Origin of the sequence: Sphingomonas alpina (assembly GCF_014490665.1) — a bacterium.
In the GTDB taxonomy this organism is placed as follows: Bacteria; Pseudomonadota; Alphaproteobacteria; order Sphingomonadales; family Sphingomonadaceae; genus Sphingomonas; species Sphingomonas alpina.
This window is the reverse complement of record NZ_CP061038.1, coordinates 3,319,385-3,434,727: the sequence shown is the minus strand read 5'-3', so window position 1 is coordinate 3,434,727 and position 115,343 is coordinate 3,319,385. Positions and strand designations below refer to the sequence as shown.

101 protein-coding genes (2 of these 101 running past the window's edge) are annotated in these 115,343 nt (G+C 63.3%); 45 read left to right on the top strand and 56 right to left on the bottom strand.

Annotated features, from left to right (window positions below):
- Positions 1 to 83: the 5' portion of an alanine racemase gene (locus tag H3Z74_RS15990; protein ID WP_229727091.1), read on the bottom strand. 1,015 nt of this gene lie to the left of the window's left edge; only the first 83 of its 1,098 coding nucleotides appear in the window; its start codon is at positions 81 to 83; its stop codon lies off the left edge, out of view.
- A 194-nt stretch (positions 84 to 277) separates the two neighbouring features.
- Positions 278 to 610 (bottom strand): winged helix-turn-helix transcriptional regulator, encoded by a 333-nt coding sequence (locus H3Z74_RS15985; protein ID WP_187760582.1) that lies wholly within the window; start codon positions 608 to 610, stop codon positions 278 to 280.
- A 108-nt stretch (positions 611 to 718) separates the two neighbouring features.
- Here H3Z74_RS15985 and H3Z74_RS15980 point away from each other — a divergent pair, with 108 nt between their 5' ends.
- The 3 genes from H3Z74_RS15980 (at position 719) to H3Z74_RS15970 (ending at position 3,217) form a co-directional block, all read left to right on the top strand.
- Entirely contained in the window at positions 719 to 1,588 is an 870-nt protein-coding gene (locus H3Z74_RS15980) for an NAD(P)-dependent oxidoreductase (protein WP_187760581.1), read from the top strand.
- An 83-nt stretch (positions 1,589 to 1,671) separates the two neighbouring features.
- Positions 1,672 to 2,556 carry an MBL fold metallo-hydrolase gene (locus H3Z74_RS15975; RefSeq protein WP_187764362.1) on the top strand — a complete coding sequence of 295 codons (885 nt, stop codon included), beginning with the start codon at positions 1,672 to 1,674 and terminating at the stop codon, positions 2,554 to 2,556.
- A gap of 16 nt (positions 2,557 to 2,572) precedes the next feature.
- Positions 2,573 to 3,217 (top strand): HD domain-containing protein, encoded by a 645-nt coding sequence (locus tag H3Z74_RS15970; protein ID WP_187760580.1) that lies wholly within the window; start codon positions 2,573 to 2,575, stop codon positions 3,215 to 3,217.
- Positions 3,218 to 3,278: 61 nt separating this feature from the next.
- Here the strand turns inward: H3Z74_RS15970 and H3Z74_RS15965 are convergent, their stop codons facing one another.
- Positions 3,279 to 4,289, bottom strand: a complete 1,011-nt coding sequence (locus H3Z74_RS15965) for a zinc metalloprotease (RefSeq protein WP_229726622.1) — start codon at positions 4,287 to 4,289, stop codon at positions 3,279 to 3,281.
- A gap of 312 nt (positions 4,290 to 4,601) precedes the next feature.
- Between H3Z74_RS15965 and H3Z74_RS15960 the strand changes: the two genes are divergently transcribed.
- Genes H3Z74_RS15960 through H3Z74_RS15945 form a run of 4 tightly spaced genes read left to right on the top strand, consistent with a single transcriptional unit; the run spans position 4,602 to position 7,348 of the window.
- Complete coding sequence (locus H3Z74_RS15960; RefSeq protein WP_187760578.1) at positions 4,602 to 6,188, top strand: hypothetical protein; 1,587 nt, start codon at positions 4,602 to 4,604, stop codon at positions 6,186 to 6,188.
- On the top strand, positions 6,176 to 6,472 hold the full coding sequence (locus tag H3Z74_RS15955; protein WP_187760577.1) for a hypothetical protein: 297 nt from the start codon (positions 6,176 to 6,178) through the stop codon (positions 6,470 to 6,472). The genes H3Z74_RS15960 and H3Z74_RS15955 overlap by 13 nt, the downstream gene beginning before the upstream one ends.
- Positions 6,445 to 6,819: a hypothetical protein gene (locus H3Z74_RS15950; protein WP_187760576.1), complete on the top strand. Its 375-nt coding sequence runs from the start codon at positions 6,445 to 6,447 to the stop codon at positions 6,817 to 6,819. Before H3Z74_RS15955 ends, H3Z74_RS15950 begins: the two co-directional genes overlap by 28 nt.
- A 40-nt stretch (positions 6,820 to 6,859) precedes the next feature.
- Positions 6,860 to 7,348, top strand: a complete 489-nt coding sequence (locus H3Z74_RS15945) for a hypothetical protein (protein WP_187760575.1) — start codon at positions 6,860 to 6,862, stop codon at positions 7,346 to 7,348.
- A 102-nt stretch (positions 7,349 to 7,450) separates the two neighbouring features.
- Here the strand turns inward: H3Z74_RS15945 and H3Z74_RS15940 are convergent, their stop codons facing one another.
- Positions 7,451 to 9,772 carry a GH92 family glycosyl hydrolase gene (locus H3Z74_RS15940; protein ID WP_187760574.1) on the bottom strand — a complete coding sequence of 774 codons (2,322 nt, stop codon included), beginning with the start codon at positions 9,770 to 9,772 and terminating at the stop codon, positions 7,451 to 7,453.
- Positions 9,773 to 9,843: 71 nt separating this feature from the next.
- Here H3Z74_RS15940 and H3Z74_RS15935 point away from each other — a divergent pair, with 71 nt between their 5' ends.
- Positions 9,844 to 10,473 (top strand): hypothetical protein, encoded by a 630-nt coding sequence (locus H3Z74_RS15935; protein ID WP_187760573.1) that lies wholly within the window; start codon positions 9,844 to 9,846, stop codon positions 10,471 to 10,473.
- 133 nt (positions 10,474 to 10,606) lie between these two features.
- On the opposite strand, the gene H3Z74_RS15930 is transcribed toward H3Z74_RS15935, so the two are convergent.
- Positions 10,607 to 11,629 (bottom strand): cyanophycinase, encoded by a 1,023-nt coding sequence (locus tag H3Z74_RS15930; protein ID WP_229726621.1) that lies wholly within the window; start codon positions 11,627 to 11,629, stop codon positions 10,607 to 10,609.
- 200 nt (positions 11,630 to 11,829) lie between these two features.
- On the opposite strand from H3Z74_RS15930, the gene H3Z74_RS15925 reads away from it, so the two are divergent.
- A complete protein-coding gene (locus H3Z74_RS15925; protein WP_187760572.1) occupies positions 11,830 to 14,637 on the top strand; it encodes a TonB-dependent receptor plug domain-containing protein in 2,808 nt (935 codons plus the stop codon).
- Positions 14,638 to 14,723: 86 nt separating this feature from the next.
- Complete coding sequence (locus tag H3Z74_RS15920) at positions 14,724 to 15,743, top strand: MBL fold metallo-hydrolase (RefSeq protein ID WP_187760571.1); 1,020 nt, start codon at positions 14,724 to 14,726, stop codon at positions 15,741 to 15,743.
- 525 nt (positions 15,744 to 16,268) lie between these two features.
- Here the strand turns inward: H3Z74_RS15920 and H3Z74_RS15915 are convergent.
- On the bottom strand, positions 16,269 to 17,810 hold the full coding sequence (locus tag H3Z74_RS15915; protein ID WP_187760570.1) for a M28 family peptidase: 1,542 nt from the start codon (positions 17,808 to 17,810) through the stop codon (positions 16,269 to 16,271).
- An 84-nt stretch (positions 17,811 to 17,894) separates the two neighbouring features.
- A complete protein-coding gene (locus H3Z74_RS15910; protein WP_187760569.1) occupies positions 17,895 to 18,443 on the bottom strand; it encodes a hypothetical protein in 549 nt (182 codons plus the stop codon).
- A 322-nt stretch (positions 18,444 to 18,765) separates the two neighbouring features.
- Between H3Z74_RS15910 and H3Z74_RS15905 the strand changes: the two genes are divergently transcribed.
- Entirely contained in the window at positions 18,766 to 19,164 is a 399-nt protein-coding gene (locus H3Z74_RS15905; RefSeq protein WP_187760568.1) for a hypothetical protein, read from the top strand.
- 12 nt (positions 19,165 to 19,176) lie between these two features.
- On the opposite strand, the gene H3Z74_RS15900 is transcribed toward H3Z74_RS15905, so the two are convergent.
- A complete protein-coding gene (locus H3Z74_RS15900) occupies positions 19,177 to 20,490 on the bottom strand; it encodes a sensor histidine kinase (RefSeq protein ID WP_187760567.1) in 1,314 nt (437 codons plus the stop codon).
- Entirely contained in the window at positions 20,480 to 21,895 is a 1,416-nt protein-coding gene (locus H3Z74_RS15895) for a sigma-54-dependent transcriptional regulator (protein WP_187760566.1), read from the bottom strand. The genes H3Z74_RS15900 and H3Z74_RS15895 overlap by 11 nt, the downstream gene beginning before the upstream one ends.
- Positions 21,896 to 22,307: 412 nt before the next feature.
- Here H3Z74_RS15895 and H3Z74_RS15890 point away from each other — a divergent pair, with 412 nt between their 5' ends.
- From H3Z74_RS15890 to H3Z74_RS15880, 3 genes are all read left to right on the top strand, one after another.
- Positions 22,308 to 23,660: an efflux RND transporter periplasmic adaptor subunit gene (locus tag H3Z74_RS15890; RefSeq protein ID WP_229726620.1), complete on the top strand. Its 1,353-nt coding sequence runs from the start codon at positions 22,308 to 22,310 to the stop codon at positions 23,658 to 23,660.
- 3 nt (positions 23,661 to 23,663) lie between these two features.
- The gene (locus tag H3Z74_RS15885) at positions 23,664 to 24,344 is read left to right on the top strand and encodes an ABC transporter ATP-binding protein (protein ID WP_187760565.1); all 681 of its coding nucleotides are present in this window, start codon (positions 23,664 to 23,666) and stop codon (positions 24,342 to 24,344) included.
- Positions 24,345 to 24,463: 119 nt separating this feature from the next.
- The gene (locus tag H3Z74_RS15880; RefSeq protein ID WP_187760564.1) at positions 24,464 to 26,971 is read left to right on the top strand and encodes an ABC transporter permease; all 2,508 of its coding nucleotides are present in this window, start codon (positions 24,464 to 24,466) and stop codon (positions 26,969 to 26,971) included.
- Here H3Z74_RS15880 and H3Z74_RS15875 read toward each other — a convergent pair.
- Together H3Z74_RS15875 and H3Z74_RS15870 are read right to left on the bottom strand one after the other, a co-directional pair.
- A complete protein-coding gene (locus H3Z74_RS15875; protein ID WP_187760563.1) occupies positions 26,962 to 27,714 on the bottom strand; it encodes a FadR/GntR family transcriptional regulator in 753 nt (250 codons plus the stop codon). The two genes, H3Z74_RS15880 and H3Z74_RS15875, sit on opposite strands and share 10 nt — an antisense overlap.
- Positions 27,715 to 27,766: 52 nt before the next feature.
- Positions 27,767 to 30,208, bottom strand: a complete 2,442-nt coding sequence (locus H3Z74_RS15870; protein WP_187760562.1) for a TonB-dependent receptor — start codon at positions 30,206 to 30,208, stop codon at positions 27,767 to 27,769.
- On the opposite strand from H3Z74_RS15870, the gene H3Z74_RS15865 reads away from it, so the two are divergent.
- Complete coding sequence (locus H3Z74_RS15865) at positions 30,201 to 30,398, top strand: hypothetical protein (RefSeq protein WP_187760561.1); 198 nt, start codon at positions 30,201 to 30,203, stop codon at positions 30,396 to 30,398. The two genes, H3Z74_RS15870 and H3Z74_RS15865, sit on opposite strands and share 8 nt — an antisense overlap.
- A gap of 137 nt (positions 30,399 to 30,535) precedes the next feature.
- Here H3Z74_RS15865 and H3Z74_RS24455 read toward each other — a convergent pair whose 3' ends face one another.
- From H3Z74_RS24455 to manD, 6 genes are all read right to left on the bottom strand, one after another.
- On the bottom strand, positions 30,536 to 30,748 hold the full coding sequence (locus tag H3Z74_RS24455) for a hypothetical protein (protein ID WP_229726619.1): 213 nt from the start codon (positions 30,746 to 30,748) through the stop codon (positions 30,536 to 30,538).
- Between the two features lie 207 nt (positions 30,749 to 30,955).
- Positions 30,956 to 31,963, bottom strand: coding sequence for a sugar kinase (locus H3Z74_RS15860; protein ID WP_187760560.1), 1,008 nt, complete (start codon positions 31,961 to 31,963; stop codon positions 30,956 to 30,958).
- Positions 31,960 to 32,730: a 2-dehydro-3-deoxy-D-gluconate 5-dehydrogenase KduD gene (kduD, locus tag H3Z74_RS15855; protein WP_187760559.1), complete on the bottom strand. Its 771-nt coding sequence runs from the start codon at positions 32,728 to 32,730 to the stop codon at positions 31,960 to 31,962. The genes H3Z74_RS15860 and kduD overlap by 4 nt, the downstream gene beginning before the upstream one ends.
- Before the next feature lie 10 nt (positions 32,731 to 32,740).
- On the bottom strand, positions 32,741 to 33,580 hold the full coding sequence (gene kduI / locus H3Z74_RS15850) for a 5-dehydro-4-deoxy-D-glucuronate isomerase (protein ID WP_187760558.1): 840 nt from the start codon (positions 33,578 to 33,580) through the stop codon (positions 32,741 to 32,743).
- 113 nt (positions 33,581 to 33,693) lie between these two features.
- Positions 33,694 to 34,725 carry a LacI family DNA-binding transcriptional regulator gene (locus H3Z74_RS15845; protein ID WP_187760557.1) on the bottom strand — a complete coding sequence of 344 codons (1,032 nt, stop codon included), beginning with the start codon at positions 34,723 to 34,725 and terminating at the stop codon, positions 33,694 to 33,696.
- Between the two features lie 118 nt (positions 34,726 to 34,843).
- Entirely contained in the window at positions 34,844 to 36,055 is a 1,212-nt protein-coding gene (gene manD / locus H3Z74_RS15840) for a D-mannonate dehydratase ManD (RefSeq protein ID WP_187760556.1), read from the bottom strand.
- Positions 36,056 to 36,178: 123 nt separating this feature from the next.
- Between manD and H3Z74_RS15835 the strand changes: the two genes are divergently transcribed.
- The 10 genes from H3Z74_RS15835 to H3Z74_RS15800 all read left to right on the top strand — a co-directional run bounded on the left by H3Z74_RS15835 (position 36,179) and on the right by H3Z74_RS15800 (position 49,597).
- Positions 36,179 to 38,656, top strand: a complete 2,478-nt coding sequence (locus H3Z74_RS15835; protein ID WP_229726618.1) for a glycoside hydrolase family 3 protein — start codon at positions 36,179 to 36,181, stop codon at positions 38,654 to 38,656.
- A complete protein-coding gene (locus H3Z74_RS15830; protein ID WP_187760555.1) occupies positions 38,647 to 39,801 on the top strand; it encodes a glycoside hydrolase family 88/105 protein in 1,155 nt (384 codons plus the stop codon). The genes H3Z74_RS15835 and H3Z74_RS15830 overlap by 10 nt, the downstream gene beginning before the upstream one ends.
- Positions 39,801 to 41,699 carry a hypothetical protein gene (locus H3Z74_RS15825; protein WP_187760554.1) on the top strand — a complete coding sequence of 633 codons (1,899 nt, stop codon included), beginning with the start codon at positions 39,801 to 39,803 and terminating at the stop codon, positions 41,697 to 41,699. Before H3Z74_RS15830 ends, H3Z74_RS15825 begins: the two co-directional genes overlap by 1 nt.
- A 95-nt stretch (positions 41,700 to 41,794) precedes the next feature.
- Positions 41,795 to 44,845, top strand: coding sequence for a TonB-dependent receptor (locus H3Z74_RS15820; RefSeq protein WP_187760553.1), 3,051 nt, complete (start codon positions 41,795 to 41,797; stop codon positions 44,843 to 44,845).
- Positions 44,846 to 44,928: 83 nt separating this feature from the next.
- On the top strand, positions 44,929 to 46,104 hold the full coding sequence (locus tag H3Z74_RS15815) for an alginate lyase family protein (RefSeq protein WP_187760552.1): 1,176 nt from the start codon (positions 44,929 to 44,931) through the stop codon (positions 46,102 to 46,104).
- On the top strand, positions 46,104 to 47,333 hold the full coding sequence (locus tag H3Z74_RS15810; protein WP_229726617.1) for an alginate lyase family protein: 1,230 nt from the start codon (positions 46,104 to 46,106) through the stop codon (positions 47,331 to 47,333). Before H3Z74_RS15815 ends, H3Z74_RS15810 begins: the two co-directional genes overlap by 1 nt.
- The gene (locus H3Z74_RS24650) at positions 47,330 to 47,458 is read left to right on the top strand and encodes a hypothetical protein (RefSeq protein ID WP_261300402.1); all 129 of its coding nucleotides are present in this window, start codon (positions 47,330 to 47,332) and stop codon (positions 47,456 to 47,458) included. Before H3Z74_RS15810 ends, H3Z74_RS24650 begins: the two co-directional genes overlap by 4 nt.
- Complete coding sequence (locus tag H3Z74_RS24785; protein WP_326838817.1) at positions 47,455 to 47,874, top strand: hypothetical protein; 420 nt, start codon at positions 47,455 to 47,457, stop codon at positions 47,872 to 47,874. The genes H3Z74_RS24650 and H3Z74_RS24785 overlap by 4 nt, the downstream gene beginning before the upstream one ends.
- Complete coding sequence (locus tag H3Z74_RS24780) at positions 47,805 to 48,305, top strand: 2-keto-4-pentenoate hydratase (protein WP_326838816.1); 501 nt, start codon at positions 47,805 to 47,807, stop codon at positions 48,303 to 48,305. The genes H3Z74_RS24785 and H3Z74_RS24780 overlap by 70 nt, the downstream gene beginning before the upstream one ends.
- Positions 48,305 to 49,597 carry an MFS transporter gene (locus H3Z74_RS15800; RefSeq protein WP_187760551.1) on the top strand — a complete coding sequence of 431 codons (1,293 nt, stop codon included), beginning with the start codon at positions 48,305 to 48,307 and terminating at the stop codon, positions 49,595 to 49,597. Before H3Z74_RS24780 ends, H3Z74_RS15800 begins: the two co-directional genes overlap by 1 nt.
- 466 nt (positions 49,598 to 50,063) lie before the next feature.
- On the opposite strand, the gene H3Z74_RS15795 is transcribed toward H3Z74_RS15800, so the two are convergent.
- The 3 genes from H3Z74_RS15795 to H3Z74_RS15785 are packed head-to-tail and all read right to left on the bottom strand — an operon-like array spanning position 50,064 to position 54,236.
- A complete protein-coding gene (locus H3Z74_RS15795; RefSeq protein ID WP_187760550.1) occupies positions 50,064 to 51,611 on the bottom strand; it encodes a DHA2 family efflux MFS transporter permease subunit in 1,548 nt (515 codons plus the stop codon).
- Between the two features lies 1 nt (position 51,612).
- Positions 51,613 to 52,767, bottom strand: a complete 1,155-nt coding sequence (locus H3Z74_RS15790; protein WP_187760549.1) for an HlyD family secretion protein — start codon at positions 52,765 to 52,767, stop codon at positions 51,613 to 51,615.
- The gene (locus tag H3Z74_RS15785; RefSeq protein ID WP_187760548.1) at positions 52,767 to 54,236 is read right to left on the bottom strand and encodes an efflux transporter outer membrane subunit; all 1,470 of its coding nucleotides are present in this window, start codon (positions 54,234 to 54,236) and stop codon (positions 52,767 to 52,769) included. The genes H3Z74_RS15790 and H3Z74_RS15785 overlap by 1 nt, the downstream gene beginning before the upstream one ends.
- A gap of 107 nt (positions 54,237 to 54,343) precedes the next feature.
- Here H3Z74_RS15785 and H3Z74_RS15780 point away from each other — a divergent pair, with 107 nt between their 5' ends.
- Together H3Z74_RS15780 and H3Z74_RS15775 are read left to right on the top strand one after the other, a co-directional pair.
- On the top strand, positions 54,344 to 55,021 hold the full coding sequence (locus H3Z74_RS15780) for a TetR/AcrR family transcriptional regulator (RefSeq protein WP_229726616.1): 678 nt from the start codon (positions 54,344 to 54,346) through the stop codon (positions 55,019 to 55,021).
- An 89-nt stretch (positions 55,022 to 55,110) separates the two neighbouring features.
- On the top strand, positions 55,111 to 55,383 hold the full coding sequence (locus H3Z74_RS15775) for a PqqD family protein (protein ID WP_187760546.1): 273 nt from the start codon (positions 55,111 to 55,113) through the stop codon (positions 55,381 to 55,383).
- A gap of 74 nt (positions 55,384 to 55,457) precedes the next feature.
- Here the strand turns inward: H3Z74_RS15775 and H3Z74_RS15770 are convergent, their stop codons facing one another.
- The 3 genes from H3Z74_RS15770 to H3Z74_RS15760 form a co-directional block, all read right to left on the bottom strand.
- Complete coding sequence (locus tag H3Z74_RS15770) at positions 55,458 to 56,444, bottom strand: right-handed parallel beta-helix repeat-containing protein (RefSeq protein WP_229726615.1); 987 nt, start codon at positions 56,442 to 56,444, stop codon at positions 55,458 to 55,460.
- Positions 56,445 to 56,565: 121 nt separating this feature from the next.
- A complete protein-coding gene (locus H3Z74_RS15765; protein ID WP_229726614.1) occupies positions 56,566 to 56,874 on the bottom strand; it encodes a hypothetical protein in 309 nt (102 codons plus the stop codon).
- An 89-nt stretch (positions 56,875 to 56,963) separates the two neighbouring features.
- Positions 56,964 to 57,956 (bottom strand): helix-turn-helix domain-containing protein, encoded by a 993-nt coding sequence (locus tag H3Z74_RS15760; RefSeq protein ID WP_187760545.1) that lies wholly within the window; start codon positions 57,954 to 57,956, stop codon positions 56,964 to 56,966.
- 109 nt (positions 57,957 to 58,065) lie between these two features.
- On the opposite strand from H3Z74_RS15760, the gene H3Z74_RS15755 reads away from it, so the two are divergent.
- A complete protein-coding gene (locus tag H3Z74_RS15755) occupies positions 58,066 to 58,764 on the top strand; it encodes an AzlC family ABC transporter permease (protein WP_187760544.1) in 699 nt (232 codons plus the stop codon).
- 1 nt (position 58,765) lies between these two features.
- The gene (locus H3Z74_RS15750) at positions 58,766 to 59,050 is read left to right on the top strand and encodes an AzlD domain-containing protein (protein WP_187760543.1); all 285 of its coding nucleotides are present in this window, start codon (positions 58,766 to 58,768) and stop codon (positions 59,048 to 59,050) included.
- A gap of 15 nt (positions 59,051 to 59,065) precedes the next feature.
- On the opposite strand, the gene H3Z74_RS15745 is transcribed toward H3Z74_RS15750, so the two are convergent.
- Genes H3Z74_RS15745 through H3Z74_RS15735 form a run of 3 tightly spaced genes read right to left on the bottom strand, consistent with a single transcriptional unit; the run spans position 59,066 to position 61,489 of the window.
- Positions 59,066 to 60,166: a hypothetical protein gene (locus tag H3Z74_RS15745; RefSeq protein WP_187760542.1), complete on the bottom strand. Its 1,101-nt coding sequence runs from the start codon at positions 60,164 to 60,166 to the stop codon at positions 59,066 to 59,068.
- 43 nt (positions 60,167 to 60,209) lie between these two features.
- Positions 60,210 to 60,980, bottom strand: coding sequence for an NIPSNAP family protein (locus H3Z74_RS15740; RefSeq protein WP_229726613.1), 771 nt, complete (start codon positions 60,978 to 60,980; stop codon positions 60,210 to 60,212).
- A 41-nt stretch (positions 60,981 to 61,021) separates the two neighbouring features.
- Positions 61,022 to 61,489, bottom strand: coding sequence for a DUF1579 domain-containing protein (locus tag H3Z74_RS15735; protein ID WP_187760540.1), 468 nt, complete (start codon positions 61,487 to 61,489; stop codon positions 61,022 to 61,024).
- A gap of 107 nt (positions 61,490 to 61,596) precedes the next feature.
- Between H3Z74_RS15735 and H3Z74_RS15730 the strand changes: the two genes are divergently transcribed.
- Positions 61,597 to 62,238: a TetR/AcrR family transcriptional regulator gene (locus H3Z74_RS15730; RefSeq protein WP_187760539.1), complete on the top strand. Its 642-nt coding sequence runs from the start codon at positions 61,597 to 61,599 to the stop codon at positions 62,236 to 62,238.
- On the opposite strand, the gene H3Z74_RS15725 is transcribed toward H3Z74_RS15730, so the two are convergent.
- Entirely contained in the window at positions 62,229 to 63,635 is a 1,407-nt protein-coding gene (locus H3Z74_RS15725) for a peptide MFS transporter (RefSeq protein ID WP_187760538.1), read from the bottom strand. The genes H3Z74_RS15730 and H3Z74_RS15725 overlap by 10 nt on opposite strands.
- 244 nt (positions 63,636 to 63,879) lie before the next feature.
- On the opposite strand from H3Z74_RS15725, the gene H3Z74_RS15720 reads away from it, so the two are divergent.
- On the top strand, positions 63,880 to 65,961 hold the full coding sequence (locus H3Z74_RS15720; RefSeq protein WP_187760537.1) for a TonB-dependent siderophore receptor: 2,082 nt from the start codon (positions 63,880 to 63,882) through the stop codon (positions 65,959 to 65,961).
- Between the two features lie 21 nt (positions 65,962 to 65,982).
- On the opposite strand, the gene H3Z74_RS15715 is transcribed toward H3Z74_RS15720, so the two are convergent.
- The gene (locus tag H3Z74_RS15715) at positions 65,983 to 66,780 is read right to left on the bottom strand and encodes a helix-turn-helix domain-containing protein (protein WP_187760536.1); all 798 of its coding nucleotides are present in this window, start codon (positions 66,778 to 66,780) and stop codon (positions 65,983 to 65,985) included.
- Between the two features lie 119 nt (positions 66,781 to 66,899).
- Between H3Z74_RS15715 and H3Z74_RS15710 the strand changes: the two genes are divergently transcribed.
- Positions 66,900 to 67,292 carry a hypothetical protein gene (locus tag H3Z74_RS15710; protein WP_187760535.1) on the top strand — a complete coding sequence of 131 codons (393 nt, stop codon included), beginning with the start codon at positions 66,900 to 66,902 and terminating at the stop codon, positions 67,290 to 67,292.
- Positions 67,293 to 67,339: 47 nt separating this feature from the next.
- Here H3Z74_RS15710 and H3Z74_RS15705 read toward each other — a convergent pair whose 3' ends face one another.
- From H3Z74_RS15705 to H3Z74_RS15685, 5 genes are all read right to left on the bottom strand, one after another.
- Complete coding sequence (locus tag H3Z74_RS15705; protein WP_187760534.1) at positions 67,340 to 68,974, bottom strand: SDR family oxidoreductase; 1,635 nt, start codon at positions 68,972 to 68,974, stop codon at positions 67,340 to 67,342.
- Positions 68,971 to 69,396 (bottom strand): thiol-disulfide oxidoreductase DCC family protein, encoded by a 426-nt coding sequence (locus tag H3Z74_RS15700; RefSeq protein ID WP_187760533.1) that lies wholly within the window; start codon positions 69,394 to 69,396, stop codon positions 68,971 to 68,973. Before H3Z74_RS15700 ends, H3Z74_RS15705 begins: the two co-directional genes overlap by 4 nt.
- 524 nt (positions 69,397 to 69,920) lie before the next feature.
- Entirely contained in the window at positions 69,921 to 70,796 is an 876-nt protein-coding gene (locus H3Z74_RS15695) for a DUF4886 domain-containing protein (protein ID WP_187760532.1), read from the bottom strand.
- A gap of 11 nt (positions 70,797 to 70,807) precedes the next feature.
- Entirely contained in the window at positions 70,808 to 73,918 is a 3,111-nt protein-coding gene (locus H3Z74_RS15690) for a TonB-dependent receptor domain-containing protein (RefSeq protein WP_187760531.1), read from the bottom strand.
- 2 nt (positions 73,919 to 73,920) lie between these two features.
- Positions 73,921 to 75,267, bottom strand: coding sequence for a dicarboxylate/amino acid:cation symporter (locus tag H3Z74_RS15685; protein WP_187760530.1), 1,347 nt, complete (start codon positions 75,265 to 75,267; stop codon positions 73,921 to 73,923).
- 216 nt (positions 75,268 to 75,483) lie between these two features.
- On the opposite strand from H3Z74_RS15685, the gene H3Z74_RS15680 reads away from it, so the two are divergent.
- Together H3Z74_RS15680 and H3Z74_RS15675 are read left to right on the top strand one after the other, a co-directional pair.
- Positions 75,484 to 77,259, top strand: a complete 1,776-nt coding sequence (locus H3Z74_RS15680) for a sensor histidine kinase (protein ID WP_187760529.1) — start codon at positions 75,484 to 75,486, stop codon at positions 77,257 to 77,259.
- Positions 77,259 to 78,599, top strand: coding sequence for a sigma-54-dependent transcriptional regulator (locus H3Z74_RS15675; RefSeq protein WP_187760528.1), 1,341 nt, complete (start codon positions 77,259 to 77,261; stop codon positions 78,597 to 78,599). The genes H3Z74_RS15680 and H3Z74_RS15675 overlap by 1 nt, the downstream gene beginning before the upstream one ends.
- A 36-nt stretch (positions 78,600 to 78,635) precedes the next feature.
- Here the strand turns inward: H3Z74_RS15675 and H3Z74_RS15670 are convergent, their stop codons facing one another.
- The gene (locus tag H3Z74_RS15670) at positions 78,636 to 79,031 is read right to left on the bottom strand and encodes a helix-turn-helix domain-containing protein (RefSeq protein ID WP_187760527.1); all 396 of its coding nucleotides are present in this window, start codon (positions 79,029 to 79,031) and stop codon (positions 78,636 to 78,638) included.
- A gap of 404 nt (positions 79,032 to 79,435) precedes the next feature.
- On the opposite strand from H3Z74_RS15670, the gene H3Z74_RS15665 reads away from it, so the two are divergent.
- Both H3Z74_RS15665 and H3Z74_RS15660 read left to right on the top strand, forming a co-directional pair.
- A complete protein-coding gene (locus H3Z74_RS15665; protein WP_187760526.1) occupies positions 79,436 to 80,527 on the top strand; it encodes a sensor histidine kinase in 1,092 nt (363 codons plus the stop codon).
- Complete coding sequence (locus tag H3Z74_RS15660; protein WP_187760525.1) at positions 80,527 to 81,327, top strand: LytR/AlgR family response regulator transcription factor; 801 nt, start codon at positions 80,527 to 80,529, stop codon at positions 81,325 to 81,327. Before H3Z74_RS15665 ends, H3Z74_RS15660 begins: the two co-directional genes overlap by 1 nt.
- A gap of 37 nt (positions 81,328 to 81,364) precedes the next feature.
- Here the strand turns inward: H3Z74_RS15660 and H3Z74_RS15655 are convergent, their stop codons facing one another.
- The 3 genes from H3Z74_RS15655 to H3Z74_RS15645 form a co-directional block, all read right to left on the bottom strand.
- Entirely contained in the window at positions 81,365 to 83,491 is a 2,127-nt protein-coding gene (locus H3Z74_RS15655; RefSeq protein ID WP_187760524.1) for a peptidase domain-containing ABC transporter, read from the bottom strand.
- The gene (locus H3Z74_RS15650) at positions 83,488 to 84,735 is read right to left on the bottom strand and encodes an HlyD family secretion protein (RefSeq protein ID WP_187760523.1); all 1,248 of its coding nucleotides are present in this window, start codon (positions 84,733 to 84,735) and stop codon (positions 83,488 to 83,490) included. The genes H3Z74_RS15655 and H3Z74_RS15650 overlap by 4 nt, the downstream gene beginning before the upstream one ends.
- Positions 84,736 to 84,935: 200 nt before the next feature.
- Entirely contained in the window at positions 84,936 to 85,067 is a 132-nt protein-coding gene (locus H3Z74_RS15645; RefSeq protein ID WP_187760522.1) for a bacteriocin, read from the bottom strand.
- Positions 85,068 to 85,288: 221 nt separating this feature from the next.
- Between H3Z74_RS15645 and H3Z74_RS15640 the strand changes: the two genes are divergently transcribed.
- Positions 85,289 to 86,725 carry an efflux transporter outer membrane subunit gene (locus H3Z74_RS15640; RefSeq protein ID WP_187760521.1) on the top strand — a complete coding sequence of 479 codons (1,437 nt, stop codon included), beginning with the start codon at positions 85,289 to 85,291 and terminating at the stop codon, positions 86,723 to 86,725.
- A 55-nt stretch (positions 86,726 to 86,780) separates the two neighbouring features.
- Here H3Z74_RS15640 and H3Z74_RS15635 read toward each other — a convergent pair whose 3' ends face one another.
- The 8 genes from H3Z74_RS15635 to H3Z74_RS15600 all read right to left on the bottom strand — a co-directional run bounded on the left by H3Z74_RS15635 (position 86,781) and on the right by H3Z74_RS15600 (position 95,532).
- A complete protein-coding gene (locus H3Z74_RS15635) occupies positions 86,781 to 87,014 on the bottom strand; it encodes a hypothetical protein (RefSeq protein ID WP_187760520.1) in 234 nt (77 codons plus the stop codon).
- 4 nt (positions 87,015 to 87,018) lie between these two features.
- Complete coding sequence (locus H3Z74_RS15630) at positions 87,019 to 87,771, bottom strand: DUF899 domain-containing protein (RefSeq protein WP_187760519.1); 753 nt, start codon at positions 87,769 to 87,771, stop codon at positions 87,019 to 87,021.
- A 29-nt stretch (positions 87,772 to 87,800) separates the two neighbouring features.
- The gene (locus H3Z74_RS15625; protein WP_187760518.1) at positions 87,801 to 88,550 is read right to left on the bottom strand and encodes a DUF899 domain-containing protein; all 750 of its coding nucleotides are present in this window, start codon (positions 88,548 to 88,550) and stop codon (positions 87,801 to 87,803) included.
- Position 88,551: 1 nt separating this feature from the next.
- Positions 88,552 to 88,986: an SRPBCC family protein gene (locus H3Z74_RS15620; protein WP_187760517.1), complete on the bottom strand. Its 435-nt coding sequence runs from the start codon at positions 88,984 to 88,986 to the stop codon at positions 88,552 to 88,554.
- Positions 88,983 to 89,324, bottom strand: a complete 342-nt coding sequence (locus H3Z74_RS15615) for an ArsR/SmtB family transcription factor (RefSeq protein WP_187760516.1) — start codon at positions 89,322 to 89,324, stop codon at positions 88,983 to 88,985. Before H3Z74_RS15615 ends, H3Z74_RS15620 begins: the two co-directional genes overlap by 4 nt.
- Positions 89,325 to 89,392: 68 nt before the next feature.
- On the bottom strand, positions 89,393 to 89,734 hold the full coding sequence (locus H3Z74_RS15610) for a hypothetical protein (protein ID WP_187760515.1): 342 nt from the start codon (positions 89,732 to 89,734) through the stop codon (positions 89,393 to 89,395).
- Positions 89,735 to 89,782: 48 nt separating this feature from the next.
- Positions 89,783 to 90,598, bottom strand: a complete 816-nt coding sequence (locus H3Z74_RS15605; protein WP_187760514.1) for a hypothetical protein — start codon at positions 90,596 to 90,598, stop codon at positions 89,783 to 89,785.
- Between the two features lie 77 nt (positions 90,599 to 90,675).
- Positions 90,676 to 95,532, bottom strand: coding sequence for a beta strand repeat-containing protein (locus H3Z74_RS15600; RefSeq protein ID WP_187760513.1), 4,857 nt, complete (start codon positions 95,530 to 95,532; stop codon positions 90,676 to 90,678).
- A gap of 228 nt (positions 95,533 to 95,760) precedes the next feature.
- Here H3Z74_RS15600 and uvrA point away from each other — a divergent pair, with 228 nt between their 5' ends.
- Positions 95,761 to 98,838, top strand: a complete 3,078-nt coding sequence (uvrA, locus tag H3Z74_RS15595; RefSeq protein ID WP_187760512.1) for an excinuclease ABC subunit UvrA — start codon at positions 95,761 to 95,763, stop codon at positions 98,836 to 98,838.
- A 24-nt stretch (positions 98,839 to 98,862) separates the two neighbouring features.
- Here uvrA and H3Z74_RS15590 read toward each other — a convergent pair whose 3' ends face one another.
- The 4 genes from H3Z74_RS15590 to H3Z74_RS15575 form a co-directional block, all read right to left on the bottom strand.
- On the bottom strand, positions 98,863 to 100,878 hold the full coding sequence (locus tag H3Z74_RS15590; RefSeq protein ID WP_187760511.1) for an ATP-binding protein: 2,016 nt from the start codon (positions 100,876 to 100,878) through the stop codon (positions 98,863 to 98,865).
- Between the two features lie 253 nt (positions 100,879 to 101,131).
- Positions 101,132 to 101,653, bottom strand: coding sequence for a hypothetical protein (locus tag H3Z74_RS15585; protein ID WP_187760510.1), 522 nt, complete (start codon positions 101,651 to 101,653; stop codon positions 101,132 to 101,134).
- Between the two features lie 301 nt (positions 101,654 to 101,954).
- On the bottom strand, positions 101,955 to 102,701 hold the full coding sequence (locus H3Z74_RS15580; protein ID WP_187760509.1) for a hypothetical protein: 747 nt from the start codon (positions 102,699 to 102,701) through the stop codon (positions 101,955 to 101,957).
- A 208-nt stretch (positions 102,702 to 102,909) separates the two neighbouring features.
- Positions 102,910 to 103,503 (bottom strand): hypothetical protein, encoded by a 594-nt coding sequence (locus tag H3Z74_RS15575; RefSeq protein WP_187760508.1) that lies wholly within the window; start codon positions 103,501 to 103,503, stop codon positions 102,910 to 102,912.
- Between the two features lie 269 nt (positions 103,504 to 103,772).
- On the opposite strand from H3Z74_RS15575, the gene H3Z74_RS15570 reads away from it, so the two are divergent.
- Both H3Z74_RS15570 and H3Z74_RS15565 read left to right on the top strand, forming a co-directional pair.
- On the top strand, positions 103,773 to 104,270 hold the full coding sequence (locus H3Z74_RS15570) for a hypothetical protein (protein ID WP_187760507.1): 498 nt from the start codon (positions 103,773 to 103,775) through the stop codon (positions 104,268 to 104,270).
- 196 nt (positions 104,271 to 104,466) lie between these two features.
- Complete coding sequence (locus H3Z74_RS15565; protein WP_187760506.1) at positions 104,467 to 104,817, top strand: hypothetical protein; 351 nt, start codon at positions 104,467 to 104,469, stop codon at positions 104,815 to 104,817.
- 119 nt (positions 104,818 to 104,936) lie between these two features.
- On the opposite strand, the gene H3Z74_RS15560 is transcribed toward H3Z74_RS15565, so the two are convergent.
- A complete protein-coding gene (locus H3Z74_RS15560; protein WP_187760505.1) occupies positions 104,937 to 105,986 on the bottom strand; it encodes a hypothetical protein in 1,050 nt (349 codons plus the stop codon).
- A gap of 561 nt (positions 105,987 to 106,547) precedes the next feature.
- A complete protein-coding gene (locus H3Z74_RS15555; protein WP_187760504.1) occupies positions 106,548 to 106,970 on the bottom strand; it encodes a hypothetical protein in 423 nt (140 codons plus the stop codon).
- A gap of 619 nt (positions 106,971 to 107,589) precedes the next feature.
- On the opposite strand from H3Z74_RS15555, the gene H3Z74_RS15550 reads away from it, so the two are divergent.
- Entirely contained in the window at positions 107,590 to 108,993 is a 1,404-nt protein-coding gene (locus H3Z74_RS15550; protein ID WP_187760503.1) for a hypothetical protein, read from the top strand.
- 103 nt (positions 108,994 to 109,096) lie between these two features.
- Positions 109,097 to 109,609, top strand: coding sequence for a hypothetical protein (locus tag H3Z74_RS15545; protein WP_187760502.1), 513 nt, complete (start codon positions 109,097 to 109,099; stop codon positions 109,607 to 109,609).
- A gap of 45 nt (positions 109,610 to 109,654) precedes the next feature.
- On the opposite strand, the gene H3Z74_RS15540 is transcribed toward H3Z74_RS15545, so the two are convergent.
- From H3Z74_RS15540 to H3Z74_RS15520, 5 genes are all read right to left on the bottom strand, one after another.
- Entirely contained in the window at positions 109,655 to 110,212 is a 558-nt protein-coding gene (locus tag H3Z74_RS15540) for a hypothetical protein (protein WP_187760501.1), read from the bottom strand.
- A complete protein-coding gene (locus H3Z74_RS15535) occupies positions 110,209 to 111,063 on the bottom strand; it encodes a peptidoglycan-binding domain-containing protein (protein ID WP_187760500.1) in 855 nt (284 codons plus the stop codon). The genes H3Z74_RS15540 and H3Z74_RS15535 overlap by 4 nt, the downstream gene beginning before the upstream one ends.
- Positions 111,064 to 111,215: 152 nt before the next feature.
- Positions 111,216 to 112,334 carry a phosphatidylinositol-specific phospholipase C1-like protein gene (locus H3Z74_RS15530; protein WP_187760499.1) on the bottom strand — a complete coding sequence of 373 codons (1,119 nt, stop codon included), beginning with the start codon at positions 112,332 to 112,334 and terminating at the stop codon, positions 111,216 to 111,218.
- Between the two features lie 161 nt (positions 112,335 to 112,495).
- Positions 112,496 to 112,996 carry a GNAT family N-acetyltransferase gene (locus H3Z74_RS15525; protein ID WP_187760498.1) on the bottom strand — a complete coding sequence of 167 codons (501 nt, stop codon included), beginning with the start codon at positions 112,994 to 112,996 and terminating at the stop codon, positions 112,496 to 112,498.
- A gap of 52 nt (positions 112,997 to 113,048) precedes the next feature.
- A complete protein-coding gene (locus H3Z74_RS15520) occupies positions 113,049 to 113,384 on the bottom strand; it encodes a hypothetical protein (RefSeq protein ID WP_187760497.1) in 336 nt (111 codons plus the stop codon).
- Between the two features lie 94 nt (positions 113,385 to 113,478).
- Between H3Z74_RS15520 and H3Z74_RS15515 the strand changes: the two genes are divergently transcribed.
- From H3Z74_RS15515 to H3Z74_RS15505, 3 genes are all read left to right on the top strand, one after another.
- A complete protein-coding gene (locus H3Z74_RS15515; RefSeq protein ID WP_187764355.1) occupies positions 113,479 to 114,414 on the top strand; it encodes a LysR family transcriptional regulator in 936 nt (311 codons plus the stop codon).
- Positions 114,415 to 114,562: 148 nt separating this feature from the next.
- Positions 114,563 to 115,273: an SDR family NAD(P)-dependent oxidoreductase gene (locus tag H3Z74_RS15510; RefSeq protein WP_187760496.1), complete on the top strand. Its 711-nt coding sequence runs from the start codon at positions 114,563 to 114,565 to the stop codon at positions 115,271 to 115,273.
- 12 nt (positions 115,274 to 115,285) lie between these two features.
- Positions 115,286 to 115,343, top strand: partial view of a tautomerase family protein gene (locus tag H3Z74_RS15505; protein ID WP_187760495.1) — the start only. It continues 179 nt past the right edge of the window; the window shows 58 of its 237 coding nt (coding positions 1-58); the start codon lies at positions 115,286 to 115,288; its stop codon lies off the right edge, out of view.

Genomic DNA, 115,343 nt, shown 5'->3' with positions numbered 1-115,343 from the left:
GGCACCGGCAATGATTTCTCGACCAGGCGAAGGCGTTTGGACGGTGCAATGAGCGCCGTCAGCCGCTCGACATTGCGCCGCATGCGATTGCGGTCGAGCACCAGGGTCGGCCAGGCAACGCCATGTTGACGCAGCGCGCTCTGCAGATCGGCAAAATAAGGGGCATGTGCGTCGTTCGTCATCGATAGTATCTCTCGAGCCACTGCAGCGCACTTGTCTTACAGGCTGGCGAAGCCAAGGCACAGCGGCGATCACGGATCGCGGCGATGGTCCTGCCTCAGCCCGGATAACGCCCCATCGCCTTGGCATAATGCTCGCCCCAATCGGCGACATTCGACAAAGCGGTGTTGAGCGTCACGCCCCAGTCGGACAGCGCATAATCGACGCGCGGCGGGACCTGGTTGAAACTGGTGCGGGTGACGAGTTCATCGCGTTCGAGTTCGCGCAATTGCTGGATCAGCATCTTTTCGGTCACGCCGATCACGCGGCGCCTGAGCTCGCCGAAGCGCAGCGGCCCGGCATTGAGTTCCCACAGGATGACCGCTTTCCACTTGCCGCCGACCACATCGAAGGCCGGGCCGATGCCGCAGGCATAAGTTTTTTTCGCCATGATTCCAACCTGACATACCAAAAGGTAGGTACCTGACAAAATAGTCGGTACTTGTTCGATCGAGTGTGACTTTCCTATCTCCGCCGCGACCACTTGAGGAGATGGAAAATGACCGACGTGACGATCATCGGGCTGGGCCAGATGGGCCTGAAACTGGGCGAGTTGATGCTGGCTGCGGGCAAGTCCGTGACCTTGTGGAATCGCAGCGCGGACAAGGCCCCCGGACTTGTCGCGGGCGGTGCGCAGCTTGCCTCGAGCCCGGCGGCGGCGATTGCGGCGAGCCCGGTGACGCTGATCTGCGTCTATGATTATGCGGCGGCGGACGAGATCCTCAACGCGCCCGGCGTGCCGGCCGCGCTTGACGGTCATTTGATGATCAATCTCGGCACCGGCAGCCCGGAGGATGCGCGCAACGCCGAGGCCCATGTCACGCAGCATGGCGGGCGTTATCTCGACGGCGCGATCCAGGCCGCGCCGAGCCAGATGGGGCAGGACGACACGCCGATCCTGATCTCCGGACCCTCGGCGGTGTTTGCCGAGGCATTGCCGCTGCTCGCCATCCTGGCCGGGCATCCCAGCCATCTCGGCGAGCGCATCGACGCCGCGGCGTTCATGGATCTTGCTACGCTGTCCTATGTCTATGGCGCGTTCGGCGGGTTCCTGCACGGCGCGCGGATCGCCGAATCCGTCGATATCAGCGTCGCCACGTTCGGCGGGATCGTCGAACAGATTTCGCCGAGCTTCGGTGCGTTCTTCAAGCATGAAGCGGCGGTGATCGAGTCAGGGGATTTCGCCATCACCGAAAGCCCGCTGCGTATCTCGATCCCGGCGGTCGAACGCATCCTGCGCACCTCGAAAACGCTCGGCATCAACACCGAGTTGCCGGCGCTGGTGCATAGCTGGCTCGGCAAGGCCGGGCAGGCAGGGCTGGCGGACCAGGAACTCGCGGCGCTGATCAAGATCCTTCGCGCCGGTTGAACGCGGCGGGCGCGGCGGGCATCATGCGCGACGGCCTTTACGCGCCCTATTGCGGCGGCGCGGGAAGGATCAAGGGAGCCATGATGTCCGCCAGCCCGATCATCGAAGCCTTTTTCGACGAGCCGACCAACACGATCAGCTATCTGGTCGCCGATCCCGCAACCGGCGACGCGGCAGTGATCGATCCGGTGCTGGATTTCGATCTGGCGAGCGGCGAGGCGGATATCCGTTCCGCCGAGCGAATCCTAGCTTGCGCCGCCGCGCGCAGCTGGAACATCGTCATGGTGCTGGAGACTCACGCCCATGCCGACCATCTGTCGGCGGCGCCGTACATCAAGGCGAAGACCGGCGCCGCAATCGGTATCGGTGACCATATCCGCGATGTGCAGAAGATCTTCCGGCCGATGTTCGCGTTCGACGATCTCGCGATCGACGGATCGGACTTCGACCGGCTGTTCGGGGATGGCGACCGGTTCGCGATCGGCGAGCTCGACGTGACGGTGATGTATGTCCCTGGCCATACGCCGGCCGACATCGCCTATCGCATCGGTGATGCGGCCTTTGTCGGTGATACCTTGTTCATGCCCGATTACGGCACTGCGCGCGCCGACTTTCCCGGTGGCGACGCGCGCCAGCTCTATCGCTCGATCCGTCGCGTGCTGAGCCTGCCGGAGGAGACACGCCTGTTCCTGTGTCATGACTACAAGGCGCCGGGGCGTGACGAATATCGCTGGGAAACGACGGTGGGCGAGGTGCGGAACAGCAGCGTCCATGTCCGCGACGAGATTGGCGAGGACGCGTTCGTCGCAATGCGCGAGGCGCGCGACGCGACCTTGTCGGTGCCCAAGCTGCTGCTGCCCGCGATTCAGGTGAATATCCGTGCCGGGCGTTTCCCGGCGGCGGAGGCGAACGGAGTCAATTATCTGCGCATACCGGTCAAGCCGATGTTCGGCATGAGCGCGGCATAGGGCATTGGAGCCAATCATGGCGAGCGACACCAGTTCTCGATCCGCGATCGCCACGCTCCTTGCTGCGGCCCCGCTCGCAGCACTGGAACGCCGCTACCGCGAACCCTGGCGGCATTATCACGCCTGGGAACACCCGCAGGCGATGCTGGCGCATCTCGACCGGGCGATCGGCGATGCGGTTCCGGTGGTCGATCCGGTCGCCTGTGCCGGCTTCATCCTGTGGCATGACGCGATCTACGATCCGCAGGCACCGCATGGCCGCAATGAGGAACTGAGCGCGGCCCTCTGCGCAGCGGAGATGGCCGAGCTCGCCGGTCCGCTCGCTACCGCCCGCGCGGGTGCGGCAATTCTCGCCACGATCCGTCACTTGCCGCCGGACATGGTCGATTGCCCCGATGGCGCACTCCTGCTCGATATCGACCTGTCGATCCTTGGCCAGCCGGCGGTGGTGTTCGACGCCTATGACCGGCAGATCCGCGCGGAATACGCGCATGTCGAGGCCGGCGTTTATGCCTCTGCACGCGCGGGCATCCTGCGTAATTTCCTCGCTCGCGACCGGTTGTTCCTGACCAATTGGGGTTTTGATCAATGGGAGCAGCGCGCTCGCGACAACCTAAGCGGCGTAATCGCGCGGCTGGAGCGGCAGGTTGCTGCGGCCTGAGCGCACTGGTCAATGAATCAATGCGTCGATAATCTTGGCCAATGTCGCGGGAGCAATGGCGTCAACGAGGCAGCAGTTCGATCCCGCGTTTGACCGCCGCGATCGTTTCCGGTTTCAGGTCGTAGCCGGCCAATTCCGTTTCCACCTCGTTCGCCTTTGTTTCCAGGCTGGCGATTTTCTTCAGCGCGCTGAACTCGACCGCGCTCGTATTCTGTCGCAGCATATCGGCCTTGAAGCGAAGCATGGTCGATCGATCGCGCAGCTTGTTCGCTATGGTGACGAAGCCTTCGATCGACTTGGGCACCGATTTATCGGCTGCGGGACCATAGGCTGCGGCCAGGCCGCGCTCGTCATCGCCCGACAACTTGGTCACGTCGGTCGTTCTGAGACAGGGCGATGCAGGCGGGTCGCCCTGGAACATCCACGATGCGAAGCGGTACATCATAATCGAGTCCGGATCGAATTTGCTGAACGCTTTCGCGCCCATGCTGGAATCCGCAATCCGCAGATATTTTGCTTCGTACTGCGCTTCGGAAAGCTTCTCGATCTCCTTGATTTTCTCTCCATCGAAACTGCTGTCGCACCGGCCCTGCTGATATTCGTGCAGACATCCCAGGACATGGCAGAATTCGTGAAGCACGCGCGACTTTACGAAGTCGTTCGACGCGGCAAGGGAAAAGGGCAGATTGACCGTCGCCTTGCGACTGTCGAGCCTTCCCATCCGGCCGATCACTGCGAAGAATGATGTCGCAACATCCTCCGGCGCGAGCCTTGCCGGATCGGCTTTCAAGGATACCCGTACATCATAGCCGGACAGCGAGCCGGCACAGGGAATGAACTGATTGCCCTCCTTCCATTGGAAAGAGAGCGGCAGATTGGTGACCAGCATGTCGGCGAGCGTCGATATTTTTGTCTTCATTGCATCAAAGCTGCTGTCCACGTCCCAGAAGCAGACGCGGAGCTTCTTGCCGGCCTTTGGCCAGAGGTGCTGCGTCGCGATAAAGGAAAAGAGCTTCATGCGGCCCGGGCTCTCAAGCGGCTCCAGACTCAGGGCGAGTTCGAATTGATCCATCGAGTTGGTTCGGCCCGAATCTGCAGCCTCAAAATCATGCGCCCTTGCTGCATTCGATACGAACCCGCTGCCGCACAGCAGGAGCAGGCTGAAAATTACCGCTCTGATCCTGTGCATCGCGGCATATCCTCGGTTAAAATGAAGCAATAAGATTGTAACGGCTACAGTCTCGATGCTATGATAGCTCGGGGCATGATGGATCGGATAGTGATATTTTCGATTCCTCGTGGGGGGATAGTCATGAGATTAGTTTTAGCAATTGCTACCGTTTCGGTAGCTTTGTCCGGATGTTCGACGTTCAAAGGAAGCAGATTGTCACGGGACGGCGCGTTAGGTGCTGATTCCAAGACCAATGGCGTACCGTTCATGCTGACCAGGCCGGTATTCAAGGCACAAAAGGACGATAAGGGGAAATACTCTGTCGTCCTGAGCTATGAGCCGGATCCGGAGCAGCGTTTCAGCTTGAGAATGTCGCCCGCTTTGCTCGCCAGTATCGGATTCAAGGCGAGTTGGGGCGACAATGGCGCACTTTCGGGTCTGACGGCCTCCGCTACGGACCAACTTGTTCCGACTATTGTCTCTGTACTGAAACTGACGACGGATGTCGCCGGCGCGCTCGCGGCAACGACGGGCCTGGCGCAGGATCCAAAGACCATCATCAACTGCGCTGCCCGCGGTACCAGGCTGAGCATGCTTTCATGCGCACTGGACAAGGTGAAAGTCACGACGCCGAGCGGCGCTCCAGCGGATTGCACACCCATGGCGGTCACCGCGATCAAGGCGCGTTTCGACTATTTCAAGGACGCGGACGGTGAGGACAAGGGTGACGTTGCCGCCAGCCTCTACGCCAATTCTGCGGATGAGGCCGCCTGTTATCAGGCGGCCGCCAAATATCTCCAGGACGATGCGAAGGGACTTGTTTCGGGCAATGGCAGCCTTTCGGCAATGGCGACCAAGGCTTTCGATGCATTTGTTGCCGATCCCGGCAATGCCGTAGCGCCGGGAGTCGCCGCCGATGCGCGCTATCAGCCAGGTCGCGACGCCGCGCGAACTGCCATGGAAAAGGCCATTACGGACCTGGATGCGGATCGCATACGCCGCATCTCTGCGGCAATCCGGCGCTTGCAGGACCATGAGCGGAAATATGTCATTCGCGACCTGGCTCTTCCTGCCGCTGAGTTTCCCCCTGCGGCACCTCCTGTGGCAATGGCGGGGAATGGCGCGCCACCGCCCAGTGAAGAAGAGATTCTGCTCGCGATAGCCACCCCGGTCGTCGCCGGGCTGGAAGCCGCAGAGTTGAGCGGCGACGATCCGGGACAGATTCTCGTCCAGATCAAATCCGCATCGTCATTGGCCAAAAGCCTGACCGTGGCCGCGCAATTGCTACCCGAACAATGGCTTCAGCGCCGTGTTGCCGATCTCGACCGCCGCGAAAGCAAGGCGGTTCGCGACGCGCTGGTCGCGGCACCCGGCACCGACCCGAAGGAGAATGCGACGGTCAAGGTCATCCGGACGGAAAAGGCCGCGGCGGTCGGCATGGGCGACGAATATAGACGGATGCTCGACATCCAGCGAAGGCTCGACAAGCTCCCCTCCACGCCAAGCGATGCGCGTCAGGCGGCGACCGTCGATTATCTCGTGTTGCGCGACGAAAGCGAGCGGCTGAACACATTGCTGATCAGCCGTCTGACCACGGCGAAGGGTATCGCGGTCGCAACCGTCAAGGACGAAGCGCCGTTGCCGGAAACACCATGGGTTTCGGAAAGCTGCATCAAACAGTCAAAGGCGGCCGACTGGTTCTACACGGAAGGAACAGATGCCCGCGAATTCGTCGTCGTCCTGCGCCGACCGAGCACCGGTGAGGCTCTTGTGAGGAACGCCAGACCATGCGGCAAATGAAAATCATCGCATCGACCATGCTTGTCATCGGGCTCTGCGGATGCGCGGCCAGCATCCGGACGACCGAGCTTCGCGGCGGCGAAAAGACCATTTCCGGCCTGCCGTTCAAGATGCGCGACATGTTCGTCGTCGAACTCTATCAACGCACGCCCAAGGGATATCAGAAGGTCGCCGAGAAGACCGAGTTGCTGGCCGACCCGGCCCGCACCTATGCACTCGAGTTCGAGGGCAGCCGCTGGCTACAACGAAAATTCAGGTGGGGTTGTATCCGGATTCAACGCTGAAGGATACGAGCCTGGACAGCGAGAGCCAGGCCGATGAAGCGCTGTCCGCAGTTGGTGGAGGAATCAAGGGTGCCGCGACGAGCTATGCGGATCTTGAAAAAGCACGCAAGGCGGCTGCCAAGGCCGAGGCGGGTGACACCGAAACCGACCTGACCAAACGCTATTCGTCCAATCTTGCCCTGTCCGAGGCAATAACCGCCGTTCAGGTTGCCGAACAGGAGTTGCTCGAACTTTCCGCGGATGAGCCGGCTTCCCGGCGCGTGTTGAAACAGGGGCAGATCGCTGCCCTGAAGCTGAAAGCGAACGAGGCCGCGCGGCGGGCCGGATTGACCGAGATGCCGTACTGATGCCGCTCGATGCGCACGCAACAGGAAGGATGATGTGCCGATGAAACTCGTTTCCTTCGGGTCGTCGCTGGTACTGGCGATGCTGGCTGCGACGGGATGCGCCCCGTCACCGGAGCCCCAGTCTCTCTCGCCCCAGCGGTCGCGCTTCGTCATTCGGCCGGATGAGGCCGGACCTTATATCGATCGGCGCGTGCGGTTGTTTCGACAGTTTTCCTATGATCGGGCCCGGGCATCCGGGCAGCATTTTCCCGCTTATGGCCGCTGGCTTTCCGAGGTCGCACGGGCGATCCATGTCGGACGGCCCGCGCCATCGGCCGACGATCCGCTGGTCGTCGACGCGCAGGCCGAGCTGGAACCGTTCCAATCGCCTCTGCCGCGCACCAGGGACCGCGAAACGCTTGCGGCGATCCGGGAGCAGACCAGGCTGGGCAGCCTCGGCCGTGTGCTCACCGATCCCTTTACCGACCAGTCGATGGAAACGCGTCAGGCTGCCGCGGCCCGCCTGACGGGGGCGATATCCTTGCCCTGAATGTCTCGGGCATGATCTGGCCGATTTCCGGCAAGTTGGCGGCGCATGACCGGCAGATCCGCGCTACACACGCGCAGGCCGCGGGTCAGGCACCCGACACAATCATTGCCGCACCGTGCTCGACGAAAACGGCCGATTGTCCGGTGCCGTCGCCCACGCCTTGTTCGGCCCGGCCTGCATCACGAACCGCAGCTCGCCCCCGGCCATGATCTCGCCATGCCGGATGAACCCGCGCGCGAGGGGACGGCCATTGAGCGACACACTCCCGACATAGGGGTGCGCATCGTCCAGTCCTTCGGCGATGATGGTGAATGTCTTGCCCCCGGGCAGCGCCAGTGCTGCGCGGTTCACGAACGGACGGCCGATGACATATTCCAGGCTGCCCGGCGTGACCGGATAGAAACCGAGCGCGGTGAACACCAGCCAGGCCGACATCTGCCCCAGATCGTCATTGCCCGACAGGCCGTCGGGGGTCGGCTTGTACTGGCTGGCGACGATCTGCGTCAGCCGCGCCTGGGTGCGCCACGGTGCGCCGGCATAATTATAGAGATAGGCGACATGGTGGCTCGGTTCGTTGCCATGGATATACTGGCCGATCAGGCCGGCGATATCCTCGGCATGGCTGTAATCGAGCTTTGAATTGTCATAGTCGAACATCGCATCGAGCTTGGCGACGCTCGCCTTGTCGCCGCCCATCGCCTGCACCAGCCCGGCCTGATCCTGCGGCACGAACCAGCTATATTGCCACGCATTCCCCTCGGTATAATCCGATCCGTAATTGATTGCGGTCGGGTCGAAGGGGACACGGAAAGCGCCGTCGCTCTTGCGTGCGCGGACGAAGCCGGTCTTCGCATCGAAACTGTTGCGCCAGTTGGCGGCGCGCTTGTCGAACGTGTCGGCAATGTCCTTGCGCCCCATCGCCCGCGCCATCCGTGCAATGGTCCAGTCGTCATAGGCATATTCGACCGTCTTCGACGCGGCTTCGGGCTCGCGGTCGATCGCGACATAACCGAGCTTCATATAATCGCCGAGGCCGCCATAGGGCGCATAGCTCGCACTCGCGACCATCGCCTCGAGCGCTTCCCTGGCGTCGAACCCGCCCACGCCCTTCAAATATGCATCGGCGATCACCGGCACGGCATGATAGCCGATCATCGTCCAGGTCTCGCGTCCCTGGAATTGCCATACCGGCAGGATGCCGTCGGGGCTGTATCTGCGGCTGGCGAGCAGCGAGCGGACGATGTCGCTATTGGTCTTTTCCGGCTGCACCAGGGTCAGCAACGGATGTTCGGCGCGGAACGTGTCCCACAGCGAAAAGGTCGAGCGGAAGGTGAAGTCCTTGGCCTGGTGGACCTGGTCGTCGGGCCCGCGATAACGTCCATCGGCATCGCCCGCCACCGATGGTGCGAGCAGCGTATGATAGAGCGCGGTGGCGACACTGGTCTTCATCGGTGCGGGCGCGTCGATGGCGAGCATGCCGAGCGCCTTGTCCCATGCGGCTCTGGTCTTTGCGCACACCGCGTCGAAATCGCCCGGCTCGCTGTCGAGATTGGCGACCGCCCCCGCTTCATCGACCGAGGAGATCGCGACCTTCACTTCGAGCGGCGCCGTCAGCGCGCCGAAATCGAGCCGTGCGACCAGGCCCCGGCCGCTCTTCTCGGCCAGTGCCTCGCTGCCGCGGCCCGGCCCCTGAAAGCCCTTGTACGGCACATCCTTCTCGGTGCTGACAAAGGCATGATCCCTCAGCGGCGCGGAAAAGCGCATCGCGAAATAGAGCTTGCGCCCCGGCGCCCAGCCACGCGTCTCGCGCGCGCCGCTGAGCGTGCCGTCGGGGGCCAGCCGGAGCGACGACCAGAGGATCTTGCCGGGATAATTGTACAGCGAACTGCGCAGGTCGATCACCAGATGCGCCGCCTTGCCCGCCGGAAAGGCATAGCGATGGACGCCGATCCGCGTGCCGGCGGTCATCTCGGCACGAACGCCCGGGTCGCTGAGCGTGACCGCATAATAGCCGGGTTTGGCGACTTCGTCCTTATGGTCGAAGCGCGAGCGATAGCCTGAGCCGGGTTTGGCCGGGTCGCCCGGCTCCAGCGCGACTGCCTCGCCGACCGCCGGCATGACCAGGAAATCGCCCAGGTCGGAATGCCCCGCGCCAGAGAAATGCGTGTGCGAAAAACCCTGGATGGTCGGGTCGGTGTAGCGATAGCCCGCCGCCCATTTGTAACTGTCGCGGATGACATGGCTGGTGTCGGTATCGGGGCTCAATTGCACCATCCCGAACGGCGCGACCGCGCCGGGGAAAGTGTGGCCCTCGCCGCCGGTGCCGATGAACGGATCGACATTGTCGGAAGCCGACTGGCCAAGCGACGGAGTAGCCAGGCTCAGCGCGAGCAGGGCGGCGATGGTGCGGCGGGGGGACGACATTGCGGGATTAGAGCAGGGGATTGGGGGCAAGGGAAGGGTCGCATTCGCCCGATCTTCCACTTCCACATACCTTGAAGAAACAGGCAGCTTTCGGGCCGATCAACCGTCGGCTACAACGACGCATGCCCATCATTGGAAAGCCCACAATCGGCCCAGTTACCGAAAATAAAGGTAAAGCTTGGACGTGGCGGCAAAAGGCAGGCGTGGCCCTCCTTGTCGTTGTGGCGCTATACTTGCTGTGCTTGCTGATTTTTTTCAGTTGGCCCTATCGTCTCGAACGCCCCGCCGCGGAAGTCAGCGAGAACACATCCGGCTGCAAGTTTTCAATCGCGCAGGTGAGTGGTTTGCAGACGCGCCGGATTGCGCCGCTGATCGACGCGGAAGATGTGGCCTATCCGCTTGATGTTTCGGTCTTCATTCATGACTGCGCCGGGCTGAGCGATGGCAGGCCATATGCGGCGCGGCTATTCTCTGCCGGCTCCGGTAACGTTATCGCCGAGGGGCTGGCATGCGGCGGCGCACGGGAATCCGACAATGACTGCCGCCTTGAACCGCCGCTTATCGCCTCCAGGTCGGCTTCGCATCGTTTCGTCATCCAGATCGTGCGAACGCGTGGCGAAACGCCTCGCAAGGTCGATCTTGAAATCACAACGCCGCATCGGTGGCGGAGCGTGGTGATCGATGGAATAATGTCGGTTTAGTCGTGGATGCTGGTAGCCCGAGGCATTCGCGAGCAGATCGGGATGCAATTGCGCGAGCGGGTGTGATCTCGTTCAAAGGAACGGAAGTGCGACGGCCGATGACGCGAAGCGTACCTCCGCTATTGCGGGTGTGTTACTCGCTCACGATCTTCCCGTCCTTCACCGCATAATCCCGCAGGAAGCTTGGCCGGTCGACCTTGCCCGATGGCAAATGCAGCACCGAATCCGGCCCGATCCCGGTAACCCGTACACCCGTCACGCTGAGCGGACCGCCGGGCTTCAGCTTGCTCAGCTTGCTGCCCTCGACCAGCCACGCGCCGCCGTTCGGTGCGGTGGCATGGATCCGGGCGGTGCCGTCGGCCTCCACCGCCAGTCCGGCGCTTTCGTCGACGCCCAGCCCGAGCATCGGCGCGCCGCTGCGCCCGGCCTGCGCCTTGGCGAGAAAGGCGAACAGCCGCCCGAGCCGGTCGCGCTCCTTGAAATGCGTGTCGGTGACGATGCCGCGCAGCAAGGCGAGGTGCAGGAAGTCCGCCTCGATCGTGTTGGCCGGGCCGAACGGATCGAGCAGCGCCTCGGGGCTGGCGAGGCTGCCGCCGTCCATCGCGCCGTAGAGCCGCTCGCCGAGCATTGCCAATCCCGCGCTGGTCCCGCCCAGCGGCTTGCCCGCGGCGACATGTGCGTCGAGCGCCTGTGCGACCGGGGTGCCTTTCCAGAAGCGCACATAGTTCGACTGGTCGCCACCGGCGATGAAGATGCCGTCGGCCTTGGCCAGCCGGTCGAGCAAGACCGTATCGGTCGATGCCGCGCGGCTCTTGATCACGAAGGTTTCGGCCGAGGCGATGCCGCCGCGCTGGCGATAGAATTCCTCGCCGATCTCCCCGGCATAGGAGGCGCGCAGGATGACGATATGGCCATGCCCCGCCTTGGCGAAGAACCAGCGCATCGCATCATCGTCGCGGTCGCCCCCGCCAAGCAGCAGCAACCCGCCGCTGACCGGGCCGGGTGTCGCAGCGGCGAGGTCGCCGGCGACATAATGGTCATAATCCTGCGCCAGTGCCGCACCGCTCGACAGAACCAGCATCAGGATGGGCGCAAGCAAGTGAAGAAGGCGCCGGACAAGTGCCGTTGATCGCAGGGACAGGGTCATGCTGGTCATCTCGGTTTTCCTTCCCCCGGAGCGTCATGATGGTGCGCGGCGGCATCACCGCAACGGAATTCATCGTCGCTCTTCACTATTTCCGTCGATCGGTCGCGGCAATCTTGTTAGCGATGGTTGCGCAACGAGGGCCGAAGCCGTCACCGATCGGGCTAGGGAAAGGCCGGACGGGGGGCGCCGGGGAAAATGGGGGGCCAAAAATGACGATGCCACGCAATGCTTCGCGGATTGCTATGCTGCTCGGCAGCTGTGCCGGCGCGCTGGCGCTGACGGCGCCTGCCCGGGCGCAGGACGCCACGCCGGCGGTCGATCAACCGGCGGCGCAGCTCGCGGACGAAAGCGCGACGGCCGACGATACCGCGACCGATATCGTCGTCACTGGCTCGCGCATCCCGCGCTCGCAGGCGGAGGGGCCGGCGCCGGTCACCGTGATCAATGCCGATACGATCCGCGCCAATGGCTATACCAGCGTGCCCGACATCCTGCGCGCGGTGACGCAGAATGGCGGCGAGACGCAAAGCCAGCAAAGCTTCAGTGGCGCGAGCTTCACGCCCGGCGCGCAGCAGGTCGACCTGCGCGGGCTTGGCCCCAATCACACTTTGGTGCTGGTCAATGGCCGGCGCATCGCGGACTTTCCGCTCCCTTTCCAGGGGCGCAGCAACTTCACCGACATCTCCAACCTGCCGATCGGCCTGATCGATCAGGTCGAGGTGCTCAGCGGCAGCGCCTCGGCGATCTACGGTTCCGACGCGATCGCCGGCGTGATCAATTTCAAGATGAAGGACAAGGTCGATGGCACTACGATCGACTATCGCTATGGCCTGACCGAACATGGCGGCGGCATGTCGCACCGCGCCACCCTGACCACTGGTTGGTCCAACGACCGTTTCAATATCATCGGCGGCATCGAATATCTCAACCAACGCCCGCTCTGGGCCTATCAGCGGTCGATCCAGGACAGTACGCAGGACAGCCCGACCAACACTACCGCGCGACGGACATTCCTGCGTTATGATCCGATTGCGGATGAATATGTCGATCCGGGCGCCACGACGTGCACTGCCCTGTCGTCGCTCAACGGCGGCAGCACCTATTATGCCTCGCGGCGGAATTATGGCAATTTCTGCGGTAGCGATACGTCGATCGGTTACGGCACCGTCATCTCGCAGCGCGAGGGTTTCAACAGCTTCGGCTCGGCGCGCTATGAGCTTTCCGAGGGGGCGAAGCTGTTCGTCGATGCGCAATTCGGCATCAGCAATGTTGCGCTGATGTCCGACGTGCTGAGTTGGGCGTTTCAGCCGGCCTCGGGTAGTAGCGATACCACGTTCTTCAACAACACACTTGGTGGGCTTGACGATTGGTCACGCCAATTCACCCCGGAGGAATCGGGCGGCTTCCGCAATGTCATGACTCGTAATCGGCAAAAGACCTTTAGCATCACACCGGGGATTGAAGGGCGACTGGACGGCAAATGGAATTATGAACTTGCCTACAATCACAGCGAATATTCTGCGGTGGTCAAATTCCCCCAGATTATCGCATCGAAGGCCAACGACCTGTTCCTTGGGCCACAGCTCTTTATCGATCCGCAAAGCGGCTATCCTGCCTTTAGTCGCGACGTATCGCGACTCTATACCCCGCTGACCCGGGCCGAATATGACAGCATCGCGGCCTATTCCGTTTATCGTCCGAAAAGCTGGACCGACAATGTTTCGGCGACGATCAACACCACGGAGCTGTTTCGCCTTCCCGCCGGACCGGTCGGTTTTGCCGCCGTCGCCGAGGTGGGGAGGCAGGGCTATGATCTTAATCCCGATCCGCTCGCGCTGACCGATTATTATGTCGGTCTCAAGGACAGCGATGGCGCTGGCAAGCGCTCGCACTGGGCGCTGGGTGGCGAGTTGCGCGTGCCGGTCACCAAATTCCTGCAATTGTCGGGCGCCGGGCGCTATGATCATTTTGGCTTTGCCGGACAGAGCATCGGGAAGTTCACCTATAATGGCGGTGTCGAGCTGCGTCCCACCTCGACCCTGTTGTTGCGCGCCGCCTATGGCACGGGTTTTCGCGCACCCGACTTGCATTATGTCTTTACCGGCCCGGGCAACACTCACCCCTCCGCAACCGACTATTATCGGTGCCGCAAATTTGAGCCGGGCGTGGACATCGGCGATTGCACTCAAGCGGATGTGGGCATTGTTGCCCAACGTAATGGCAACCGGCAGCTAAAGCCGGAGACCAGCAAATCGCTCAATGCCGGAATCGTCTGGGCGCCATCGCGTAACTTTGATGTGTCGGTCGACTATTTCCGTGTCTCGCTATCCAATCAGGTGGAAGATTTGCGCATCGACGGCATTCTGCGCGATGAGGCCAATTGTAAATTGGGTCAGACGACGAGCGGTACCGTCGTCGACATCAATTCCCCGACCTGTGTGGATGCGATTGCCAGGGTTAAGCGCTTCGCGGGTGGCGTAAATGCCGGCAGGCTCGACTCCGTCTCGATCAATCCGATCAACATCGCGACCGAAAAGACCAGCGGTATCGACATCGCGGTGCATGGCCGGCTGCCCACCAGCTTCGGCGACTTCTCGCTTTCGCTCGCGCACACCCATGTCTTCAAGCATGATTTCCGCCAATATGTCGGCGATCCGATCATCAACAAGCTGGCGTTCGACAGCGGCTATGACATCCCGCGCGACAAGAGCACGGCGAGCATCACCTATGCGTACCAAGGCCTGAAATTCACCGTTGAGGGCAAGCGCCTGGGCAAGCTGCCCAATTATGACGAGGACGCCTATATCAAGGCGAGCTACCTGTTCAACACGACGCTGCAGTACGACTTCACCGATCATTTCCGCGGGTCGCTGAGCGTCACCAACGTGCTCGATGCCAAGCCGGTCAAGGACCCGAGCTATTCGGCCTATCCCTATTACGACATCAGCTGGTTCGACAGCGTCGGGCGCAGCGTGTTCCTGCAACTGACCTACAAGCTCGGGGGCAAGGGGCTTTGATGCGTCAATCTCCCTCCCTTCCCGGGAGGGGGAAGTTGCCGCTTAAATACCTGTTGCCCGCCGGGGTGCGCGGCTAAGGCGATCACATGCCCCGCAACCGCTATTACGCCGGCCCGCCCAGCCCTCATTTCGATGGCGAGCGTTTCTTCAATCCGGACCAGCCGACCACCGACCGATCCCTATGGGAAGTGCTGCGCTGGAAACGGACCAGCGTTGTCGCTAAATGGCCCGACAGCGTGCCGGTCTCCCCGGCTCGGCCGGCCGCTCGTGTCGACGGGTTGCGCATCACCATGGTCGGGCATGCCACGCTGCTGATCCAGGCGGCGGGGCTCAACATCCTCACCGATCCGGTCTGGTCCGAGCGCGCGAGCCCGGTCTCGTTTCTCGGGCCGAAGCGGGTAACGGCGCCCGGCATTGCGTTCGAGGATCTGCCGCCGATCGATGCGGTGCTGATCAGCCACAATCATTACGACCATCTCGACATCGCCACGCTGCGGCGGCTGCACGCGGCGCATGTGCCGCTGCTGGTCATGCCGCTCGGCAATGATGCGATCGTCCGGTCGGCAGTGCCCGGCGCGCGGATCGCGACGGGCGACTGGCACGACCGCATCGATCTTGGCGCGGGTATCGCGACGACACTGACGCGCGCCAATCACTGGTCGGCGCGTCGGCTTGGCGACCGGCGCATGGCGCTATGGGCGGGGCATTATATCGATACGCCGGCCGGGAGCGTCTGGTTCGCCGGCGACACCGGCTATGGCGATGGCGCGATCTTCCGCGAGATCCGGGACGTGCTTGGATCGCCGGACGTCGCGCTGATTCCGATCGGCGCCTATGAGCCGCGCTGGTTCATGACCGCACAGCACGTCAACCCGGCAGAAGCGGTCCAGATCCTGCACGACGTCGATGCGGCGCACGCGCTCGGCATCCATTGGGGGACGTTCCAGCTGACCGACGAGGCACGGGAAGAGCCCCGTCTCGCGCTGGTGGCTGCCCTGTCCGCTGCTGGTATTTCGCCCGAGCGCTTCGTCGCGGCGGAGGCAGGTGCCAGCTATGATTTCGCGCCCCGTCTTATGCCAAACAGCGTTGATGCTGACCTATCTTAATTGCTTCCCCGGCGCAGGCCGGGGCCCAGTCGAGAGGGGCGAGGTGACAATGCGAAGCGCCAGGCCAACAAATGCTTGCCAGCTGGACGCCGGCCTTCGCCGGGGAAGCAGGTGGAAGATGAGCCGGCATCAACGCGAGTTGGTATTGGAATGATCGACCCGCGGCGCCGGGTATGGTGGATGGTGCCGATTCAACCTCGGCGTGCAGCATGACAGCGTGGCGGCGGACGGGATGTCAGCCGGCGTTCCGCCCCGCTCTTTGACATGACTGGAAAATATCGAACGCTCCGCAGCGGTCATTGGGCAAGAACAGCGGTAGGCTCACCGCTGTTCTTCCGCAGTCCACCCCTGTTCCACCGCAGTTCCACCGCTGTTATCGGGAACAGCGGTAAAATGTCTCAAGCCATTCTAAACTGGGAGAAAATCGACGCTCAAAATCCAACTTAACAGGGGTCGCTTTTTTTATTCCGGATAACAGCGGAAAATCGGACCTGACGATGGCTGCGACTCAGGTTCCGGCCGCTGCTACTTTCGTCCCGGCCGCAGCGCGCTTCCTGGTTTCCATTCGGGCGGCCGGTCGGCGTCGGCGACGCGCGCGACCAGGTCGTAGAAAAACGCGTTGAACTTCGCTGCCGCGGTCCAGTCCATCGGCTGGTCGAGATCGTCCTGCGGCTTGTGATAACCGGTCTGGTACCAGAGCCGGTAGCGTCGCTCGGAGTCGGTACCCGCGCGATAGCCGAACACGAAGCCGGTCGCTGGGATGCCGGCGGACAGGAACGGCCAGTGATCGGCGCGGCGCAGCAGGTTGCGCTCCGGCTCGGGGTCGTGCTGCACCGCGATGCCCCCGGCTCCCGCACTGGCGCGCACCGCATCCCCCAGCGTCGTATCGTCGAGCGCATGGACGGTCATCAGCTCGAGCGGGAAGATCGGGCGCAGCTGGTCGAGGTTGATGTTCGCCACCAGCGCCGCGCGCGGCACGGTCGGGTGCGCGACGAATTCGGTCGCGCCGAGCAGCCCCTTTTCCTCGCCGGTAAAGGCCGCGAAGATCACCGACCGGCGATACCCCTTGCCCTGGCGCCGTTCCGCCAGCCGCTGCAGCAGCGCGACATAGGCGGCATCGTCGAGCGTGCCGTTGTACAGCCCGTCGCCCTTCACCGGCTCGCCGCGCCCATAACCGTCGAGATGCGCCGACAGTACGACATATTGGTTGCGCAACGCGGGGTCGGTCCCTGGCAGCATGCCGAGCACATTGGCCGAAGCGATCATTCGCCGGCGCAGCACGACGGTCGCCGCGAACGGAGCGGGCAGGTCGAAATTGGCCAGCGCCGCACCCGCGCTCCCCGCGCGTATCAGCGCCGCGACATCCTGGCCGCTGCCTGCCAGCACGCGCGGCAGCGCCGCCGGGTTGAGTGTCGCGGCAAGCAGCCGGTCGGCCGCCGGCGCGGGCGCTCCGACGGGTGCGACGGTGCGTGCATAGGCTACCGGCCATTGCATCGGTTCGACCGTGAAGCCCGGGTCGGCGATGGTGACGATGCCCAGCGCGCCGGCCGCCTCGACCGTCGTGTAGCGTTCGGCCGCGCTGGTCAGCCCGCTGCGCCGCCAGCCATAGCAAAGCACGATCTTGCCGCGGACATCGCCAAGGGCCTCCGCGCCGCAATAGCCGCGAAACACCAGCGGCGCGTTCAGCGCGCGCGGCATGTTGGCGGAGGGACGCAGCGTAATATCGTGCAGCAGGCGCAAGGGTGCCGCGCCGATCCGGATGCGTGTCGCGCGCGCGTCCACCGTCAGGTCCACCAGCTTGAGCTGCTGATACCAGCTGCCGTTTTCGCCCGCAGGCTTCAGCCCCGCCGCGGCGAACCGCGCAGCGAGCAGCCGCGCCGCCCGGTCATACCCCGGCGACCCGGTATCGCGCCCCTCCATCGTATCGCCCGACAGTGCTTCGGTCGCCTGCCACCAGGTGCGGGTATCGGTGTCCGCGATTTCGTTGCTACGTGTCTCGCTGTTGCGCGGTGCCGGGGCCGCGACGGTCGCCAATGCTGCGCCCGTCATGAGCCATTTCAAAATCATGTCCGGTGCCCCTTTTGCGATTCAGCAGCGACGCTAACCGGGCCCGCCTGCTGCGTCGAGCGCGTCGATCCGGTGCCCGGAGGATCATTTTTCGCCGGGCAGCTTCACATCTCTGGCGTAGGAACATCCCAAGAGGGTCTTGCCGGGATGGCTGTCCACATTGGACAGGCTGCGCGTGACCCGCGTGGTGATGGTCCAGCCGTTTTCCGGATCCTTCTCCACTGTCTTGAGTATTTCGCGCTCACCCAGAAACCGGCTCGAACCCAGATTGAGGCTCTCGATGCCTTCCTGCTCCGCCAACTCTCTCGGGTCGGCAACATCGAGCACCGCCAGCACTGCATTGCTGCTGAACACGATGGTGCGCGTCTGGTGACCGCCAATCTCGATCGGTGCCGGCAGGCGATATTGCGACAGGAACGGATTGCCCGACTCCTGCTTGATCCAGCCGCGCTTGCGGTAGCCGCCATCCTCGTCGCCCAGCGTGATGGAGAAGCCCATATACTCGCGCGCATCGATCGCGCAGTTGATCGCGTCGACCAGGTCGACCTTGGCAGGATCGAATTCCTCGTCCGATTGCGCCAGCGCCGGCGACGCGACCAGAATCAGTGCCGAGAATGCTACCCGAAATGTCATTGCCATGCTCCACGAATTCGCCCGATTCCGCGCGGGCGTTATCATGTGCCGATGCGCTCGCACATCCCGTACGGTCGGGCGCGGCGTATGACCGCCGATCCGCCATGAGATTGCGTGATCGGCCAGTCGTCACGGCATATCGTAAATTACGTATTGATTGAGTGATTGTTGGTTAACGGTGCATCGCCCATCATCGTTGAATGGTGACGATGATCGATAAGTATTATATGAATATCTTCGGATCGGGACGGGTTACAATCCGTCAAAATCGGCTTATTAATGATCTGCCTATATCGATGATATTTGCGGATCGGGACAAGTCATGACGACGAGCTATAATTTCGATTATGATGCTCGTCGGCGATTTCTGAAACTGACTCTGTCCGGGCTGTGGGATCGCGCGACGCTCGTTGCGTTCCAGCGCGAGGCCGGCGCTCTGCTGGGCAAGGTCGCAAATGCGGGCCATACCGATCCCAGCGGCAGGATCCTGATCGACGTGAGGGGCTATGCCGTCCAGTCGCAGGATATCGCCGACGAGGTCAGCGCGCTCATCCCGACCTATGGAATATTGGCGGACCGCATTGCGGTGATCTGGTCGCAATCGGCGCTGCAGAAGATGCAGATGCGGCGGCTGCTGACGTCCGACAAGCTGCGCTTCATGATGTCGGAAGAAGAAGCGCTCGCCTGGCTGTTCGAGGTGCCGCTCGCCAAGGCGAGCTGACGGTAGCGCGACTCACAGCAGGATCCGAAACACCGCCCCCTCGTCGCTGTCGATCAGGTCGATCGATCCGCCATGCGCGATCACGATCTGCCGCACCAGGTTGAGACCCACGCCGGTTCCCGCCGCGCGCGTGGTGAAGAAGGGGAGGAACACGTCCTTGCGCACGGCCTCCGGCACGCCGGGTCCATTGTCGGCAACCTCGATCAAAGTCCCGCCGCCGATCCGTCTCTCGATCGACAGCCGCACCTGGCCGACCCGGCCCGCCTCGCTTGTCGCCTGTGCGGCGTTGCGCAGCAGGTTGATCAGCACCTGCGCCAGCAGGTCGGGATCGGCCTGCAGCGTCATGTCGAGTGCCACCTCGATCGTCAGCGTCACCGCCGGCCAGTCCGCCGCGAACAATCGGCCCAGCTCATGTGCGAACGGCGCGGCAGCAAAGACGCGCGCATTGACTTCGGGCGGCTTGGCGACGGCGCGGTAGCTGTCGATGAAATGGCGCAGCCCTTCGGCCCTCCGCAACAGGGTGGTCATCGCGGTGCGCGCGGACTCGATGTCGGGCGGATCGATGTCGAGCACCGCCGCCGCCGTCCCGGCGAGCGAAGTGACGGGGGTGAGCGAATTGAGGATCTCATGCGTCAGCACGCGGACCAGGTCGGTCTGCGCCGCCATCTCGACGGCGTCGAGCGCGCCCTGCACCGGTTCGACGGTAATTGCGCGTACCTGCAGGCCGAGCCGGTCGAGCGCGCCGGTGCGCACGATCGCGCGTTGCGGACCGGCGGGCAGGCGCAGGATCAGCACTTCCTGGCCGGCCTCGCCGGTGCGGGCGAGACGTGCGGCGAAGGTCGCGCCATAGCCGGCATAATCTTCCGGCCGCGTGCCCAGGCCATGGCCGAACAGGCGGCGCGCGGCCTTGTTGACCAGACGCACGCCGTGCTCGTCATCGACCGTCAGCAGCGCGACCGGCACATCGTCGACCAGCGCCTCGAGGAAGCGAAGCTCGCGCATGCCTTCGTCGCGCTGCGCATGCAGCCCGCGCATCGCATCGTCGAGCGCTGCGCCAAGCGTATCGAAGCCAGCGCCGCCACGCGTATTGAAGCGTGCGGTGACATCGCCGAAATGCAACGTCTCGACGAAGCGCGCGACCATCACATTGGTACGCTCGACATAGCGCCACAGGCCCCAGCCGATCGCAGCGACGATCAGCGCGGCGACAATCCGCGCGACCGCCAGGTCTGGTGTCTGCAGCGCGAGAAGCAGCGCGAGCAGGGCAGCGAACAGCGCCGCGATCCAGGCCGCCAGACCGAGCGTGAAGCGGCGATCAAAGCCCATGCTTCTCCATCCGGCGATAGAGCGCGGCGCGCGAAACGCCCAGTTCGGCGGCAGCGGCGGAGATATTATAGGCGTGCTTCTTCAGCGCCTGTTCGACCAGCTGGCGTTCGACCCGGTCGAGATTGAGGTCGTTCGCGACCGGCGTAACCACGGCCTCCGGCGCGATGCTCGGGGCATCGCGCACCGCCGGGCTGCCGAGCGGAAAATCCTCCGGCTCGAGCGGTGCGTCCCCCGCCAGGATCACCGCGCGCTCGATCGCATGGCGCAGCGCGCGGACATTGCCCGGCCAGTCATGCGCCGAGAGTGCGGAACGCGCGGCGGCGCTCAGCGCCGGGGCAGGGCGGTTATAGCGCTTCGCATAATGGTCGAGGAAATGATCGACCAGGGCGGGGACATCTTCGCGCCGGTCGCGCAGCGGCGGCAGTTCGATCTCGACCGTGTTCAACCGGAACAGCAGATCCTGGCGGAACAGCTTCTCGTCGCGCAGCATCGCCGGGGTCAGGTTGGTCGCGGCGATGACGCGGATATCGACCGGCACCGGCCGGTTGGCGCCGACCGGCGTGACCTGACGCTGCTCCAGCACGGTAAGCAGCTTGGGCTGAAGATGAAGCGGCAGGTTGCCGATCTCGTCGAGGAACAGGGTCCCACCGCTTGCTGCCTGGATGCGCCCGATGCGATCGCCCTTGGCATCGGTGAACGCGCCCTTCACATGGCCGAACAATTCGGAATCGATCAATTCGGTCGAGATCGCGCCGAGGTCGACGGTCAGCATCGGTTGCCCGGCGCGCAGCGACTGGCGATGGACCGCGCGCGCGACCAGTTCCTTGCCCGTGCCGTTCTCGCCCAGCACCAGCACATTGGCGTCGGTCGGCGCGGCGCGCGCGATCAGCGAATTGACCCGCGCCATCGGAGCCGCTGCGCCGATCAGCGGCGGGGTACTGCCCGGCGCGGGATCGGCGACCGCCGCCACCTTGGCGCGCTCGGTCGCGACCATCTTGCGCGATCCGGCCAAGGCGGCGGCCGTACGCACCGTGGTCAGCAGGCGTTCGTTGGCCCAGGGCTTGGAAATGAAATCGGTCGCGCCGCGTTTCATTGCCTCGACCGCGATCTTCACCCCGGCATGCGCGGTGATCATCACCACGATCAGGTCGGGATGGGCGGCAAGCAGTCGGTCGAGCAGCGCCAGCCCCTCCGCCGCATCGGTCGCGCCGCGCGCGAAATTGGCGTCGAGCAGCACCACGTCGGGCGCATGCGCACTCGCCGCGGCCATCGCGTCGGCCGGGTTGGAGGCAGTGACCACCTCGCGGAACACGGTGCGCAGCAACAGCCGCGCCGCGATCAGGATGTCCTCGTCATCGTCGATGACCAGGCAGCAATCGAATTCGGGGGAGGATTGGTTCGCCATGTGACCGTTCTCGTACAATTGCCGTTCGATATCGGACAGTCAATTTCCGTGCCAATGCGGCGGGAATTATGCCCCTTCGTCAGAAAATGGCGGAAATCATGGGTTTTCCATAAACTGGCATGACTGATGCGAAGGTCTTTGCATCGGCATCTCCGCCGACCTGGAGAAGACCCATGAAGACCCCCTTCGCCTTTCACGTCCTGAGCGTCACCGGCGCCGTTTTCGCCACCCTGTGCCTGACCATCGCATCGGCGCCGCCGGTATTCGCATGACTGCCACTACGGTCTCTGGCGTCCGTTTCCGGACACATGTGTTCGGAAACGGACAGGCTGAGCCCGATCTGCCGGCTGCTGCCCTCGGACAGGCTGCTGGCACGCCGCTTGCTACCCATCGGGGTGAGAGGGACGAATTGATGAGTGTCGTGCGCATACCCCAAGACCAGCCGACCCCCGGTGCCGCCAGATCCGGCATGAAATCCGGCACGGCGGTTACCGGGGCCGGGATGGATCGCAGCGTTGCGGTCCGCCGTATGCCGCCCTGGACCAAATGGGCCGCGATCGCCGTCGCCCTGCTCGTCGCTCTTGCCGCTTTCTGGCTCTACGCCCCGCGCGCCGGCTCGCAGACCGTCGCCGTCGACCGGCTGACCATCTCGCCTGTGCGCAGCGGCAAATTCGAAGATTTCGTTCCCCTGCGCGCCCGTGTGACGCCGCTCTTCACCGTCTTCCTCGATGCGATCGAAGGCGGCCGGGTCGAAAAGGTCATTGCCGAGGACGGCGTGGACCTTGCCCCGGGCCAGCTCATCGCCGTGCTCTCCAATGCCGAACTCCAGCTCTCGGTGCTCGCGCGTCAGACCGAAGTCGAGCAGCAGATCAACAATATGCGCAGCCAGGAACTGGCGCTGTCCCAGACTCGCCTCGCCAACCAGCGCTCGGTGCTCGAGGCCGGCCTGTCCGCCGACAAGGCGCGCCGCCAATATGAGCGCGAGGCACCACTTGCTGCGCGGGGCTTCGTCGCCGGGCGTCAGTTCGCCGACACGCAGGATCAGTATCGTTACGAACAGCAGCGCCTTGCCGTGCTGCGCCGCGGCCAGGCGACCGACGAGCGGCTGCAGGGCAGCCAGCTCTCTCAACAGCGGGCCTCGTCCGCCTCGCTCCAGTCGAGCCTGGCGCTCGCCCGGTCGAGCCTCGAGGCGCTCAACCTGCGCGCACCGGTTGGCGGCAAGCTGTCCGGCTTCGACATCCAGGTCGGCCAGTCGCTGAAGCGCGGCGAGCGCATCGGCCAGATCGACAGCCCCGGCCGCAACAAGCTGATGGCCGGGGTCGACGAATTCTATCTCGGCCGTGTTCAGCTCGGGCAAAAGGCGAATGTCGAACTGGCTGGCAGGAACTACCCTGCGCGCGTCGCCAAAATCTATCCGCAGGTCCAGAATGGCCAGTTCCAGGTCGACCTGCAGTTCATCGGTGCCGAACCGACCGCGATCCAGCGCGGCCAGACGCTGCAGGCAAAGCTGACGCTGGGCGATCCCGCACCGGCACGCCTCATTCCGGCCGGCGCCTTCTACAACGAGACTGGCGGCAATTGGGTGTTCGTGGTCTCGCCCGATGGCAAGAGTGCGGTCAAGCGCACGGTCCGTCTCGGCCGCCGCAACCCGGATTCGATCGAAGTGCTCGAAGGCCTCGACGTTGGGGAGCGCGTCATCACCTCACCCTATACCGGTTTCGTCGACAAGGACCGGCTCGATATCGACCTCACGGCAAAGGACTGAAACATGCTCGAGATGCGCGCTCTTTCGCGAACCTACCGCACTGACACGATTGAAACGACCGCGCTGGACGCGATCGACCTGGACGTTGCCGATGGCGAATTCGTCGCGGTGATGGGCCCGTCGGGCTGTGGCAAATCGACCTTGCTCAACCTGATGGGTATGCTCGATACGCCGTCATCCGGCTCCTATGTCTTCAACGGCACCGAAGTCGCCGGGCTCGGCGAAGCCAAGCTCGCTGCCTTTCGCAAGGCCAATATCGGCTTCATCTTCCAGAGCTTCAATCTGGTCGATGAACTGTCGGTACGCGAGAATATCGAACTCGCCCTGCTCTATCACGACGTGTCCGCCGCGGACCGCAAGCGCCGCACCGACGAAGTGATGGACCGGGTCGGCGTCGGCCATCGTGCGCGCCATCGGCCGAGCCAATTGTCGGGCGGCCAGCAGCAGCGCGTCGCGGTCGCGCGCGCTCTGGTCGCGGAACCCAAGCTGATCCTGGCCGACGAACCGACCGGCAACCTCGATACCAATCATGGTGAAGAAGTGATGCGCATGCTGCAGCAATTGAACGCGGAAGGGTCGACCATCGTGATGGTCACCCACAGCCCCGCCCATGCCGATTATGCCAGCCGCATCGTCAGCATGCTCGATGGCCGCGTCCTGCAGCAGCAGCGCCGCGCCGCGTGATGCGATAACGGCGAACCAACCCACCCCCGTTCGCCCTGAGCTTGTCGAAGGGCATGGCATGGGCTTCGACAAGCTCAGCCCGAACGGAGGTTGATGACAGATCAAGAGGAACCCCAGCCATGTGGCGCAATTACCTGACCGTCGGCATCCGCGCACTCGCCAAGAACCGTGCTTATGCCGCCATCAACATCGCCGGGCTCGCGCTCGGTATCGCCGCATGCCTGCTGATCCTCGGCTTTGTGCGTTATGAATTCAGCTATGACGCGTGGCTGCCCAATGCCGACCGCGCGTTCCAGTTACAGGCCTTTTACAAGGCTACGGCGGACGGCGGCGAGGAAATGAAGCTGCAACAGACCAGCTACATCTCCGGCCAGGCGCTGAAGAAGGATTTTCCTCAGGTCGAACAGGCTGCCTATGTCAGCAATCAGCCGATCGTGATCATCAAGGATGGTCAGCCTGCCACCATTCCCGGCGCGTTGTTGACCGACAGCAATCTGTTCAACGTGCTTGAAGTGCCGTTCATCAAGGGCGATCCGAAGCACGCACTCGACGATCCCCATTCGCTGGTACTCGGCCAGAGGGCCGCGACCAAATTGTTCGGCTCCGCCGATCCGATGGGGCAGACCCTGACTTTGAGCAGCGGTGACCTGAAGGCCGATTACCGCGTGACGGGTGTGCACCAGGATCTGCCGAAGAACTCCTCGCTCAACTTCGGTATGGTCGCGCGCTTCGACCCGGTCACGTTCCGCGCCAAGGCGCCGGAGGCGCTGACCAGCTGGAACTGGCAGGAGGGCACCTATTGGGTGAAGCTCAAATCGGTCGGCGACGACAAGTTGGTCAACAGCCAGATTTCCGCCTGGAAAAAGCGCAACATGCCGCCCGAGGCGAGCGTCGTTCAGGGCGGCGATCCGGGTGAATTCCAGGATTTCAAGCTCACCAATATCCGCGATGTCCATCTCGGTGAGGCGCAGAATGGCGCGCAGCGACCGGGCAATGATCGGGGTACGATCGTCACCTTCGCGATCATCGCCTTGCTCATCCTTGGCATGGCCTGCGTCAACTTCACCAATCTCGCCACGGCCCGGGCGACACAGCGTGCCCGCGAAGTCGCCTTGCGCAAGGTGCTGGGTGCGACGCGAGGCCAGCTGATTACCCAGTTCATCGGCGAATCGATCCTGCTCGCGTCGGTTGCGATGGTCGTCGCACTGGCGATCGTCGAACTGATGCTGCCAGCGCTCAACGGCTTTCTCGATGCGCAGATCACGATCCGATATTTTGCGCTCGACGGCTTGATCGCGCCGGTGATCCTGCTGACCTTGCTCGTCGGCCTGGCTGGCGGCTTATATCCTGCTCTCGTGCTGTCGCGCTTCGAGCCCGCGCGGGTGCTCAAGGCGAACAAGTCGGCCGCCGATGCGGAAGGTTCGGGGCGCCTCCGCAGCGTGCTTGTCGTCGGTCAGTTCGCGGTGTCGATCGGTCTGATCATCTGCACGCTGATCGTCTATACACAAACCGTCTATGCACGCAGCGCGGATGGCGGATTCCGTCGCGAAAGCTTGCTTCAGATCACCAATATCGACCGGCCTCAGGTCGATCAGATCGCAACGTCGCTGGTCGACGAGATCAAGCGCATCCCCGGCGTCACCTCTGTCGGCCGGACCTCGATCGCGGTCGACAATGGCCGGCATTCGGCCACTGGCGTAAAGCTGGCGGGAAGCGCGGATGTCGTTCAACTCGGCGTCTATCCGATCGATCCGGGGTTCGTGCCGGCAATGGGCATGAAGCTGCTCGCCGGGCGTAATTTTTCCCTGAGCCAGCCGATGGACGATGCGAGCCTTCCATCGCCCAGAACGCCTGAATCGCAACGTGCGCTGGTTCAACGCGGCGCCAACATCATGCTGAGCGAGGAAGCGGCGCGGCGCCTTGGCTTCAAGACCCCGGCTGCGGCGATCGGCAAGCAGATCATGGTCAGCATGGTCTCCGACGAATACGGCCTTGTGCCCGCGACGGTGATCGGCGTGGTCAATGATGTCCGGTTCCGGTCCACGCGCGAACCGCTGCAGCCGAACTTCTACTTCTTCAAATCGAACGGCTATCCCGAACTGATGGTGCGCTTCCAGGGAGTCGAGCCCAAGGCGATGTCTGAACGCGTCGAGGCAAGCTGGAAGCGGTTCGTCCCCGAGATCCCGTACCGGGCGCGCCTTGTCGACGACATCGTCAACGAAATGTACAATCAGGATGCGGCGCGCGCAGCATTGTTCGGCGCTTTCGCGATCCTTGCGGTGGTGATCGGCTGCCTTGGCCTGTTCGGGCTCGCCGCTTTCACTGCCGAGCGACGCACCAAGGAGATCGGTATCCGCAAGGTGCTGGGCGCGCGCAATCGCGACATCGTTCAACTGCTGGTGTGGCAGTTCAGCCGGCCGGTGCTGATCGCCAACATCATCGCCTGGCCACTCGCCTGGTGGGTAATGCGCGGCTGGCTCAACGGCTTTGACACGCGCATCACGCTGACGCCGGTACCGTTCCTCGAGGCTGGGTTGCTCGCATTGATCATCGCGGTCGGCACGATCAGTGCGCATGCCTATCGCGTCGCGCGCACCAACCCGATCAAGGCACTGCGCTACGAATGAGGTTCCGGATCCTCTCCCTCGTTATGGGGGGGAGGATCATCCTTTTGTCCCTGCAGGTCGCGATGCCGGTCGAGGCTCTTGTGCATATGCCGTCGCGCGGCAGCTCGCGCCCGCGTCGGATTGCCTGCTTCGATCGCGACCAGGATCGCATCATGGTCGCGATAGATACCACGCGCATAGTCGCGGTGCTCCTTATCCGCGCGGTCGCGCAGGTACAGCCGGCGCGGCGGCACCAGGCGGACACCGAGAAAATCCATGAAACGCAGATAATAATCGTTGCGCGTGGCCGCGGCGATCGCGCGATGGAAGGCCATGTCGGCGGTCACCGCTTCGTCGATATCGCGGCTGTCCCGCATGCGGTTATTGCATAGCCGCATCTCGGCGATATCGGCGTCGCTGCGGCGCCGCGCGGCCAGGTCGGCCATCTCGGCTTCCAGCGCCATGCGCATCTCGAGCAGCTTGAGGACGTCGTCGACCCCGTCCATTTCCTCGGGCGTGACTTGAAATGCCTGATAGCGTGCCCCCGCCGCGACATAGGCGCCCGATCCCTGTTTCGATTCGAGCAGTCCGCGCGCCGCGAGCCGGGCGAAAGCCTCGCGCACCACGGTGCGGCTCACCCCGGCACTGTCGGTAACCGATTTTTCGGTCGGGAATCGCGATCCGGGCGGCATCTCGCCAGCGGCGATGCGGCGCTCGAACTGCTGAACAAGATCGTCGGCGAGCGTTGCGGCTTTGGTCGTCATGCCGCGGTGATAGCAGAGACGGCGGCGGGTGACACCCGCCGCTGTGGAGCGTTCAGAAGCTGACCGAGGTCCGTATGCCGACATAGCGATTGCTGTCGCGCCCCGGTTTGTAATTGACCGCCAGGGTCGGTGTCGCGGCCCCCACGCTGTAGTTCCACACGCCATCGCGCCCGCTGGTCAGGACATAATGTTTGTCGAACAGATTGTTGACGAACAAGGTAACTTTGACCGGCCCCGTCTCGATCCCGGCGCCGAGATTGACCAGTGCATAGCCTTTCTGAACCGAGTCCGGATCCTGCAACAGGCTGAAGATTACCTTGGACTGATAATGCGCGCTGGCCAGCAGGAACGCCTTGGTGTTGTCGCCCAGCGGGATGTCATATTGGCCGTTCGCGCTGAGATTCCAGCGCGGGGCATTGGGCAGCGGCTTGCCCGACAGATTCTGTATGCCACCGACACAACCTTGCGCGACGGTCTGTTGCGGGAAGCAGGTCGCGTTGGGGAAATCGTCCATCCGCGCGACGGTATAGGCGCCGTACGCGTTGAGCGTGAAGTCGCGGCTCAGCCGGGCCGAAATCTCCGTCTCGACACCGCGCGAGGTCACCTTGCCCAGGCTGTTGAGAATATTCTGGCCCGTCGTGTCGTCGCGGCTCTGCGCCTGGAAACCACGGAACACTTCATAGAAGGCGGTCATGTTGAAGGTCACCCGGTCGTCGAGCAGGCTGGTCTTGAACCCGAGCTCGAACGCGTCGCTATTCTCCGGCGCGACGGGCTGGCGCGCGGCGACGGCGTCCGCGACGGGCACACCCTTTAACGGGCCCGAGGCGAGCGGCGTGCGTACCGTGTAGGTGCTGGTCAGGTCATAGGCGAGACCCTTGTAGCCGCGCGCATAGCTGGCGAAGAGCATCACATCGTCCGAGGGGCGGAACTGCAGCGCGGCCTTGCCGGTGACCACGGTGTCGCTATCGCAGGTCGAAATCTTCACGCTCGCGGTCGGTGTCGCGGTCGCGCAATCGGGCATGCCATAGGTGACATTGTTGCCGCGATCGCGGAAGCGGTAGCGGATGTTTTCGCGGTGAACGCGCAAGCCGCCGGTGATCGAAAAGGCGTTCGACACATCATAGGTCGCCTGGCCGAACGCGGCATAGGTCTGCTGCGAGCTTTGGGTGAAATAGCTCGAATAGGCGATGCTGTTGGTGGAGGGTAAAGAGGCGAGGCCGTTGAAATTCCCCAGCGTGTTGGACCCCCGGACATAGTCGCGGGTCGACTTGGTGCTGCTGTAGAACAGGCCGGCGACATAGCGGAATGGCCCGCCATCGGGCGAAGTCAGGCGGAGTTCCTGGGTGATGGTGTTGATCTTGAAGAAACCGCCATTGGCCGACCCGCCCGCCGGCGCGGTCGGCGCGATGGTGCGGAAATCGAACGCGCTCGAATCCGTGTCCTGCAAATCGATCAGTTCATAGCGGTCGAACGAGGAGATCGAGGTCAGCGTCAGCCCGCCGTCGAAAGTGTGTGAAGCCTTGAGCCCAGCGCCCCAGTCGCGCGAATCGCCTTTGGCGTCGATATCCATCCGGGTCAGCCGATTGTTCGATCCCGGCACGATGCCGCCCAGGATCACCGACTGATTGATGTTCGATTTGCTGAACGTGACGCCAGGGCTGAGGAAATATTGCGCCGGCGCGCAGCAGGTCGATTTGGAGCGAACGAAATAGGGCGAGAGAGCGACCGATGTCGACTCCGACGGTTCCCACAGCAGCTTGCCGCGCAACACCACGTCGGACTGGCCGTTGAGCCAGTTGCCGGTGTAGGTGTTGTAGATCGTACCGCGATACTTGCTGTAGCTCGCGGAAAGCCGCGCCTTCAGCGTCGAGCTGATCGGGCCGGACAAGGTGCCCTGCACGCGCTGTTCGCCGTCATCGGTGAACAGCACTTCGGCACGGCCGCTGAGCTTGTCGCTTGGTGCCATGGTGGTGATGTTGATCGCACCGGCCGAGGCGGCCTTGCCGAACAGCGTGCTCTGCGGCCCGCGCAGCACCTCGATCTGCGCGACATCGGCGAGCGAGGTGAAGGCTGCCGCCTGGAATGCCTGGGGAATATCGTCGATTACAACCACGACGCTGGGCTGGGTCGAGATGCTGTAGGCATAGGTGCCGATGCCGCGGATGTTGATGCTGTTATTGGCCGGTTGGCTCGTCTTGGTGATCGTCACCGACGGCGCTGCCTTCACCAGATCGTCAAAGTCACGGACGTTTGCGCGCTCGAGCCCGGCGGCGGTCATCGCGAGGACGGAGGAGGGCACGTCCTGGACATTCTCCGCGCGCTTGTTGGCGGTGACGACGATGTCCTCGAGCCCGGCATCATCCTGCGCTTCAGCTACCGGAGCGGCTGGAACAGTCTGAGCAGGAACAACGGCATCCTGCGCCAGGGCCGGGGGGATGGTCCAGGCCAGGACTGCCACGGACGCACCGAACTTCACTGCCGATTTCATGCTCATGTTCAAACCCTCTCCAAAAGGCGTCTGGCTTGATGCCGGATCGTCGACTTTTGATACCGGTGTCAGGCTGCAATGGAATATCGAGTCGAGTCAAGTGTTGTATGACAAATTGGCAAAAATGACCGCTGGCCGGAGCCGGGGAAGAAGCTCAGAGCGCGCCAGCGACCCTGCCTGTGACGGTATCGGTTGATCCGTTCGCCGGACGGCGGGCCAATGGTTGGGACGAATCGCTTTCGACGACGGGCATCGCTTCTCGATTCAACACCGGCGCGAGGCATGACAGCCTGACTCCAGACGAGGCGCCGCTCAAGCGCCCGGCGCGCTCTTTCACATGACTGGAAAATATCGAAGGCTCTGTGCTGGCTGTTTTTGCCAGAACAGCCAGAGTCGTTCGCTGTTCGCTGGCTGTTCGCTGGCTGTTATTCGATAACAGCCAGCCTGGTTCAAGCTCTTGAGAATGATGCCGAATTTTTCTTCTGGATCCCATTTAACAGCCAGAAAAATTACTTTCGCAAAATAACAGCCAGGAACAGCCAGCAAATCATATTCCGATACGACTCGCGGTTCTGTTATTGTCAGGGGCGAGCTGAGCAAGGGCGATCAAGGGAGCGAGCTTCATGCCTTCCCTCTTGAACTTTGCTTCCCCGGCGAAGGCCGGGGCCAGTTGCGAGACAGCAGCTAGGAGAGTTGCGCTCCGTTACTGCCCCTTCCCGACTGGCCCCGGCCTTCGCCGAGGAAGCGCTGTTGTTATCTGCGAACATCCAGCCCGCCGGCCAGGAACGCATCGATATCGGCCTGGCGAAACAGGCTCGCATCGCCCGGCAGCGAATGTTTGAGCGCAGTCAGCGCCAGGCCGATGCGCGCCGCTTCGGCAATGTCGCTACCGCTGCGCAGCGCGTGGAGCACGCCACTGGCAAAGGCGTCACCGGCGCCGATCCGGTCGACGATCCCGGCCAGCACTACCTCGTCGGTCTGCGCGAAGCCGCTCCGCGCATCGATCCGCGCCGACAGCCTGTGGTCGTCGACCGTCACGACATGGCGCGCGGTGGAGGCGATCATCTGCAGGTCCGGGAAAGCGGCGAATGCCGCATCGGCCGCCTCACGCCGTCGATCCTCACCGTTCGCGGTAAAGTCGCGGCCGAGGAGCAAAGCGATGTCGCGGTGATTGCCGAACATCAGATCGGCATGGCGCACCAGCTCGGTCAGCGTGGTACGAGGATCGCTGTCCCAGCGCTCCCACAGTTTCGCGCGGAAATTGCCGTCGAACGACACGGCAATGCCACGCGCCTTGGCCGCGCGCACTGCGGCGATCGCGCTTTCACCCGGCACCGGGCCGAGCGCCGGGGTTATCCCAGACAGATGCAGCCGGTCGACCCCGTCGAGCAGCGCATCCCAGTCCCAGGCACTCACTGGCGCCTCGGCAAAGGCGGAGCCCGCGCGGTCATAGATCACTTCGGTTGCGCGCATGCCTGCGCCCGAGGTGACGAAGTATAGCCCCATCCGCTCTCCGCCAAAGGCGATGCCGGCGGTATCGACACCGTGCCCCCGCAAGGTCGCGATCGCCGACCGGCCGAGATCATTATCAGGCACCATGCTGGCGAAGCCGACATCATGGCCCAGACGTGCCAGCGCGGTCGCGACATTGGCTTCGGCGCCGGCGACCCATACATCGAGCTTGGGTGTCTGGAGCAGCAGTTCGCGTCCCGGGGGTGAGAGACGAAGCATGATTTCGCCAAAGGCAAGCAGCTTGGTCATCGTGCGAGCCACCCGCCATCGACGGCGAGGACATGGCCGTTGACATAACCGGCGGCGCGCGAGGCAAGGAACACCGCCGCGCCGCCCAGATCCTCGGGGTCGCCCCAGCGCCCCGCCGGGATGCGCTCGAGGATCGATCTGTTGCGCGCTTCGTCGGCGCGGAGCGCGGTGGTGTTGTTGGTGGCGATATACCCCGGCGCGATCGCGTTCACCGTCACTCCCTTTGCCGCCCATTCATTGGCGAGCAACTTGGTCAGCCCGCCGATCCCCGATTTTGAGGCGGTATAGCTCGGCACGCGGATCCCGCCCTGGAACGTCAGCATCGACGCGATGTTGATGATCCGCCCGTTACCCCCCTCTTTTTCATGGCGCGCAATCATATGCCGTCCCGCCGCCTGGCACAGGAAGAACACCGATTTCAGATTGGTGTCGATCACCGCATCCCAGTCTTCTTCAGTGAAGTCGACCGAGTCGGCGCGGCGGATGATGCCGGCATTGTTGACCAATATGTCGAGCCGGCCAAGCTTTGCGATCGTCTCGTCGACGACGCGCTGCACCGGTTCGATCGTCGAGAGGTCGGCCGAGACGATCTCTGCTTTACGGCCAAGTGCGCGGGCCTTGGCCACGGTCTCCTCGGCCGGCGTGCGCCCGACCGCGGCGATATCCGCGCCGGCCGCGGCGAGCGCCAGCGCGATCGACTGGCCGATGCCGGTATTGGCGCCGGTGACGATCGCGACCTGGCCGCCAAGGTCGAAGGGATTGGTCATCGCGCTCAACTCAAGCCAGCTGACAGATGTCGAGGACGGTCATGTCGGTATAGTCCTGGTTCTCACCCGCCATCGCCCAGATAAAGGCATAGGCCTTGGTGCCCGATCCCATATGCACCGACCAGGGCGGGCTGATCACCGCTTGTTCATTGGCGATGACGATGTGACGCAGCGCTTCGCCTTCACCCATATAATGGAACACGCGGTCGGCCGGGCCATCCAGCTCGAAGTAGAAATAGATTTCCGAACGGCGTTCATGGATGTGCGGCGGCATGGTGTTCCACACGCTGCCCGGCTTGAGCACGGTCAGCCCCATGACCAGCTGGGCTGAATCGCATATGCCGGGAATGACCAGCTGGAAGATGGTCCGCTCATTCGATTCCTCAAGGCTGCCGCGCTCCAGCGCATTGGCATCGCCAATGCCGAGCTTGCGGGTGGTGAAGGCTTTGTGCGCCGGGCAGGAGGCGAGATAGAAACGCGCGCCCGCGCCGGAGAAGGTCACGTCCTTTGCCCCCATCGTGACGTACAGGCAGTCCTTGTTGCCCAGCGTGAACGTCTCGCCGTCGACGGTGACCACACCCTCGACCGCACCGACATTGACCACCGCCAGTTCGCGCCGTTCGAGAAATGGATGACCCACAGCCGAGGCCGGCTCGCTCTGGTCGGGCAGTTTCACCGCGCCGCTGCCCACCGCAACACCACCGATCACGAAACGGTCGGCATGCGTGTAGTTCAGCACGCACTCACCCTCGCGAAACAGGTCCTCGATCAAATACCGATCGCGCAACTCGTCGTTCGACACGCACTCCATCATATCGGGATGCGTCGCGTAATAGGTCCGGTCGAACATGGGGAGGATCTCCGTTGATAGTCAGGCCGCCAAGGCAGCAAGAAGGAATGAGAATGTTCTGGCATCGCTGCAAGTAACCGGTGTCAGCGGCGATGTCAGGAGCGCCATCGATATTATTCCGGTTGCGGCCGTGCGACCGACGAGCGGCGGATCAGCTTGGACAGGAACAGCGAGGGCTCCTCAATCCCGTTATCGTCGTCGAGCGTACCGGCGAGCAGCTTGAGTGCGGCGGAGCGCGCCATCGAGGTGATTGGCCAGCGCACCGTGGTCAGGGGCGGCCAGACATGGCCGGCGATCTCGGTATCATCGAAGCCGATCACCGACAGGTCTTGCGGTACTGCCAGGTTGCGCTGGCGCGCCGCGTGGAGCACGCCCGCCGCCATCTCGTCGTTCGAGGCGAAGATCGCGGTCGGCATCGGTACCTGATCGAGCAGACGGTTGCCCGCCTCGACTCCGGAATCGAAGCGGTAATCGCCGTTCGCGACCAGGCCGCGCGGCAGTTTGATTCCGGCCTCGGCCAGCGCTTCTTCGAAACCGGCGCGGCGCTCCATGGCGGAGCGGAAGCCGTGCGGGCCGGTGACCAGCCCGATGCGACGATGGCCCTGTTCGATCAAATAGCGCGTCGCCTCGGTCACTGCCTCGGCATCGTTCGATGCGACCGAATGGTGATCGTCGTCGAGCTTGGCCGAGCCCATCCGGACATAGCGGCAGCCGAGCGACTCGCACAGCCGGGCAAGCTCGTCATTCTCGGAAATCGGCGGCAGCAGCAGCACGCCGAACAGCCGCTGGCGTTCGAGGAAATGCCGCACATCGTCAAGCATGGCGGGCGACCCGCGATCGACCGGGCGCACGACCAGCGCGAACTCGGTCTCGCGGATCGCCTCGAGAATGCCTTGCTGCACCCCCAGCACCATCTGCGAGTTGGGGTTGTCGTGGATCAGGCCGATCAGGAAATTGCGCCTGAGCGCAAGGCCGCGCGCCTGCGGGTTCGGCGTATAGCCGAGCTCGCCGATCACGGTCTCGACGCGCAGTCGTGTTTCGTCGCTCAGCAGGGGGGATCGGTTGATCACCCGGCTGACGGTCTTCTTCGACACGCCCGCGAGGCGAGCAACGTCGTTGATTGTGGGATTGCCGCCTGTTTTCATGGGGACGGAGCATATCGCCGCACCCGGGGCTTGGCGAGCACCACCGTAGCGCGCGCGATCGGCGTCGTTGCGCGCATGGGATCGGCGAGGTCGCGGCAAAGGTGACACGCGCCGCCGCTCACCAGGAGAACATGGTACCGTCTTCAAGACGGTTCACTGGGAGATAGGCGCGCTTGTAGGGATATTGGGCGGCAAGCGCTTCGTCGATCTCGACGCCGAGGCCGGGCTTGTCGCCGGGATGCATCATGCCACGATCGAAGCTGTAGGCGTGCGGGAACACCGTGTCGGTCTCAGGTGTGTGGCGCATATATTCCTGCACCCCGAAATTGGGCACCGACAAGTCGAAATGCAGCGCAGCCGCCATCGCCACCGGCGACAGGTCAGTCGCGCCATGACAGCCGGTGCGGACATTGTGCAGGTCGGCAAGGTTCGCGATGCGGCGCAGATGCGTGATGCCGCCGGCATGAACCACGGTCGCACGGATATAATCGATCAGCTGCTCCTCGATCAGCTGCCTGGCATCCCAGATCGAACTGAAGATCTCACCGACCGCGAGCGGGGTGGTGGTGTGCTGGCGAATCAGCCGGAACGAGTCCTGATTCTCGGCCTGCACCGCATCTTCTAGCCAGAACGGGCGATAGGGTTCGAGATCCTTGCCCAGCCGCCCGGCCTCGATCGGTGTCAGCCGGTGATGCGCGTCATGCAGCAGGTGCACGTCCCATCCCAACGCCTCGCGCGCCTTGTCGAACAGGGCTGGCACCGAGCGGAGATATTTTTCGGTCGACCACAGATTCTCGCTCGGCAGATCGGCGTCTGCCGGCTCGTAGAAATAGCGGTCTTTCGATACGCCATAGGTCGAGGCGAGCCCCGGCACGCCGGCCTGGATCCGGATCGCGCGATAGCCTTCGGACTGATAGACCAGGGCGGCATCGACTGCTTCCTCGACGCTTGCGCCATTGGCATGGCCATAGACCATCACGCCGTCGCGGCTCGCACCGCCGAGCAATTGATAGAGCGGCAGGCCTGCGACCTTGCCCTTGATGTCCCAGAGCGCCATGTCGACGGCGGCGATCGCAGTCATCGTCACCGGGCCGCGCCGCCAATACGCGCCCTTATAGAGATATTGCCAGATATCCTCGATGCGATGCGCGTCGCGCCCGATCAGCAACGGCACGACATGATCGGCCAGATAGCTTGCGACGGCGAGTTCGCGCCCGTTGAGCGTCGCGTCGCCAATGCCGTAAACGCCCTGATCGGTCTCGATCTTCAGGGTGACGAAGTTGCGGCCGGGGCATGTGACGATGATGCGGGCATTCTTGATCTTCGGCATCGGCGCCCCTCCCATCTCATTTCTCGCGATAGTTGTCGTACAACTTCATTGACAGAGCCAGCAAAAAAGGAAAGTGTTTTGTTACCGGTGTCATAAAACTGCCAGCCGGCGGGAGGAGGTAGGATGATCTGGACGTCCGTAACCCGTTATGCGGCGGTCCTTGCGCTTGCAGCGCCCGTGATGGGCGTGGCGCAGGATGCACCCACGGTACATCCCGATCAATGGCCCGCAGTCGACAAGCCGGCATCCACCGATTCGGCAATCGAAAAGCGGATCGACTCGATTCTTGCGCGGATGTCGCTCGACCAGAAGGTTGGCCAGACGATCCAGGGCGATATTGGCAGCGTCACGCCCGAGGATGTCGCAGTCTATCATCTCGGCTCGGTGCTCAATGGCGGCAGCTCCTCGCCCGGTGGTGACGAATTCGGCCCGGCCTCAGCCTGGGTTGCCGCCGCGGATGCTTATTATGCTGCGTCGATGCGCCCGCAGGGCGATCTGCCGCGCATCCCGATAATGTGGGGCAGCGATGCCGTTCATGGCCATAACAACATCGTTGGCGCGACGCTGTTCCCGCACAATATTGGCCTGGGCGCAACGCGCGATCCCGCGCTGATCGGACGAATCGGCACTGCAACCGCCGCGGAACTGCGCGTGACCGGGCTCGACTGGACCTTCGCCCCGACGATCGCAGTGGCGCGCGACGATCGCTGGGGCCGAACCTATGAGAGCTTTTCCGAGGATCCCGGCATCATCGCCGATTATGCGACCGCCTATGTCGAAGGGCTGCAAGGCAAGCGTGGCGCGGCGGACTGGCTCAAGGGGCCGCACGTCATTGCCACCGCCAAGCATTTCCTTGCCGATGGCGGTACGCTGGGCGGCCGCGACCGCGGCGATGCACAAATTTCCGAAGCCGATCTGATTCGCCTGCATGGCACCGGCTATGTCGCGGCGCTCAATGCCGGCGTGCAATCGGTAATGGCGTCCTTCTCCAGCTGGAACGGCGCCAAGATGCATGGCAATTCTGACCTGCTGACCGACGTGCTCAAGCGTCGCTGGGGCTTTGACGGGCTGGTGGTCGGCGATTGGGACGGCCATGCGAAGGTAGTGGGCTGCACCGCGACCGATTGCCCTGCATCGATGAAGGCCGGGCTCGACATCTATATGGCGCCCAATAGCTGGCGTGCTCTCTATGCGAGCACGCTGACTGCGGCACGCTCCGGCACCCTGCCGATGGCGCGGCTCGACGACGCCGTGTGGCGCATCCTGCGCGTCAAATTGCGCGCCGGGCTGTTCGAGGCCGGGCCACCCTCGACCCGGCCGCTGTCGGGTAAATACGACCTGCTCGGATCGCCCGAACACCGCGCCATCGCGCGTCAGGCAGTGCGCGAATCGCTGGTGCTGCTCAAGAATCGCGGTGTGCTTCCGCTCAAGCCCTCTGCACGCATCCTTGTTGCGGGCGATGGCGCCGACAACGTCGCCAAGCAGTCGGGCGGCTGGACGCTGACCTGGCAGGGCACGGGCACCAAGCCTGAGCATTTCCCCGGCGCGCAATCGATCTGGGTCGGGGTGCGCGACGCGGTCACCGCCGGTGGCGGGTCTGCCGAACTGGCGGTCGACGGGCAGTACAAGACCAGGCCCGATGTCGCGATCATGGTGTTCGGCGAGGATCCCTATGCCGAATTCCAGGGTGATCGTGCCGACCTGTTGTTCGACGACACGCGCGATACGCTCGGCGTAATGAAGCGCCTGAAGGTGCAAGGAATACCCGTCGTTGCCGTCTTCCTTTCCGGGCGTCCGCTCTGGGTCAATCGTCATATCAACGCCGCCGACGCGTTCGTCGCGGCGTGGCTGCCGGGATCGGAAGGCGGCGGCGTTGCCGACATGCTGTTCGGCAAGCAGGAGTTTCGCGGCAAGCTGTCCTTCTCCTGGCCGGCCAAAGCGACTCAATCGCCGCTGAATGTCGGTGATGCGAATTACGCGCCGCTCTTCTCCTTTGGCTATGGCCTAACGCTTGCCGACCGCAGCACGGCCGCGCCGCTGTCGGAAGATTCCGGCATCGACTTGTCCGCACTCGCCAAACCAACCGGCCCGCTGTTCGATGGCGGCCGTGCGATCACCCCGCGCACGCTGCAGATCGATGGAGCGAACGATAGCCCGCAGCCCGTCACCGGCGTGGCGGATAATGGCGCACTCGCCATCCGTCCGGTTGATCGTGACCGGCAGGAGGATGCGCGAGAGGTCAGCTGGAGTGGCCGCTCGCGGGAAACCCTGCTGATCGCCAACCCGCGCCCCGTCGACCTGTCGCGCATCGGGTCGCTCGCACTGACGATCGCGTTGCGGGTCGATGCCGCGCCCGCCGGGCCGGTCACGCTGGAACTGCGTTGCGGTGCTGGCTGCACCGGCAAGCTCGATGCGACCAGATCGCTGGCTGCGCTTGCCGGACGCGGGTGGCAGAGCCTGACGATACCGCTCGGCTGCCTGGTTGGCGCGGATCTGTCCAAAGTGAGTGCGCCGTTTGCCCTCACCACCGCCAACGCGATGCGACTGACTCTGTCGTCGGTCGCGATCCTCGAGATAAAGGGAAAAACCGTATGTCCATGATCGCTCTCGCGCCGATTGCCCTGGTCGCGGCCGCCGCGACTCCGGCCGAACCCGCCATGCCGCAACGCACGGCGATCCTCGCCGCCACGCAGCGCGTTGCCGACTGGCAGCTCGCGCATCTCGACACCTTCGATCACATGCCGGCGGCATCGAAGAGCGTGCAGAACCCCCGCGACTGGCAACAGGCGACCTTCTGGGCCGCGCTGACTGAACTCGCCGACCGCAGTCGCGAGCCTGACTATGCCAGGGCGCTGCTTGATCTCGGCCAGCGTGAGCAATGGCGGCCGGGCGACAGACCTTTCCATGCCGATGACCAGCTGATCGCCCAGGCCTGGCTGTGGACGGCGAAACATGGCGCGGGCGATGGCGCGATCGTCCCGGCGCGCGCCTATTTCGAGAATGTGTTCGCCCATCGCCCGACCGGCGATCTCGCTTTCGTCCTGGGCTCTCCTGGCAGCGGCGATCCGCCCTGCACACAGCGCTGGTGCTGGTGCGATGCGCTGTTCATGGCGCCGCCGACCCTGCTGCGCATGGCGCGCGCGACCGGCGATCAGCGTTACGCGACCTTCGCGCATGAGGAGTTCCGCGCCACCACCGACTATCTGTTCGACAAGAGCGAGCATCTCTTCTTCCGCGACAGCCGCTTCTTCGACCGCCGCGATGCGGCTGGGCGCAAGCTGTTCTGGAGCCGCGGCAATGGTTGGGTGATGGCGGGCCTGGTCCGGGTCATTCAGATGCTCGACGCGAACGACCCCAAGCGTCCTTATTATGTCTCGCTGTTCCGCGAAATGGCTGCGCGGTTGGTCACGCTGCAAAAGGCAGATGGTTATTGGGCACCGTCGCTGCTCGACAATGGCGCCGATACGCCGCCCGAGACCAGCGGCACCGCTTTCTTCACTTATGCCTTTGCCTGGGGCGTCGACACCGGATTGCTCGACCGCAAGACTTATCGCCCGGCGGCGATCAAGGGTTGGGCGGCGCTGCTGCGCGCAGTGCAGCCCGACGGCAAGCTCGGCTGGGTGCAGCAGGTCAGCGACCGCCCCGACAAGGTTGCGAAGGAGGATACGCAATATTACGGCACCGGCGCCTTCCTGCTTGCCGGTACCGCAATGGCGGATCTAGCACGTCATGGCGGCGGACGGTGATGCGCCACGCGATGCTGGGTGCGCTTGCCCTGCCGATGCTCGTCGCGGCGGCCCCCGCGCCGGGGCTGGATCGCTGGGCCGACCGGCCGCACGGCCCGACCTATCTCACCGCGCCACCGATGCACGACACGGTCGACAAGCGCCTGATGCCTCAGCTCGAAGGACTGCTTGCGCAGTTGCTCAGAGAAAAGCGCGCAATGACCTTGGGCGGGGTCAAAGTCTTCGAAAGTGGCGACAAGTTCCTGCCCGGCAAGATCGCCATCGCCATGTCCTACCGGCTGCTCGAATTGCCCAAAGACGATCCGCGCCTGGCGCAGCGGCTGGCCGATTTTGCCGACATCGCTGACCTGACGGTCGATGACACCAACGATACTTGGGGCATGTATTACTACATGTCCGCGCTGCATCAGTTGAAGGAAGCCGGGCTGCTCGACCGGGCGGTACGCCCCGCGACACTCGCCAAATTGCGCGCGAAACTCGACTGGCATCGCTTCGTGCGGCCCAATTTGACCCTGATCGACCTGCCCAATAATTATTTCGGCGTTGCCTTCAGCGTGGCAAGGCTGCGCTTCCTGCTCGGCTGGGAGGATGCCAGCGGCAGCGACGCGCTGCTCGCCAAGACGCTCGACCATTATCGCCGCTATTCGGGCAAATATGGCTTTGCCGACGAGACCGAGGGAGAGGGTCGGTTCGACCGTTATAGCGTGCTGCTGATCGGCGAGATCGCCCAGCGCCTGGTCGAAACAGGCATGACCCCGACAGCCGAGGTCAAGGGTTGGCTACGGCGTTCGATCGACCTGATGTTGCCGCGCTTCAACCTGGAGGGTGAAGGGTTCGAATATGGCCGCAGCATCGGCCCGTACGGCGAAACCGCTTTCTTGGAAGTGCTCACTGCGGCCGCGCGGCTCAAGGTGCTGACTCCACAGGAAGAGCGCATGGCTTATGCCTTTTCCAGTCGCATCGCAGCGCGCTACATGGATTTCTGGGTCGATGCCGGTACCGGCTCGGTCGACATGTGGGACCAGGGGCGGCGTACCGACGCCTATCGCGGCAAGCACCGCATCTTTGGTGAAAATCTCAGCCTCGCCCGCCAGTATATCTACACTGATGCGATCTGGAACGGCCTTGGCTATCGCGGCAAGGCACCGGCGGGCGCCGATTATGCCCATTGGCTGAAAGCACTGCCGCGCGTCACCACTACGTGGTTCGCGCGCGGGGATCATGACCGCGCGCTGGTCACGGTGCGCGACGGGGGCCATGTCATCGGTCTGCCGATCATCAACGGCGCCGAGGGGCAGCATATGCACAACCCCTATTTTCCGGTGCCTTTTTCGCCGGGTATGCTGCAGGGATCGGCCGACGCGAGCTATCCCAATCTCGTGCCGCGCATCACGCTTGCCGATGGCAGCGTGCTGATGCCGCTGGCTTACTTCACGGGCGTGACGGTCAGGCGGCGCGGCGCGGTGACCGAAGTGAGCTGGCGCCAGGACGCGCTTGACCTGATGGGCAGGGCCAATACCAAAGCCGATGCGCGCGTGACGATCGCGACGCGCTATGTACTCGCGCCGGGCAAGATCACGCGAAGCGATACGATCACCGCCAAGCCTTCGGCCGTGATCGCGCGGATCGATCTGGAGTTCGCCAGCTTCTCGCGCGGCGCAACGCAACAGGGAGCGTCGGCGATCCGATTCGGCGCCGGGGAGGTGTCGGGATTCGCGACGCAAGGGATGGACGACTGTATCGCGCAACCGATCGCCGCCGCGCCTTACCGGGCGCCGACGGGCCCATTCAACACGCTCGTTCGCTGTGGAAAAACCGTGGATTCCAGGGGCGCATCGCCCTCGGCCATCCTCACCATTAATTGGGAATTGTCATACAATTTTAGAAATCGGGATTGACACTACCCGCGACGCAGCTAGTTTCGTGCGGCAATGACACCGGTAGCAAATCGGGTCATGGGCGTGGGAAGCGCTGACCAAACGGGGAGGATTTCATGACCAACACGACCACGCACCGCCACGTGATCCGAGTAATCCTGCTGGCCTCGGCCGCCGGGATCGGTCTGTCGCCGCTCGCTGCATCCGCCGGTGAGTTGGCGTCCGCGACGCCGCTTGGCACTGGCGTTGTTCTTGCCGCTGGTGAACCTGCCGCCGAGCCAACCCAGGACCAGACTATCCCGCCGGCCGACACCGCCGATATCGCTGCAGAGGAAGGCACCAATGACGACATCATCGTCACTGGTGCACGCGCCACCCAGCGGTCCTCGATCAGCCTGAAGCGGGATTCTTCGGTGATCGTCGACGGGCTGGTCAGCGACGAGATCGGTGCGACCCCGGACAATTCGGTCGGCGACACGCTCGAACGGATCACCGGCGTTACCGCTGATCGTTTCAAGGGCAATGCCAATGAATTGTCGGTGCGCGGGCTCGGGCCGACGCTCAGCTTCTCGACGTTCAACGGCCGCGAGGTGTCGACTGCCGGCCCCGACCGCTCGGTCGCGTTCCAGCAATTCCCGTCGGAACTGGTCAATGGCGTGCTGGTGTACAAGACGCAGCAGGCCGACTTCCTGGAGGGCGGCGTCGGCGGTGTGATCGAACTGCGCAGCCTGAAGCCGCTCGATTATGGCAAGCGTCGCATCCAAGCCGAGTTCCGTGCCGATTATCAGCCCAAGGACAATGACGTCTATCAGCATGACGGCATCGGCTATCGCGCGAATATTTCCTATAACGACGTGTTCAAGACCGGCATTGGCGATATCGGCATCAGCATCGGTTACCAGCGCCAGGACACCACCGCGCCGGAGGATTACTACAACGCCAATTCGGCCTTCCAGCTGTGCAACACGAGTGCGAACAATGCCGCACTTGTCACCGGCTCTGCCAGCGCGCTCATTACGGCAGGTAGTGGCGTTAATTGCGCTCAGGCGACCGGTTCGCGCACGGCGGCGCCGTCTACCGGGGCTCCGGTGATCCCCGTCGGGGAAACTCGCGGGCAAACCTATTACGCCAATTCCTCGCGCAGCTTCCGCACGCAAAAGACCGCTGAGGTTCGCGACGCGATCATCGGTGCGCTGCAATGGCGTCCGTCACCGGATCTCGAAATCTCCTTCGACGGCCAATATTCAAAGCGCAACAGCCTGGAGGATCGTAACGTCCTGTCGATCGCCGAGGGGCTTCGCGGGATCCAGCCGCTGCTCATCGGCAACGGTAGCAACGGCTATTCGAACGGCGCGCTGATCAGCTATCGCGGAAACTCCAATATCGAGAACCAGCTCGAGAAGCGCCAGCGCAACGAAGAGTATCTTGGCGGCGGTTTGAGCTTTATCTGGACGCCCGATCGCTGGACGATCAGCGCCGATGGATCCTATTCGCGCTCGCATCGCACAGAGACGCAGAAGGCGACGCGTATGCGTTCGACACGTCGTGTCGGCTATACGCTGACCTATGTCGGCGACAATGTCGTGCCAGATGTCGTGTTCGACAATTTCGATGTGACCAACCCGGCCAATTTCCTCGCCGATGCGGCGACCGCTGTTTATGCGCGCAATCGCTTCGTCACTGATCGCAAGGATGAGATATGGGCGGGGCGCTTCGATGTCGCGCGCGAGTTCGACGGTTTTCTCACCTCGATAAAAGTAGGCGGGCGCGTTTCGAATCACGACCGGACCAACGACAATGCGCGCAACACGGATCTCAACACAATTGCACAGATCGGCACACAGACGCCGGCGCAGTTGATCGCGGCAGCCAATGCCAATTGCCGCGTCCCTTTCACCACCACGTCCTATATGTCCGGACAAGGCACCAACCTGACCAACTGGGCGACGTTCGACAATGATTGCCTGTTCCGGACCTTCACTGGCAGCGACGATGCACTGCCCTATCCGGCCGATGGCCGCGACCCGAGCGACATCAATGTGCGGGAGCGGATCTATGCCGCCTACGCGATGGCGAACTTTCGCTCGGATTCAGGCAGTATTCCGTTCAGCGGCAATATCGGCCTTCGTTACGTCCGCACCGACATCACCTCGATCGGTTATCGCCAGCCATATTTGATCACGATCGATCCCAACGCCGACAATTATACCGTGGCGCCCGATCCGCTCGGCGCAGTGTCCTCCAACACGGCGAAGGGGCGCTATCAATATCTGCTGCCCAGCGCCAACATCGCTTTCGACCTGACCGATAAGTTGAAGCTGAGGCTTGCCGGCTATCGTGCGCTCGCCCGTTCGGGAATCGAAAGCTTCGGTGCGGGTATCAGCATCACGCCGCAAACAAGCTCAGTTCCCGGTGCCGATAATATCGTCCTCAACGCCACCACCGGCAACCCGAACTTGAAGCCGCTTCGGGCATGGAATGCGGATGCCTCGCTTGAGCTCTATGCGTCGAAGGATACGTTGCTGGCGGTCGCCGGCTATTATAAATGGGTGACTGGTGCGGTGATCGGCGCATCGACGCCCATCCCGACGCCGATCACAGTGACAACGCAAACACAAACCCCGGCTGGCCTCGGCCCGCGTGAGACCCGGAACCTGATCATCAACCCGGTCGCTCCCGCCAACGACTCCGAAACTCGCCACCTCTATGGCGTCGAGGTAACCGCAAACCATGCCTTCACCTGGTTGCCGTCACCGCTCGACGGCTTCGGCGTCACGGCTTCGGCCAACCGTGCCTTTGCCGATTTTGAGTTCCCCGACACCTCGACGCTCGCCAATCAGCTCGAGCCGTCGAACCTGATCGGCCTGTCGAAATTCACCGCCAGCGGTTCGGTCTATTTCGAGAAATGGGGAGCGTCGCTACGCGCGTCGTACCGCTACCGTTCGTCCTATTACAAACCCAATGGCGGCACCAATCGCGAGGTGCGCGGGGCGGACTACATCAATCTCTCGGCGCAATATAATCTGACCAAGAACGTCCAGTTGAAAGCGCAGGCGCTCAACATCACCGGCACCAAGGATGTGTTCTACAAAGGCGGCTATGACAGCATCGCCGAGGTCAGCAACAGCGGGCCGCAATATTTTCTCGGGTTCCGGGTGCGCTTGTGATCCGGATCGGCAAAGCGACCCTTCTCCCCGCTCTTGCCGTTTTCGCCGCTGCCGGAGTTCCTTCGGCAGCGGCGGATTTTTCCTTGCGCGCACCTGTCCAACCGTCGGCGTGTCGTGGGGAAGAGGGATATGCTGCGGCGTTTGGTGGGCGGCGCACTTTCTATCTCAAGCCCGATCAGCTTGAGGCAATCACGGCGGCGCGCGACAGCGATCCCGTGGTGGCGAAGGCCTATGCCGCGCTGATCGAACGCGCCAATGCCGCGCTCAAGCGCAAGCCCGGATCGGTGATGGACAAGACCACCATACCCTTGTCCGGCGACCGGCATGATTATCTCAGCATCGCGCCCTATTGGTGGCCCGATCCGGCCAATCCCTCGGGTCCCTATGTACGCCGTGACGGCGAGGTGAATCCGAAGCGCGAAACAAGATCCTATGACCGCACCGCGATCGGCCGGATGAGCAGCGACGCCGAGATGCTGTCGCTCGCTTATTATTACAGCGGCGACCCCAGATATGCCGAGAAGGCCGCGCAGGTGATCCGCACCTGGTTCCTCGATCCCGCCACGGCGATGAATCCCAATGCCAAATTCGCCCAGGCCGTGCCGGGCCGCGAGAATGGCCGGGCCGAGGGCGTGCTCGATACCAACGCGTTCCAGCCAGTGATCGACGCGATCGGGCTGATCGGCCCGTCGGGCGCGCTGAACGCGGCGGAGGCCAAGGCGCTGGAGACCTGGTTTGGCCGCTATGTCGACTGGATGCTGACCAGCCCGATTGGGCGTGAGGAACAGGCGGCGAAGAACAATCACGGCATGTGGTTCGACGCGCAACTCACCCACTATGCACTGTTCGCACGCCGCCCGGACATCGCGCGCAAGACCGTGGTGGAATTCCCCCAACGCCGCATCGCGGTGCAGTTCGATCCCTCGGGGGCGCTCCCGGCCGAATTGACCCGCACGCGCAGCTTCCATTATTCGATCTACGCGCTCGAACCGGCCTATGACGTGGCGGAAATCGCCGGTTGTCTCGATCTCGATCTGTGGAGCTATGCCGACGACAAGGGGCGGGGGCTGCGCAAGGCGACCGATTTCCTCAGTGCCTATCGCGGCCAACCGGCGAGCTGGCGCTATACGGAAATGAAGTGGCCGGCGAATGAACTCGACGCGCTGTTGACCCGCGCCGACTGGGCCTGGGGGGCAGGACGCTATCCGCAGTCAAGGGAGGGCATGCTCGCCCTGTTCTACCACATCGATGCGCGCTGATGAGAAAGCATCGCCTTTCCCGCCCGGCCGCTCGTGCGCCATCGGGGAGCTGCGGCATGATGGCGCGGCGCGAATTACTCGTCGGTACTGCCTGTCTTATATTGGCGGGCAGGGCGATTGCCGCGCCCGCGCCGTTCGACCTGGCGGCTATCGAACGTGCTCGCGTGCTGCGCGCTGGATCGGCCTTCCTAGCGCACGCGCCGCGCACGATCGCCGCCATTCCGGCACCGCGCAGCCCGGGGACCCGTCACGATTATTATTCGGAAGGGGATTATTGGTGGCCTGATCCCGCCAGCCCATCTGGTCCGTACATCCGCCGCGACGGCTTTTCCAATCCGGCGAAGTTCGACGGGCATCGTGACGCACTGATCCGCTTCGGAGTCGAGATGCCCGCGCTGACCGCAGCCTGGTTGCTGTCGAAAGATGCCCGCTACGCGCATCACGCGGTAGCGCATCTCAAGGCCTGGTTCGTCGATCCGGCGACACGCATGGCACCCGATCTGGCGCATGCCCAGGCGATCATCGGCGTCAATACCGGCCGCGCTATCGGCATTATCGATACGCTCCAGATCGTCGAGGTCGCCCGCGCCGTCGAATTGCTCGGTCGAGCCCACGCCCCGGGCTATGCAGCGGTTCGTAGGGGCGTCGAGGGCTGGTTTCGGGACTATCTGACCTGGCTGACTACATCGCCAGCGGGGCGCGAGGAGCGCGATCAGGCCAACAATCACGGTAGTTGCTGGCTGCTGCAAGCCGCTGCCTTTGCCTCGCTGGTCGGCGACGCGACGGTGCTCGATGCCGCTCGTACGCGACTGACCGAGACGATTATCCCGCACCAGATCGCGCCCGATGGAAGCCAGCCGCTCGAGCTCGCCCGGACCAAGCCGTACAGCTACTCGCTGTTCAATCTCGATGTGCTGGCCGGTGCCTGCCGTTTGCTCTCGCGTGACAATGACCTGTGGCGCTTCACCACGGCCGATGGACGCGGGATCGGCAAGGCGATCGCCTTCATGGCACCGTTCATCCACGAAAAGGGGGCCTGGCCCTATGCGAAGGATGTCGAATATTTCGACGATCTGCCGGTGCGCCAGCCGAGCCTGTTGTTCGGTGGCGAGGCGCTGGGCCGTGCCGACTGGCTGACGCTGTGGCTCTCGCTCGATGCGGATCCGGTCGTGGCCGAGGTCGTGCGCAACTTTCCGATCCGTCAGCCTTTGCTTTGGCCGATTGCATGACTGCGCTTTCCGTCCGCACATTGGCCCAGGCCGCGCCGTCGGTCGCCAGGTCGACCTATGATTTCACATTTCCCGGGCGGCAATTCGACCCCGGCGACAGCCTATATCATGGAAGGGCGGCATGACTCGCGACACTTTACCAGGCGACACGGCGACGCTTCACGACGGGCCGCAATCGACCGCTGCCCGTTTCGTCGCCGCGCGCCGCGACGCGCAACCGCTCGACGACTATCCCGGAGCGCTGCCGCAATCGCTCGAGGATGCCTATGAGATCCAGCGGCTGGCGATCGGCCTGCGCGGCGGCACCGTCGGCGGGTGGAAGGTCGGGCGGATTCATCCGCCGGCGTCCGACCGGCTCGGGGCCGAGCGGCTTGCCGGGCCGATCTTCACCGACAGCATCGCTACGGACAATGGCAACGCGGTAGCCATGTCCGTGATCGGGGGGGCTTTGCCGCCGCGGAAGCGGAATTCATCCTGCGGATCGGGACCCGGCCGGACCCGGCCAAGACCGACTGGACGCTGGAGGAGGCGCGCGCGCTGATCGATCGCGTCGCGATCGGCATCGAGATCGCCAGCTCACCGCTCCCGACCATCAACGATCTCGGGCCGGCAGTGACAGTGTCCGATTTCGGCAATAATAATGGCTTGCTGGTCGGTGAGGAACTGCCCGGCTGGCGGGACGCCGATCTCGACTCGATCCCGGTCGCGCTGTCGATCAACGGCGTCGAAGTTGGCCGCGCGACCACTGCGGCCATGCTAGACGGGCCATGGGGTGCGGTGCGTTTCATCGCCGCACTGGCGGCACGGCGCGGCCTGCCGCTCGAGCCGGGGCAATGGATTTCGACCGGCGCCGTCACCGGCGTACACCCGGTCGAAGCAGGTGACCGGGTCGAAGCCCGCTTCGGCACGACATTGTCGATCGACTGCATCATCGCCGCACAGAACCGCGCGAACACTCCGGGAGCGAGCTAATGCCGACACGCGATACCGTGGTGGCCAGTGCTGCCGAACGGATGGGCCGCTATCGCTGGCTGATCTGCGCCCTGTTGTTCGCTGCGACCGCGATCAACTATGTCGACCGGCAGATGATCGGGGTGCTCAAATCGACCATCTCTGGCGACCTCGGCTGGTCGGAAACGACCTTCGCCGATGTGATCTTCTGGTTCCAGACGGCGTACGCGATCGGCTATCTCAGCTTTGGTTGGATCGTCGACCGGCTGGGTGCGCGGGTCGGTTATTCGATCGCGTTCGTGATCTGGACGGCGGGCCATACCTTGTGCGGATTCGTCTCCACCGCGGCGCAATTTTCGATTGCGCGCTTCATCCTCGGTATCGGTGAATCCGGTAACTTCCCGTCCGGGATCAAGGCGGTGTCCGAATGGTTCCCGGCCAAGGAACGCGCCTTTGCCACCGGCGTGTTCAACGCCGGCGCCAATATCGGCGCGGTGCTGACCCCGTTGCTCGTGCCGGTCATCACCATCGCTTATGGCTGGCGTATGGCGTTCATCATCACCGGTGCCGCCAGCCTGGTCTGGCTCATCGCGTGGATCGCGCTCTATCGTCGCCCGCGCGAGAGCACCAAGGTCGGCGCCGCCGAACTCGCCTATATCGAGAGCGACCCGGTCGATCCGGTCGGGCGCATCAGCTGGTTCAAGCTGCTGCGCTATCGCCAGACCTGGGCGTTCGCGCTGGGCAAATTCATGACCGATCCGATCTGGTGGCTGTTTCTGTTCTGGACGCCCGATTTCCTCGGCAAGGCCTATGGCCTCGACTTGCTGACCTTCGGCCCGCCTTTGGTCGTGATCTACCTCATCTCCGATTTCGGCAGCGTCGCCGGCGGTTGGGCATCGTCGAAGATGATGAAGCGCGGCTTGCCGGCCAATCGCGCGCGCAAGCTGACCATGCTCGCCTGCGCTTTCCTGGTGACGCCGATCTTCTTCGCGCAATATGTCGACCATCTCTGGGCCGCGGTCGCGATCCTCGGTCTGGCCACCGCCGCGCACCAGGCCTGGTCGGCCAATCTCTACACCCTGCCGTCGGATATGTTCCCGCGCGCGGCGGTCGGGTCGGTGGTCGGTATCGGCGGTACGGCAGGCGCGATCGGTGGCATGCTGATGGCGAAGTTCGTCGGTTATGTGCTGCAAACCACCGGCAGCTATACGCTGATCTTCGCGGTTGCCGGCAGCGTCTATCTGATCGCGCTGGCGCTGATCCACATTCTCGTGCCGCGCATGAAACCGGTCGACGTGATCGCGGCGGCGTGAAGCGCAGTTTCCGTTGGTTTGGGGGAGCCGTCGGAGGGATAACGGGGCCGGGAACAGCCGGCCGGCGGACCACGCCGCATGCTGTTTTATGCTGTTTATCAGCGGCAATTTTTTCGTTGCTGTTAAGTTGGATTTTGGGTTGAATTTACCGAAGTGTTTTCAATGATTTGTGGGCGAAAATGCTGTTATTGAATAACAGCATGAAAACAGCACCATAACAGCATGCAACCGGGTGCTGTTCGGGCCGGAACAGCATCTGGCGATCACCCTATATTCCCAGTCATGTCAAAGAGCGGCGGCGGCCCGCGGATGGGCCTGTCCCGGCACCGGGCTGGCATGAACCGTCATGGGTTTGAATCGTTCCCGACATTCGCAAAGGCGATCGAGCCCGGGTCGATCATCGCCGTGAGACTGGGGCTGTTCCCCGGCGGGGGGCTGGTCGCCGGGGAACAGCGGGCTGCGGGACCTAGTGCGCCGCGCCCATTCCGACGCCGGCCTTGGGCTTGGGGGCGAGCCAAACAACCGCTGCGGCGATCACGAAGATCACGAAGGCGAGAGTGAAGACATGCGTCGCGCCGATCGTCGAGGCCTGTGCATCGACCAGCCGGTCGACCGCGCCGCGTGCCTGTTCGGTCGACATGCCACGTGACTCCATCGTCGCCATGGTCTCACTGACACCGTTAAGCGAAGGCACCATGTCGGAGCGGCTGACTCGCGACGCACTGTCCCAGGCAGTGGTCGCCATCGCTGTGCCGACCGCACCGCACAGCGTGCGCACGAAGCTCATGATACCCGCGGCCGACGTGGTCTCGTTCGGCTTGACCGCCGACAGCGCCAGCGCGGTCAGGCCGATGAAGAAGAACGGCATGCCGATCCCCTGCAGCAATTGCGGCATCGATAGCGTCCAGAAATCGGAATCGGTGCTCCATCCTGCGCGCAGCAGCGACATCACCGCCAGCCAGGTGATCCCGGCACAGACGGTGATGCGGAGGTCGACCTTGCCAATCAGTCGTGCGGCGATCGGCGACATCAGCACCGCGAACACGCCGACGAACGCAGTCGCATAGCCGGCTTCGGTCGCGGTGTAGCCGACCACCGATTGCAGCCACAACGGTGTCAGCACAACCGAGGCGAAGAATGCGCCAAAGCCAAGTGCCACCGCGATCGTCCCGACGGTAAAGCCGCGATGCCGGAACACCTTGATGTCGACGATCGGGTTCTTCTCGCCCAGTTCCCAGATCACGAAGGCGGGAAAACCGATCCCGGCGATGATCGCCATCGCGACCACGAAGGGTGAGGAGAACCAGTCATGTTCGCGCCCGGTATCGAGCATCAGCTGGAACGCACCGACCCACACCACCAGCAGGACCAGCCCGATAATGTCGATGCCGACCTTGGCTTTCTTGGTCTCGAACGGGGTGATCAGCCGCGTGACCACGAAGATGCACAAGGCGACGACCGGCAGGTTGATGAAGAAAATCCACGGCCAGGACCAATTGTCGCTGATCAACCCGCCCAGGATCGGCCCGGCGACCGGTGCGCACACCGTGGTCATCGCCCATAGTCCCATGGCGGCGCCGGCCATCTTCCTGGGGAAGATGCGCAGCAACAGGCTCTGCGATAGCGGCATCAGCGGGCCGCCCGACAGACCCTGCAGGATGCGGAACACAACCAGCATGCTGAGACTGTTCGACAAGCCGCACATCATCGAGAAGAAGCCGAAGCCGAGCAGCGACATGATGAACCAGCGCACCGTGCCGAAGCGCGAAGCCAGCCAGCCGGTCAGCGGCACGCTGATCGCGTCGGCCACCGAATAGGAGGTGATCACCCACGTCCCTTGCGTCGGTGAAATCGCCAGTCCGCCCGCGATATGCGGGACCGAGACATTGGCGATCGTCACGTCGAGTACGACGACGAAATTGGCGAGCGCGAGCGCGATGCCCGCCAGCAGCAGTTTCCCGCCGCTCAGCGGAGCTGGTTCGACCTCGCTTCCCGGGTTTTCGCTGTCGGCCATCTTACTTGCCGCGCGTATCGATGACCGCGTCCATCGTCAGGCCGACGCGCAGTGGGTGGGCGTTGAGGTCCTTCGGGTCGATCGTCACGCGCACCGGCAGGCGCTGCACCACCTTGACCCAATTGCCGGTCGCGTTCTGCGCCGGGATCAGTGAGAAGGCCGCCCCGGTGCCGCCGGCAAATCCGGTGACCTTGCCGTGGAACACCACGTCGCCGCCATAATAGTCGGAGGTCAGTTCGACCGGTTGGCCGATCTTCACATGGCGCAGCTGGCTCTCCTTGAAATTGGCGTCGACATAGGCGCTGGCGATCGGCACCAGGGTCATGATCGGGACACCGGCCGCGATACGCTGGCCGACCTGCACCTGGCGGTTGGTGACGATGCCGTCGACGGGTGCGCGGATCACGGTGCGCGCGAGGTCGAGCCGTGCCTTGTCGAGCCGCGCACGCGCGCTCGCGACGTCGGGATTGGTGTCGATCGTCGTGCCGCGCACCAGCGCTTCGCTCGCCGCGGCGTCGCCACCGGCCGAGTTCTGCGTGGCGACGGCGGACGCGATGCCGGCCTTGGCCAGTTCCCGGGCTGCACGCGCGCTGTCATAAGCGGCGCGCGCGCTGCTCAGTTCCTCGCCCGATGCAGCCCCGCTGCTGATCAGCTGCTGGCGGCGGGCAAGCTCGATCCGGGTGCGTTCAAGTGTCGCATCGGCGTCGATCAGCCGCGCGCGGGCCTGAGCGATCTCCGCGTCGCGCGACTGTACCTTGGCGCGAGCGGAATCGGCTTGTGCTGCCGATTGCCCGAACCGCTGCTGCGCCAGGCGGAATGCCGCCTCGGCGGTGGCGACATCGATCTTCGCATCGGCATCGTCGATGACGACCAGTATGTCGCCCTTCTTCACCGCCTGAGTCCCGCCGACACGGACTTCAGCCACCGGGCCCGAGACGAGCGACGTCACCTGCGCCGAGTCCGCGCCGACATAGGCATTGTCGGTGTGCACGCGTCCGGCCTCGAATATGAAATACCACAGGCCCCACAGGGCTGCGATCACCACCACCACGATGGCGAGGATGGTCAAAAGCCTCCGGCGCTTGCCGGCGGTGGGCGGCGCGGCTGCGGCTTCGGTTTCGATTGCTACTGGCTGCGGTGTCGGGGCGTCGGCCATTACTTTATCTCCCCCATCATCTTGGGTGTCATGCGGTAGCCACCACCGACCGCGCGGATCAGTGCGATGTCGAGCGCGACGCGGCGCGCCTCGAGATCGACGACGGCGCGCCGGGTGGTGAGTTCGAAATCATCGGCGGTCAGTACGGGCAGCAGCGTCGAAAGCCCGCCCTTGTAGCGCAGTGCGGCAATGCGGCTGGCATCGGCGGCGGCGGTCAGCGCCTCGCGCTGCTGTGAGAGCCGTTGGCCGAGCGCGTTCTGGCTGGCCACGGCATCGGCGGCTTCACGCAGCGCGGTGATCAGCACCCCGTCATATTGCGCGACCGCCGTGTCGTAATTGGCGCGCGCCTGGACATATCGGCCACGGATGCGCCCACCGTCGAAGATCGGCAGCGAGAAAGCCGGCCCGGCATTGCCATAGCTGGATCCGCCCTTGAACAGCTGGCCGAGCCCAAGCGATTGCAGTCCGACCACTGCCGACAGGTTGATATTGGGATAGAAATCGGCGCGTGCGACCTTGATCCGCTTGGCGGCGGCCTCGGCGCGCAATCTGGCTGCGACGATGTCGGGGCGGCGCCCGATCAGGTCGATTCCGGCATTGTCGGGCAGCCCGGCGGATGTGGCGGCAAGCGTCGGCCGGGCGATGGTCAATCCGCGATCCGGGCCGGCGCCGACCAGGGCGGCCAGCCGGTTGCGAGTCAGCGCGATCGCTTCGTCAAGCGCGCCGATGTCGGCGCGGGCGGCCGGGACGCGCGATTCCGCCTGGCGCTGGCTGCCCAGCGCATCGACGCCGACCGCAACGCGCTCGGCGGTCAGTTTGGCGGTCGCGCCGCGCACGCGCAGCGCCTCGACCGCGACATCGCGCTCGGCATGATATTGCGCCAGTTCGGCATAGGCGGTGGCGACATTGGTGGCGAGCATCAGTCGCGCCTGATCGGCATCGACTCGCGCCGCTTCGGCTTCGGAGGTCGCTGCGGCCAATGCGGCGCGATTCTTGCCCCACAAATCGAGATCGAATGACGCGGTCGCAGTCAACCGGCCGGTATCCTGGATGCCGTCGGGGACGAACTGCGGTGGGATGCCGAGGTTCTTGCTCTGCTTGTTGCCGCCGGCCGTGCCGTCGACGCTCAGGCCGGGCAGCAATGCGGCGCCGGTCTGCCGTGCCAGCGCATCGGCAGCGTTGATTCGCGCCACGGCGGCGGCCACGTCGGGCGAGGCTTTCAGGGCTTCATCGATCAGCCCGTTAAGCTGCGGATCGCCGAACGCCGTCCACCACGCCGGTTCGGGCCAGGCCTGAGTCGCAGCCGCTGTGGTCCGCAACGTCTGTGCCGAGTCGAGCGTCGCGGCGCTGCGCGGTTCGGGCTTGGTGCCGAGATCGGGCACGGTGACGCAGCCGCCGAGCGGGGCGGCCAGGAGTGCGGCGGCGAGCGCGACGGGGCACGCCGAAAAGGGAATGGAGAATCGACGCATGGTCAGGCCTGATACTATCTGGTATCATTCGCCCCTGATCTTGTTCGTTACGGCTGTCAATCAAAATGATACCAGATAGTATTACTGATCCCTCCAGCGACCATCGCGTGCGCTCCAGCGGCGAGGATGTGCACGGCTCGGCCTTTGTCGTGGTCAATCCGGCCATCGCCGCGAAGCAGCCGGATGGCCGTGCATTGCGGCGCCAGGCCTTTGTCGATGCAGCGCGCGACGCCTTCTTCGCCGATGGCTATGGTCAGACCGCCATGTCGGCGATCGCCTCGGCGGTCGGGGGGTCGAAGACCACGCTCTGGTCCTATTTCCCGTCCAAGCAGGATCTGTTCGCGGCGGTGGTCGATGATATCGTCGACCAGTACAGCAGCGTGTGGATGATCGAGCTCGACCCGGCTGGGCCGATCGAGCCGACGCTGCGCCGTTTTGCGACCGCTATGATGGCGACGATCCTTTCGGAGTCGATCGTCGCGCTGCACCGTGTCGTGATGGGGGAAGCCCAGCGTTTTCCAGAGCTCGGCGCGATGTTCTACGAGCGCGGGCCGCAACGCGGCAGGGCGCGGCTTGCCACGTATATCGGGGCGGCAATGGACGATGGCCGATTGCGGCCCGGCGACCCAATGGTTGCCGCGCGGCAATTCGCGTCGATGTGCAAGTCGGGCTGCTTCCAGGAGATGCTGCTGGGGATCGAGGGTTTCCGCAATCCGGGCAGCGTCGCGCAGGATATCGATGATGCGATCGACAGCTTCATGCGCGCATGGGGAGCCCCGCGATAGATCGTCCGGCGGTTGCGGGTCGATCCCGCTGTTCATGGCGGGCGCTTTGCGTGATATCGAGGGATTCCCCCTCTATTGGAGTAAGTAGTTTGCCGCCGACGCTATCCGATCGCATCGTCTGGCAGGATGTTGAGGGAGAGCTGGTGCTCTTCGATTTGCGCGACGAGAAATATCACGGACTGAACCCGATCGCTTCCGAGATCTGGCGCAGCATTGCCCGGGGCGAGGACGTGGATGCGATCGTCGATACGCTTGCCGCGTGTCATGATGCGCCGCGCGCGACGGTGGCCGCCGACGTCAGGGCCTTTGTAACCCAGGCCCTGGCCGATGGCCTGCTCGAGCCGGATGACCAATCGCGCTGAGCTATATGCTCGAGCAATGGCCGCGCACCACACAGATATGCGGATACGCGGCCAAATCCAGTTTCAAGGCAGGTCTATTTTTTAGGAAGGATCGAGGAGAAGGCTCCGTCGGTCGTGTTCGCATCCAGACGATTGTCGCCATAGCTTTTCACGGTTGCCGAGCCGAGAAGATTGATCCCGGTGCCGTTATTGGTGATCGTGGTATTTCCGACGCGTGCCGTTGTGGCCGCACCGTTGATGATCATGCCGAAGCCGGTGTTCTGAGCGATGTTCGAATCGGTCAGCGTGAAATCCGCCGCGCCGGTGCCCGCAGGCGTCTTGATCAGAAGGCCATTCGCATTGTTGACCAATTGAGTGTTGTCGATCGACGCGACGATCTTCGATCCCACAATGCCCGTAGTATCGATGCGCAGGCCGACGTTCAGATTGTTGACGATCTGCGAATTGACGATCGTGATACGTGCCGTCATCCCGGCAGCCGGCGCCACGTTGACACCGCCGGTTGTAACCGTCGTGGAACTGCCGCTATCGGAAATGATCGTGTTCTCGACGAACAGCTGCGCGTTGGAATTGGGCGCGAAATTGATGCCGTAGCCATTGCGGAAGCCGCGGATCTTCATGTCGCGCACGATCAGCGATGCGCCGTTGAGGAAATTGATTCCGTTGACCCCCGCGGTGGTCGTGGTGTTGCCCAGGCCCTCAACGTCGATGCCGGCGAGCACGACGCTGACATTGGTACCGTTGATGATGAAGCCGTTGACGCCCGGTGAGGTGACGCCGGCCTCCGGGTTATTCTCGCAGATGATCGAGATCGACTTGGTGATCGTCACCGTGCCGAAGCCGCCCGGATCAAGGCAGTTGATTTCGCCGCCGGCGGCGGTCTTGGAGATCGAGCCGGCAAAGGTCTTGCACGGCGCGGTGCGGCTGCAAGGATTGGCGTCGTCGCCGACGCCGGACACCCAGGTCCGCGTTGCCTGCGCCGCTGCCGGCGCGCTGTAAATCAAGGAGCTCGCCAATAGCGCGAGCAAAGCGACCATAAGGCGCTTGCCGAGTGTAATCATGATTCCCCCCCTAGTTTGCCGGCGGGACCGGCAATCTTTCCTTAATCATAAAATGGCCGGGCTGCGACTCGTTTTTTAGGTAGGTGATCTGCAAGTGTACCATCTTGCATCGCATATCGTTTCAGGCCTGCAATATCTCGAGATGCTCAACGCCGGGGGTCATCTCGATCAGGAAATCCGGGTCGAACGGATAATATTTCGCCACCGCCGGATCGCTCCCCGCAAAACGCGAGATCGCGGCCATATCGGTCCAGAAGGTGAGCATGGTGATCTGCGTCAGATCACCATCTTGCTGGTGGAGACACCAGGCGCCGGCATTGCCCTCCACCGCGCGATAGTCGGGCAGGGACACCGAGCGCATCAGGTCGAGATAGTCAGCCGCCCTGATAGTGGGGACCGCGCCCTTCCAGATCCTTGCAATCATGGACATGGCACTCCGTTTGTTGGCGGTTGCTTGTCCGGCGATCGGCCGAATAGGGCGAGCGTGCGAACTGCCAAAGGGGCGGCAGATCGCGCCAATCATTCGGCCGCCTGGAGCGAGTTCCCGTCATGCTGGAAGGCGGCACGGAACTGGCTCGGCGTGGTGCCGACGACACGGCGGAAATGGTGCCGGAAGGTATCGGCGGCACCGAAGCCTGCGCGTTCGGCGATGCGCTCGACCGGCAGGTCGCCCTCCGCGAGCATTGCCTTGGCCAGCCGGATCCGTTCGAGCAGGATCCAGTCATAGGGCGTATGGCCGGTCGCGGCGCGGAACTTGCGGAAGAAGGTGCGCGGGCTCATCGCGGCTGTGGCGGCGAGCGTCTCGATCCGGTGGTCGCCGGCTGGATCGCGCCGCAACCGTTCGATCACCATCGAGAATGCCTTGTGATGAACTTCGGCCACGGGAGTTTCGGCATATTGCGCCTGGCCGCCTTCGCGGTGCGGCGGCACGACCATCGCGCGGGCAGCGGCGTTGCAGGCCGCCGCCCCGAAATCGCGCCGCATGAGATGAAGCAGCATGTCGATCCCGGCCGACGATCCGGCCGAGGTGATGATGCTGCCCTCGTCGATATAGAGCGCCATCGCATCGACCGAGACGCGCGGATGGTCGCGCGCGAGCTGGTCGGCATATTGCCAGTGCGTCGTCGCATGCCGCTCGTCGAGCAGCCCTGCCGCCGCCAGCACGAACGCGCCGGTGCAGATCGACACGATCCGTGCGCCGCGCCGATGCGCCATGGCCAGCGCGGCGGCGATCGGGTCCGGTACGGGGCCCATGCGCCATCCGGGTACGACGATGGTTTGCGCGTCGTGAAACACCTCATCCGATGCCTCGACCGTGATCGGTACGCCGCGGTCGGTCAGGATCGACGATCCTTCGAGCGAGAAACTCGCCACCGCATAGAGTGGACGGTCGTCAGCCGAGCGGCGATTGCTCAGCACCTCCAGCGCGGTCGCATATTCGAACAGGCACAGGCCCTGATAGGCGAGGATCGCGACCGAATGAGGTGGATCGAAATGGGGTGTATCCGGCATGATCTTCGTTTAACCGGATATCATGCCAATCTCAACAATTGGCGCGATGTTCGTCGCATTGGCATTTGCGTCGCTTGCCCGGCGCGCGCGCAGCGATAAGGGGTATGCCATGCCCGCTGCCGCAACAGACTTGTCCCTCGCCGGTGTCGGTCGCGGGTTTCGCGACCTGTTCGCCGCCGCGATCGCCGTGGCAGTGTTCGGCATCGGCTTCGGCGCCGCGGCGGTCGAGGCCGGCCTGAGCCCCGCAGCAGCAGCGGCGATGAGCGGCTTCGTCTTTGCCGGCGCGGCGCAATATGCGGTGCTCGATCTGTGGCAGTATCCCTTGCCCTGGGTCGCGATCCTGATGACCACGCTGGCAATCAACGGCCGTCACGTCGTGCTCGGTGCGACGCTGGGCGACTATCTCGATGCCGCGCCGCCGGTGCGGCGCTATGCGGTGCTTGCTGTGCTCAGCGACGCGAACTGGGCCTCGACCCGCCAGGCGATCGCCGGTGGCGAACGCGACCTCGGCCATCTGCTCGGCGGCGGGCTGTTGCTCTGGCTGACCTGGGTTGCGGGAACGCTGGTCGGTGCCTTTGCCGGCCAGGCGATCGGCGATCCGCGTCAGTTCGGTGTCGATGCATTGATGCCGGCGTTTTTCGTCTGCGTCCTGATCGGTGCAGCAAAGGGGCCGCGCGACGTTCCGCCCTGGATCGTCGCGGGAGGCGCAGCCGCGGGCCTCTCGCTCGTCATGCCGACGCATTGGGCGGTCATCTCCGGTGCGCTCGGCGGCGCGCTGTTCGGCTATTGCCTCGATGCCAGACGCTGAGATGACCGCGCTTGCGATCGGGATGATGGCGCTTGCCACCTATGCCACGCGCATCCTCGGCGCCTGGCTGGTCGCGACCAATCGCGTGCCTGAGCCAGTTCGCCGGCTGCTCGACCATCTTGCGACCTGTACGCTCGCCGCGTTCGTGGTGCCGGTGATCCTGGCCGGCGATGTAGCACTCGCGGCGGGCGTCGCCGGCGCGATGGTCGCGATGCTGATCTGGCGCTCGCCGCTCCTGTCGATGGGGATTGCGGTAGTGGGCACCGCGCTGGTCAGGCTGATCTGACGCACGTTCGGGGCATCATGATGCCGCAGGCTGTGCCGCGCACTCGCCATCGCGCTTGCCGCTGACGCTGCCGACGCCAAGGATGATCTTCGCACGCCGTTCGAAAGTCAGTGCCTGCCAACGCCCGCTATTGCCGATCGCGGTGCGGCTGCGCAGGAAGGTGAGGCTGAGCAGTTCATATTGCTCCGCATCGATCGCGCCGGCATCGATCATGCAGGCCCAGCGCTGCACATTCCATTGATGGTCGCGGCCGACGCCGTCCTGGTCGATCGTCTCGGCCAGCGCCTTGTACCAGGCGATGATCGCGCGCAGCCGCGGCCAGCGTTCCACCTCGGGCATTGCAGCCAACTTCGTCCGCAGCCGCGCGACATCCTCGTCGCCGGGCAGAAAGCCCTGCTGCACCCGGGTGTCGATCGCCCAGCGCACCTTGCGCAGGGTCATCTGCCCGGCGGGAAAGACGCGCAGCAAGTCGAGCCGCACCGCATCGAGCAGCTCGATATAAGTATCGGTCTGGACCTGCAGCATCGCGTCGCTTTCGAAGATCGCGGTCAGCTCCGTCGCGATCACCGGGTTCAGCCGGCCGCTCGCATCCTCTGCGGCAAGGATCCCGGCGCGGCATTTGTCGCGCACCGGCACCACGCGGCAATCCTTCGAGAAAAGCAATTTGCCATAGGTTGGCGCGAGCGCCTTCAACGCGCGTTTGAACCGCCCGCCCGAGCTGAATCCGTCGCGCCAGCGTTGCAGCACCGGCTGCAGGCTGCCGGTACCGAAATTCCACTGCGCCATGCCGACCGAGATCAGCTGGCTGTCGAAATTTCCCGCCGGCATGGCCCAGCAGCCCATCGTCTCGGGGATCGAGGTCTCCGCCATGCGTGCGAAAATGCCCGCACGGTCGAGCCCGATCTCGGCCATGCGCGTGGCGGCGGCGGGATCGATGCGGATGAACTGCGGAACGCCTGCCGCGCTCGGCGCGTCGCCGACCATCCGGCATGGCGGCGGGGCAGGGGAGGCGGCGGGAAGCACGTCCTGCGCCCGGGCGCCCGTTGCAATGAGTGCCAACAGGGCGGCGCCGATCATGGCGGTTGCCCGGCTGGCGTGGATTGCGTCGATGGTCATGCCGCCAGCTTACCGTGCCGGCGGGCCGGAGCAATGTGCCTGCTCAGCGTAGCGTCGAGCGGGAGGCCGGTGCAAGCCGCAGTATCTGTGCCGCGCGCTCTTCGAAATCGTCGAGCGCGGCGCCGGTCGTGGCATGCCATAGCTTGTCCGCACGCAATCTCACCATTGCCGCGTCATAAGCGGCGGCATCCGGAACGCGCGTGAACCAGACGAACAGCTTCTCGCTTTGCCGCACCGGCAAGCGCGGGAAATTATTCGGTTCGCGCTCCGGGACATAGGCGGACAGGACGGGCAGACCCGCCGCGGCGAGCGCTGGTTGCATCCGTTCCTGAAAGAAGCTGCCGAACCCCTCGCCGGCATCTTTCCACAGATAATGGATCGTCGCGATCACCAGACCTGCGGGGCCGCCCGCCATGACCGGGCGCGTCAGCGGACCGAAGCCAAGCCCCGCAACTGCAGGATGCAGCAACAGGACATTGTCATTGTCGTCGAGCAAGGCATTGGCCTCATCGCGATGCGCCTTCCATAGCGGCCCGAAATAAAAGGCGTTGAGCGCGGTAGCGCGCGCCGCCATGCTCTCGAACTCGCGGATCCAGGTGAAGCGGTCGGGATCGTCGAGATCGCGGAACTGCCCGATGATGCGTATGCCCAGCGCTTCCTGGCTGTCGACGAACTCGCGCTCGAACAGGGCGATCATCGCGTCGCGACGGCCCTTGAGGATCTTGTACTGGCGCAGCTCGATCACGGGTTGGGCCGCGGGCGGGCCTGCCGCGAAGGCGCTGCTGCCCAATGCTGCGAGTCCGGTCATGGTCATGCCGATCAGTCTCCTGCGCGATAGGTGAATAGAGGTCGCGGTCATGGGCGGTTGAATTCCATGACCCAGTTGACCTCCCAGCTTGCCCCGCCATCGTCTGAAAAGGCTTGAGTCCATTCCGCACGGGCGTCGTCGATCGGTTCATAGGTGGTGCGCACCCGGATCGGTTTTCCGGCGAACAGATCGTCGCCGAAGAACGTCCCTTTGCCGCCCTCGAACCGACCGATCACCGGCGGATCGATCGCGGTCGAGCGCCGGTCGATCCACCAGATTGACCATAAGCCGGTCGACACATCGAACAGCCGGAGCGAGTGCGCGCGATACGCGCCGTTCGGATCGTCGAGTATGTTGATGTCGATATTGCCCAGACCGTCCAGCACCGGATCGACCTGCAGCGTGCCGGGAAAGGCGAACCAATCCCGAGCACCGGCCAGCCGCGCGCGGAGTTTGCGGTGCGTGACCCGCCACGCGCCGTGGAGGAAGTCGAAACCATGCGCCCCGCCCGTCATCGCTCAATCCGCTTCACGACTCGTCTTCTCCCGTTGATGTTGCCATAACAGACCGGTTGTCCGGTTTTGTCAATGATGTTAATTGCGGGGGCGATCAGGAGGCATGAATGGTGCGCGCAGAACGGGCGAAGTTTCGGAAGAATGATCCGGCGGGGATGCGCAAGCGGGTGATCGATGCCGCTGCCAGCGCATTTCAGACGCAGGGCTATGGTGCGACCAGCATGCACGATGTGGTGCGCGCAGCGGCGGTGACCGGTGGCGCGCTTTATCATCATTTTCCGACCAAGAAGGATCTTGCACTGGCGGTGGTTGCGGAGCGCGTCTCGGGCGAGATCGCCGCCACCTGGATAGCGGCGGTCGATAGCGCGCCGTCCGGAGCCGAGGGGATTGTCGGTGTGTTCGAGGAGACCGCCGACGCGCTCGACCGGCAGGGATCGGTCTCGGGCTGCCCGCTCGGCAATCTGGCGCTCGAACTATCGCTTGCCGATGACGGGCTGCGCCGCGCGGTGGAGGGCGAGTATCGTGCCTGGCAGGATGCGATCGCCGTGCGCCTCGATCATGACGAGCGTGCTGGCCGGGCCGATTTCGCCGCCGGCGATGCTGCGGGGTGGGCCGATACGGTGGTGGCGATGTTTACGGGCGCCATGTCGATCGCCAAGGCGCGGCAGGATGCCACTGCACTGCGCGCCTGTGCTCGCCGCTTGCGCGCCATGATGGGATTACCAGCCGGGAGAGCGGATCAGGGCTGAGACGAACCGCTTGCCAACCGGCGCGCGAGCGCGGGCCCGAACAGCAATGCCAGCAGCGCGCCGATCATCGAGATGCCGGCGTTCAGCATCCAGAATGCTCCCGGCGGCATCGTCTCGTACAATGTACCGACCCAGCCCATGATGATGTTGCCGATGAACAGCGAAAGATACGCGCACCCCATCATCGTCGCATTCACGCTGGGCGGCGCGGCGCGCGACATCAGCGCGAGATAGGGCGGCCAGTAATACAGGAACGCGACCCCGATCATCGCGAAAGCGGCAAAGGGGATCAGCGCGCTCGTTGTGCCCGCGCCGGCAAGCATCGCCGCCAGCGCCATGATTGCGGCCGAGATCGAGGCGAGCACTGCGCCGATGCCGATCTTGGTCAGGTCGCTCGATTCCCGCCCGCGCCTTGCCTCGCGTGCCCAGAGCCAGATCAGCGGCGGCACTGCGATGACGCTGAAGAATGCGTCGACCGAATTGAACCAGGGGGCGGGGATATGGCCGAGCGGCGTGGCGAGATCGGCATGGCTGTCAATCCATACCAGCCCGACATTGAAGAACTGGAAATAGGTGATGGTCTGGAACACCGTGATGCCCATCACGACCACCAGCAGCAGCACGGTGCGCCACTCCGCGGCGGTCAGCGGCGCCGCCGCCACGCGGTCGCGCCGGCGCGGACGCTGATCGGGCAGATAGCGCTGCCCTGCGAGATAGGTGATAGTGGCGAGCAGCATCAGCACCCCGGCCGTGCCGAACCCGACATGCCAGCCATAGGCCTGGGCCAATCCGGCGCACACCAGCGGCCCGAGCACTGCGCCGATATTGATTGCCATGCTGAAGATGGTGAAGGCGCGCGTGCGCCGCGATTCGTCATCGGCCGGGTATAGATGCCCGATCTGCGCCGAGATATTGCCCTTGAGACACCCCGACCCGAGGATCAGCAACAACAAGGCGAGTAGGAAGCTCTGGTCGAACGTCATGGCGAAATGCCCCGCGCTCATCAGCAGCGCGCCGATCACCACGGTCCGCTTCGCACCGAGCAGCCGGTCGGCGACCCACCCGCCCAGCACCGGCGTGAAATAGACCAGCCCCGAATAGAAGCCGAAGGTCTGCGACGCGAGCGCCTGTGGTGACAGTGGCCCCAGCACTGCCTCGAGTGCGCCGCGATACACCGCCAGCCCTGCGACATGCTCGACATGGCCGGGCTGGAACAATTGCTGCGCCATGTACAGCACGACCAGGGCGGTCATGCCGTAATAGGAGAACCGTTCCCACGCCTCGGTGAAGGCGAGATAGGCCAGGCCTTTGGGGTGACCGAGAAAGGATCGGTCAGTGGCGGTCGGCGCAGTGATCGACGGGGCCGGATCTGATATGGTTTCCGCTCTCGTCGCCATGATCGTCACATCCCAGTTCGAGCGCGCAACAGCCTGACGCCCTGCGACGACGCGCTAGGGTTCAAACGCGATCATCGCAATGGTCGGGATCGCCCGGTGCTTCGTCTCGATGGGCAATGCCGAAGCCGAAGCTGCGGAAATGGGTGCTATCCTATGACCAGCAGACAGCGTTTTTTAGCTGTCTTTTGGCCATTGCGATCAATTCTCATTAGCGATAGAGGGTCGCCCAGATAAGGGGATCGCAATGACATTGAGCAAGTTTCTCGGGTTTTCTGGTATCGCGCTGATCGCGCTGACGAGCGGCCCGGCATGGGCCGCGGATGGGGCGGCGGACGGAACGCCGGACGGCGACCGGCGCGACGACATCGTCGTCACGGGCGAGCGCGCCAGGCAGGATGCAGGTGCGGGTACCAAGACAGCGACACCGCTGATCGAAACGCCACAACCGATCACGATCCTGACCGAAGACATGTTCCGTGCGCAGGGCGCGATCAATATCAGCGACACGGTGCGTTATGCCGCCGGGATCACGGCGAATCCCTATGGCCGCGATTCACGCGTCGACAGCTTCGCCATTCGCGGCATCGATGCGCTGCAGTTCCGCGACGGCATGCGCGACATTTTCGGGTCCTATGTCAGCACCACGTCCGACCCGTATAATTTCTCGCGTGTCGAGGTGGTGCGCGGGCCGGCCTCGGTCTTGTTCGGCCAGGGATCGATCGGCGGCATCGTCAACCTTGTGTCGAAGGCCCCTGAATTCACCACCCGCGGCGAGATCGCGGCAGTCTATGGCAGCGACAACCGCAAGGAACTGCTCGCCGACATCAACGGCCCGATCGCCGACGGCCTCGCCGCGCGGCTGGTCGCGCGGGTGCGCGATTCCGATACTTTCATCGACAATGTGCGTGACGATCGCGTGATGATCGCGCCGTCCCTGCGCTGGCAGCCGAGCGCCGGTACGGACATCACGCTGCTGGGTCTTTATCAGGACGACCATGGCGGCTCGACACCGCAATTCCTGCCGATTGTCGGCACACTGTACGACAATCCCGGCAATCCGCGGCTGCCGCGCACCCTGTTCGTCGGCAAGCCCGGGCATGACCGCTACGATGGCCGGCTGTTGCAGGGCACGGCGATGGTCAAGCAGCGCATTACCGACCAGATCGAGCTGCACCTGAAGGCGCGCTACATCGACAGCGATGTGAGCTATTTCACGCATTACACCAACAGCTACACCAACCCGACCGACCCCTATATCGCGGGGAGCAACGGCCGGTTGATCCAGCTCTACAGCGACGACAAGCTGGCGACGCTGAACGTCTTCACCACCGACAATAATGTCCAGATCAAGTTCAACACTGGCGCCGGGGTTAGCCATCTGCTGCTCGCGGGCGTGGACTATAGCTGGAACCGCTTTACCGAGCGCTACGGGTCTGGGCGTGATATAGTCGATCTTTACAACATCAATTATGCTGCGCTGTCCGTTCCGGTGATCGATCCCGTGGCGGCGCGACAGTCGCAGAAGCAGCTTGGCATCTATGTCCAGGACCAGATCCGCTTCGCCGACCGCGTGTCGGTGGTGCTGGGCGCGCGGCGCGATCATGTAACGAGTCCTGGCTCGCCGTCTGCCAATGCCACCACCTTTCGCGCCGGCATCATCGGCGAGATCGGTGCGGGCATCTCGCCCTTTTTCAGCTACACTGAAAGCTTCCAGCCGATCGCAGGCTTCAACGCCGATCATGCGGGATTCAAACCGCAAACCGGCACGCAATATGAGATGGGGGCAAAGTGGCAGCCGGATGCCGCCACGCTGGTCACCGTCACCGTCTTCCACATTCGCGAACGCAATCGACCGATCGACGATCCCGACAGGCCGCTGAGCCAGATCCAGTCGGGCGAACTCACCACCAAAGGGTTCGAGATCGAGGCCACGCGTACCTTGCCGGGCAATTACGAGCTGTCGGTCAATTATGGTTATAACAAGCTTGAGACCAGGGACTCGCCGTACTTCGACTATTACCCGCGTCACAACGCATCGATCTGGGGCATGAAGACGCTGCCGGTGGGCGATGCCATGTCGCTGCGGCTGGGTGCCGGCGTTCGCTACACCGGCAATCGCAAGTCGGTCGGCCCGGCCTGGACGATCGTGACGGGCGACAACACGCTGGTCGATGCACTGGCCGAACTCGAATGGAGCAAATGGCGCCTGTCGGTGAACGCGACGAACCTGTTCAACCGGTCTTATTTCGCATCGTGCCTGTCGCGCGGCGATTGCTTCATCGGCGCGCCGCGCAATGTGATGGGTACGCTGGCCTATCGATTCTGATGAGGTGAGGGCCGGACCATTCTATCCGGCCCCGCTCGCCAATGTCCTGACCATCTCCGCCGTGGCGTCGTCGGCGGGGAAGAAGGTCTCCAGCGTTAGTTCCGACAGGGTCACGTCCTGTGCGGTGCCGAACACGGTGGTGGTGCTGAGGAAGCTCAGCACCCGCTCGCCGATCAGCAGCTTCAACGGCACCGCGATGCCGCCCAGATCCTGCGGTTTCGCATCCGCCATGGGCGGCGCGGCATAGCTTTCCAGTTCGGTGACCAGATCGTCCAGCTCGGTATCGCTTGTCGCCTGGGCCTGGCGCTTCAGGCGTGAGATCAGGTGATGGCGCCACTCCGAGAGATTGACGATCTGTGCTGCCAGCCCGTCGGGGTGCAGCGCGAGGCGCATGATATTGGGCACGCCTGCCAGCAAGGCGGGCGACACGCTCGCGAGCAACGGCGCGACGCCGCGGTTCGCCGCGATCAGGTTCCAGCACCGGTCGACCACCAGTGCGGGCCAGGGCTCATGCCCGGCCAGGATCAGATCGACCGCGCGCCGCGCGCCGGACATTTCCGGATCGTCGAGCGAGCGTTCGCCGAACAGGGGCGCGAAGCCGGCGGCGGTGAGCAGCAGGTTGCGCTCGCGCATCGGCATCTCGAGCTGTTCGGACAGGCGCAGCACCATCTCGCGGCTCGGCCGGGCGCGGCCGGTTTCGAGGAAGCTTAGATGGCGCGCCGAAATCTCCGTATCGAGCGCGAGATCGAGCTGGCTCATGCGCCGCTTCTGGCGCCATTCGCGCAACTGATCCCCGACATTCCGCGTGGCAACCGCCATGGTCATTCTCCTCTGTACCGACCCTAGGCCCGGCAACCAATTTCCGGCCATTACCTGCGAGGTAATCGACGCGACTACCTCGGTCAGCGAAAAGGTCGGTGTCAACCACGGAGGAAATCATGACCGACACAACCACCACCATCCGCCGCATCCTCGGCCTCGATGCGCTGACCTGCCTGCTGGCCGGCGCAGTGATGAGCCTTGGCGCCAGCCTGCTTGCCGGGCCGACCGGCCTTCACCCGACCCTGCTGCTGGTTGCCGGATGCAGCCTGTTCCCGGTTGCCGCGCTGTTCGCCTGGATGGCGAAGACCTCGCTCCTCAATGCGCCGCTCGTGCTGCTGGCGGTGGTCGGCAATATTGCCTGGGTCGCGGCGAGCATCGCCGTCGTGGTGCTGACCGAGCCGACCGCGTTCGGCACCGCCTTCGTGCTTGCCCAGGCACTGGTGGTGGCGGTGCTGGCCTGGCTGGAATTCAAGGTAGGGCCGGGGAACCGCGCAATCGCCGCCGCCTGACACATGACCAGTTGCAGGGATGGCGGCTCGATGGGGCCGCCATTTCCTTATTCTGCGTCGGGCGTCAGCCACCCGCGATAATGAATCACCGGGCCGATCAGCGGCAGCGCGATCGGCACGTCGAACTGGAACTTGCCGTCTTCCTCCCATTCCCGCGCCATCGTCCGCGGGGCGAGCGCCAGGGGCAGGGGAATGCGCCAGATCGACCAGGACCGCATCACCATGGTCAGGCCCTGCTCGTCCCCGGGCAGGTCGAAATGGAAGCGCAGCGGCCCGAACCGCTCGACGATTTGGCCGGCCTCCTCACCGAGATTGCTGTGGAAGCTCTGCGCCGAAAAGGTCCGCGTCCAGCGCTCCACACCCTGGTCTTCGCGAAATCCGACATGCAGTTCGTGCTCGCCCGCCCTGGGAAATCCCATCAGCGCGCCGACCAGCCGGGCCAGCGGATGCGTGCCGCGTTCGACCGTTGCGCGGCCGTGCGCGCCGCCGTCGCGCAACACCTCGTGCATGCGGCGCACCTCATCCGGCAGTCGCGCAAAAGTATCGCCCATCACGCGCTGATAGAGCGGCGCCGGTTGCGCAATCTGCCTTGTCTCATGGCGGATCGCCAGGCCGGCAAAGGCCGGCGCAAAATCCTCCAGCGCCAGCATTGGCCCCGCATCGCCCGCGCCGGGCGCGAGCTCCTTCGCCACGATCCGCTCGGCGAGCAGTTCCGCGGCCAGCGTCGGGATTTCGGGGCCATCGCCGGCGCTGGCGATCAGTGTCCAGCGCCGCTCGACCCGCTTGCCGCCGGCCAGACCGAACAGCCGCACCACCATTCCCGACCGGTCCGATCCCCAGCCCGCCATCCGACGCTGCAGCGGTAACAGCCACGGCGCCAATGCGGACAGCGAACCGATCCAGCGCCACCGCACCAGCCAGCTCGCCAGCCACAGCGTCACATTTTGCACCGCCAGTTCGGTACCGGCGCGAAAGCTGACAGCCGGCTTGCCCGGCAGCCGCTCGGGAAGCAGCTCGAGATCTGGCACATCGGCCAGTGCAACCAGCCGGTGGCCCAGGGTCGTGCCGTCATCGAGCACGAAGCGTTCCTGGCCGATCTCCTGCCAGCCAAAGGCGCGCGCCCGGCGCTGACCGCGCCACACGGTCAGCGGCTTGCCGGCATAGCTCAGGATCGCTGCGGCGACCGACGCGCCGGCCGCGGCGCGGTTGGACGCGCTGATCGCCATTTCGACCGACATGATCTGTTCCATGCCCACCGCGAGATCGCGCACCACGGCGCCGGACAGAGCGGGCACGCTCGATGCGCCCGATATGGCGATGGTGCAGGCCCGGCGCGCCGCCACGTCGAGCGTTCCGATCCCGGCGACGAAGGCGCGGCCATCGGCAAGGTCGAGATAATCGACCCCGGCGGCGATGCAGGCTTCGATCACATGATAGCCGCTGGTCTGGAACGGGCCGGCGGCATCGATCAGCAGGTCGGGCCGGTGTTCAGCCAGCACCGCGGCCAGATCTCCGTCGCGGTCCGCCACGACCGGGTGGCAATTGGGGACGGCGTCGCAGAATGCCACGGCCTTGTCGCGATGCCGGCCGGCGACGAGGATCCGGTGCCCGCGCGCGGCGAGCCGCCGCGACAGCCTCGCGCCGAACCCGCCATAACCGCCCAGGATCAGGATGACGCTCACAGCACGCGGTCCCGATCGGCGGGGGAGGGAATCCAGCATGTCTCGCGCTGACCGAACCAGCGATAGCGGTTGCGCGCGACCAGGCGGTAGATCGGGTCGCGGATGAAGCGCGGTACGAGGCGTACCATAGCCGCGGCGCGCCAGGGCCAGCCGCAGCCCGACCAGATCGCGATCACTGCATTGGAGTTCGTCAGCAATTGATCGCCGTCGACGATGATCAGCGTTTCGGGCCGGGTCGGATCGATGCCATGCGCGCGGTACAGCGCCGCGCCGACCGGCCCTTGCATCGAGGCGAGCCGGAAATGGCGCCCATGGTCATGGCGTAGCACGAACCGGGCATTGGCCGCGCACAGCACGCACAGTGCATCGAATACGATGATCGGGCCGTCCCGGGTGATCGTCGCGAGGTCGGCAGGCTGCATCCGGGTGTTAAGCCTGTGGCTGCCGCTGCTGTCCAGCGATGTTGGCAAAAGGCGCGGGCATCAGTCCGGCACGCGATTCATGCCCGATCCTGTGTCGTGGGTGAATCGCCGCTGGTGACAGGGCCGCAGGGACGCGGAAGGAGATATGGTACACCCCATTGTACCATATTCCCGGCGCGGGGCGGGGGGCCATGCCCGCAACCTGCAAAATTCAACGACTATCCTTTACTATCAATAGCTTATTGGCTATGCGCGCGATTCTTGGTATCAGAAAATTGAGGAAAATTCCCGTTCAGCTATCCATGAAATGGATAGCTGGGCGTCTAATGTACCGAATTCCCGGGTTGCTCGCCTGAACTCCAGCGTCGGATAACGCCAGATCGGACCTGCACATCATCCCCGCGAAAGCGGAAACCTCGCTGCACTCAGCATAAGAAGAAGCGGGATCCCCGCTTTCGCGGGGATGACGGTCGTGGTTCAATCTTCTTGCGACTTTTCGAGGCGGTGTGCCCGACGCACCGCACCTACCCCTTGGCGAGCTGCTCATATGCCACGCGCTGCAGCGCCACCGCCTCGCTCGGGGAGATGCCCAGTTCGTCCGCCGCGCGCTCCTTATCGCCGAGCGTGCGCGGATCGACCCCGGTGATCTTCCCGAACACCATCAGTGCCTCGAGATAATAGCCATAGGTGCTGCCGTGATACTGGTCATAGGTCCATAGATCGACCTGACCGAAGGGTTTGCCGTCATAGGGATTGGGGTCGGCCACGCCCTCACCCATGGCGCGGGTCCAGGCCTCGCCGACCGGAATCACGCCGTCGATATCGCGCGACGATCGTTTCGCCAGGTCCGATGCCGCGCGCAGATCGGCGGTCATGACGGTGACCGGCTTGCCCAGCCATGGGCCTTTCTTCTTGTAGACCATGTCGGCGCGTGCCCAGGTCGCGATCAGTTCGACATCGACCGCCGGGTTGGCGGCGGTGAACATCGCGGCGAGGAGCGCAGCGTTGGCGACATGCAGCCGCGGATCGCCCGGCTGGTTGCGGTCGAGCATGCTATGGCCCTGAAGGACGACCACGTCCCAGGCGCGGTTGAGCACCGCGCGCTTGGTCTGATAATGCCGGTCGAGGCCCTGGCCGCCGATCGTCTCCAGGCTGACATTATAGTTCAGCCCGGCCTGTTCAGTGAATGTCTTGAACAGTGCCGGCATACCGCCAACGCGTTCATTGTTGAGGTCGGTGACCGCATCGCCGCGGTAATAATGCACCGCGGAATGACCGCCATAGGTGAAGCTGTTGCCGACGAACAGGATCGTGCGCGGCTTTTCCTGCGCGGCGGCGGGCGCGATGCTTGCCCCCAGCAGCGCACATGCCAGACCCGTCTTCAGCAACAGCTTGATCATGTGTCGTCCCTTTAGAATTTCTTGCCGATGGTGACATAAAGCTGGCGGCCATAGGGGCTGTAAAGCGATCCGAGATAGCCGTCAGCCGTGATCGGCGGTTGTTTGTCGAACAGGTTGCGTGCGCCCAGCCGGATGCGCGTGCCGTCCAGCGCGCCGCCCTTGAAGCGATATTGCGCATAAAGGTTGAAGGTCGTCTGACCCTCGACGATGTACGGGTTTCCTTCGGTATCGAGGAAGTTGGTATCATAGACTGAACTGGTCAGATTGGCGAAGCCGCCGATCTGGATCTGGTCGAGCGTCCAGGTCAGCGACCCGGTCACCCGCCATTTCGGCTTCCCGCGCACCTGGATCAGGTCGGTCGCATCGGTCAGCGGGGTTGCCACATTGATCTTCCCCGCCGCGCGTGCGTCGAACAGGGCCTGTACCGCCGGTGGCGTATCGCGCGAATATTTGGTCAGCCGTGCGGCGTTGATCGACAGGTCGAAATCGCCGATCCCGGTTTTCTTGACGTTGTAGAGCAGTGCAAGATCGATGCCCTGCACCTTCTGCGGCAACAGATTGACGAACTGATCGCGAATCTGCGTTACTACGCCCGCCGGCGTCAGGCCGGTTCCATTGAAAAATGCAATGTCGTCGGCGGTCGGTGCGGCACGGATCACGTTCGGATTGCTCGATCCCTGCATGCGCATCAGATAGTCGAGTACCAATGCGTTCTGGGGGCCGAACTGCCCAACGATGCCGACCTGGCTGATCGACCAGAAATCGGCAGTCAGCGTCAGCTTGCCGAAGCGGCTTGGCCATAGCTTGGGCTGTAATACGGTACCGACGCTCCAGTTGGTGCTGTTTTCCGGTTTCAGATCGGGATTGCCGCTGACGAAGATCGAATAGCTGACGCTGCGCGTGCAGCCGGGAAACGTCGGAACGGGCGGAGGGCCGCGCAGGTCAGCCTCACAGCGATAAGAATCGATGCCGGACCCAAGCCGGGAATATTGCACCGTCTTGGTTTGCTCGAGATTCGGCGCACGGAAGCCTTTTGACCAGGAGCCGCGCATCCGCAGCCCGTTGATCAGGTCCCAAGCGGCGGCGATCTTCGGCTTCGCTACCGATCCGAAGTCGCTGTAATGTTCATAACGCCCAGCGAGTTGCACATCGAGGCGGCGGACCAGCGGGATGTTCATGTCCGGGCCGACGACCGGCACGGCCAGTTCAGCAAACCCGGAGAATACCGTACGATCGCCTCGCGTGCTCGGCGTTGGGCTGACCGCCGCGACATTGCTGATCGATGTCTCGCCCGTCACCGAATCGGTAAAGGTGACCTCGCCATTGAGATTGGGATCGCGATCATCGCGCTGCGTTTCATGCCGCGCCTCGACCCCGAATGCGATGCCCAGATCGCCACCCGGCAAGACGAACAGATCGGGTCGCGACAGTTTGAAATCGCCCAGGGTCAGCGTGGTCGTGGATTGCCGGCGCAGCTTGAACTTGATCGCATCGATCGCCGCCTGCGATGACGGGTTGCAGTCGCCTATGCCCGGTGTCGCCGCACAGCCACCGTTGAACGGGTTGTACGCATCAGGCGTGGACAGAGCGAGGCTGCGCTGCAGCGCGGTCATGTTGATTGCGTCGGAACGGTCGGTCGCTTGCGCTTTGGAGTAAAGCAGGGCGGTGTCGAAATCGAAGCTGCCAATCCTGCCCTTCAACCCACCGAGGAAACGTGCCTGCCAGTTCTTCACATCGACATATTGCGGGCCGGTATCGACGAAACGATAGGTCGACAGCCGCACCGGCAGACCGGCGACCGGTACGTTGGTCAGGCCGGGAATGCGGTTCGGATTGGCCGTGCCATTGGCAAAGGTCACGGGCCCGAACGGGTTCCAGTAATTGCTTGCCGGAACGACGATCGCGTTGAGGTTAATCGTCGGCGGCTGGACCGCATGCGTCTCTGCCTGGTAATAGCCGATTTCGGCATAGGCCGTGACGTTGTCGCTGATGTCGTAATGCGCGGTCAGGAAGCTGTTGTAGCGCTCGATGCCTGGCGTGACGGTGGTGCCGATCGCGCCATCGAACCGCTCCTCGCGCAGTGTCGTCGCGGTCGCGCGCGTGCCGGAGCCATAGCAGGTGTCGGCGTTGATCGTGACCAGGCAGCCGGGGTTGAGAATCGATTGAGTGTGGAATGCCCCCGCTCCGCTGGTCAGCGCGCGCGTTCCCATGCGGATCGTGCCGGGCCCGCCGACAACGGTCAGATTGGCCCAGGGCGATTGGGTTGCGCGGCCGTCCGAACCGAGATTGCCGGCGAAGCCGGGGTTGTCGGCGAAATAGGAACGCAAGTTGGCGGTCGCCGTATAGGGCTGATCCTCGGCCAGCTGCGCGGTGCGCTTGGTGTAATCCAGGAACAGCGAGACATTGCCGCGGCCGTCAGCGAAATTGGTCCCGCCAAAGGCGGTCACCTCATATTCCTTGCGGTGCGTGCCCTCGGCATATTGATAGCGGCCATCGACGGTCAGGCCCTGAAAGTCGGTCTTGGTCACGGTGTTGACCACGCCCGCGACCGCATCCGCGCCATAGATGGCGGCGGCGCCGTCGCGCAGGATTTCGAGCCGCTCGATGCCCGCGACGGGGATCGCGTTGGAATTATAGCCGAGCACGGGGACATTGCCCTCGCCGGCCTGGCTCGACGGATGCTGCACCAGGCGGCGGCCGTTGAGCAGCACCAGAGTGTTGCCGGTACCGAGGTTGCGCAAATTGATCGAATTGACGTCGCCGCGCGCGGCGTTGCTGGTCTGCGGGTTGTTCGACGGGTTGAAGCTGACTTCGCCCATTTGCGGGATCGAGCGGATCAGGTCGTCGCCCGACAGCGCACCGGTCGCCTCGATTTCCTTCGCGCTGACCACCGTCACCGGCAGCGCCGCGGTCGAGCTGGCGCCGCGAATCTGCGTGCCGACGACCACGATGTCGCCCTCGGGTTGTGGAGTCCCGGCATCATCGGGCGTGTCCGATGCGATCCCCGGTACTGTATTCTCGATCGGCTGTGGCGGCGCCTCCTGCGCGAAGGCCGCGCCCGCCATGGTCAATGCAATCACCCCTGTTCCCGCGCAAAGCGCGGCACGTAGCCCCCTGGTCATGTCTATCCTCCCTGTTCGATTATTGTTTTGTCGTTGTCCGTCATCAGATCGGCGGTCTGGCGATTGGTGAGCACTGCATTGAGCTGGTCGCGATCGAGCGCATTTTCCCAGCGCGCCACGACGATCGTCGCGACCGCATTGCCCATGAAATTGGTGAGACTCCGGCATTCCGACATGAAGCGGTCGACGCCGAGGATCAGCGCCATGCCCGCGACCGGCACCGAGGGCACGATCGAGAGCGTTGCGGCGAGCGTAATGAAGCCGGCGCCGGTGACGCCGGCCGCGCCCTTGGACGACAGCATCGCCACGCCGAGCAGCGCCAGTTCCTGTCCCAGGGTCAGGTCGACATTGCATGCCTGCGCGATGAACAGGGCGGCCAGCGTCATATAGATGTTGGTGCCGTCGAGGTTGAAGGAATAGCCGGTCGGCACGACCAGCCCGACGATCTTCTTGTCGCACCCGGCGCGTTCCAGCTTCTCCATCAGGCTGGGCAAGGCGGCCTCGGACGAGGAGGTGCCGAGCACGAGCAGCAATTCGGCCTTGAGATAGGCGATCAGGCGGAAGATCGAGAAACCATGCAGCCGTGCGACCGCGCCGAGAATGACCAGCACGAAGAACAGCGAGGTCAGATAGAAGGTCGCGACCAGCGCACCGAGGTTGACCAGACTGCCCGCGCCATATTTGCCGATGGTGAAGGCGATCGCGCCGAATGCGCCGATCGGCGCCACACGCATCAGGATCCCGACCAGCTTGAACACCACAATGGCGGTGCGTTCGACCAGGTCGAGGATCGGCTCCCCTGGCTTGCCGACCAGCAATAGCGAAATGCCGAACAGGATCGCGACGAACAGGGTCTGCAGGATCGACCCTTCGGTCAGTGCCGAGACCATGGTGGTCGGCACGATCGCCATCAGGAACCCGACAAAGCTCGTTTCCGCGGCCTGGTGGCTGTAATCATCGACCGCCGCGCTGTGCAGCGTCGAGGGATCGATGTTCATCCCCGCGCCCGGCTGAACGACATTGGCGACGACCAGGCCGACGATCAGCGCCAGGGTCGAGAAGAACAGGAAATAGCCGAACGCCTTGCCGGCGATACGGCCGACGGTCGACAATTCGCGCATGCTGGCGATGCCGCTGACCACGGTCAGGAAGATCACCGGCGCGATGATCATCTTCACCAGCTTGATGAAGAAATCGCCGAGCGGCTTCAGCGCTTCGCCGGTCGCGGGCCAGAAATGGCCGATCACGATCCCCGCGGCGATCGCCACGAGCACCTGGACATACAGATGCGCGTAGATCGGTGTGCGGCGTTCGCTGCCGGGCAGAATTGTGGTGGGTGCTACTTTCATGGATCCCCTCTTGCGGCGCGGCTGGTGCGCCAGGTCTCTTGTAGCTGGACCCTCGGCGGCTATCCTAATCGGGGAGTCAGGCCATGCCAGCGATCTGACATAAACAATCAAGTGATTGATAAATATGAGCTATTTATGTCTTGCAGGTCGGTTCCACTTGAAAATATGTGCGATAATCCACACAGATTTTTTCGGCATGTGTGATATGTCGCCCAGGTGACTCGCTTTCGTGCCCGCCTGGCCCTTGCTCTTATATTGCTGCTCGCCGGCATCGCCGCTCTGGTGCTGGTCAGCGGCCGCTGGGCGTTGGGGGAGGCGGACCGGACCACCGATGGCGCGGCGCATCTGGCGGCGAGCGCCCAGGCCGGGCTGCTCGCCAGCGAATTGCAGAAATTCCGCCTGCTGCCACTGGTGCTGATCGACTATCCCGATGTCGTGGCGGTTCTCGATGGCGGCGATGCCGCCGCCCAGGCGCGACTGAACGGCACGCTGGAGCTACTCGCCCGGCGTACCGATGCGCAGGCGATCTATGTCATCGATGCACGAGGCCGCACGCTGGCGGCGAGCAATGCGCGCCTGCCGACCAGCTTTGTCGGGCAGAACTATACCTTCCGGCCCTATTTCCGGGATGCGATGCGCACCGGCGGGTCGGAATTGTTCGCGCTCGGCACGGTCAGCGGCCGCCCCGGCCTGTACTTGGCGCGTCGTGTCGATCGCGGCGGGCGCGCGCTCGGCACGGTAGTGGTGAAGGTCGAGTTCGACCGGGTCGAACAGGCCTGGGCGCGCGCCGGCGGTATCAGCTTCGTCACCGATGCGCATGGCGTGATCCTGATCACCAGCCGCGCCGACTGGCGTTTCCGCACCACGCACCGGCTCGATGCGGCGACGCTCGCTGATGCGCGTCGCACGCTGCAATTCGGTGCGAAACCGCCGGTCGCCGCGCCGGTGGCGCTGGCCGGGCCGTCGGCTACCGTTCCGCTGGGCACCGGCACCGGCACGGCCCGCTACCGCGTCGCGACCGAGCCCGCCGCACTGACCGGCGCACATCTCGTCCGCCTCGAACCGCTTGAGCCGGCGCTTGCCGCCGCGACCACGCGAGCGCGGCTCTGGGGCGCCGCGATCCTGTTGCTGGTCGGGCTCGCCGCCGGTTTCTTCATTCGCGCCGCCGATACGCGGCGGCTGCAGAATGAGGCGCGTGCCGCGCTGGAAAAGGAAGTCGCGCACCGCACCGTCGAATTGCGCGACGCCAATGCCCGGCTGACGGTCGAATCGCACGAACGGATCGAGGCCGACCGCCGCTTCCGCGCGGCGCGAGAGGAACTGGCCCAGGCCAACCGGCTCGGCTCGCTTGGCCAGATCACTGCCGGTGTCGCGCATGAGATCAACCAGCCGGTCGCCGCGATCCGCACTTTCGCCGAAAATGCGATGCGCTTCCTCGATCGCGGCGCGCCTGACACCGCGCGCGGCAATCTCGACCAGATCGTCGGCCTGACCGCGCGGATCGGCACGATCACTGCCGAACTCCGCTCTTTCGCGCGACGGCGCACGCCGGCGACCGGTGCAGTGCCGATCGGCTCGGTGATCGACGGTGCATTGCTGCTGATCGGCGAGCGCGCGCGCGGCGTGATCCAGGTCGAGTTGCCACTTGCCTTGCGCGACGTTGCGGTGGTCGGTGACCGGGTGCGGCTCGAACAGGTGCTGATCAACCTGCTGCAGAATGCGCTCGATGCGGTCGAGGGGAGGGCGGAAGCCGGGATCTGGATCCGCGTCACCGGCGGCGACATGATCCAGGTTGCGGTTGCGGATACGGGCTGCGGTGTCGATCCGGTGGTCGCCGACGCGCTGTTCACCCCCTTCACTTCGGCCAAGCCGGAGGGGCTGGGTCTGGGTCTTGCCATCGCCCGCGATATCGCCCGCGAATTCGGCGGCGACGTCGCGCTCGCGCCCTCGCCGGCCGGCGCCATTTTCCTGTTCACCGTGAGGCGCGCCTGATGTTCGACAGCGGCAATTCAGTCATTTTTGTGGAGGATGACGATCAGCTCCGCCGTGCGACGGTGCAGGCGCTCGAGCTTGCCGGGTTCGCCGTACGGTCCTTCTCGAACGCGCCCGATGCGCTGGACGCGATCACCCAGGACTTTGCCGGCGTAGTCGTGTCCGACATCCGCATGCCGAAGATGGACGGGCTGCAACTGCTCGGCCATGTCCGCACGCTCGACGCGGACATTCCGGTGATCCTCGTTACCGGCCATGGCGATGTGACCATGGCGGTGTCGGCGCTGCACGACGGTGCATTCGATTTCCTGATCAAGCCGTTCGCCGCAGATCATCTGACCGCCAGCGTCACCCGTGCGCTCGAGCGCCGCCAGTTGGTGATCGACAATCGCCGCTTGCGCGCCGCCGCAGCGGACAGCGATGGCGACAGCCCGCTGATCGGTGACAGCGCACCGATGGTCAGCCTGCGCGCGACGATCCGCCAGCTCGCCCAGGCCGATGTCGATGTGCTGGTCGAGGGCGAGACGGGCACCGGCAAGGAGCTGGTGGCGCTGATGCTCCACCGCCTCGGGCCGCGGCGCGGCCGCCCGTTCGTCGCGGTCGATTGCGCCGCGCTGCCCGAGGCGCTCGCCGAGACCGAATTGTTCGGCCATGCCGCCGACAGCGTCGCACATACCCGCCTGTCGCGCACCGGCCGCATCGCCGCGTCGAGCGGCGGCACCCTGTTGCTCGACGAGATCGACAGCATGTCGCCCGCCGTCCAGGCCAAGCTGCTGCGCGTACTGGAGGAGCGCGAGGTGCTGCCGCTCGGCGCGGATCGCCCGCAGAGCGTCGACCTGCGCGTCGTCGCGACGAGCAAGCGCAACCTGGCCGAGGCGGTCGCGGACGGCGCCTTTCGCGCCGACCTGTTCTACCGTCTCAACGTGCTGCGGCTGCGCGTGCCCCCCTTGCGCGAGCGCGGCGGCGATGTGCTCGCGCTGTTCGCGACCTTTGTGGAGGAATATCGCGAGCGCCTCGACGCTGCCGAAATCACGCTGAACGATGTGCTGCGGCGCAAATTGCAGGAACATGACTGGCCCGGCAATGTCCGCGAACTGCGCAACTTCGCGCTCGAAACCGTGCTTGGCCTGAAGTGTAGCGACGAGGCCGTTTTACCGCAGCCCGGTGCGGACCTGCCGACTCGCGTCACCCTGTTCGAAGCGAAGGCGATCGAGGATGCGCTGCGTGCCAGTAGCGGCAGCGTCGCGCGGGCGCTGACCATATTGGGGATTCCGCGCAAGACCTTTTACGACAAGGTCGCCCGCCACGGCATCGACCTCGGGGCGTTTCGGAAAGGGTAGCATCCAAGTTCTTCCCTGTTCCGGGGAGGACCAATTTCAAGCCCCGGTGCTCCAGTCCATCACTTCGGTGGCGCCGATCCACAGCGACCGTGACCCGCGTGCGTCGCGTTCGACCTGCAGCCGCAGGCCCCAGCCGCGGATCGTGTCGATCGGGTTGTTCGCCCCCAGTGCGACGAATTTACGCCGGATGCGGTAGACCAGCACTTCGCATGTGTCGCCCCCGGCACCATGATCGACCAGCACCTGGCGAATTTCTTCCCAGCGGGTACGCTCGCGCTTGATCAGGTGCGCGACGATCACTGCCTCCATCGGCGATAGCGGCACGCGCCGGCCATTCCAGCAAATCTCGGTCGGGTCGAACGTTGCGGTCAGCGCCCCGCGCTTGATCAACGGTCGGCGACGTTCCTCGCCGGCTGAAGGAGGTGACGACATGAATTCTTCCTCATTCGCTGGCTGGACGGAGGCAGGGAGAGGGGAGGGGCGATGCGTCGGGCGGGTTCGTGACCGCAGATTCCGTATCGCCCGCCCATCCGGTCATTCGAATCGCTCCCGTACTGACTACGCCCGTAATCGTCTCGACTACGCATGTAGTCAACAGGCTGAACGCGTGATGAATGCGGCCGAGCCAACGGGCAAGACGCCTCGTTTGTAGCGGATATGATGGCGTACATACCGGGATGATCGTCGCGTCTGAATGCGTCTCCCCGACGAAGCCGCGAATGGCACCTGGAAGCATGCGAATGGCATAAAACCCTTCAATGGCACGTCCGGGCCGGTCAACGTCACGCAGCTGCGCTTACCCCTTGCCGGGTCGCTCGTTACGATGGGACATGGCCTTGACGATCGAATCCCTGGTGACGGAAACGGAAAGCGCGCGGCTGGTGCGCCGGACCACGACCTGGTTCATCCTGCTCTTCTGGATTGCCCAGGTCACCATGCTGACCATCCTGCGCCATCTCAATCTGGGCGAGGAGGAAAAGCTTGCCTTCCTGCTGCCCCGGCTGTGCGTGACCCTGATCGGCATCGGCATTTCGTTTGTCATTGCCGACCGGCTGCGTCGGCTGGCGGGGCGGCCGATGCGGGTCAAGCTCGGGGTCGCTGCACTGCTCGCCCTGATCGGGTGCCTGATCCATGGCGGCGCCAATATCGCGATGTTCAGGCTGCTGATCGAAGGATCCTATACCGACGATTTCGATACCGGCATGTTCCTCGGTGCGTTGCTGCAATGGTTCTGGGCCTATGCCGCACTGTGTGCCTTGTTGCTGGCGGTTACCTCCAGCCTCGAGCTGAGCGAGCGCGAACGCCGCATCGCGCAGCTGCAGCGTGTCGCGCACACCGCGCAGCTGCGCGCGCTGCGCTACCAGCTCAATCCGCATTTCATGTTCAACACGCTCAATTCGATCGCCGCGCTGATCGCCCGGGGCGAAGCGGAAACGGCCGAACGGATGGTCGAAAATCTCGCCGATTTCCTTCGCGCCGGGCTGTCGCTCGATCCGCAGGAAGATATCCCGCTGGCGCGCGAGATCGAGCTGCAATCGCTGTATCTTGCGATCGAGATCCTGCGCTTTCCCGATCGGCTCAAGGTCGAGATCGACGTGCCGTCCGACACTGAAGGCGCGCTGGTTCCCGGGCTGATCACTCAACCTTTGGTCGAGAATGCCGTGCGCCACGCCGTTGCGCTGAGCGTCGCGCCGGTCAGGCTGAGCATCGCGGCGCGGCGCATCGGCAACCGGTTGCGCATCACGGTTCATAACAGCGCGGCGCAGGGCGCCGGCGTCTCGGCTCGCAAGGGTACCGGGGTCGGGCTGGCCAATGTCACCGACCGGCTGCGTGCGCAGTTCGACGATAATTATGCTATCAGCAGCGGGCAGGATGAGGAGGGCGGATTTCTGGTCATGATCGACATTCCCTTTTCGACTGCGGGATAATGCGCCCGATCCGCCTGCTGCTCTGCGACGACGAACTGCTGGCCATCCAGCGGCTGCAGGACCTGCTCGAGCGGATCGAGGGCGTGGAGGTGGTCGGCACCGCGGCCAGCGGCACAGCGGCACTGGCCGATATCGCGGCGCTTGCGCCCGATGCAGTGCTGCTCGACATCGAAATGCCCGCGCTTGACGGGTTCGATGTGGTCGAGGAACTCGCCCGGTCAGGCGACGCCGCACCGCTGATCATATTCGTCACCGCCTATCCGCATTTTGCCGCCTCGGCGTTCGAAACCGGCGCGACCGATTTCCTGACCAAGCCGATCCGGCTCGGCCGACTGCAGACCGCGCTCGACCGGATCCGCCGTTCGATCGAGGACCGCAGCGCGCGCAGCCGGTTGCAGGATCTTGCCGGGCAACTCGATGCGTTGCGCCGCGAGCGGGCAGGGGAGGTCACCGAACGTCGCCACATCTGGGTGCAGCGCCGCGGCGAGACGGTGCGGGTCGATCTCGACCGGGTCGACTGGGTCGCGGCGGAGGGCGAATATGTCCGCCTCCATCTCGGCGACGCCAATTACCTCCACCGTGAATCGCTGACCGCGATCCTCGAACTGCTCGATACGCAGCGCTACACGCGTATCCACCGTTCCTGCATCGTCAATCGCGACCGTATCGCGTCGGTTCGGCGGTTGCCGACCGGCAGCTACCAGCTCACCACCGATACCGGGAATCGCCTGCCGGTCGGCCGGAGCTATCGCCGCGTCGTGCGCGAGATGATCGCGAACGGAAGAATGCCCGAATGCTGATCGGGAGTCCGGGCGAGCACGACAATGCTATTGTATCTCAGGCGACACCCTGCAGGCGCGGAGCCCCGGTATCGAGGATCGTCACGCCTCCCTGATCGAGCTCGATCACCTGCACCGCATGCTCGATCAATGCGGGACGATGCGCGATGACGATACGGGTTCGCCGCAATCGGGCAAAGCTCTCCGCCAGCGCCGTTTCGTTCGCTTCGTCGAGATTGGCGGTACCCTCATCGAGGAACACCGCGTCGGGGCTGCGATACATCGCGCGGGCAAGCAACAGGCGCTGGCGCTGGCCTGCCGACAGCGCGCCGCCCATGTCGCCGATGAAGCTGTGATATTGCATCGGCATCTGCATGATCTCGTCATGAATTCGCGCGAAGGAGGCGCAGGAGATAATGTCCTCCATGTCGGCATGCGGATCGAAAAAGGCGATATTGTCGGCGATCGTGCCCTGCAGCATCGCATCGTCCTGCAGCACCGCGCCGACCCGCGACCGCCATGCCGCGATCGTCGCCGGACCGAGTGGCACGCCGTCGATCAGGATCTGCCCGGAGGTCGGCGTCAACAGGCCGAGCAGCAGGCGCAGCAAGGTCGTCTTGCCCGACCCCGACCGGCCGATGATCGCGAGATAGCTGCCCGCCGGCACATCGAACGACACATCCTGGAGGATCGGCGGATCGGTCGGGGAATAGGCGAAGCTTAGCCGTTCGACGCGGATCGCGGGCGGGCGGAGTTCGTTCGCGCGCGGCGGCGCCAGGCCGATCTGTTCCTGCTTTTCGGACACGATGTCGGCCAGCCGGTCGAGGTGCAGGCCGATCATGCGCCAGTCCTGCACGCGGTGCACCAGCTGTGACGCACTGGTCGCAAAGCTGGTGCGATAGGACAGGAAGGCGAACATCAGGCCGATCGTCATCGTACCGGCGATCACCATGCTGGCGGCAAAGGCCAGGACGAGCAGCAATTGCAGGTTGAACAGCAGATTCTCGGCCAGGGTCAGCTGGATCGCGGTGCGGTCGGCGCGATAGCTCGACGAGACGACATCGGCATAAAGGTTGCGCCAGCCCGCCTCGCGCATCGTCTCCATGCCGTGCAGCTTGATCGCGCGCACCGAACGCATCGTCTCGAGCAGATGCGTCTCCTGCTTGGCGCGCGCGACGATCTCCTCCTCGGAGCGCGCGCGCCACTGCGGGAAAAGCACCAGGCTGGTCAGCGCATAGAGTGCGGAGGTGATCAGTACGACCAGGGCCAGTGTCGGGCTGATCAGCATCATGACGATCAGCGTGGTGAGCGCGAGCAGCGCGTCGATCGCGACATTGACCACGCCCTGGGTGAGCAATTCCTGGATCGGCTTGATCGACTGGATCCGCGACAGGAGGTCGCCGACATGACGCCGTTCGAAGAACGAAACCGGCAAATGGATCAGATGGCGGACGAGATTGCCGGCGAGCTGGAACGAGATCGATTCCCCCAGCGTCAGCACCACCCAGGAACGAAGCGCCTGCAGCAGCACATTGAGCAGATAGACGAACCCGAACCCGATCGCGATCAGCAGTACCAGGCTATTGTCGCCCTGGCCGATCGCCTCGTCGACGATGATCTGCTGCGCGAAGGGCAGGGCCAGCACAGTGACCTGCAGCAACAGGGACAGGCCGACCACTTGCACCATGGTGCCGCGCAACCGGGTGATCCGCGTCCACAGGTCGCTGATCCGCAGCGCCGACCGGGCGACGATCGGTGTGAAATCGGGGCTTGGCGTCAGCTCCAGCGCAACGCCGGTAAGATGGCGCGAGGTTTCCTGGAGCGAAATGGTGCGGCGGCCGACCGCGGGGTCGAGGATGGTGATCTTGCTGCCCGATACGCGTTCCAGCAGCACGAAATGGGTGAGGTCCCAATGCAGGATGGCGGGCAGTTGCAGTTCGCCCAGCTCCTCGATCTCCAGCCGCACCGCGCGCGGCGACAGTTCGAGCGCGCCGGCAATACGCATCAACTCGGCCAGCGTCATGCCTTGCGACGAGATCGGATAGCGGCGGCGCAGCCCGGCCAGGTCGACACGGTGGCCGGCATTGGCTGCCGCCATGGCCAGGCAGGCGAGGCCGCATTCGTTGACCTCGGATTGCAGGATGGGCCGGATGCGGCGCGACCAGGGCCATTCAGTGCCGCTCATCGCCGCATCGCCCGCAGGATCGGATCGAAGAAGACTTCCCACAATTTGCGCTGTTCGAGCACCAGATCGGCATTCAGCGTCATGCCCGGGCGCAGCTGACCGAGGCCGGCGGTGGCGCGCGGTCCCGCGACGCGATCGACCCGCACACGCACGCGGTACACCGGATCGGTGATCTTGAGACCCGGATCGACCAGCACCGGATCGGTCGGCGTGGCCGATATCGCCACTACATTGCCCCGGCCCGAGCCGAATTTCTGGTACGGAAAGGCGTCGAACAACAACCGTACTTCCTGCCCGATACGCACCCGGCCGGCGGCGCGGCTGGTGACGTAAAGCCACACTTCCATCCGGCTGCCGGAGGGGATCAGCGTGAGCAGCGAACTGTCGGGGCTGACCCGCTGGCCGATTTCGGCATTGAGGCCGCTGATCTCGCCCGCAACCGGCGCGGTCAGGTCGAGCCGGTCGAGCCGCGCCAGCGCAGCGCGCCGGCCGGCCAGGTCGGCGCGCTGCGCGGCAAGTTCCGCTCCGCTCCGCGCGCTGCCCAGGCGACGCTGTGCGATGTCGGTGCCGATGCGGCGCAGCGCCTCGCGCTGGGTGATGATCTGCTGGTCGAGCGCTTCGACTTCGGCGCGGCGCGACAGGGCGGCGGCGCGCGCGTCTTCCACCTGTCTTTTGGTGCCCGCCTGTTCGCGCAGCAATCGCGCCGCACGGGCACTGCCCGATTCCGCCAGCTCGGCTTGCCCGGCGGCGAGGGTGCGTTGGCGCTGGAGCGAAGCGATCTCGGCGGCGATACCGGCGCGTTGCTGGCCAAGCCCGCCCGTCTCGGCTGTGCCGAGTTCGGCAGCCAGCGCCGATTGCCGCGCCAGTTCGCCATCCTGACGGTCGATTTCGCGGATCTGCCCGGCCACGCCTTCGCCGCCCGCATCGCGTCCCTGCGTTACCGCAACCGTGACCAGTGGCGTTCCGGCAGCCACCTGCTGCCCCTCCGCGACATGGATCGCGCGCACTTCGACCGCTCCGGGCGGATAGACGCGGGCAATGCCAAGGTCCGGCGCGACCAGCCCTTTCACGCTTTCGCGCGTGGCGAAGCTGCCGAACAGCAGTACCGCAACGGACAATGCGAAAGCGATGGCGAGCATCGCGCCATAGATGCGCGCACCCGGCGGGCTTGCTGCGATGACTGTGCCGGTCAGGCGCTCACGGCGCGCCTCGATGACCTCGGTTCGGAACAACGTGCTCGTCATATTGTCCTTCGACGCGGTCCCGTCATCGATCGGACTAAAGGCCAATCCTGAGGATGACGTTAATCACGTTGCGGAAAATCGTAGTTGAATCCCGGCGCTGGAATCACTGGAGACAGCGAAGGGGCCGCGGCATTGCTACCCCGGCCCCTTGCATATCTTCTGTCCGATCCGGGATCAGGATCAGGCTGAGTTTGGATCGATCAGCAGTGGCGACGCGGCTTCGGGTCGCAGCGCTTCTTCGGGCTGCCGAACAGCAGGGTGAGAACACCACCGACCAGGCCGCCGAGGCCGCCGGACACTTCGTTCAGCTCTTTTTCGTCGAGAGTACGCATAATCAAGCTCCTGTTACTCGAGTTATGGTCCCGACACTTGGGATGCCGGGCGCGGCGGTCGGTTTCAACATGCCATATCGGCCCGACGTCGATTTTTAAGAAAATAATAAGCATTTGAATTAGTTAGATATTAACCGCGTATTTTTACGAACTGGTGTCAATGCGGGACAGAAACCATGATCTTTACGGGATCGAAATATGGAACGGTTAGCACCCGATTCATGCGATTTTCGCTCCTGATCCTGCTCGGTATCGTCCCGACGGCCTGTATGGGCCCGGCGATCAAGGTTCCCGAGCCTGCCCGAATCACCTCCGAGTCGTGGGGTGAGTCGCTGTACGATTCGCAGCTTGCCCGAGGATCCGAGGTACCCACATCCCAGGCACCCCGATCCGAAACACTGTCAGAAAATTTCTGGCAGCGTTTCGGAACAACCGACCTGGCCGAACTGGTCGCCCGTGCTCGCGCCGCCAATCCGACGATCGAGGCGGCGCGTGCGCGAGTCGCGCAGTTGCGCGGTCAGGCGCGTATTGCAGGCGCGGCGCTGCTGCCGACAATCGGGGCCAGTGCCGGCGTCACCGCGACGCGCACCGACAATTCCAACACCGCGCTGTACAGCTACAGCGTCGGCCAGGCCGGGCTCGACGTGGCCTATGATCTCGACCTGTTCGGCGCTGCGCGTGCCGGCAAGCGCGCCGCGCGTGCTCGGGTTGCCGCCGCGGCGTTCGATAGCGATGCCGCTGCTCTGGTGGTCGAAACCGATGCCGCGCGTGCGCTGGTGCAATGGGCGGCTTTGGGCGACCGCATCACGGTGGCTGAACGCGACAGTGCAAATGCGCGCGAGCTGCTGAGAATCCTGACCGTGCGGCTGCGCGAAGGCGTGGCGACTCGCGTCGATATCGGGCTGCAATCGGGCGAACTGGCCCGGCTCGAGGCGCAACATTCTTCGTTGATCGAGGCTCGGGCGCAGATGGGCGCCGGGCTCGCTGCGTTGCTCGGCCTCGAATCGCCCGGCTTCAAACCCCGGTCGCTCTCGCTCGGTGCGATCGTCACGCCGACGATCGGCCCAGGGCAACCGGGCGACCTGCTGTTCCGCCGCCCCGATATTCGCGCAGCCGAAGCGCGCATTGCTGCGGCGCGCGGCGATGTGCAGCAGGCGCGCGCTGCCTTCAAACCGTCCTTGCGCCTGTCGGGATCGGGGCTGGTACAGGCAGCGGCGATCGGCGGTCCGTTCGGGGTAACGCTCTCGGCCGGGGCGAGCCTGTTCGCGCCGATCTTCCAGGGCGGGCGGTTGCGCGGCCAATATGAAACAGCGAGCGCCGTGCAGATCGAGGCGGTTGCGCTGTACCGGGCGGCATTGTTGCGCGCGCTGGCCGAAGGCGATCAGGCGCTGGCCGGCATGCGCGAAGCGGGGCGCCGGGTCGCGCTCTACGAGCGTGCCAGCCGTGATGCGCGCGAGGCGTCGCGCCTGGCGCGCGTTCAGTTCCTCGAAGGCGAGATCCCGCTCGACACGCTGATCGACACCGAGCGCAACGAAACCCAGACCAACGATGCCGCGCTGGTCGCGCGGCAGGACGAATTGCTCGCGGTTATCGATCTGTTCAAGGCGCTGGGCGGTGCGCCGAGCGGACAAGCCGGAGGTTTCCAGACCGGCAGCTAGAACCACATTGGCTTGGGTGGAATTCCTAACGGCAGAAGAGAATCAAGCCAGCGCGCTATTTCGGCTCGCCGCCGAAATGCTCACCGCAGATCGACCGCAGCGACGCGGCAATGATGTCCGCGCGCGTCATCGCCTTGTCGCCCGATACGGTCATCGCCAGCGCACCGATCGGCACCAGCGCCAGCACCGCCGCGATCCCGATCATGACCGCACGGGGCAATGTGCGCAGCCGCCGCCACAGCCCGAGCACAGCGGCAGCCAGCAGTGCGAGGAGGCCGCAGCACAGCATCGACTCAGGCCGTCTCGGCCATCGCCGGCGCAGCCGAACCCGTGCGGCCGTCATCTTCATATCGGTCATGGCGCTTGAGCCAGTCGGTCATCTGCCCGTCGCGCACCTCGTTGCGGCCTTTCGGCACGATATCGAGATAGGCATAGACGGTCAGGAAGCTCTCGCCGCCGCGGCTGTACGACGAATAGCTGTGATAGATCGTGCCGTCCTCGGCCCGGTAGAACACGCTGATCCCGGGTAGCTCGTCGATTTCCGGGTCAGGCCGGGTCTCGAAATTATAGAAGACGCCGTCGCCGCGCTCGCCGTTGGGGAAGGAGACATGATAGTCGGCATTGAAGTCGCTGCCCGCCGACGAGACCCAGCGAAAGCTCCAGCCCATGCGTGCGCGGTACGCCAGTAATTTGTCGATCGGACCGCGCGACACCGTGACATAGCTCACGTCATTATGTTCGAAATGCTGCCGCGCACCGTCGACATGGTCGGCCATCAGCGAGCAGCCCGTGCATCCCTCGTCCCAGTCGGGACCGAACATGAAATGATAGACGATCAGCTGGCTGCGTCCGTCGAACAGCTCGGCCAATGTGACTGGCCCGTTGGCGTCCTGGAACACATAATCCTTGTCCACCTTTACCCAGGGTAGGGCGCGGCGCTGTTCGGTGACACGGTCGCGTTGCCGGGTCAGTGCCTTTTCCTCGATGACCAGTGCGCGCATCGCTTCGGTCCATCGCGCTTTGGATACGGTTTCATGCGGGGTCATGTTGCTCTCTCCATCGATGTGAAACGGGGTCAGGCGGCTGCGACCATCGCCGCGGAAATCGGCTGTGTCCGGCCGTCATCCTCGTACCGGTCGTGGCGCTTCAGCCAGTCGTGCATCATGCCGGTCTTGAGCTCGGCGCGGCCGCGTGGTGCCACGTCGAGAAAGGCGTACACGCCCATGAATTTCTCCAGCCCGCGCGCATAGCAGGAATAGGTGCGGTAGATCGCGCCGTCCGGCGCACGGTGGAAGACGCTGAGCCCGGGCAATTCCTCGATCCCAGGATCGGGCTGATGTTCGAAATTATAGAATATGCCGCCCGCCCGATCGCTTGGAAACGAGACATGGTGGTCGGCATTGAAATCGCTCCGCGCCGCCGACACCCAGCGGAATCGCCACCCCATGCGTCGGCGATAGGGTGCGATCTTGTCGATCGGCGCCCGCGACACGGCGGCGAAGCTTGCATCATTATGTTCGAAATGCTGCCGCGCGCCATCGATATGGTCGGCAAGCAGGGAGCAGCTCTGGCAGCCTTCCTGCCAGTCGGTGCCGAACATGAAATGCTGCACGATCAGCTGCGTGCGCCCGTCGAACAGGTCGGCGAGCAGCACTGGCCCGTCCTCGCCTTCGAACATGTACGGCTTGTCGATCCTGACCCAAGGCAGCGCACGGCGCTTCTCCGACAGGCGTTGCTGTGCCTGGGTGATCGCCTTCTCTTCGGCGGTCAGCGCACGCATCGCGTCGATCCATTGATCTTCCGGCACGATTGGGTGGGATGTCATGTCACTCTCCACCGGATTGCAGAAAATAGCGTTCGAGCTTGTCGAGCGATCCGTTCCAGCCGGCTTCATGGCTGATACGCGCCTCCTCGTCGGGCAGGCGGGCATGGGTGAAGGTCAGTTCGGTGCCCTCGGCGATCGCGCGCAACGTGATCTCGATCCGCATGTCGAGATCTGGCTCGTCGACCCATTGCCAGCTCATGATCAGCCCGTGCGGGGGGGTGACCTCAAGATAGGTGCCGAAGCTTTCATGTTCGGCGCCGTCGAGCATTCTGAAGCGGACGCGGAATGCACCACCGACCCGTACGTCGGTCTCGGCCAACAGCACCGGCCCGGCGTCGGGGCCCCACCAATGTCCGATCCCCTCGGGCGTGGTCATCGCCTCGAACACGGTTTCAGGCCGAGCCCGGATGCGGCGTACCAGGGTGACGCTGGTCATTTGCCGGCCTCCTTCGCTTCGGCATAGGCGACAAGCCGGTCGAGGCTCGCCGACCAGAAGCGTTCGTAACGGCGCAGCCAGTCCATTGCTTCCTCCATCGGTTCGGGCGCCAGCCGCACCGCGACCGTCCGCCCCGTCTTGACGCGCGTGATCAGCCCGGCATCGCCGAGCACATCGAGATGTTTCATCACCGCAGGCAATTTGATTGCGAACGGCCGCGCCAGCTCGCTTACAGACACTTCGGATTCTTGCTCGAGCCGGGCAAGGATGGCTCGGCGAGTCGGATCGACCAGCGCCGCGAAGGTTCGATCGAGTCGGGGAGTTTGATAGTTCACCATATAGTGAACTATTGGTGATCGGGACATGTTTGTCAACCGTGCCGGCAACGACACGGCGCCATGGTTGCCTAGCTGGCTTTTTTCTCGAACAGGCGCTGCATCACGGTGCCGATCGCATCGACCAGGTCGCGGGCGTCCTGCGCGCCGGCCTGCGCCGCCTTTGCCGACGCATCCGTCGCTTTCGCCGCGACCCTGCTGCCCGCGCGGCTGCGTGCCGCGGCCGTCACGACCGCGCTGATCCCGGCGGCGATCACCTCGCGCCCGACCGGGCTATTGGCCTTTTCGAGCAGCGCTCCGCCCGATTTGCGCAGCTCCTTGGGGACCTTGATTCCGGCGATGCGCTTGGGCAGCTTTGCGGCTTTGCCGGCCTTCGCGCTCTTGTCCTTCTTCGCCATCGCCAGATCCTTCATTGTGTATTGCAGATATAATACACGAAATGCCGCAACCCGTCCAATGGTTCAGGGCACGAGATAATCGTCACAGACGGGCAGGGGCGTATCGATCCGGAATGTGCCGCTCGCCGCGTCGGGCGAGATGGTCCGACGATAACTGCATTGCGCATCCGTCACCCATTTAACGTCCTTGCGGCGCAATGGTGCCGCCGCCAGCGAATCCGCACTGCGCGACACGGGGCCTGGGAAGCTCTTCGCACTGGTGGTGAAGATGAAGTGCGGCGCGCCGGTGCGCACTGCCGGATCGAGCGTCAACGTTCCATCGAACGCATATTCGTCATGACATGCGCTGGCGCGCTGCTGCATGTCGGCCTCGCTGAAGCAGGCCCGGATCATTGCTGATCCGCGCGACGGCACGGTCAGTACGGCTTTCATGGCCTCATTTCCCGTTTCGGCTGCGGCGAGCGTCAGCGTTGCGGCGCTCGCCCCGCCGCCCGAATAGGAGGTCGAACTGGTTGCCTCGACCCCGACCAGCACCCGGCCTGAGGCCTCGCGCACGATCCGCGGCCAGAGCGCCATGCGCGCATTCCCGTCTTCGTTCGGAACCGGGAAGGACGCGATCGGCGTTTTACCTGCGGCGCCGGGCAGCCGGTCGAACAGATAGAGCGTCCACACATTACCATCCACGTCGAGGCTCAGCTGCGCACAGCGTTGCCGGTCCGGGGTGCAATGAACCGCCGAGATTGAATCGGTCGAGTCTTTGCCGCCGGCAATCGGCGCGAACGTCTCGATCCGGTTGCCGGCGCCGTCGATCTGGGCCGGACGGGACGGGGTGGGAGCCGCCGTCACCAAGGCAAGAACGAGCATGGAGATCATCTGCACGTCTTCCGCTCCGCATTCACTGTGATGGCGCCAGGCAATTTACCCGGCGCCACGACAACAGTCACCTCGCTGCCGGATCACGGTACGACAAGGAAGTCGGCGCTGGTGATGGTGGCGGGATGATTGGCGAGGGTGGCGAAGATGATCGCCGCGCCCGCACCCGACCCATCGGCATCATAGGACAGGGTGCCGGTCGCCGCGTCGTACAGGATATGTTGATCCGCGTTGGTGGCAGGTCCGTTGCTGAACGCGCTGGCGCTGAGCGTGCCCAGCCCAAGCCCCGCAAAGACCGACTGGTCGAGTTCGATCCGGTCGGTGCCATGGACGAAGTCCGTGATCGTATCGACATTGCTCGCGCCCAATGCCGTGCCGAACACGAACGTATCAGCACCGCCCAGGCCGGTCAGCGTATCGCTACCCAGCCCGCCATCGAGGATGTTTGCGGCGGAATTGCCGGTCAGGAAATTGCCCGACGCATTGCCCGTCCCGTTGATCGCCGCGCTGCCGGTCAACGTCAGATTCTCCAGCTCGGCCAGGTTGCTGAATGAGAAGCTCACCGAACTTTCGACCAGGTCTGTACCTTCGTTGGCGAACTCAATGACACGGTCCATGCTGTTGTCGACGATATAGCGGTCATCGGAACCCCCGCCGTACAGCAGGTCGGCGCCGGCGCCGCCGTCGAGAGTGTCGTTGCCCTGGCCGCCGTCCAATATGTTTACTGCGGCGTTGCCAGTTATTCTGTTGTTCAAGACGTTTCCGGTGCCATTGATCGCGGCCGAGCCGATCAGCGTGAGGTCCTCGACCGCCCCGTCCGCAAGCAATAGCGAGTAGGTTATGGAACTGTAGACGCTGTCCAAGCCTTCGTTGACCTGTTCCAGAATATAGTCGTTAATGTCATCGATATAATATTGATCATTGCCCTGGCCGCCATGCATCCAATCGGCACCAGTGCCGCCGTCGAGTATATCGTTTCCGTCGCCGCCCTGAAGGAGGTTCGCGCCCGCGTTGCCCGTCAGGATATTGGCGAGTCCGTTGCCCTGCGCGCTAGTCGGGGCCGTGCCGGTCAGCGTGAGATTTTCCACCTCGGGCGCATTCCCGAGTGAAAAGCTGACCGAGCTTTCGATCGTGTCGGTGCCGCCGCCGCTCAGCTCGACGATCTGGTCCCCGATATTGTCGACGACATAAATGTCGTTGCCCAGGCCGCCGACCATCTGGTCCGCGCCCAGGCCGCCATCAAGGCGGTTGACGCCGGCATTGCCGCGCAGCGTGTTGGCGAATTCATTGCCGGTCAGGTTGATGAAGCCGGTCCCGGCATCATTGGCCGTCGCCAGCGTCTCGATCTCCTGCCCTGCCGCCAGCGCATAGCTTCGCGCGACGAGTACGGTGTCGTTGCCGCCGCCAACGCCCTCCAGGACGGCATCCCCGGCGACATCGACATAATAGGTGTCGTTGCCCAAGCCTCCCTGCATCGTGTCAATGCCGGCGCCGCCATCCAGGATGTTCGCCGCCGCATTGCCGATCAGCACATTGTTCAGCGCATTGCCCGTGCCGTTGATCGCCGCACTGCCGGTCAGCGTCAGATTCTCAAGCCCGGTCAGGCCACTGAACGAAAAGCTTACCGAGCTTTCGACGGTATCCGTGCCTTCGCCGTCGAGCTCGATCACCCGGTCCAGGCTGTTGTCGAGACTATAACGGTCGTCGCCTGCGCCACCGTACAGCCGATCGCCGCCCAGGCCGCCATCGAGCACATCATTGCCGTCACCGCCGTACAGCGTGTCGCTGCCGTCAAAGCCCTGCAGCCCGTCATTGCCGCCAAGGCCACTCAATATGTTGCTTGCGGCATTGCCCAGAATGGCTTGTCCGTAATCATTGCCGGTCAGGTTGATCGGCTGATCGGCACCGCCGGACACGGCAGTGATGCCGAAATATTCGATCTCCTGGCCGGCCGCCAACGCGTAGGATAGGGTCGTATAGACGTAATCCAGACCCTGGCCGGCGGTTTCGAAAACCATATCGCCGGCATTGTCGACATGGAAATGATCATCCCCACCGCCGCCGGACATCTCGTCGATGCCGGCACCGCCGGTCAGGATATCGTTGCCCCCGCCGCCCAGCAGCATGTCATTGCCCGCGTCACCATACAGCGTGTCGGCCCCCAGTCCGCCGTCGAGCTGGTTGTTGCCGGTATTGCCGCGCAGTGCATTGGCGAGATCGTTGCCGGTGCCGTTGATCGCTGCCGTGCCGGTCAGTGTGAGATTTTCCACCGCCGCGCCCGCCAGCGAAAACGTCACCGAACTCTCGACGATATCCGTACCGCCATCCTTGACCTCGAACACCTGGTCGCCGCTATCGTCGACGATGTAGCGGTCATTGCCGGCGCCGCCATAAAGACGGTCGGCACCAAGGCCACCATCGAGCAGATCCTCACCATCACCGCCGTACAGGGTGTCGTTCCCGACCAGGCCGAACAGATTGTTCGCCGCCGCATTGCCGGTCAGGATGTTGGCCAGATTATTTCCCTCGCCGTGGATCGCGGCAGCACCGGTCAGCGTGAGATTTTCCACCTCTATCGCATTCCTGAGGGAAAAAATGACTGAACTTTCAATCGTATCCGTACCGCCGCCGCTCAGCTCGATCACCCGGTCTTCGAGCGTGTCGACCACATAAATGTCGTTGCCCAGTCCACCGGACATCTGGTCCGCGCCCAGGCCGCCATCAAGCCGGTTGCCGCCGGCATTGCCGCGCAGGATATTGGCGAACTCGTTGCCCGTCAGGTTGATGAAGCCGGTCCCGGCATCGTTTGCCGTCGCTAGCGTCTCGATTTCCTGTCCGGCCGCCAGCGCATAGCTTCGCGCGACGAGCACGGTGTCGTTGCCGCCGCCAACGCCCTCCCGGACGGCATCCCCGGCGACATCGACATAATAGGTGTCGTTGCCCAAGCCGCCCTGCATCGTGTCCGCGCCGGCACCGCCGTCAAGGATGTTCGCGGCCGAATTGCCGATCAGGATATTGGCGAGCGCATTGCCGGTGCCGTTGATCGCCGCGCTCCCTGTCAGCGTCAGATTCTCCAGCGCGGTCAGGCCGCTGAATGAAAAGCTCACAGCGCTTTCGACCAGATCCGTGCCTTCGCCGTCGAGCTCGATCACGCGATCGAGGCTGTTGTCGAGGATATAGCGATCATCGCCCGCGCCGCCGTAAAGCCGGTCGCCACCAGCGCCGCCATCAAGCACGTCATTGCCGTCGCCGCCGTACAGCGTGTTTGCCGCGACGTTGCCCCGCATATTGTTGTTCAGCGCGTTGCCGGTACCGTTGATCGCCGCACCGCCGGTCAAAATAAGATTCTCGACTCCTTCAGTTTGAACAGGCGACAGCGAGAATGTGACTGAACTCTCGACGAGATCTATACCGTTGCCTTCCTGGCTATAATCGAACTCTTCGACCCGATCATCAATGTTATCGACGATATAACGATCATTGCCCGCGCCACCGACCATCACATCAATGCCGGCGCCGCCGTCCAATATATCATTGCCGTCTTGCCCCTGTATCAGATCGGCGCCGTCGCCACCGTAGAGACGATCTTCATCAAAGCCGCCAAACAGCCGATCGTTGCCCGTCTCGCCATTCAATATGTTGCTGCCGAAAAGATCAGTAAGCTCGTCATCTCCCGCACCGCCACTCACTATATCGTCGCCGTAACCACCATTAATCGCGTCATTGCCCGCCTCGCCGTTCACAATGTCGTTGCCCTCGCCGCCATCAAGTTGATCATCGCCGAGGCCGCCATCAAGGGTGTTCGCCGCCGAATTGCCGATCAGGATATTGCTCAGCGCATTGCCGGTGCCGTTGATCGCACCGATGCCGGTCAGCGTCAGATTCTCCACCGCGGTCAGGCTGCCGAGCGAGAAGCTCACCGAGCTTTCGACGCTATCCGTACCTTCGCCATCGAGTTCGATCACCCGGTCCAGGCTATTGTCGACGATATAGCGGTCATCGCCCAGACCGCCGGTCATCGTGTCGCCGCCGGTACCGCCGTCGAGTATGTCGTTGCCGTCGCCACCATTGAGTGTGTCGGTGCCATCGCCGCCATTCAGCGTATCCGTACCGGTATAGCCGGTTAGGACATCATCGCCGCCAAGCCCGTTCAATATAGTGACATTGCCAGACCCATATATCGTCTGGCCAAATTCGTTTCCGGAAATGTTGAGCGTTTCGTCTGGAGTCAGGGCATAGGCATATATGAATTCGACTTCCTGTCCCGCGGTCAAGACATAAGATGGAGTATAGATGAAGGCCAGATCAGTGCCTTCGCCCACGGCCTCGAAAATCATGTCGCCGGCATCATTGACTGTATAATAATCGTAACCGGCGCCACCATACATCCGGTCATTGCCTTCACCGCCGGCAATTTGATCCAATCCGTTGCCATCGCCGCCATAGATCGTGTCGTCACCGTCGCCGCCGGTGAGAAAATCATTGCCCGCGCTGCCGTAGATCAGGTCGTTGCCGCCTTCTCCGTTCAGGCTGACGCCTGTCGGGTTGCCGTCCAGAACCCCGGTCAGCACATTGTTCAGCTCATTTCCGATGCCTTCATTATAGGTCAGGCCGGGAGCCGCACTCACGGTCAGGTTCTCGATTGCGCGGTTTTGAATCGAGAAGGATATCGAACTCACGATGGTGTCATTGCCCCCGCCGGACGCTTCGATCACCTCATCGCCGATGTCATCGACGAAATAGACGTCATCGCCCGCACCGCCCTCCATGCGGTCGATGCCAAGCCCGCCGTCGAGCCGGTCGTTGCCGTTCTCGCCGTACAGCTGATCGTTGGCGCCGTTGCCGGACAGCGTGTCGTTACCGCCATTGCCATGCGCAGTATCGATATCTCCGGTACCGACAAACACGTCGTTACCAGCGCCGCCAACATAATCCACCATGTCGATAATCCCCCGTGCCGAATGAACATTGTTGGCCGTTTGCGGTTGAGTCTGCAACAATTAGCGAGGTTTCATGTCACAATGGCGTCGGGGCATCGCGCCGCTACGGCACAGGCGCCATCCTTGCGGGACGGCGACCAAATTCCCAGATTAGGATTCCAGACCGGGCCCCGGTTCAGGCCAGACCGGGTCTTGCCCAATCCGAACAAATATGGAACATATCGCCGCATGCTGACTCACATATCCGTCCGCGGCGCGCGCGAGCACAACCTCAAGAACGTGTCGGTCGACATCCCGCGCGACACGCTCACGGTGATCACCGGCCTGTCCGGATCGGGCAAGTCGAGCCTCGCCTTCGACACCATCTATGCCGAGGGTCAGCGCCGCTACGTCGAATCGCTCAGCGCCTATGCCCGCCAGTTCCTCGAACTGATGCAGAAGCCCGACGTCGACCATATCGAGGGCTTGTCGCCGGCAATCTCGATCGAGCAGAAGACCACCAGCCGCAACCCGCGCTCGACCGTCGCGACGGTGACCGAGATCTACGACTATATGCGCCTGCTCTGGGCGCGTGTCGGTATTCCATACTCGCCCGCCACCGGCCTGCCGATCGCCGCGCAGACCGTCAGCCAGATGGTCGACCGCGTGATGACCCTGCCGGAGGGCACGCGGCTCTACCTGCTCGCGCCCGTCGTGCGCGGCCGCAAGGGTGAGTATCGCAAGGAACTAGCCGAGTGGCAGAAGGCCGGCTTCACCCGCGTGCGCATCGACGGCGAGATTTACGAGATCGACGAAGCCCCCGCGCTCGACAAGAAATACAAGCATGACATCGAAGTGGTGGTCGACCGCCTGGTGATCGGTTCGGGTATCGCGACGCGGCTGGCGGAGAGTTTCGAATCCGCGCTGAAGCTGGCCGAGGGGCTGGCTTATGTCGATTTGGTCGATACGACCGTTGCCGAGCTCTCATCCAACCGGGTGAAGGAAGCACCGCAGAAATTCATTGCCGAGACATCCGTTCGCCCTGAGCTTGTCGAAGGGCAGGGTGCCACATCTGCAACGTCGAAGAAGAAGAACGGTGCTTCGACAAGCTCAGCACGAACGGGGGAGGGGGCGGTAGCTGCCGCCCTCGACGGCGGCGCGATGAAGGGCGCCGGCGTCCCCGCCAACCGCATCGTGTTCAGCGAGAAATTCGCCTGCCCGGTGAGCGGCTTCACCATCGCCGAGATCGAACCGCGGCTCTTCTCCTTCAACGCGCCGCAGGGTGCGTGCCCGGCGTGCGACGGCCTGGGTGAGAAGATGCTGTTCGACGAGGATCTCGTCGTCCCCAATCACGCGCTCAGCATCAAGAAGGGCGCGGTCGTGCCCTGGGCCAAGTCCAACCCGCCATCGCCCTATTACATGCAGGTGCTGGGCAGCCTGGCGCGCGAATTCGGCTTCAGCCTCGATACGCCATGGGAAGAATTGCCCGGCGAAGTGAAGCTGATCATCCTCCACGGCACCGGCGGCAAGCCGGTCACTTTGACCTTTGTCGACGGCCGCAAGTCGTACGATGTGAAGAAGCCGTTCGAGGGCGTGATCGGCAACCTCAACCGACGCCTGCTCCAGACCGAAAGCGCATGGATGCGCGAGGAACTGTCCAAATACCAAAGCAGCGCCGCATGCGAAGTCTGCCACGGCGCGCGGCTCAAGCCAGAGGCGCTGGCGGTCAAGATCGGCATGCGCGACATCTCCAGCGTCACCCGCCTGTCGGTGGTCGACGCGCTCACCTGGTTCGAGAATGTCCCCGCCGACCTGACCGATCAGCAGCGCGCGATCGCCGAGCGCATCCTGAAGGAGATCCTCGAACGGCTCGGCTTCCTCAACAATGTCGGGCTCGACTATCTCAACCTCAACCGCACCAGCGGCACCTTGTCGGGCGGTGAGAGCCAGCGCATCCGCCTCGCGTCGCAGATCGGCTCCGGCTTGTCCGGCGTGCTCTATGTGCTCGACGAACCCAGCATCGGCCTGCACCAGCGCGACAATGACATGCTGCTCAAGACGCTGCGCCGCTTGCGCGATCTCGGCAACACTGTGCTGGTGGTCGAACATGACGAGGACGCGATCCGCACCGCCGATTATGTCATCGACATGGGCCCCGGCGCCGGCGTGCATGGCGGCGAAGTGGTCGCACAGGGCTCGCTCGCCGAGGTGCTCGCGACCAAGGGCAGCATCACCGCCGACTATCTCAACGGCACGCGTGAAGTGCCGGTGCCGGACAAGCGCCGCAAGGGCAATGGCAAGAAGCTGACCGTGCACAACGCCACCGCCAACAATCTGCGCGGCGTCACCGCGAGCATCCCGCTCGGCACCTTCACCTGCATCACCGGCGTGTCGGGATCGGGCAAGTCGAGCTTCACCATCGACACGCTCTACGCCTCGGCCGCGCGCACGCTCAACGGCGCGCGCCTGCTCGCCGGCAAGCATGACAAGGTCACCGGCCTGCAATATCTCGACAAGGTGATCGACATCGATCAGTCGCCGATCGGCCGCACCCCGCGCTCCAACCCGGCAACCTATACCGGCGCCTTCACGCAAATCCGCGACTGGTTCGCCGGCCTGCCCGAAAGTTCCGCGCGTGGGTACAAGCCCGGCCGCTTCAGCTTCAACGTCAAGGGCGGCCGCTGCGAGGCGTGCCAGGGCGACGGCCTGCTCAAGATCGAGATGCACTTCCTGCCCGACGTCTATGTCACGTGCGACGTGTGCCACGGCGCGCGCTACAATCGCGAAACGCTGGAGGTGAAGTTCAAGGGCAAGAGCATCGCCGATGTGCTCGACATGACGGTCGAGGACGCAGTCGAATTCTTCAAGGCGGTCCCGCCGATCCGCGACAAGATGGCGATGCTGGCGGAGGTCGGCCTGGGCTACGTCAAGGTCGGCCAGCAGGCGACCACCCTGTCCGGCGGCGAGGCGCAGCGCGTCAAGCTCGCCAAGGAGCTGTCACGCCGCGCCACCGGCCAGACGCTCTACATCCTGGACGAACCGACGACCGGCCTGCATTTCGAGGATGTGCGCAAACTGCTCGAAGTGCTGCACCAGCTGGTCGAGCAGGGGAATACGGTCGTGGTGATCGAGCATAACCTCGACGTGATCAAGACCGCCGACTGGGTGCTCGACCTTGGGCCTGAGGGCGGGGTCAAGGGCGGCGAGATCGTTGCCGAAGGGACGCCGGAGCAGGTGGCCAAGGCGAAGGGGTCGTTTACCGGGCATTATCTCGCGCCGTTGTTGGCGAAGGGCAGGGGGCGTGTGGAGACAGTGGCGGCGGAGTGAACCTAAATCTACCAAGATCGGCGTTCAGTCGGGTGAAAAGAAGCTTCTTCCGCTAATACCAGCCCGGTCAAAGAATGCTTTATTGCGATCGGTGGCGTCCTTCAGCAAATCATCCCATCCTATCAGCTCGATTGATCCCGAAAAACCATCTCTTGGAATATACCTACGTCCGCCAGTTCCGGCAATTCTCTCCCAAGAGTAAGTCCACTCATCCATTTTTCCGACAATATCTGCGATGATAAAACAGTTAAATACGGTTGACCCATTAAGTTTTATTGGCCTTCCTTTTACGTCTAGCTCTCCGCCGTTTTGCAATAACCTAACATATCGTTCAACCTGTTGCTGAGGATTTTCATCATTATTATAGCTTTTTCTACCAGGTCGTTTAAACTCAACTAGAAGTACACGCGCCATTTCATCAGCTTGTCGAAGCGAATGAACGGTGTTGAAAATCAAGACGTCGGCTCTCTCCTCGCTTTCAAATGCGGATCCGAGTTCCCGGAATGGGCGATCTGAGCTAAAGTATTCGGCAAAAGTCAGTCGCTCGTCAATTACCCAAAGCTCATGCGATGATGCCGGCATGATCTTTAGCTCATCGCCTACTGTTCTGATGCGCATCGGGCATATTAGATTATGTAGAACAGATTCGGTCTGATAAGAGCTATCGGTTTCGGCTATTCTGACCTTTTGTAATAGCACTTCTAAAAATTCCAGGACCGCTTTACGTCTAACGACATACTCAGCAAGACTTTTAGTCTCTGCTTGCTCAAGATCGTTTACCGCCTGAGCGACTGCCGCGTAGAATCCTTCACTATTAACTTCTCCACCTTTAAGGGTTTTAAAGGTCGATCGGATTGATTCAGCTTGCTTGTAATCTCGACGGAATCTTTGTCGTGCTAAATGGCTATAAATTGCATCTGGCTTTCCCTCGCCTGTGGGAATGTATTTCTGAAGCTCTTCTACAGTGCCAAAGCCGACAGAAGGGTAAGTTTCTACAATCCCAGCAATTTGCTTTCGTTGCTTGACGCTTTGCTCTTCTAATGGTTCCGCCAGAAAATGCTCCACATGCGGAATGCATACCTCGTTTACAATACTATCCAACAGATGGTCGTCGAATGTGAAGCCAGTGCGCTCTTGGTTCACGTGTTTATCTAAATAGCTACTAAATAGGCAAGCGTGAAACACGCGATCCGCTGCATCTCCGAAGTATCCAATTCCCAATCGACCATCAATACATTGTGAGACAACTGTTCGATCGTTGGCTATGAAATGGATAAAGTGATTCCCGCCCAAGCTCGCGCTCGCACTTTTATGGCATTCGAGAAGTGTCATTCTAAAGAGCCCGAGCTCTCCGAACGCTAAGTCTTTGATCTCGATTTGCCGACTTATGTGCTCCGCCATATCTCTAGGATAAGTTCTGGATTCATCCCCGCAGTTTACCTCGATCGTTGGAGATTTACCGCCAACAAAAACGGGTAGAAAGTGCGAAAATATGTGCTGGAAAATATAAGCTGACCGGCTAGGGAATTTTTCTAGATATCCGTTGTCACGAATCTCTGAGAACTTTATCCTCGTGCCAGGTTGAATATTTGATGGTTGATCGCCTTCTGTAAGGTCAACAATTTGCTCTTCATTGTTCAGTCTGAAACGGAATTGCCTCTCTTTTTTGAGGTCGCCTACCGTGTATCTAGATCGTATTTCAATTCTACCGAAGCAATCCAACCACAGCAATCTGCCAACGCCTTTACCTCCGAAGGTAATTTTATGGTCTGTATCTGTAGTTAGGAACGCTTCGAAATTTTCATCGTCCAAGCCGATTCCATTATCTTCGACAGTAATCCATATCTTACTTTTATCGCGATCCATACCAACAAACACTTCGACCAAGCCTTTTGCCGATGCTCGCTCTTCCCATCTGGTATAGATTGCGTGAATTGCGTTGCTGATCGCCTCAAACGTGGGTTGGAGAGCATCAGACGTGCGAGCGGGCTTCGGAAGCCGTTGCACTCGCTTAACCAAGTTGGCGTAAAGTTTCGCCACCGTCATCCTCTCGTTTGGGCCATATGCCGCGCTGTGGTACTCTTCGGGTGGAGAAGTGCAAAGCGAAAGCACGGGAGCGTTTGCCAGATTAAGACCTTATCGGTCTTAAGTGAATCTATTACGGTGCCAGTTCACTTAACCTCCAAACTACCCCTCAAGGCTGCTCGCCCGGTTCATTCACCTCTCGCCCTTCCCTTGTGCCTGACCAACGTTGCAGGCTCGTTCGCCAAAGGCATCGGCGATGCTTCCGACATTATTTGTCCGGCACTGGGTGGCTTTTCCGAAGCGGATCTTGCGGCGGCAGATACACTGCCGGAGGCCGCGTTGCCGACCAGATATTTGCCACCTTATTGTCCGATATCGTCAGGAAAATTCTGTAAACCAGCCTGTTCTCACACGCCCATGCAACTCTGATTTCGAGATCACCCAACAGATACGGTGTCAGATCACGGCACTGCTTCCTCAGCGTTTTAATCGCGGACAAACAGCTGGCGTTGACGGGACTCGATAACCATTCAGGCGTGGACAGTTTTTTGAGCGCTCTCCGGTCGCCGCGCTCAGCCGCCTTGATATAATCATCGACAAGCTTTGCGTCGCTCGCGATCGGCGGCGACGAGCTGGTCGCAGCGGGACCCAGATTCGCTTTCAGGTCCGGTACCTCGCAAGGCCTGCCGACAACGCCGAAATAGGCTTCGCTGGCCACCTGTTGCGCATGGGCGGGGGCCGGCTGAACCGACGGGGCGATCACAAAAGCCATCAAGGAAATGAATCGCACCGGTCGCACGCGCCCCTCCATCGTTGCCGCAGCGACAACGACCCAGGCCCGTAACGGGCTTTCGCAACGACCGCCACCGGGTGCGCAGATTCTAGCTGCCGATGAGCCACAGGACCCGGCCGGAACGGTGCGCGCCATGACCTTCTGGGCCTGTTGGGGCTGTCCTTAATTACGGTGACAGTTTACTTAACCCCCAAACTACACCCTCAAGGCTACACGTCCGACGCATTCGCTTCTCGGCTTCCCTCGACTACGGTGATAGTCCACCAACTAAGCGTCCGAGCCTCATCCGCTACAACCGTCACCGCAGCCGCTGCTGACCCACGAAATCGACAAAACTACGAAAATTCGCCGTCGTTGACGCTTCCATCGCTGTCTTCATCTCGATGGTGAGCGGCTGCACATGCGGCAATGGGGAATCGTTTTTCCGCTTATAGGTCTTGCCCCCGGCCTTCGGACCGGAGAAATCCCGCAACCAGAACTCTATCACCAGTCGATCGCTCCCGACCAGCAGGGCCCCAATCGCTCCGGCGCGCTCCCATGCCATCTCGGGATTTGGAAAAATGGCGTATAGATTGCCGATAACGAGGTCGGCGTAACAGCTGGTAGGGGACTGCACGAGCCGACCGGCGATACGGTTGAGCGGAGTCTTGTCGATATCGATCATCTCCGCATGCCGCACCACGGTTACTGCGCCCGCCTGCGGCAGCAGCTTTTTGAGGTCGTCGTCGGAGAGCGCGTTGGCCCGGCTCACAGTGTCGAACAGGCTGGCGTTCGACAACGGATTGGAGCGATCCATCTGGGCGGGATCCACCGTGATCTTGATAAACGCGTTCGGCCGCAGTTTGAAATTCGGCCGACCCGCGCCCCAGACATGCAGTTCGCAGCCGCTATTCACGGGCGCGGCACCAGGAGTGGACTCGTTCGCCGCGGGGAGGGATGCCGTGGGAGTACCGGCTGTCTGCGCCCCGGCTAGCAACGGCTGAAGTGCCGTCAGCGCGGCACTCGCGACCAGCGCGGCGCTTAGCAAATATCTCGATCTTTTCATGTTCCCCCCTGACGCCAGCTTATACGGGCCGGAGATGCTCGACAACGGGCGCGAAAGTTACGGGGAAGAAGATTACGAGAAGATTACGAAGACACGTGCGATAACCCCTAAACTAGTGGAGCGCGGTGATGAGCTGGCGTTCGTGAAACAGCCGGAAGGCCTCGACAGCACACCGTAACCTTCGTTCCCAACAACCGCCAAACCCCCATCATCGACAACCCTTGATAAACTTGCTCGCAAGCATCTCGTTGATATCGGGTGCCTTGGTCATCAGAACCACCACATGCGACCAGGGCCGGTTCGCCGGAACTCTCACGACCGCAACGCCGATGCCGCCAATCCGGACATGCGCGGGGCAATCGAAGGTATCGGCCTTGTCCGCGATATCGATCTGCCGCACGAGCCATTGTTCGCGGCCGGGCCAGTCGGGCACGAAATAGCCGACCATCCGCACGACATCCTTGTTGAGCGATGACCTTGTCGACGGATCTGCGGGATCGTTCATCTCGATCTCGAACCGCACGGAATAAGGTTTGTCGGTGTGCCCGTTATCGGACTTGCCGGTATAGCCTTTTTCCCATGGCTCTCGATCCGCCCCATCATGGATGGAGATTAGCTCGAACACATGATCCTGCAGGCCGCATTGATAGGGTGAACTGCCGGTAATCTTGCAGCCGCCCAGTCGCGCGAGATCGTGAAGAATGATTGGCAACGGCTTTTCGAGCCCGGATTTGGGATTGACGACCGAACGGGGAGGGAGGTCCGCGCTGCAACCGGAAAGCAGGAAGGGCGCTATTGCCAAGGCCAATGGTCGGTTCCTCAACGATCGCATGGCCAGCGTCATTCTCCGGCGGCATTGTGAAATGCCACGATGCCATGAACCAATCTTAACCGATGTTCACGTTATGTCTAGAAGCCTGTGATGTCGAAAGATCGCCATCGGAACGGTGATATGAAAGCCTTGGGGCAGTACATGATCATTCTAGCGAAGGATGACAAAGCCCAGGTTCCCACCTAATCCACCGATCCTTGAACCACTTGCACCCCACAACCCACGGAAAAGGTAACACCGTGACACCCCTGAAGCTCGCCGTCGCGGCCACCCTCTCGCTCACCGCCACCCAGGCCGTTGCCGCCGATCTCTGGCGCGCTCAGTCCGTGGATGGGCTCACCATCCTGTTCGACGGCGACCAACTCGGCAAGGCGCGCGATTTGACCAGTGCGGTCTATTATATGGAGGGTCCGCTCGTCGCACAGCGCTTCGCGGAGCTGCATGTCGAATTCAACTGTGCCGCCCGGCAGGTCCGGGTGACCAGGACCCTGGTCTATGATTCAGACTTCAAGGCAACACCCGGTACGATACCGCCCGGTAACGGCGCATGGGAAAAGGCCGATGACGGCGCGACCGGCAAGGCATTGACCGATTTCGCCTGCGGTCCGCGCGGTGAATGGCCGCGTCTCGGCCGCAAACAGTCCGAGCAGGATTGGCGGGCGGTCATGAAGCAACAGCCTTTGAAACAGGATGCCGGCAAGGCGTCCACGCCATCCGGTGAGACGCCACCGCGCTAGCGTTACGGCGACGGCCTGTTCGTCCCCAGGCCAGCAATGCCGGCGAGCGCTCGTTCACCGGCTTGCACGCCCCGCCCACCTGACCGCCTGTTCCTGGCCGTGACGGCATTCGTGAACGCCATCCGATCTGCTACGATACAGGATGTCCGCTCGAACCTGGCTTGCCGATGTCGTCATTGTGAATGACGCGCCCGGCATGAGTGTGCCCGGCGGCGTACTGATCTTCCGTAACTTCGAGGATGCGCGATCCTATCTCGAGCATTGGGCGGATGAGCTGGAGCTGCCGGTATTTTCCGCATCCGGTGAGAAGCTTGTCATCGTCGCCGATGTGCATGGCAACGTGACGATCGACCGCCGGGAGCCTTATGATCGGGGCGAGGAATGGATCACCGCTTGCCTGCGGCACAATGCCCAGGCGGTCTTTGCCGCGCGGCTTCACCGTTCCGGCAAACGCTGGAGGCGCGTTTATCTCGGTGAGGCGGAGCGAGCGGGCGTGCTGCCGGAAACGATCGAGGGCCTTATCGCCTATATCGGCTTCACGATCTGAATGCCCGTCGCTGATTGCATTGGGTCATTTCCGAAATTGCGGCGGCAATTTGCTTAATCGAGCGCGCAGCCATCATGGCGCATGTCTGCCGGAAAGAGGGGGTGCGGGCGGTTCCCTCGTTATGGCGAGAGGGGCGTGGAATCTTCGTCCCGCTCCACGGATTTCCCAATCGCTTCGCGCATGGCGGCCAGCCATTTTTCTCTCGTCTCTTCCTCGTTGGAGATGATGTCGGGAAGGGGATCGGATAAATCCCGGATCGTGAACACATGGCGTTTTTTCCCCAGTTCCCGCCAATAGCCTTCCACCCGATAGACCGTGTCCGGCTTCGCTTTTTGCGCGAGTTCGGCGCTCATCGAGGTTGCGATAATGCCCATCTGCCTTGCGGCATTTTCCGGCTTGGTTACGCGGAATTTTGGCGGATGCTCGTCATCGAATGAACCTTCGACAATGATGGACTCGTTTTTCGCGGTATAGTCGCGGATCGGCTCGCGTCGGGCGTCTTGCGCCGAATAGTCCGGCGCCGGTATTTTCCGGGCGTTTTCTATCACGGCCTTCTGCTTGCAGCTGACCATCACGCCGTCATTGGTATAGAAAACGATCTCCTTGATCTGATAGTCTTCCATGTTCTTCGCCGCGCACTGATGAAACTCGACCAGCTGCGGGTGTTCCTTGTTGTTGACGATTCCCTGGATCAGGCTCTGCACGCCCCAGAATATCAGGCTGGCGGCGACTGCGTTGGTTATATTGATGCGATCGAGCCCCAGGTCGATCTTGAAGGTGACGCTGCCAATCACACAGTCAGTCAACAAGGCGCGGCCTGAGGTCAGCCCGAGCTCGAACGCAATATATCGGACATACTCATCGGCGATTTCGAGCATCGCATAGGCCGGAATCGGATCGTCGACCTCCAGGTGGAGGGCAATGAACCGATCGGCCCAGATCGGAATTCGATCGAGCAGCGCGGGGTCGACGTTCGTCGCGTTGCTGGCCACGCTGGCAAGAAAATCGGCTCGCCGCTCGGGGTCGAAAAGCTCGTCAAGCTGCTCGACATCCTTGGAGCGTTCGATGCCGGGAAGCAGATCCTCAAGTCTGTAGCCGGGCAGCGATGCAATGCGGGAGCGCACCCGGTCCATGTAAGTCGTTTCCGTACCAACCATGACTTCCGACATTCTGCTCCCCCGGAATCTGCCGACCTTATGTCTATCTTTACTCCACACAGCGATCTGCTCCTTGCGGATACGGCTGCGACCTGGCTTTCGCGGATGCCTATACGCGGTGATACTGAGTTGTCAGCGCACTTAATGCCCGGATTCGGTACGAAATACTGTGAGGATGCACGGACGCCGGTGACCCGCGCAAAACCCCGGAAGAACGCGCAATATTCGCGGAGATTTACCGGGTTTTCAGCAGAAGTAATTGATATTCATAGGTAAATTGTAAAATTCTCCACCGGCTTCGCGCCGGGGATATGGTACAATCCGGTGTAACATATCTCCCCGCCACGCATGCGCCGCTCGATTCCCGCGAGTTCTGCACCCAGCACCTCACCTATGGTGAGCTTGCGGTGGGGACCCGGCGTCGAGCGCGGCACGACCTTTCGCCGGCCTGCCGCCTGTCCCGAGTTCGCCACGGTGACGCGGTTCGGCGAATCCGCCGCGGCTTACGGCTCGCCGCCGTCCAGATCCCCCACGCATTGCAGCTCGGGATCCGTCTTCGCCATGCGCTTCAGCTCACGCGCCCGGGCGGTGATGCCCGGAAACAGCGCGTCGGGCGCCACGTGATAGGCTGTGATCAGCCGTACCGCCCAGGCATAATGCCGGGCGCCAACGACGCAGCTGTTGCTGCCGCCGTCCCCCCTCGCCCCAGACGTTGCGCCATGCGGCCTTGCCGTCGCGCGTCAGGATCGACTGGAAACCGCCGACCGCGCCGTCACCCTCGACATAGGCGATCGCCCGCCGGCCGTCATGGAAGACACGGAACTGCCGGAAGGTGATGCGCAATCGCGGGTCGTCATCGCCGTGCAGCGTCTTGAGGATCGCGGCGCGCTCCGCGCTGCCGACGACAGGGGTATAGACCGGGCCGGGCCCGGCGACGGCCGGCGCGACCGCAAGCACCATCGTTGCGGCGATCAGGCGGTGCGGCCAGCGCATCATGCCGCCCGTCCAGGGCGCGCGGCCAGCGGGACGAGGAGATCGCCGGTTGACCCGACTGGTTTCGAACCATCGGCGGCACAGCGGGCGCGACGGCAAAACGGCGTTCTGGAGGCGGTCATCATGCGCCACCCATAGGCGCGAACCCTTCCGGCCGCCAAGGCCAGTGCAGATCCCGGACGCAAGGAAACGGGTCGCAACCGAACGACGCGCGGTCAAGGATGTTCTTGTTATGTACGCGCAGTTGCGGTATAGCATTGGCATGGGCCTGGTTGCGGATGCCGCATCAAAATCCGGTGCCGGCCCTGATTCAATCCGCCGTCCGCTTATGGCGGCGTGCGGCCGGACGAAACGCCGTCCCGCTCTTTCTGATGGCTGGCAAAACAACAACCAAAGGCTCGCCGCCGCCATATCCCGATCGTCCCGCAGCACGCCCGCAACATGGGGTAAGATTCCTGCAGGATTCCCCGTAACCGGACACGCCGCGGCGTCCCCATGGCGCGCGTATCGGTTCACGCCTTATCGGCACCGATCTCCCGCCCCGATTCAACATTTCCGTCCCGCCGCTAATCCTCCCGCGACATGCCGGTGACCGCCGCGCATGGGATTGCAGGAGATACAGGTGCAGCAACACTTCGACCAGGATCCGTCGGCTGATCCGATCGAGCCCGCGGATCTGCCGGTGGCGGACACCGACACCCCCGCACCGGCCGGGGATCCGGTCGGCGATGACCTGGCCGATATCGCACCTGCCGACCCCGCCATGGCGGACCAGCCGGGCGAAACGGCCGCGCCTTCCCCCGGGCCTTCGGTGACCCCGGCCATGACACCGCCGATGGCGCCTGATGCCGATGACGCCGGCGCGGCGCAGCGCCGCATCAGGATGCAGCTCTATTCGCGCATGATGACCGACCTGCAGGTTCTGACCGGCGACAAGCGCATGGCGACCGATGCGGAGATCGACGAAGCGCTGACCCGCGCGGCGCGCGCCTTGGGCGTGTGGCGTCCGGCCGCGCAGGACGCTGTGTGGCAAAAACCGGCGTCCGATCCGCTGAATGGCGACATGGCGCCACCGCGCTTGCATGACGCCGCCATATTCACGCGCGAAGATCCCCGATCCGTATCGACCCCGTCCGGGCTGGACGCCGGGGCATCTGCCGGCCAGGCTCGGTTCGACACCGGGTTCGGCAATCCGCCGCCAGTGTACGCACTGGACTCCGGCGCCGAGAGACAGCCGCCCGAAACGGCACAGCGCGGCAATGCAGGCGGCATTTATGGTCGGTCGGCAAAGCCGGCAAAGGATTATAACAAGATCAGGCTTGGGCCGAAGGACATGGCCTATCAGCGCAACCTGATCCCGTTCGATAATGACATTATCGAAAATACCCTCCTTCCTTCCGGGCGCAGGAAGAAGGAGCTGGAAAAGCTGATCACACAGGGAAAAGCGGACGACATTATCTCGCGCTATTTCCAGATCGAATATAGCCGCGATTTCACCTCGAATAATCCGCTCCGCGCGGAAGCGCACAGAAACCTGATCGCGAGCCTCAGGCTTCTTGTCGGCACTGGTGTCGGACAGAGGCTGCTCTTGAACATGGCGTATAAAGGAGCCCGGCAGAAGGTCGTTTTGAGCCCGGTTGGCGAGACGCAGGCAGTGTCTGGGGAGGGGAGTGCGATATTATTCAATTTTCGGCAGGTGGGGGAGGTTGAGGATCTTCCCAAAGATATCCCTCAAACGTATCGGCTGGCCATCGCTGTTGCTCATGAACTTGGCCATTCGATCCTCGGTTATTCGGATCCGGCAAAGATGAGGGGCGCCAATTGGCCGGCCATGAGTGAATTTGTGAAAATGTCCAAACCAGAACAAAAGACGATTATCGATACTATGCTGCCAAATACGATGGGCGATAGTGTGAAGTATGTTGAAAATGCCTTGAGAGCGGAGCTGAATGTAATTCCAAGAAAATCATACCTTTTGGAGAGGCATTGGAGGCCATTTTATGACGTATATGAGAAAAATAAGTGAAAATCTGACGATTTTACGCTTATGGAGTAATTATAAAATTCGCAAATGAGTTAAGCTTTTCTTGCAGGATGTGATGCCGGAGAGAGTGTATGGAGGTACTGTCATGAGAATAATGAAGATAGCACAAGGCGCTATCGCGTTTTTACCTGTCTTATTTTCCGTGTCTTGTGCAGATCATTCCAGGAAATCGGAGCGGCAGATTAAGGAAGAAAATAAAAAATGCCCGATATTGTTTAACTTTGGTGAAGGACAGTTTCTGGATTTGCGGAAGCCGTGGAATGCGGTGAGAGATGCTGAAAATCATATGAAAAATGGTAGGCGAATATTGATAGTCATTCCAAGTAAGGCTGCGGGATACCGGACCCCGCACGACTATAAATATTCGAGTATCTGGACAAATATTATAAATAGCGACGAAAAACTTATAAAAAAATGTAAAATAGATGTTACGGGAATCGGATCTTTGGAGGGAATCAGGTATAAAATGGCTCATCCGGATGAGGATGTCTGCATGGATCAGAACAAAAATATGGAAATATATTCCGAGCAATATAATAATTACGTATTTAATAATATTGCCAATGATCCAAATTGCCGCGAATTGTTGCGCGAGTAACCTGCTCCGTCCTCAATTGTGCGCCGTCGCGGCCGCAGCGCCGGCTCAGAACCAGCTATCGGTTTTCGTCGTGAAGCGGATCGGCACGGCGCGGCCGGGCACCGCGACCCGCGCGGTGAAGGTCTGGCCGGCCGCGACCGCCGGGTTCGCTGCCGGCGGCCCGAACTCGGCGGTGATGGTCCGCGTCGCGCCGGGCGCCACGGTCAGCGCGCGCACAATGCCCGGACTCTCGACACTGAACAGCGCCGCGGAATCGGTGTCGGGATTGTAGGTCGGGCTGTCCGCCGCAGTGACGTCGGTGACCGAGCGCAGGGGCATGCGCTGCGCCGCGCGGTCCAGCGTCAATCCGGTGATGGTAATGCTGACCGGCGTGGCGGCGCCATTGTGATAGCGCAGCAGCAATGTCTGCGAGCCGCGGTCGGCCCAGCGGCCGCTGACGGTCAGCGAGAGCGGGCCCGCCGCCAGCTGCGCGGCCGGGCTTCCCTTGCCGTCCTTCGCGATCGTGATGCCGGGGTCGGCGACTGGCGCCATCGGGCCGGCCTTTTCCGGGGTGCAGGCGGTCAGTGCGACCGTCGCCAGGAGGATCGACAGGCGGCGGATCATGGCGCGGCGATCAGCTGCCCGATCGGCAGCGCCAGGCGCCGGCGCGTCTCGCTGTTCGGGCCGCCCAGGTCGCGATCGGCCTTCAGGCTGTTGCGCTTCTGGAACTCGGCGACCGCGTCCAGCGTGGCGCTGCGCTTGCGCCCGATCAGGCCATCGGCATAGCGCGGCTCAAGATAGCCGAGCGCGACCAGCCGTTCCTGGATCGCCTTGATCGCCGGGTCGCCGCCCGGAGTCAGGCTGGTGACCAGCGCGCGATAGGGGGCCTGGCGCTTGCCGACCCGGATCACGTCGCGGATATAGGGGAAGCGCGGGTCGAGTGGGGACGCGCCGCCGCCGATCACGCCGGGCCCGAAATCCCATTTCAGCCGCCGGCGGTCGGGCTCGCTCAGGAACCAGCTCTCGACCAGCGAGGCCTGTTGCTCGACGCCGAACTCGCTCCACTTCTTGCCCCAGTCGTCGCCATGCAGCGTATAGGCGCCGGAGCGATGCTCGTCCCATCTGCGGTATTCGCGCTTCTTGATGATGTCGCGCACGCCCTCCTCGATCTGGTCGAGGATCGACTGGCCCATATAGAAGGTCGGCCACACGCCATGATGCCCCTGCCAGACGTGGCAGAGCTCGTGGATCAGCGTCGTGCGCGACGCCAGCGAGTTCATGATGTTGAGAAAGCCCTGCGGCCAGCAGATCCGATAGATAAAGCGCCCGTCGGCAAGGTTGACCCCGGCCAGCGTGACCGCGGTGCTGCCGATCTTCCAGTCGGAGATATAGACGCGATCATAGGGCAGGCTGGTGCCGTAGACGCTGCCGGCAAGCGAGCGCTCCTGCGCGGACAGGGGGCGAAGGCGTCCCATCGATGACCTCCTGCCGGCCGGTGCGAAAACTCGCCGGACCATATGGTCGGGTGGCGGGCCTGTCCATGACGATCTCGCAAATAGGGTTACATGTCCAGTCGTTACGCCGGTATCTCCTCATCGGGACCTTTGAACGAAGCCGGCGGCACGCCCTACCGCTTCCGCTCCACATCCTCGCCTGCGCAGCCGGTCCGCTCCCGCACCGGGCTGCACCGCGCGACGACCCCGCCGGGCAACCGCACCGTATAGCCCCCGGCAAAGCGCGCATCGGGCCACAGATAATCGGTCGAGACATATTGTGCGCCGCTGGCCAATGCCGCCTCGCGCCGCTTTGTGTCATTGACGCGCGCTTCCCTGGTATCGGCATCGGCGCGGGTGCGCACCAGATAGCCCGCGGCGACGTCGCGTGCGATGCGTGGCCCGTCCGCGATCGGATCGTTGATCGTCAGATAGGCGGCGGCGGGCGAGTCCTCGTCGGTACTGATGAAGAATATCCGGCCCTCGAGCGATTTTCGCGCGCCGCGATAGGCTGCGACCTTGTCCGGCGTCTCGTCCAGTGTGAACAGGAATTTTCCGCGCGATCTGGCCAGTGTCGGCCAGTTGCCGGCGCGCACCGCGTCGCGCAGCGTCGGATATTTCCCCTGCACCTGGTCGGGCACGATCAGCTTGCCCGCCGGCAGTACCGAGCGGATCTCGGCATCGAGCGCGTCCCAGGCGGCATCATCGAACGGTAGCGCATTGATCCCGCCGCGCGCGGCGAGCTGCTCGTCCTTGGCGTTGAACATCAGCATGATCGGCACGTGCTGCGGATGCGCGTCCGACCAGCGCTTGAGGATCGTCAGGCACTCGGTCAGCAGCACGCAACTGCTCGAATTATCGATGCCCGGGACATGCAGCACCTTGAACCCGGGGCGCAGCAGCGCCGGGTCCTTCGACCCCCGGGCATAATGCCCGCCCTTGGGGTCGTAATTTACGTCGAGCTCGATCTGCCGCGCCCCCGCGTCGAGCTGCTCGGCAAGCGGCCGGTGCGCATAATCGAGCGACTCCGCGATCGCCGGGCTCACCGCGCGTACCAGCTTCATGGTCTGCTCCGGCATCGCTAACTTGTAACTGTTATGCGTGCCGACCACACTGATATCGTTCAGCCGCAACGGGCCGGTCCGGGGCCTGGGGGCGGGCGGGGCGGTCGGAGCCGGGACGGGGGTAGGGGCGGCGCGCGCATCCGCCTGCGCCGTAGCGGCTGCAAGTATCGCCATCAGGGACAGGATCATCCGCTCTCTCCGCTGCGTGTTTCGGTACTCGGGTCAGCGCCCGGCTTGTCCTTTGTCGAACCTCCACAACCCGCCAGCCTCCGTCAAGCGGCCGCCGCCCTCTCGGATAGCGCGCTCCCCTCGGCCCGGATCTTCTGCCGCCCCGTCACCGGTGATGTGCCTCACAGCCAGCGATGCATCACGTTCAGCGCCACATCGCCATGCACCGGATGCGCGAACGCGCCCGGCACCACGCCGACGATCTCGAACCCAAGCGATTGCCACAGATATATGGCGGGCTCATTGGTCGACACTACCGCGTTGAACTGCATCGCGCGGAATCCGGCCGACCGCGCCCAGTCGATCGCCGCTTCGCCCAGCGCCCGCCCGACGCCACGCCCGCGCCCCGCCGGTGCGACCATGAAGCTGGCATTGGCGACATGGCTGCCCGGCCCGGCCTGATTGCGCGTCACCTTTGCCGTGCCGAGGATCGGCCCCGCCGCATCGACCGCCACCATCGTCCGCCCCGACGGCGGCACCATCCACAGCGTTTGTCCGGCCGGCTCATCGAGGTCGACCGGATAGGTATAGGTGTCCCCTGCCGCGGCGACCGCCCGCATGATCGGCCAGATCGCCGGCCAGTCGTCCAGTGTCGCGGTGCGGATGATCAGGCCATGGGCCACGAAGGTCTCCTTTCGCCGGCCGGTACGGCAGGCCGGCTCATATCGCAAACCGCTATCCGAAGATCGCCACCCCTTCGCCGATGCGCTGCGCGATCGCCGAGAGCGAGAGCAGCATGACCAGCCCGACGCTCAACGCGCCAAGCACGAGGCACAGTGTCAGCCTCCGCAGTGGCGCAGCGGCATCGCGCGCCTGATTCAAAACGCGCATCAGATAGAGTTGAGTGAAGAAGGTCAGCGTGCCGATCAGGGCGTAGACCATGGCCACCGTCAGGCTGATCAGCAGCACCGCGCTGCCATCGCTCATCACAGCACCATTGCCGGCGATGATCAGCGCATTGGCCCAGCATAATGCCGCGACGAGCAGGAAAATCATGCGAAGGACCGCCATCACCGCTTCCTTGTCCCGGCTAGGTGAAGAACCCGCTATCGCAGGCGTCGACAAGGCGCGCAAAGGCCATATCCTTGTCGTGCGGAGAAAGACCATGGACCGGATCGAAGCGATGAAGGTGTTCATCGCCGCGCTTGACGAAGGCAGCCTGGCCGGCGCGGGGCGGCGGCTCGGGCGGTCGCCGGCTGCGGTCAGCCGCGCGATCGCCTTTCTGGAGGCGCATGTCGGAGCCGAACTGCTTCACCGCACCACGCGCACGATGAAACTCAGCGAAGCGGGGGAGCGCTATGCCGCCGCCTGCCGGCGCGTGCTGGTCGACCTGGAAGAAGCCGATTTGTCCGCCGCGGATGAGCGCGCTGCGCCGCGTGGGACGCTCACCATCACTGCTCCGCCGATCAGCGGCGAGGAAATCCTGCGCCCGATCGTCGATGCCTATCTGGAGGCATTCCCGGCGGTCTCGGTGAATCTGGTCCTGCTCGACCGTCACGCCAATCTGGTCGAGGAAGGTGTCGATATCGCGCTGCGCGTTGGCGAACTTCCGGATTCGTCACTGGTTGCGATCCGCGTCGGCGGCGATGTGAAGCGCGTGATCGTCGCGTCGCCGCGCTATCTGGCGGCGCATCCGCGCATCGTCGAGCCGGGCGATCTGGCCCGACACCGCATCGTCACCACCACGCATTTCGGCCATGACAGCTGGGTCTTCCCGCCGGCGCCGGGCGCGTCGGTTGCGCGATCGGTCCACTTCAAGCCGCGGCTGGTCGTCAACAGCGTCAGGGCAGCGCTTGCCTCGGCGGTCGGCGGTCATGGCGTGACGCGGCTCTATACCTATCATGTGGCGGAGCGGGTGCTGGACGGATCGCTGCAGATCGTGCTGCGCGATGCCGAGCCACCGCCGCTGCCGGTCCATCTGGTGCTGCCGAATGGTCGCACCCTGGTGCCCAAGGTTCGCGCATTCGTCGATTTCGCCGCCCCCCGGTTGCGCGCTGAGTTCGCGCGGCTCTCCGCCGAAGCCGGCGCGTTCCGGCCCTAGGCGCTTTCATTATTATTGCGTTTTTAGGAAGAGTGATCGTCGTACGACGAATATTCTGCCGATCCATGATCGACTCTAAATGAGAGTCACCGGCCCGGACAGGCCGCCAGCGGCACTATCGCTCGCTGGGTAATCATCGAGGCAGATCATGAGCAATCAACAAAAAGTCGCCATCGTCACAGGCGCATCGCAAGGCATCGGCGCCGCAGTGGTCAAGGCGTATCGCGACCGGAATTACCGCGTCGTCGCAACATCGCGTTCGATCCGGCAGGGCAGCGATCCCGACATCGTCGCGGTCGCTGGCGATATTGGCGACCCCGCGACGGCCGAGCGCGTCGTCGCCGAAGCCCTGTCGCGCTTCGGGCGCATCGACACGCTGGTCAACAGCGCCGGCATCTTCCTGGCCAAGCCGTTCACCGACTACACGATCGAGGATTTTTCCGCGGCGATATCGACCAACGTCGCCGGCGTGTTCCATATCTCGCAGCGCGTCGCCGCCGAGATGCTGAAGCAGGAAGCCGGTCATATCGTCAACATCACGACCAGCCTGACCGATCAGGCGATTGCCGGCGTTCCGACCCTGCTCGCCAATCTGACCAAGGGTGGGATCAATTCCGCGACCAAAGCGCTGGCCATCGAATATGCCACGCGCGGCATCCGGGTGAACGCCGTGTCGCCCGGCGTGATCAAGACCCCGATGCACGCGCCGGAAACCCATGAGTTCCTGGCCGGGCTCCACCCGGTCAAGCGCATGGGCGAGATCCGCGATATCGTCGACGCAATCCTCTATCTCGAATCCGCCGCCTTCGTGACCGGCGAGATTCTCCATGTCGATGGCGGCCAGAGCGCCGGCCACTAAGAGGAGGATGTCATGCCGATCGTCACCATCCAGGTCACGCGCGAAGGATCCGGCCCCGGGCGCGCTTCCG

Coding starts and splice junctions, on each gene's coding strand:
- H3Z74_RS15985 (WP_187760582.1), bottom strand. CDS start 610: ATGGCGAAAAAAACTTATGCCTGCGGCATCGGCCCGGCCTTCGATGTG.
- H3Z74_RS15980 (WP_187760581.1), top strand. CDS start 719: ATGACCGACGTGACGATCATCGGGCTGGGCCAGATGGGCCTGAAACTG.
- H3Z74_RS15975 (WP_187764362.1), top strand. CDS start 1,672: ATGTCCGCCAGCCCGATCATCGAAGCCTTTTTCGACGAGCCGACCAAC.
- H3Z74_RS15970 (WP_187760580.1), top strand. CDS start 2,573: ATGGCGAGCGACACCAGTTCTCGATCCGCGATCGCCACGCTCCTTGCT.
- H3Z74_RS15965 (WP_229726622.1), bottom strand. CDS start 4,289: ATGGATCAATTCGAACTCGCCCTGAGTCTGGAGCCGCTTGAGAGCCCG.
- H3Z74_RS15955 (WP_187760577.1), top strand. CDS start 6,176: ATGCGGCAAATGAAAATCATCGCATCGACCATGCTTGTCATCGGGCTC.
- H3Z74_RS15945 (WP_187760575.1), top strand. CDS start 6,860: ATGAAACTCGTTTCCTTCGGGTCGTCGCTGGTACTGGCGATGCTGGCT.
- H3Z74_RS15940 (WP_187760574.1), bottom strand. CDS start 9,772: ATGTCGTCCCCCCGCCGCACCATCGCCGCCCTGCTCGCGCTGAGCCTG.
- H3Z74_RS15930 (WP_229726621.1), bottom strand. CDS start 11,629: ATGACCAGCATGACCCTGTCCCTGCGATCAACGGCACTTGTCCGGCGC.
- H3Z74_RS15925 (WP_187760572.1), top strand. CDS start 11,830: ATGACGATGCCACGCAATGCTTCGCGGATTGCTATGCTGCTCGGCAGC.
- H3Z74_RS15920 (WP_187760571.1), top strand. CDS start 14,724: ATGCCCCGCAACCGCTATTACGCCGGCCCGCCCAGCCCTCATTTCGAT.
- H3Z74_RS15915 (WP_187760570.1), bottom strand. CDS start 17,810: ATGATTTTGAAATGGCTCATGACGGGCGCAGCATTGGCGACCGTCGCG.
- H3Z74_RS15910 (WP_187760569.1), bottom strand. CDS start 18,443: ATGACATTTCGGGTAGCATTCTCGGCACTGATTCTGGTCGCGTCGCCG.
- H3Z74_RS15905 (WP_187760568.1), top strand. CDS start 18,766: ATGACGACGAGCTATAATTTCGATTATGATGCTCGTCGGCGATTTCTG.
- H3Z74_RS15900 (WP_187760567.1), bottom strand. CDS start 20,490: ATGGGCTTTGATCGCCGCTTCACGCTCGGTCTGGCGGCCTGGATCGCG.
- H3Z74_RS15895 (WP_187760566.1), bottom strand. CDS start 21,895: ATGGCGAACCAATCCTCCCCCGAATTCGATTGCTGCCTGGTCATCGAC.
- H3Z74_RS15890 (WP_229726620.1), top strand. CDS start 22,308: ATGAGTGTCGTGCGCATACCCCAAGACCAGCCGACCCCCGGTGCCGCC.
- H3Z74_RS15885 (WP_187760565.1), top strand. CDS start 23,664: ATGCTCGAGATGCGCGCTCTTTCGCGAACCTACCGCACTGACACGATT.
- H3Z74_RS15880 (WP_187760564.1), top strand. CDS start 24,464: ATGTGGCGCAATTACCTGACCGTCGGCATCCGCGCACTCGCCAAGAAC.
- H3Z74_RS15875 (WP_187760563.1), bottom strand. CDS start 27,714: ATGACGACCAAAGCCGCAACGCTCGCCGACGATCTTGTTCAGCAGTTC.
- H3Z74_RS15865 (WP_187760561.1), top strand. CDS start 30,201: ATGCTCATGTTCAAACCCTCTCCAAAAGGCGTCTGGCTTGATGCCGGA.
- H3Z74_RS15870 (WP_187760562.1), bottom strand. CDS start 30,208: ATGAGCATGAAATCGGCAGTGAAGTTCGGTGCGTCCGTGGCAGTCCTG.
- H3Z74_RS15860 (WP_187760560.1), bottom strand. CDS start 31,963: ATGACCAAGCTGCTTGCCTTTGGCGAAATCATGCTTCGTCTCTCACCC.
- kduD (WP_187760559.1), bottom strand. CDS start 32,730: ATGACCAATCCCTTCGACCTTGGCGGCCAGGTCGCGATCGTCACCGGC.
- kduI (WP_187760558.1), bottom strand. CDS start 33,580: ATGTTCGACCGGACCTATTACGCGACGCATCCCGATATGATGGAGTGC.
- H3Z74_RS15845 (WP_187760557.1), bottom strand. CDS start 34,725: ATGAAAACAGGCGGCAATCCCACAATCAACGACGTTGCTCGCCTCGCG.
- manD (WP_187760556.1), bottom strand. CDS start 36,055: ATGCCGAAGATCAAGAATGCCCGCATCATCGTCACATGCCCCGGCCGC.
- H3Z74_RS15835 (WP_229726618.1), top strand. CDS start 36,179: ATGATCTGGACGTCCGTAACCCGTTATGCGGCGGTCCTTGCGCTTGCA.
- H3Z74_RS15830 (WP_187760555.1), top strand. CDS start 38,647: ATGTCCATGATCGCTCTCGCGCCGATTGCCCTGGTCGCGGCCGCCGCG.
- H3Z74_RS15825 (WP_187760554.1), top strand. CDS start 39,801: ATGCGCCACGCGATGCTGGGTGCGCTTGCCCTGCCGATGCTCGTCGCG.
- H3Z74_RS15820 (WP_187760553.1), top strand. CDS start 41,795: ATGACCAACACGACCACGCACCGCCACGTGATCCGAGTAATCCTGCTG.
- H3Z74_RS15810 (WP_229726617.1), top strand. CDS start 46,104: ATGAGAAAGCATCGCCTTTCCCGCCCGGCCGCTCGTGCGCCATCGGGG.
- H3Z74_RS24650 (WP_261300402.1), top strand. CDS start 47,330: ATGACTGCGCTTTCCGTCCGCACATTGGCCCAGGCCGCGCCGTCGGTC.
- H3Z74_RS24785 (WP_326838817.1), top strand. CDS start 47,455: ATGACTCGCGACACTTTACCAGGCGACACGGCGACGCTTCACGACGGG.
- H3Z74_RS15800 (WP_187760551.1), top strand. CDS start 48,305: ATGCCGACACGCGATACCGTGGTGGCCAGTGCTGCCGAACGGATGGGC.
- H3Z74_RS15795 (WP_187760550.1), bottom strand. CDS start 51,611: ATGGCCGACAGCGAAAACCCGGGAAGCGAGGTCGAACCAGCTCCGCTG.
- H3Z74_RS15790 (WP_187760549.1), bottom strand. CDS start 52,767: ATGGCCGACGCCCCGACACCGCAGCCAGTAGCAATCGAAACCGAAGCC.
- H3Z74_RS15785 (WP_187760548.1), bottom strand. CDS start 54,236: ATGCGTCGATTCTCCATTCCCTTTTCGGCGTGCCCCGTCGCGCTCGCC.
- H3Z74_RS15770 (WP_229726615.1), bottom strand. CDS start 56,444: ATGATTACACTCGGCAAGCGCCTTATGGTCGCTTTGCTCGCGCTATTG.
- H3Z74_RS15765 (WP_229726614.1), bottom strand. CDS start 56,874: ATGTCCATGATTGCAAGGATCTGGAAGGGCGCGGTCCCCACTATCAGG.
- H3Z74_RS15760 (WP_187760545.1), bottom strand. CDS start 57,956: ATGCCGGATACACCCCATTTCGATCCACCTCATTCGGTCGCGATCCTC.
- H3Z74_RS15755 (WP_187760544.1), top strand. CDS start 58,066: ATGCCCGCTGCCGCAACAGACTTGTCCCTCGCCGGTGTCGGTCGCGGG.
- H3Z74_RS15750 (WP_187760543.1), top strand. CDS start 58,766: ATGACCGCGCTTGCGATCGGGATGATGGCGCTTGCCACCTATGCCACG.
- H3Z74_RS15745 (WP_187760542.1), bottom strand. CDS start 60,166: ATGACCATCGACGCAATCCACGCCAGCCGGGCAACCGCCATGATCGGC.
- H3Z74_RS15740 (WP_229726613.1), bottom strand. CDS start 60,980: ATGACCATGACCGGACTCGCAGCATTGGGCAGCAGCGCCTTCGCGGCA.
- H3Z74_RS15735 (WP_187760540.1), bottom strand. CDS start 61,489: ATGACGGGCGGGGCGCATGGTTTCGACTTCCTCCACGGCGCGTGGCGG.
- H3Z74_RS15730 (WP_187760539.1), top strand. CDS start 61,597: ATGGTGCGCGCAGAACGGGCGAAGTTTCGGAAGAATGATCCGGCGGGG.
- H3Z74_RS15725 (WP_187760538.1), bottom strand. CDS start 63,635: ATGGCGACGAGAGCGGAAACCATATCAGATCCGGCCCCGTCGATCACT.
- H3Z74_RS15720 (WP_187760537.1), top strand. CDS start 63,880: ATGACATTGAGCAAGTTTCTCGGGTTTTCTGGTATCGCGCTGATCGCG.
- H3Z74_RS15715 (WP_187760536.1), bottom strand. CDS start 66,780: ATGGCGGTTGCCACGCGGAATGTCGGGGATCAGTTGCGCGAATGGCGC.
- H3Z74_RS15710 (WP_187760535.1), top strand. CDS start 66,900: ATGACCGACACAACCACCACCATCCGCCGCATCCTCGGCCTCGATGCG.
- H3Z74_RS15700 (WP_187760533.1), bottom strand. CDS start 69,396: ATGCAGCCTGCCGACCTCGCGACGATCACCCGGGACGGCCCGATCATC.
- H3Z74_RS15695 (WP_187760532.1), bottom strand. CDS start 70,796: ATGATCAAGCTGTTGCTGAAGACGGGTCTGGCATGTGCGCTGCTGGGG.
- H3Z74_RS15690 (WP_187760531.1), bottom strand. CDS start 73,918: ATGACCAGGGGGCTACGTGCCGCGCTTTGCGCGGGAACAGGGGTGATT.
- H3Z74_RS15685 (WP_187760530.1), bottom strand. CDS start 75,267: ATGAAAGTAGCACCCACCACAATTCTGCCCGGCAGCGAACGCCGCACA.
- H3Z74_RS15675 (WP_187760528.1), top strand. CDS start 77,259: ATGTTCGACAGCGGCAATTCAGTCATTTTTGTGGAGGATGACGATCAG.
- H3Z74_RS15670 (WP_187760527.1), bottom strand. CDS start 79,031: ATGTCGTCACCTCCTTCAGCCGGCGAGGAACGTCGCCGACCGTTGATC.
- H3Z74_RS15660 (WP_187760525.1), top strand. CDS start 80,527: ATGCGCCCGATCCGCCTGCTGCTCTGCGACGACGAACTGCTGGCCATC.
- H3Z74_RS15655 (WP_187760524.1), bottom strand. CDS start 83,491: ATGAGCGGCACTGAATGGCCCTGGTCGCGCCGCATCCGGCCCATCCTG.
- H3Z74_RS15650 (WP_187760523.1), bottom strand. CDS start 84,735: ATGACGAGCACGTTGTTCCGAACCGAGGTCATCGAGGCGCGCCGTGAG.
- H3Z74_RS15645 (WP_187760522.1), bottom strand. CDS start 85,067: ATGCGTACTCTCGACGAAAAAGAGCTGAACGAAGTGTCCGGCGGCCTC.
- H3Z74_RS15640 (WP_187760521.1), top strand. CDS start 85,289: ATGCGATTTTCGCTCCTGATCCTGCTCGGTATCGTCCCGACGGCCTGT.
- H3Z74_RS15635 (WP_187760520.1), bottom strand. CDS start 87,014: ATGCTGTGCTGCGGCCTCCTCGCACTGCTGGCTGCCGCTGTGCTCGGG.
- H3Z74_RS15630 (WP_187760519.1), bottom strand. CDS start 87,771: ATGACCCCGCATGAAACCGTATCCAAAGCGCGATGGACCGAAGCGATG.
- H3Z74_RS15625 (WP_187760518.1), bottom strand. CDS start 88,550: ATGACATCCCACCCAATCGTGCCGGAAGATCAATGGATCGACGCGATG.
- H3Z74_RS15620 (WP_187760517.1), bottom strand. CDS start 88,986: ATGACCAGCGTCACCCTGGTACGCCGCATCCGGGCTCGGCCTGAAACC.
- H3Z74_RS15615 (WP_187760516.1), bottom strand. CDS start 89,324: ATGGTGAACTATCAAACTCCCCGACTCGATCGAACCTTCGCGGCGCTG.
- H3Z74_RS15610 (WP_187760515.1), bottom strand. CDS start 89,734: ATGAAGGATCTGGCGATGGCGAAGAAGGACAAGAGCGCGAAGGCCGGC.
- H3Z74_RS15600 (WP_187760513.1), bottom strand. CDS start 95,532: ATGGTGGATTATGTTGGCGGCGCTGGTAACGACGTGTTTGTCGGTACC.
- uvrA (WP_187760512.1), top strand. CDS start 95,761: ATGCTGACTCACATATCCGTCCGCGGCGCGCGCGAGCACAACCTCAAG.
- H3Z74_RS15580 (WP_187760509.1), bottom strand. CDS start 102,701: ATGAAAAGATCGAGATATTTGCTAAGCGCCGCGCTGGTCGCGAGTGCC.
- H3Z74_RS15565 (WP_187760506.1), top strand. CDS start 104,467: ATGAGTGTGCCCGGCGGCGTACTGATCTTCCGTAACTTCGAGGATGCG.
- H3Z74_RS15560 (WP_187760505.1), bottom strand. CDS start 105,986: ATGTCGGAAGTCATGGTTGGTACGGAAACGACTTACATGGACCGGGTG.
- H3Z74_RS15555 (WP_187760504.1), bottom strand. CDS start 106,970: ATGATGCGCTGGCCGCACCGCCTGATCGCCGCAACGATGGTGCTTGCG.
- H3Z74_RS15545 (WP_187760502.1), top strand. CDS start 109,097: ATGAGAATAATGAAGATAGCACAAGGCGCTATCGCGTTTTTACCTGTC.
- H3Z74_RS15540 (WP_187760501.1), bottom strand. CDS start 110,212: ATGATCCGCCGCCTGTCGATCCTCCTGGCGACGGTCGCACTGACCGCC.
- H3Z74_RS15535 (WP_187760500.1), bottom strand. CDS start 111,063: ATGGGACGCCTTCGCCCCCTGTCCGCGCAGGAGCGCTCGCTTGCCGGC.
- H3Z74_RS15530 (WP_187760499.1), bottom strand. CDS start 112,334: ATGATCCTGTCCCTGATGGCGATACTTGCAGCCGCTACGGCGCAGGCG.
- H3Z74_RS15520 (WP_187760497.1), bottom strand. CDS start 113,384: ATGGCGGTCCTTCGCATGATTTTCCTGCTCGTCGCGGCATTATGCTGG.
- H3Z74_RS15515 (WP_187764355.1), top strand. CDS start 113,479: ATGGACCGGATCGAAGCGATGAAGGTGTTCATCGCCGCGCTTGACGAA.
- H3Z74_RS15510 (WP_187760496.1), top strand. CDS start 114,563: ATGAGCAATCAACAAAAAGTCGCCATCGTCACAGGCGCATCGCAAGGC.